This window comes from Acuticoccus mangrovi (genome assembly GCF_016411865.1).
Classification (GTDB): Bacteria; Pseudomonadota; Alphaproteobacteria; order Rhizobiales; family Amorphaceae; genus Acuticoccus; species Acuticoccus mangrovi.
The window spans coordinates 1-92501 of sequence record NZ_JAEKJA010000023.1 but is presented as its reverse complement, the minus strand read 5'-3'; the positions used below and the strand labels follow the sequence as shown (position 1 = coordinate 92501).

The 92501-nt window shown below is 68.9% G+C and carries 84 protein-coding genes; 44 read left to right on the top strand and 40 right to left on the bottom strand.

What is annotated here, in order from left to right:
- Positions 1-889: 889 nt before the first annotated feature.
- The 10 genes from JCR33_RS20660 to JCR33_RS20615 form a co-directional block, all read right to left on the bottom strand.
- Positions 890-1303 carry a Zn-ribbon domain-containing OB-fold protein gene (locus JCR33_RS20660; RefSeq protein ID WP_198884025.1) on the bottom strand — a complete coding sequence of 138 codons (414 nt, stop codon included), beginning with the start codon at positions 1301-1303 and terminating at the stop codon, positions 890-892.
- 10 nt (positions 1304-1313) lie between these two features.
- Complete coding sequence (locus JCR33_RS20655; protein WP_198884024.1) at positions 1314-2477, bottom strand: thiolase C-terminal domain-containing protein; 1164 nt, start codon at positions 2475-2477, stop codon at positions 1314-1316.
- Positions 2474-3523 carry an alcohol dehydrogenase catalytic domain-containing protein gene (locus JCR33_RS20650; protein ID WP_198884023.1) on the bottom strand — a complete coding sequence of 350 codons (1050 nt, stop codon included), beginning with the start codon at positions 3521-3523 and terminating at the stop codon, positions 2474-2476. The genes JCR33_RS20655 and JCR33_RS20650 overlap by 4 nt, the downstream gene beginning before the upstream one ends.
- Complete coding sequence (locus tag JCR33_RS20645) at positions 3520-3936, bottom strand: Zn-ribbon domain-containing OB-fold protein (RefSeq protein ID WP_198884022.1); 417 nt, start codon at positions 3934-3936, stop codon at positions 3520-3522. Before JCR33_RS20645 ends, JCR33_RS20650 begins: the two co-directional genes overlap by 4 nt.
- Complete coding sequence (locus JCR33_RS20640; RefSeq protein WP_198884021.1) at positions 3933-5063, bottom strand: thiolase family protein; 1131 nt, start codon at positions 5061-5063, stop codon at positions 3933-3935. The genes JCR33_RS20645 and JCR33_RS20640 overlap by 4 nt, the downstream gene beginning before the upstream one ends.
- Before the next feature lie 254 nt (positions 5064-5317).
- Entirely contained in the window at positions 5318-6496 is a 1179-nt protein-coding gene (locus JCR33_RS20635) for a CaiB/BaiF CoA transferase family protein (protein ID WP_198884020.1), read from the bottom strand.
- Positions 6493-7863, bottom strand: a complete 1371-nt coding sequence (locus tag JCR33_RS20630) for an MmgE/PrpD family protein (protein WP_198884019.1) — start codon at positions 7861-7863, stop codon at positions 6493-6495. Before JCR33_RS20630 ends, JCR33_RS20635 begins: the two co-directional genes overlap by 4 nt.
- Positions 7839-9119 (bottom strand): TRAP transporter large permease, encoded by a 1281-nt coding sequence (locus tag JCR33_RS20625; protein WP_198884018.1) that lies wholly within the window; start codon positions 9117-9119, stop codon positions 7839-7841. The genes JCR33_RS20630 and JCR33_RS20625 overlap by 25 nt, the downstream gene beginning before the upstream one ends.
- Positions 9116-9598, bottom strand: a complete 483-nt coding sequence (locus JCR33_RS20620; protein WP_198884017.1) for a TRAP transporter small permease — start codon at positions 9596-9598, stop codon at positions 9116-9118. The genes JCR33_RS20625 and JCR33_RS20620 overlap by 4 nt, the downstream gene beginning before the upstream one ends.
- Before the next feature lie 9 nt (positions 9599-9607).
- A complete protein-coding gene (locus JCR33_RS20615) occupies positions 9608-10621 on the bottom strand; it encodes a TRAP transporter substrate-binding protein (protein WP_198884016.1) in 1014 nt (337 codons plus the stop codon).
- Between the two features lie 299 nt (positions 10622-10920).
- On the opposite strand from JCR33_RS20615, the gene JCR33_RS20610 reads away from it, so the two are divergent.
- From JCR33_RS20610 to JCR33_RS20565, 10 genes are all read left to right on the top strand, one after another.
- A complete protein-coding gene (locus tag JCR33_RS20610; RefSeq protein ID WP_198884015.1) occupies positions 10921-12147 on the top strand; it encodes a CoA transferase in 1227 nt (408 codons plus the stop codon).
- Positions 12148-12149: 2 nt separating this feature from the next.
- Complete coding sequence (locus tag JCR33_RS20605; RefSeq protein ID WP_198884014.1) at positions 12150-13832, top strand: acyl-CoA dehydrogenase family protein; 1683 nt, start codon at positions 12150-12152, stop codon at positions 13830-13832.
- Positions 13832-15307 (top strand): aldehyde dehydrogenase, encoded by a 1476-nt coding sequence (locus JCR33_RS20600; RefSeq protein WP_198884013.1) that lies wholly within the window; start codon positions 13832-13834, stop codon positions 15305-15307. Before JCR33_RS20605 ends, JCR33_RS20600 begins: the two co-directional genes overlap by 1 nt.
- Positions 15304-16086, top strand: a complete 783-nt coding sequence (locus JCR33_RS20595; protein WP_332461242.1) for an HpcH/HpaI aldolase/citrate lyase family protein — start codon at positions 15304-15306, stop codon at positions 16084-16086. Before JCR33_RS20600 ends, JCR33_RS20595 begins: the two co-directional genes overlap by 4 nt.
- Positions 16087-16110: 24 nt before the next feature.
- Positions 16111-16509 (top strand): 4-carboxymuconolactone decarboxylase, encoded by a 399-nt coding sequence (gene pcaC / locus JCR33_RS20590; protein WP_198884011.1) that lies wholly within the window; start codon positions 16111-16113, stop codon positions 16507-16509.
- Between the two features lie 19 nt (positions 16510-16528).
- Complete coding sequence (locus tag JCR33_RS20585; protein WP_198884010.1) at positions 16529-17419, top strand: NAD(P)-dependent oxidoreductase; 891 nt, start codon at positions 16529-16531, stop codon at positions 17417-17419.
- A 4-nt stretch (positions 17420-17423) separates the two neighbouring features.
- A complete protein-coding gene (locus JCR33_RS20580; RefSeq protein ID WP_198884009.1) occupies positions 17424-18215 on the top strand; it encodes an N-acyl homoserine lactonase family protein in 792 nt (263 codons plus the stop codon).
- A 210-nt stretch (positions 18216-18425) separates the two neighbouring features.
- Positions 18426-19415 (top strand): LysR family transcriptional regulator, encoded by a 990-nt coding sequence (locus JCR33_RS20575; protein ID WP_198884008.1) that lies wholly within the window; start codon positions 18426-18428, stop codon positions 19413-19415.
- A gap of 167 nt (positions 19416-19582) precedes the next feature.
- The gene (locus JCR33_RS20570; RefSeq protein WP_198884007.1) at positions 19583-20548 is read left to right on the top strand and encodes an amidohydrolase family protein; all 966 of its coding nucleotides are present in this window, start codon (positions 19583-19585) and stop codon (positions 20546-20548) included.
- Between the two features lie 11 nt (positions 20549-20559).
- Positions 20560-22149, top strand: coding sequence for a class I adenylate-forming enzyme family protein (locus JCR33_RS20565; protein WP_198884006.1), 1590 nt, complete (start codon positions 20560-20562; stop codon positions 22147-22149).
- A gap of 82 nt (positions 22150-22231) precedes the next feature.
- Here JCR33_RS20565 and JCR33_RS20560 read toward each other — a convergent pair whose 3' ends face one another.
- The gene (locus JCR33_RS20560; RefSeq protein ID WP_198884005.1) at positions 22232-23125 is read right to left on the bottom strand and encodes an SMP-30/gluconolactonase/LRE family protein; all 894 of its coding nucleotides are present in this window, start codon (positions 23123-23125) and stop codon (positions 22232-22234) included.
- A gap of 301 nt (positions 23126-23426) precedes the next feature.
- Between JCR33_RS20560 and JCR33_RS20555 the strand changes: the two genes are divergently transcribed.
- The 5 genes from JCR33_RS20555 (at position 23427) to JCR33_RS20535 (ending at position 29238) form a co-directional block, all read left to right on the top strand.
- Positions 23427-24389 carry a branched-chain amino acid ABC transporter permease gene (locus tag JCR33_RS20555; RefSeq protein WP_198884004.1) on the top strand — a complete coding sequence of 321 codons (963 nt, stop codon included), beginning with the start codon at positions 23427-23429 and terminating at the stop codon, positions 24387-24389.
- A 1-nt stretch (position 24390) separates the two neighbouring features.
- Positions 24391-26145 carry a branched-chain amino acid ABC transporter ATP-binding protein/permease gene (locus JCR33_RS20550; RefSeq protein ID WP_198884003.1) on the top strand — a complete coding sequence of 585 codons (1755 nt, stop codon included), beginning with the start codon at positions 24391-24393 and terminating at the stop codon, positions 26143-26145.
- Positions 26138-26845, top strand: a complete 708-nt coding sequence (locus JCR33_RS20545) for an ABC transporter ATP-binding protein (protein ID WP_198884002.1) — start codon at positions 26138-26140, stop codon at positions 26843-26845. Before JCR33_RS20550 ends, JCR33_RS20545 begins: the two co-directional genes overlap by 8 nt.
- Positions 26846-26875: 30 nt before the next feature.
- A complete protein-coding gene (locus tag JCR33_RS20540; protein ID WP_198884001.1) occupies positions 26876-28111 on the top strand; it encodes an ABC transporter substrate-binding protein in 1236 nt (411 codons plus the stop codon).
- A 140-nt stretch (positions 28112-28251) separates the two neighbouring features.
- Positions 28252-29238, top strand: coding sequence for an Ldh family oxidoreductase (locus JCR33_RS20535; RefSeq protein WP_198884000.1), 987 nt, complete (start codon positions 28252-28254; stop codon positions 29236-29238).
- A gap of 216 nt (positions 29239-29454) precedes the next feature.
- On the opposite strand, the gene JCR33_RS20530 is transcribed toward JCR33_RS20535, so the two are convergent.
- Positions 29455-30231: a GntR family transcriptional regulator gene (locus JCR33_RS20530; protein WP_232372724.1), complete on the bottom strand. Its 777-nt coding sequence runs from the start codon at positions 30229-30231 to the stop codon at positions 29455-29457.
- Positions 30232-30300: 69 nt separating this feature from the next.
- Between JCR33_RS20530 and JCR33_RS20525 the strand changes: the two genes are divergently transcribed.
- The 5 genes from JCR33_RS20525 (at position 30301) to JCR33_RS20505 (ending at position 35573) form a co-directional block, all read left to right on the top strand.
- The gene (locus JCR33_RS20525) at positions 30301-31491 is read left to right on the top strand and encodes a CaiB/BaiF CoA transferase family protein (protein WP_198883998.1); all 1191 of its coding nucleotides are present in this window, start codon (positions 30301-30303) and stop codon (positions 31489-31491) included.
- 95 nt (positions 31492-31586) lie between these two features.
- The gene (locus tag JCR33_RS20520; protein WP_332461241.1) at positions 31587-32570 is read left to right on the top strand and encodes a Bug family tripartite tricarboxylate transporter substrate binding protein; all 984 of its coding nucleotides are present in this window, start codon (positions 31587-31589) and stop codon (positions 32568-32570) included.
- Positions 32567-32992, top strand: a complete 426-nt coding sequence (locus JCR33_RS20515; RefSeq protein ID WP_198883997.1) for a tripartite tricarboxylate transporter TctB family protein — start codon at positions 32567-32569, stop codon at positions 32990-32992. Before JCR33_RS20520 ends, JCR33_RS20515 begins: the two co-directional genes overlap by 4 nt.
- Positions 32993-33007: 15 nt before the next feature.
- Positions 33008-34513 (top strand): tripartite tricarboxylate transporter permease, encoded by a 1506-nt coding sequence (locus JCR33_RS20510; RefSeq protein ID WP_198883996.1) that lies wholly within the window; start codon positions 33008-33010, stop codon positions 34511-34513.
- Positions 34514-34622: 109 nt separating this feature from the next.
- Entirely contained in the window at positions 34623-35573 is a 951-nt protein-coding gene (locus JCR33_RS20505; protein WP_198883995.1) for a hydroxymethylglutaryl-CoA lyase, read from the top strand.
- Here JCR33_RS20505 and JCR33_RS20500 read toward each other — a convergent pair.
- The 9 genes from JCR33_RS20500 to JCR33_RS20460 form a co-directional block, all read right to left on the bottom strand.
- Positions 35570-36985: an amidase gene (locus tag JCR33_RS20500; protein ID WP_198883994.1), complete on the bottom strand. Its 1416-nt coding sequence runs from the start codon at positions 36983-36985 to the stop codon at positions 35570-35572. The genes JCR33_RS20505 and JCR33_RS20500 overlap by 4 nt on opposite strands.
- 10 nt (positions 36986-36995) lie before the next feature.
- On the bottom strand, positions 36996-37517 hold the full coding sequence (fae, locus tag JCR33_RS20495; RefSeq protein WP_198883993.1) for a formaldehyde-activating enzyme: 522 nt from the start codon (positions 37515-37517) through the stop codon (positions 36996-36998).
- A gap of 19 nt (positions 37518-37536) precedes the next feature.
- Positions 37537-38382 carry an urease accessory protein UreD gene (locus JCR33_RS20490; RefSeq protein ID WP_198883992.1) on the bottom strand — a complete coding sequence of 282 codons (846 nt, stop codon included), beginning with the start codon at positions 38380-38382 and terminating at the stop codon, positions 37537-37539.
- On the bottom strand, positions 38379-39029 hold the full coding sequence (ureG, locus tag JCR33_RS20485) for an urease accessory protein UreG (protein WP_198883991.1): 651 nt from the start codon (positions 39027-39029) through the stop codon (positions 38379-38381). Before ureG ends, JCR33_RS20490 begins: the two co-directional genes overlap by 4 nt.
- Positions 39026-40732: an urease subunit alpha gene (ureC, locus tag JCR33_RS20480; protein WP_198883990.1), complete on the bottom strand. Its 1707-nt coding sequence runs from the start codon at positions 40730-40732 to the stop codon at positions 39026-39028. The genes ureG and ureC overlap by 4 nt, the downstream gene beginning before the upstream one ends.
- Before the next feature lie 2 nt (positions 40733-40734).
- Positions 40735-41430, bottom strand: coding sequence for an urease subunit beta (gene ureB, locus JCR33_RS20475; protein ID WP_198883989.1), 696 nt, complete (start codon positions 41428-41430; stop codon positions 40735-40737).
- A gap of 30 nt (positions 41431-41460) precedes the next feature.
- Positions 41461-42153: an urease accessory UreF family protein gene (locus JCR33_RS20470; RefSeq protein ID WP_198883988.1), complete on the bottom strand. Its 693-nt coding sequence runs from the start codon at positions 42151-42153 to the stop codon at positions 41461-41463.
- Complete coding sequence (locus tag JCR33_RS20465) at positions 42134-42610, bottom strand: urease accessory protein UreE (RefSeq protein ID WP_211110464.1); 477 nt, start codon at positions 42608-42610, stop codon at positions 42134-42136. The genes JCR33_RS20470 and JCR33_RS20465 overlap by 20 nt, the downstream gene beginning before the upstream one ends.
- An 81-nt stretch (positions 42611-42691) precedes the next feature.
- Positions 42692-43372 (bottom strand): helix-turn-helix domain-containing protein, encoded by a 681-nt coding sequence (locus tag JCR33_RS20460; RefSeq protein WP_198883986.1) that lies wholly within the window; start codon positions 43370-43372, stop codon positions 42692-42694.
- Positions 43373-43668: 296 nt separating this feature from the next.
- Here JCR33_RS20460 and JCR33_RS20455 point away from each other — a divergent pair, with 296 nt between their 5' ends.
- The 5 genes from JCR33_RS20455 to JCR33_RS20435 all read left to right on the top strand — a co-directional run bounded on the left by JCR33_RS20455 (position 43669) and on the right by JCR33_RS20435 (position 51855).
- Complete coding sequence (locus JCR33_RS20455; RefSeq protein ID WP_198883985.1) at positions 43669-44865, top strand: diaminopropionate ammonia-lyase; 1197 nt, start codon at positions 43669-43671, stop codon at positions 44863-44865.
- Between the two features lie 61 nt (positions 44866-44926).
- On the top strand, positions 44927-46972 hold the full coding sequence (locus tag JCR33_RS20450; protein ID WP_332461240.1) for a hydantoinase/oxoprolinase family protein: 2046 nt from the start codon (positions 44927-44929) through the stop codon (positions 46970-46972).
- A complete protein-coding gene (locus tag JCR33_RS20445) occupies positions 46969-48684 on the top strand; it encodes a hydantoinase B/oxoprolinase family protein (RefSeq protein ID WP_198883983.1) in 1716 nt (571 codons plus the stop codon). The genes JCR33_RS20450 and JCR33_RS20445 overlap by 4 nt, the downstream gene beginning before the upstream one ends.
- Positions 48681-49850, top strand: coding sequence for an NAD(P)/FAD-dependent oxidoreductase (locus JCR33_RS20440; protein ID WP_198883982.1), 1170 nt, complete (start codon positions 48681-48683; stop codon positions 49848-49850). Before JCR33_RS20445 ends, JCR33_RS20440 begins: the two co-directional genes overlap by 4 nt.
- Before the next feature lie 64 nt (positions 49851-49914).
- Positions 49915-51855 carry a primary-amine oxidase gene (locus JCR33_RS20435; protein ID WP_198883981.1) on the top strand — a complete coding sequence of 647 codons (1941 nt, stop codon included), beginning with the start codon at positions 49915-49917 and terminating at the stop codon, positions 51853-51855.
- Positions 51856-51973: 118 nt separating this feature from the next.
- Here JCR33_RS20435 and JCR33_RS20430 read toward each other — a convergent pair whose 3' ends face one another.
- The 4 genes from JCR33_RS20430 to JCR33_RS20415 form a co-directional block, all read right to left on the bottom strand.
- Entirely contained in the window at positions 51974-53569 is a 1596-nt protein-coding gene (locus JCR33_RS20430) for a gamma-glutamyltransferase family protein (protein WP_198883980.1), read from the bottom strand.
- A gap of 153 nt (positions 53570-53722) precedes the next feature.
- On the bottom strand, positions 53723-55027 hold the full coding sequence (locus JCR33_RS20425) for a TRAP transporter large permease (RefSeq protein ID WP_211110463.1): 1305 nt from the start codon (positions 55025-55027) through the stop codon (positions 53723-53725).
- Between the two features lie 39 nt (positions 55028-55066).
- Positions 55067-55537 carry a TRAP transporter small permease gene (locus tag JCR33_RS20420; RefSeq protein WP_232372728.1) on the bottom strand — a complete coding sequence of 157 codons (471 nt, stop codon included), beginning with the start codon at positions 55535-55537 and terminating at the stop codon, positions 55067-55069.
- 87 nt (positions 55538-55624) lie between these two features.
- The gene (locus JCR33_RS20415) at positions 55625-56632 is read right to left on the bottom strand and encodes a TRAP transporter substrate-binding protein (protein ID WP_198883978.1); all 1008 of its coding nucleotides are present in this window, start codon (positions 56630-56632) and stop codon (positions 55625-55627) included.
- 459 nt (positions 56633-57091) lie between these two features.
- Here JCR33_RS20415 and JCR33_RS20410 point away from each other — a divergent pair, with 459 nt between their 5' ends.
- From JCR33_RS20410 to dmeF, 9 genes are all read left to right on the top strand, one after another.
- Positions 57092-58294, top strand: coding sequence for an ABC transporter substrate-binding protein (locus JCR33_RS20410; RefSeq protein WP_198883977.1), 1203 nt, complete (start codon positions 57092-57094; stop codon positions 58292-58294).
- 107 nt (positions 58295-58401) lie between these two features.
- On the top strand, positions 58402-59130 hold the full coding sequence (locus JCR33_RS20405) for an ABC transporter ATP-binding protein (RefSeq protein WP_198883976.1): 729 nt from the start codon (positions 58402-58404) through the stop codon (positions 59128-59130).
- A 1-nt stretch (position 59131) separates the two neighbouring features.
- Positions 59132-59866: an ABC transporter ATP-binding protein gene (locus JCR33_RS20400; protein ID WP_198883975.1), complete on the top strand. Its 735-nt coding sequence runs from the start codon at positions 59132-59134 to the stop codon at positions 59864-59866.
- On the top strand, positions 59863-60777 hold the full coding sequence (locus tag JCR33_RS20395; protein WP_198883974.1) for a branched-chain amino acid ABC transporter permease: 915 nt from the start codon (positions 59863-59865) through the stop codon (positions 60775-60777). The genes JCR33_RS20400 and JCR33_RS20395 overlap by 4 nt, the downstream gene beginning before the upstream one ends.
- The gene (locus JCR33_RS20390) at positions 60777-61877 is read left to right on the top strand and encodes a branched-chain amino acid ABC transporter permease (protein ID WP_198883973.1); all 1101 of its coding nucleotides are present in this window, start codon (positions 60777-60779) and stop codon (positions 61875-61877) included. The genes JCR33_RS20395 and JCR33_RS20390 overlap by 1 nt, the downstream gene beginning before the upstream one ends.
- Positions 61867-62307: a hypothetical protein gene (locus JCR33_RS20385; RefSeq protein WP_198883972.1), complete on the top strand. Its 441-nt coding sequence runs from the start codon at positions 61867-61869 to the stop codon at positions 62305-62307. Before JCR33_RS20390 ends, JCR33_RS20385 begins: the two co-directional genes overlap by 11 nt.
- A 5-nt stretch (positions 62308-62312) precedes the next feature.
- On the top strand, positions 62313-64616 hold the full coding sequence (locus JCR33_RS20380) for a N,N-dimethylformamidase beta subunit family domain-containing protein (protein ID WP_198883971.1): 2304 nt from the start codon (positions 62313-62315) through the stop codon (positions 64614-64616).
- A 6-nt stretch (positions 64617-64622) separates the two neighbouring features.
- Positions 64623-66227: a GMC family oxidoreductase gene (locus JCR33_RS20375; protein ID WP_198883970.1), complete on the top strand. Its 1605-nt coding sequence runs from the start codon at positions 64623-64625 to the stop codon at positions 66225-66227.
- 75 nt (positions 66228-66302) lie between these two features.
- Complete coding sequence (gene dmeF / locus JCR33_RS20370; protein ID WP_198883969.1) at positions 66303-67283, top strand: CDF family Co(II)/Ni(II) efflux transporter DmeF; 981 nt, start codon at positions 66303-66305, stop codon at positions 67281-67283.
- A gap of 24 nt (positions 67284-67307) precedes the next feature.
- Here dmeF and JCR33_RS20365 read toward each other — a convergent pair whose 3' ends face one another.
- From JCR33_RS20365 to JCR33_RS20335, 7 genes are all read right to left on the bottom strand, one after another.
- On the bottom strand, positions 67308-68246 hold the full coding sequence (locus tag JCR33_RS20365) for an alpha/beta fold hydrolase (protein ID WP_198883968.1): 939 nt from the start codon (positions 68244-68246) through the stop codon (positions 67308-67310).
- Positions 68243-68503 (bottom strand): hypothetical protein, encoded by a 261-nt coding sequence (locus JCR33_RS20360; protein WP_211110462.1) that lies wholly within the window; start codon positions 68501-68503, stop codon positions 68243-68245. The genes JCR33_RS20365 and JCR33_RS20360 overlap by 4 nt, the downstream gene beginning before the upstream one ends.
- Positions 68487-69566, bottom strand: a complete 1080-nt coding sequence (locus JCR33_RS20355; RefSeq protein WP_198883966.1) for a WD40 repeat domain-containing protein — start codon at positions 69564-69566, stop codon at positions 68487-68489. Before JCR33_RS20355 ends, JCR33_RS20360 begins: the two co-directional genes overlap by 17 nt.
- Complete coding sequence (locus JCR33_RS20350) at positions 69551-70516, bottom strand: CobW family GTP-binding protein (protein ID WP_198883965.1); 966 nt, start codon at positions 70514-70516, stop codon at positions 69551-69553. The genes JCR33_RS20355 and JCR33_RS20350 overlap by 16 nt, the downstream gene beginning before the upstream one ends.
- 205 nt (positions 70517-70721) lie before the next feature.
- A complete protein-coding gene (locus JCR33_RS20345) occupies positions 70722-71333 on the bottom strand; it encodes a DUF1826 domain-containing protein (RefSeq protein WP_198883964.1) in 612 nt (203 codons plus the stop codon).
- Between the two features lie 63 nt (positions 71334-71396).
- Positions 71397-72779 (bottom strand): cysteine--tRNA ligase, encoded by a 1383-nt coding sequence (gene cysS, locus JCR33_RS20340; protein WP_198883963.1) that lies wholly within the window; start codon positions 72777-72779, stop codon positions 71397-71399.
- A gap of 58 nt (positions 72780-72837) precedes the next feature.
- Entirely contained in the window at positions 72838-73239 is a 402-nt protein-coding gene (locus tag JCR33_RS20335; protein ID WP_198883962.1) for a Fur family transcriptional regulator, read from the bottom strand.
- Between the two features lie 373 nt (positions 73240-73612).
- Between JCR33_RS20335 and hisI the strand changes: the two genes are divergently transcribed.
- Positions 73613-74092, top strand: coding sequence for a phosphoribosyl-AMP cyclohydrolase (gene hisI / locus JCR33_RS20330; protein ID WP_198883961.1), 480 nt, complete (start codon positions 73613-73615; stop codon positions 74090-74092).
- A 49-nt stretch (positions 74093-74141) separates the two neighbouring features.
- Entirely contained in the window at positions 74142-74921 is a 780-nt protein-coding gene (ribD, locus tag JCR33_RS25680; protein WP_408628774.1) for a bifunctional diaminohydroxyphosphoribosylaminopyrimidine deaminase/5-amino-6-(5-phosphoribosylamino)uracil reductase RibD, read from the top strand.
- Positions 74922-75390: 469 nt separating this feature from the next.
- Here ribD and JCR33_RS20320 read toward each other — a convergent pair whose 3' ends face one another.
- From JCR33_RS20320 to JCR33_RS20305, 4 genes are read right to left on the bottom strand one after another with little or no spacing between them, the layout of a single operon-like run.
- The gene (locus JCR33_RS20320) at positions 75391-76809 is read right to left on the bottom strand and encodes an ABC transporter ATP-binding protein (RefSeq protein ID WP_198883960.1); all 1419 of its coding nucleotides are present in this window, start codon (positions 76807-76809) and stop codon (positions 75391-75393) included.
- 2 nt (positions 76810-76811) lie between these two features.
- Positions 76812-77591: an ABC transporter permease gene (locus JCR33_RS20315; RefSeq protein WP_198883959.1), complete on the bottom strand. Its 780-nt coding sequence runs from the start codon at positions 77589-77591 to the stop codon at positions 76812-76814.
- The gene (locus JCR33_RS20310; protein WP_232372721.1) at positions 77588-78571 is read right to left on the bottom strand and encodes an ABC transporter permease; all 984 of its coding nucleotides are present in this window, start codon (positions 78569-78571) and stop codon (positions 77588-77590) included. Before JCR33_RS20310 ends, JCR33_RS20315 begins: the two co-directional genes overlap by 4 nt.
- Positions 78568-80100 (bottom strand): ABC transporter substrate-binding protein, encoded by a 1533-nt coding sequence (locus JCR33_RS20305; protein ID WP_198883958.1) that lies wholly within the window; start codon positions 80098-80100, stop codon positions 78568-78570. The genes JCR33_RS20310 and JCR33_RS20305 overlap by 4 nt, the downstream gene beginning before the upstream one ends.
- Before the next feature lie 658 nt (positions 80101-80758).
- Here JCR33_RS20305 and aztA point away from each other — a divergent pair.
- From aztA to JCR33_RS20285, 4 genes are all read left to right on the top strand, one after another.
- Entirely contained in the window at positions 80759-81505 is a 747-nt protein-coding gene (aztA, locus tag JCR33_RS20300) for a zinc ABC transporter ATP-binding protein AztA (protein ID WP_198883957.1), read from the top strand.
- Positions 81502-82374, top strand: coding sequence for a metal ABC transporter permease (locus JCR33_RS20295; protein ID WP_198883956.1), 873 nt, complete (start codon positions 81502-81504; stop codon positions 82372-82374). The genes aztA and JCR33_RS20295 overlap by 4 nt, the downstream gene beginning before the upstream one ends.
- A 16-nt stretch (positions 82375-82390) precedes the next feature.
- Positions 82391-83395, top strand: coding sequence for a metal ABC transporter substrate-binding protein (locus JCR33_RS20290; RefSeq protein WP_198883955.1), 1005 nt, complete (start codon positions 82391-82393; stop codon positions 83393-83395).
- A gap of 70 nt (positions 83396-83465) precedes the next feature.
- On the top strand, positions 83466-84674 hold the full coding sequence (locus JCR33_RS20285; RefSeq protein ID WP_198883954.1) for a CobW family GTP-binding protein: 1209 nt from the start codon (positions 83466-83468) through the stop codon (positions 84672-84674).
- Positions 84675-84736: 62 nt separating this feature from the next.
- Here the strand turns inward: JCR33_RS20285 and zigA are convergent, their stop codons facing one another.
- The 4 genes from zigA to JCR33_RS20265 form a co-directional block, all read right to left on the bottom strand.
- On the bottom strand, positions 84737-85954 hold the full coding sequence (gene zigA / locus JCR33_RS20280) for a zinc metallochaperone GTPase ZigA (RefSeq protein ID WP_198883953.1): 1218 nt from the start codon (positions 85952-85954) through the stop codon (positions 84737-84739).
- Between the two features lie 158 nt (positions 85955-86112).
- A complete protein-coding gene (locus JCR33_RS20275; RefSeq protein ID WP_198883952.1) occupies positions 86113-86739 on the bottom strand; it encodes a DUF1007 family protein in 627 nt (208 codons plus the stop codon).
- Between the two features lie 18 nt (positions 86740-86757).
- Positions 86758-87522, bottom strand: coding sequence for a hypothetical protein (locus tag JCR33_RS20270; protein ID WP_198883951.1), 765 nt, complete (start codon positions 87520-87522; stop codon positions 86758-86760).
- Positions 87512-88120, bottom strand: a complete 609-nt coding sequence (locus JCR33_RS20265; protein ID WP_211110461.1) for a HupE/UreJ family protein — start codon at positions 88118-88120, stop codon at positions 87512-87514. Before JCR33_RS20265 ends, JCR33_RS20270 begins: the two co-directional genes overlap by 11 nt.
- A 202-nt stretch (positions 88121-88322) precedes the next feature.
- On the opposite strand from JCR33_RS20265, the gene JCR33_RS25380 reads away from it, so the two are divergent.
- The 4 genes from JCR33_RS25380 to JCR33_RS20245 all read left to right on the top strand — a co-directional run.
- Positions 88323-88742 carry a Fur family transcriptional regulator gene (locus JCR33_RS25380; protein WP_198883950.1) on the top strand — a complete coding sequence of 140 codons (420 nt, stop codon included), beginning with the start codon at positions 88323-88325 and terminating at the stop codon, positions 88740-88742.
- A gap of 109 nt (positions 88743-88851) precedes the next feature.
- The gene (locus JCR33_RS20255) at positions 88852-90063 is read left to right on the top strand and encodes a metallochaperone AztD (protein ID WP_198884026.1); all 1212 of its coding nucleotides are present in this window, start codon (positions 88852-88854) and stop codon (positions 90061-90063) included.
- 316 nt (positions 90064-90379) lie between these two features.
- Entirely contained in the window at positions 90380-91813 is a 1434-nt protein-coding gene (locus tag JCR33_RS20250; protein WP_198883949.1) for an aldehyde dehydrogenase family protein, read from the top strand.
- Positions 91814-92009: 196 nt separating this feature from the next.
- The coding region (locus JCR33_RS20245; protein WP_198883948.1) for a LysR family transcriptional regulator at positions 92010-92501 on the top strand (492 nt) is incomplete at its 3' end.

Below are 92501 nucleotides of genomic sequence, written 5' to 3'. Positions count from 1 at the left end.
TGCTTACGCCAGCTGTCCGGTCGAAATGGGGGGCACTTCAGGCGCATGGTGCAAACGCTTCGTCAACAGAAAGGTAATGGAAAGGTTCCCGAAACCTATCGAGGATTTTGGGAATGAGTTCGTGACTTTACAGGCGAAGCGACACGACGCTGACTATAATCCAGATGCCCGTTTCACCAAGTCGGATGTGGGGACACATTTAGATCTAGCACACGAGGTTATTCGCGACTTCACTGAGTGCCCCATCAAAGACCGCCGCGCCTTAGCCGCGTACGTCCTGCTCTCAGAGAGAGCCATAAAGAGGTAGAATTTAGGCGGAAGGCCACAGGCGCCGCCAAAGACAAGGGCATCTCTCCTGAGGGGGTCTTGCCCGTTTCGGTAAACCCCTCTGTCTCCAGATGTGGACGCGGCTCACCCCTCCTTGCCTGCCGGCGCTCGGCGCCGTTTCGCCCATGACGCTCCCACCCGGCATGACACGCTGCAATATGCCTTCGTCGCGTCATGATAGGCGAAGAGAGCTACACAACCGGCGCACGTGATGGTGAACCGCTCGGCCATGCGAGCCCGTCGCGCCGCCACCTCGCACGTCACATCACAGAACCGCGCATGGCCGGCCTTGTCCGCCCCCAACGGCTTCGCGCAAGCCTCGCACCGCCGGGTGATCCGAGAGTAGAATCTTGCCGCTGCAGCAGCGGCACATGTTGTCCGTAAGGTCTTCAAGCCGCGTCGCGGTCATCCAGCTGGCCGCCGGCGTTGTTCCGGTTGCAGCACGTGGTGCAACCGAACCGCCCACCCGGCGTCTGTGCCTAGAATGGGCGGCCGCAGTGCTCGAAAGGTCGCTTCGGCGCTTTCGTAGCCGCACGGTGAACCACCCGCGGCGACTTCGGGCTCAGCGGTTGGTGCGCTTGAAGACCAGCATCGTCAGGTCGTCGTCGACGCGGGCGAAGTCGGCGCGGACGCGCTCGCCGACGGCGATCGGACCGTCCTCGTCGAGACGGGCGGTGATCCGCGGGCCCTCGTCGAGCTCCACCTGGATGACGTTGTAGGGCACGTCGGCCGAGAAGGCCGGGAACCACTCCTTGTGGACGACAACGAAGGAGGAGATCGTGCCGAGCCCGCTGGCGTCGCGCCATTCGAGCCGGTCGGAGAGGCAGTAGGGACACACCGGCCCCGGCGGCAGATGCGGCTTGCCGCAATCGAGGCAGAACGGCAGGCGCAGTACTCCCGCGCGCAGCCCCTCGAAGAGAGGCGCGTTGTCGGGACTGATCCGAGGGCGGGGCTTGGTGATGATGCGGTCGCTCATGATCTTCCTCTCACGCAGCCAGAAGAACCGAATCGCCCCAGCACGTGCCCCACTGGAGCACCGACGCATCGGGGATCTGCCGCTCGCCGGCCGTGCCGCGAAGCTGGCGGACCATCTCGCGGATGTGGTTCCAGCCGCCCACATGCGCCTCCGAAAGGAGGCCGCCGTTGGTGTTGATGGGCAAGGCGCCGCCCGGTCCGATCCGGCCGTCCTTGACGAACTGCCACGCCTCGCCCGCGCCGCAATAACCATAGCGCTCCAGCACGAAGAGGATGAGCGGGGTGAAGGCGTCGTAGGTATAGAGCCCCTGCACCGCCTCGCGGCCGATGCCGGAGGTCTCGAAGATCTCCACGTCGACGGGCCGTGACGCGACGTCCGTCGTCGGCTGCTGGCTGATGCCGAGCCCCGGCGGCGCGAAGATGAACTCGTCGCGGCTCGAGCGGATGCCCTGCATGCCGGCGATGCGCACCGGCTTCTGCTTCAGGTCGCGCGCCCGCTCCTCGGTGGTGACGAAGGTGACGACGGCGCCGTCGGTCACGAGGCAGCAGTCGAAGAGGTGGAGCGGATCGACCACCATGCGCGACGCTTGGTGATCCTCGAGCGTCAGCGGCTTCTTCATGATCGCGCCGGGGTTCTTCAGAGCGTGCTGGCGGATCTGGATCGGCACCTCGGCAAGGTCGGTGCTGGTGACGCCGTAGCGCGCCATGTAGCGCTGCATCGACAGCGCCGCCCCGCCCGCCGGTGCGGTCAAGCCATAGGGCGGCGCCTCGCCGTGGGTGCCCCCCTCCTCCCGGTTGCCCTCGATGTCGCCGGGGCCGCCGAGGATGTCGCGCTCGCGCGTGAAGGAGATCGCGGTGAAGCAGGCCACCACGTTGGCAAGCCCCGCCGACACCGCGAGCGCGGCGTGCTGCAGCGCGTTGGTGACGAAGCGGCCGTGGAGCCACGACTGGTTGACGTAGCGGATGTTGAGGCCGAGGCCTTCGGCGACGCGGTCGTAGTCGAGCCCGACCGGCCAGCCCATGTGGATCGACAGCCCGTCGATGTCCTCCCGCTTCAGCCCGCTGTCCTCCAAGGCGGCCTTGAACGCCTTGGCGCCGAGGCGGAGTTGGCTGTCGGGCAGGTAACGTCCGAATTCGGACGCACCGACCCCGCAGATCGCCGCATTGATCTTCATTGCAAAACTCCAGGCTTCAGGACGAGACGGCCGGTGACGCTGCCGGCCTCCATGCGCCGGTGCGCCTCCGCCGCCTCGCCGAGGGGAAGCGCCGCCTCCACGACGGGTCGCACCTTGCCGCGGGCGACGAGAGCCAGGCACGCGGCGAGCTGCTCGCGCGTGGTGGAGGTCGCCGCGAGCATCGAGATCCCCCGCAGGAAGAGCTGCGCCGGATTGAAGGGAACGAAATCGCCGGTGAGCTGGCCGATGATCAGCCAACGGCCGCGCAGGGCGATGGACTTGCGCGTCGGCTGGAAGAGCAGCGTGCCGACATTGTCCACCGCGACATCCACCCCGCGGCCGCCCGTCAGCGCCCGGACGGCGCTAGAAAAGTCCTCGCCGCGGCCATGCACCACGACCTCGTCGGCGCCGAGCTCGCGCAGCAGCGGCTCGGCGGCGGGCGACGTGGTCTGCGCGATCACCCTCGCCCCCTGGGCGGCACCGAGCTGGACGGCGTGGAGGCCGAGCCCGCCGGAAGCACCGGTGACGAGGATGGTCTCGCCCGCCTTCACCGGACTCACCCGTGTCATCGCGTTGTAGACCGTGCCGAGCGTGCAGGCGGTGATGGCGGCCGCCTCCAGCGCGACCCCGTCCGGCACGTGGCAGACATTGTCGTCCTCCACCGCCACATACTCGCCGTAGCCGCCGACGAGGCCGTGGTCGCCGAGGAACTTCTTGTCCGGGCACAACGGCTCGTAGCCCTCGCGGCAGTGCTCACAGGCGCCGCAGATATGGTAGCGCTGCACCGTCGCGACGCGCTCGCCCCGCCGGAACCGGGTGACGGCGGAGCCGACGTCGGCGACGGTCCCGGCGATCTCGTGCCCGAGGATCAGCGGCATGTGCACGCCGGCCTTCAAGGTGCCGTTGCGGGTGACGATGTCGTGGTAGCAGACACCGCAGCTGTCGACGGCGATGACGACGTCCTTCGGCCCCGGCACCGGGTCGGGGACCTCGCGCATCTGGAGGACCTCCAGACCGCCCGGCGCATCCACCACCACCGCTCTCATGACGCGTCGGCCGGGCGGAACTTGAGGAGGACCACGTCGTCTTCGGCCACGAAGGCGGCGCGGACGCGCTGGCCGGTGTGGATCGCCTCGTTCGGCGTGTCCACCATGTTGGAGAAGAACTCGACGCCACAGTCGAGCTTCACCTCGACCACGGCGTACGGCATCTCCGCCGCGAAGCCCGGAAAGTACGACTTGTGGAAGACGCAGAAGCTCTGCACCGTCCCGGTCGGCTCCACGGCGACCCAGCGCGCCCCCGCCTTGTGGCAGGCGGGGCAATAGCGGCTCGCCGGAAAGCGCTTGGTGCCGCAGTGATCACACTGCTGCACGCGGATCTTGCCCTCGGCGAGGCCCTCCCAGAACGGGCGCTCGGCGCCGTTCTTCGGCGGGCGCGGCTTGGCGATTGCATCGGTCATGACGGATCCCGCGAGTAGACGATGGAGGAGCAGACCGGCGAGGCGCAGCCGTAGTGGATGTTGGTGGCCCCGGCGACCTGCCGGTCGCCGCACTCGCCGCGAAGCTGGCGCACCGCTTCGACGTTGAGCGCCCAGCCCTGCATGTAACTCTCCGACAGGTGGCCGCCCGAGGTGTTGGTGGGGTAGCGGCCGCCGAGGCGCAGCGGCCCTTCGGCGACGAACGGTCCCGCCTCGCCGACGCCGCAGTAGCCGAGGCCCTCCAGCGAGAAGAGCACGGTGGGCGCGAAGTTGTCGTAGATCATCAGCGCGTTCATGTCCTCGCGCGTCAGGCCCGCGTCGCCGAAGGACCGCGCCGCGACGTCCGCGAGCGGGGCGTTCCAGAAGTCCTCCGGCGGAAACATCGAGCCGACGAAGGCGGTGCGCAGCGCACTGCCGCGGATGTAGACCGGCGGCTTCTTCAGGTCGCGCGCATGCTCCGGCGTCGTGATGATCAGGGCGACACCGCCGTCGTTGATCAGGCAATAGTCGAAGAGGCGCAGCGGCTCGCAGATCCAGCGCGCGTCCATGTAGTCGTCGAGGGTGATCTCCTTGCGCATCACGGCGCCCGGATTGAGCGAGGCGTGGTGGCGGAAGGTGATCGCGACCTCGGCGAGCTGCTCCGGCCGGGTGCCGTAGAGCTCCATGTGACGGCGCATCATCAGGGCGTGGAAGGCGCCCGGCGAGGTCATGCCGTAGGGGAACCAGATCGCGCCGCCACCGGAGCCGTAGCTGTCATCCGCCCCGCCATAGGCGACGCCCGCTGAACGACCGTTGTTGCCGTAGACGAGCGCGACGGTGCGCGCGCGTCCGCTCATCACCAGTGAGACGGCTGTGTCGATGCAGATCGCCGCGAACCGGCCGTGCCCCGGCGAGATGGTGACGTAGGCGGGATCGATGCCCGCGATCTCGCAGAACCGCTGATAGTCCGGAATGCGGTTGATGATGACGGCGTCGATGTCCTCGAAACCGAGACCCGCGTCGTCGACGGCCGCAGACAGGGCGTCCATCCCGAGGTCGTAGGCGTCGTAGTCCGGAAGCCGGCCATATTTCGTGTTGCCGACACCGGCGACTGCCGCGTTGAGCTTCATTACGCCTCCCCGTCCCCTACCGGGACGTCCAACGCCGGTTTGCCCGGGCGTTCTCGTCGTTGCCGCTCCAAGAGGGGCGGTGTTGCAGGCTTCAGCGTACCGATCGGACGGGGTTTGGCCAGAACCTCAACACTATCGGTTGCAGGGGCAAAACCCGTCGGCCGGCGTCGAAACCTGCAGTTCTACTGTGCGATTGGACCATTCGACTTGCGCCCAACCGGTGTCGGCATAGCCGTTAGCGCGTTCCGCGCGGCTCACACGGTGCCCGCCGCGCGCAGCGTCGCGATCGCCTCGCCGTCGTAGCCGAGCTCGGCGAGGATCTCCTCGGTGTGCTCGCCGAGCGTCGGCGGCGGCCGGTCGATGTGCCCCGGCGTCTCGGAGAACTTCACCGGAAAGCCGATCTGCGGCAGCCGCCCTTCCACCGGATGATCGCAATAGAGGAGCATGTCGCGGTGGCGCATCTGCGGATCGTCGAACGCCTCCTCGAACGAGTTCACCGGGCCGGCCGGAATGTCGTGCTCCCACAGGATCCGCACCCATTCGTCGCGCGGCTTCGTCGCAAAATGCTCCGCGAGCACGGCGCGCGCCTCGAGCGCCTGCTCGCGCGGCGGGAACGGCTCGGCCGGAAGGCGATCGTCGTCGAAGAGCTTCAGGATCCGGTCCCAGAAGTGATCCTCGATGACGCCGAGCGTGACGTACTTGCCGTCCGAGCAGCGATAGATGTTGTAGGGCGCCGATCCGCCGGCGACCCGCTGCACGCCGCCCTCCGGTTCGGTGCCGCCGATCAGCCATTCGGAGGCGTGCGAGTGCATGTAATGCATCGAGCCGTCGGTCATGGAGACGTCGACGAACTGTCCGCGGCCGGTGCGATCGCGCGCGATGACCGCCGCGAGGATGCCGTAGATCGCCATCATCGTGCCGCCGCCGATATCGGCGAACAGCGGCCCCGGCACCAGCGGCCCCGTCTCCGGTCGCGAGATGAGCTGCAGCATCCCGGTGATGCCGAGATAGTTCATGTCGTGGCCCGGCACGTCGCGGTACGGCCCGTCCTGCCCGTAGCCGGAGATCGAGCAGTAGACGAGCCGCGGGTTCACCTCAGACAGCGCCGCGTAGCCGAGGCCGAGCCGGTCCGCGACGCCCGGCCGGAAGCCCTCCACGAGGACGTCGGCTTCGCGCGCGAGGGCGGTGACGATCGCCTTTCCCTCCGCCGCCTTGAGGTCGACGGTGATCGAGCGCTTATTGCGGTTGCCGATGAGGAAGGTTCCCGAATCTCCCTTTCCCTGCGGCGGGAAAGCCCGCATCGGATCGCCGATGCCGGGCTGCTCGATCTTGACGACGTCGGCGCCGAGGTCGCCGAGCATCGTGGTGGCGAGCCCGCCGGGCAGAAGGCGCGACAGCTCGATCACCTTCAGCCCGGACAGCGCGCCGCTCACGGCTGCGTCGCCTCGGCGACCTCGCTCAGTCCGCCCCCCGCCCCCACGGCGTCCACCGCGGCGGAGAGGCGGGCCGCACCGTCCGCGCCGAGCGTCGCGCTCGCCGCAGCGTCGAGCCGGGCGCGGACCATCGCGCGGTCCGCGGCGACGACGTCCGGAAGGGTCGCGAGGCGCGTGGTGCCGTCGGTCAGCGTCAGCCGGACCCGCGCGCCCTGCTTGGCCGGATAGGCCACCTGAAACGAGGGCTCGATGTTGAGCTTCGTCACCCCGGCGAGACGCATCACTTCCGGATGGTCCTGCGTGCGGTAGTTCGCCTCGGCGATCTCGCCGGAGACGAGCACCGCCGCGACGGAGAATTGAAGGCTCATCTTGGCGTCGAGCGGGCCGGAGAACGGCCCCGGGTTGTCGCAGCCCGGGTAGCGCACCGCGTGCGGGAAGGAGTCGATGTCGATGCTCACGACCTCGGCCGCGCGCACCCCCTGCTGTACGAGCTCCAATGCCGCCTGGCAGGGCGTCTGAACGTAGTTGCAGGCCGGCGCCGGCTTCCAGTAGACGGACAAGATCTCGTACTCGTCACGCCCGAGCGGCTCCACCGCGTCGGCCCGCTCCAACCGCTCGTAGGCGGCGAAGAGCCCGGCCCGGCCGTCGATCGCGGTGTCGGAGATCGTCGTGCCGCACGCCGCGAGCTGCGCCGCCGTCAGCGCGTTCCGCGCGGCAAGACCGGCATGGAAGAACATCTCGTTGCCGCCCGCCCACGGCCACTCGTTGAGCCCGCAGGCCGCGTTGGCGGCGAACCCGATCGCCGCCTGGGTGCGCTCCGCATCGAGCCCCATGAGGCGCGCTGCGGCCGCCGCCCCACCCATTGCCCCGACGGTGCTCGTGGGACGGATCTTGGCGGCAAGGTCGGCGTCGAAGAGCTCGCGCCCGACCGAGGCCGCCACCTCGTAGCCGACGACGGCCGCGGCAAGGACGTCCTCCGCGTCCACCGCCTTCCATTGCGACAGGGCGAGAAGCGTCGGCCACACCACGACACCGAGGTGCGAGCAGCTCGGCACGTGCATGTCCTCGCGAACGAGGCCGTGGCCGATCGAGCCGTTGGCGAATGCGGCGTCGAGCGCGGAGCGCTTCAGGGAGGTGCCGACGACGGTGCACGGCCCCTCCGGCATCGCCTCCACGAAGGCGACCGCCTGCCGGCTCCACGGCAGGTCGCCCGCCTCCAGCGTGCAGGCGAGGAAGTCGGCGAGGCAGCCGCGTGCCTTCTCGATCGCCTCGTCGGGGATGTCGGCGCGGCGGGTGTCGACGGCGAAGCGGGCGAGACGGGCGCTCGCCGTGTCGCGCTGAGCTATTTTGCGTTCCGGGGCAGCCATAGGACGATCTCCGGCCAGATTGTCAGAATGATGATTCCAAAGAGCAGGATCGCGACGAACGGGAGCGCGGCGCGGCTCACCTCCGCGAGGGTGGCGCCCGGCATGAGGCCGCGCACCGTGTAGAGGTTGAGCCCCACCGGCGGGGTGATGAGGCCGATCTCGAGGATGAGGACGAGGATGATGCCGAACCACACCGGGTCGAAACCGACCTGCACGATGATCGGGAACACGACGCCGAGGATGAGGACCATCATCGAGATCGCGTCGATGAACATGCCGAGAAAGAGGCAGAGCACGACGATGGCGGTGAGCACGCCGTAGTCGGACAGCCCGAGTTCGGCGATGAGGCCCACCGCCGCCCGTGTCGCACCGAAGGAGAACAGCGCGAAGGCGAAGATGTGCGCCGACAGGATGACGAAGATCAGCATCGCCGTGAAGCGCACGGTGGAGCCGAGCGCGGTCAGGAACACCTTCGGCGTGAGATCGCCGAACACCACGCCGATGAGCACCGCGCCCGCGACGCCGATGGAGGCGACCTCGTTGGGCGTCGCCCAGCCGAGATAGATGCCGAGCACGATGAGGAGGATGAGGAGCGCCACGGGGATGATGTGGACGCTCGAGGCGAACCGCTCCGGCCAGGTGGCGCGCGTCTGCTCCCCCGGCACGGTGCGTCCGGAGCGAACGATGACGTAGAGCGCGAAGAGCGTCGTGATGAGGATGCCCGGCAGGAAGCCCCCGAGGAACAGCGCACCGACGGACGTCTCGGTCATCGCCCCGTAGATGATCATCGGGATCGAGGGGGGGATGAGGATGCCGAGCGTGCCGCCGGCCGTCAGCGTGCCCGCGATCAGCGACCGGTTGTAGCCGAGCCGCAGAAGGTCCGGGATCGCCGTCGTCGAGATCGTCGCCGCCGTCGCGACCGAGGAGCCCGAGATCGCCGAGAACACCGCCGACGCGCCGATGTTGGAGTGGAGGAGCCCGCCCGGCAGCCAGCCGACCCAGAGCGACATCGCCCGATAGAACTTCACCGCCACGTTGGAGCGCTGCACGATCTCCCCCATCAGGAGGAACATCGGCACGGCGATCAGCGTCGTGGAGTTGGCGTTGTTCCACAGCGCATAGGCGGCGCCGCGCAAAAGACGCGGGTTGTCGACGATGATCCACGACAGCCCGGTCAGTCCCAGCGCGACGGAGATCGGTAGGCCGACGAAGAGGAGGACGACGAGGCTGCCGAAGATGCCGAGAAGCGCGCTCATGGTGCGCTCTCCACGACGGGCCAGCGCCGGATCGCGCGCACCAGGGCGACGAGGAGGCGCAGCAGCATCATTGCGAGACCGAAGAGAAGCACTGCCTGCGGGATCCATAATGGCGTGCGGGTGATGCCCTCGGAGCGCACCCCGTCGAGCCAGGAGGTGTAGGCGAGTCCCCAGAGCGTATAGATCAGCGCCGCGACGTAGACGGCGCTCACCGCCGGCGAGATCAGGAGCTCGATCTTCCGGCGCAGGCTCTCGCTCATCATCAGCACGACGAAGTCGGCGGTGAGATGCTCCCGGCGCCGCGTCACCTCCGGCAACGCCAGGAAGGTGAGCGCGGCCATCAGGAAACCCGTCGTCTCGGAGACAAAGGGAAGGCTACCGCCAGCGAGACGCAGAATGATCTCGGCAAGCTGGAGGACGAGGATGGCCAGCCCCGCGAAGCACGCGAGGCCGAACAGGGTGCGGTCGAGGAGCGCCACGGTGCCGCTCTACATCCGCTCCTTGGCGCCGAGCGCCTCGAGCACGCCGTTCACCACGGGCTTGCCGCGGTCGGCGCCGACGCGCTCGATCCAGTTGGGCCACACCGCTTCCTTCGCGATCTCGCGAAGCGTGTTGTAGTCCTCCTCGCTCGCGTAGGTGATGGTGAAGCCGTACTCCGACTTCAGCAGCTCGTGCATCTCCTCCTCGCCGGAGGCCATGTAGTCGAGGATCTCGCTCGTCGCCGCATCGACCTCTTCCTTCAGGATTGTCTGATACTCTGGCGGCAGACGGTCGTAGGCCTCCTGCGAGACGAGGATGAGGCTGATCGTCAGCTTGAAGTTGGTGATGTAGCCCGCCTTGAGGACCTCGCCCCACTTGAGGCCGGTCATCGAGGTAGAGGCGGTCACGACCCCGTCGAGGGTGCCGCGCTGAAGCGCCGAGTAGACGTCGGGCGCGGTCATCGAGACCGGCGTCGCGCCGATCGCCTCGGTGAAGTCGACACCCTCAGCGGAGAACTCGCGAATCTTGAGGCCCTTGAAGCCGTCCGGACCGTCGATCGGCTTGGTCAGCCAGTGGTTCTGCGGCGCCCAATAGAAGCGGGAGAGCTTCACCGCGTCGTGACGCTTCAGGATGTCGTCGAGCGCAGCGGCGACGTCCTCGCTCGCCCAGGCGCCGTCCATCGCCTTGATCATCTCGGTCGCATCGGTGCGCGAGGGAGCGAGGAAGGGCAGCTCGGGGCCGGAGAGGATCGGATAGGTCGACGTCGAGTAACCGAGCAGCCACTCGGTCATTTCGACGAGGCCGTCGCGCATCAGCTTCTCGGCTTCGGCGCCCTTATAGGGCGTCTCGCCGAAGTAGACGAGGTTGATGTCGAGATCGCCGTTGGTGCGCTCCTCGATCGCGTCGAAATGCTTGGTGAGGATCTGCGCGTAGGGATGGAGCGGCGGGGCGACGGAGAAGTACTGCCACTCGAACTCGGCGGCTTGCGCCTGGAATGCCGCCATCGTGAGACCGGCAGCCAACACGGCCGCGGCAAGCGGACGTCCGCGGCGAGAATTCGCCACAGGATCGCTACTAAACATGGTCGCCCTCCCTGTAGAGAACGCATTTATCTGCGTTTTCGCATCGCTTTTATGCTTGCGGCGACCGTCACACACGGGCCGCGGGGAAGTCGACTGCAGAGTTAGCATAACAGGTTTCAGGAACGCTGCCTCGTCGTCCCCAGCCAACCTTGCAACAATCGTTCGCGTGAAAACTGTTGTGCCATATGCATCGCGCCGGATGGGGTGCCACCCGGCCGATGCCGCCGAAGGAGCGAGCCGTGGATAGGCTCCTGGCCGGAAAGCGTGTCGTGGAAGGAGCGGCCTTCGTCGCCGCGCCGTTGTGCGGGCTGACGCTCGCGCAGATGGGCGCGGAGGTGATCCGCTTCGATGCGATCGGCGGCGGACCGGACTATTCCCGCTGGCCCCTCACGGGAGGCGGTGCGAGCCTCTATTGGGAGGGGCTCAACAAGGGCAAGAAGTCGATCGCCATCGACCTGCGCAATCCGCGCGGACGCGAGCTCGCGATCGAGATCGCCACCGCGGCGGGCGAGGACGGCGGCCTCTTCGTGACCAATTACCCCGCGAACGGCTTTCTCTCCCACGCCGCGCTCGCCGAGCGGCGGCCGGACCTCATCTCGGTGCGCGTCATGGGCTGGCGCGACGGCGGCAACGCGGTCGACTATACGATCAACGCCGCACTCGGCGTGCCGATGATGACGGGACCGGCCGATCATGAGGGCCCGGTCAACCACGTGCTGCCCGCCTGGGACCTCTCGACCGGCCTCTACGCCGCGCTGTCGCTCGTGAGCGCTGCCTGGCGGCGCTCGGTCACCGGCGAGGGGGCGGAGATCCGCGTGCCGCTCGGCGATGTCGCGATGGCGACGCTGGGCAATCTCGGTCAGGTCGCCGAAGTCGCGGTCTCGGGTGCCGATCGCCCGCGCATCGGCAACGATCTCTTCGGCGCCTACGGGCGCGACTTCCGCACCGCCGACGGGCGCTATGTGATGCTCGTCGCGATCACCGCGCGGCAATGGCGCGACCTCGTGACGGCGCTCGGGATCGAGGCCGAGGTGGCCGCCGTCGAGACGCAGTGCGGGGTGAACTTCACCGCCGACGAAGGGGCGCGCTACGTCCACCGCGCCGCCCTCAACGAGATCGTGGAGGCGCGCACCACGGCCCTCGCGCTCGCCGACCTTGCCACCCGTTTCGAGGGCACGGCCGTCTGCTGGAGCCCCTACAACACGCTCAGCGAGGCGCTGCGCGACGGACCGTTCGCGACGAGCCCGCTCTTCCAACCCACCACCCATGCCTCCGGCGCGACCTACCCCACACCGCGCTCGCCGGTGGAATTCGTCGGCGCCGAGCAGCACCCGCCGGGTCCCGCGCCCGCCCTCGGCGCCCACACCGACGAGGTGCTGACCAGCGTCCTAGGACTGTCCCGCCATGAGATCGATCGGCTGCACGACGACGGTGTCGTCGCTGGCGCGTCAATGTCGAGGTCCTGACCATGACAACAGCATCGCTCTCCCGCGATCTCGATTTGCCGGATCCGTCGGTTGTGCTGGAGCGGTCGGCGGAAGCGCTCGCGGCCGCGGAGGTCTATAGCGGCCGCGTCCGCGCCGCCGTCCGCGAGAAGGTCGCCGGCCAGGGCCCGGTCAAGGGCGCCGTGCTCACCAAGTACCAGCGCGCCGTCCACGGCCTCGCCTGGGTGGAGACGACCGTGCGCACCCTCGCCGCGACGCTGCGCTGGGCGAGCGGCCTCGCCGAGCGCCAGCAATTCGGCATGGGCGAGGAGCTCGTGCTGCGCGTCGGCTTCGCTGAATATCTCGGCCAGCTCATCGGCGGCATCCCCATCAGCCAGTCGGAGCTGATCCGTCCGCGCGACTTCGGCCTCGCCGATGCGGCCGACGAGCTTGCCGCGAAGGTCGCCCCCTTCCTCGACGACGAGGATGGCGGGATCGAGGCGCGTGCGGCGCTGACGCGCTACCTCGCCTCCGGCCACACCATCGCCGATTCCACCGGCGACGAGCTTCTCGACATGGTCCGCGAGCAGTTCCGCCGCTTCTCCGACGACAAGATCGCGCCGAACGCCCACCGCTGGCACCTCGCCGACCGGCTCATTCCCGACGAGCTGATCGGCGAGCTCGCCAAACTCGGCGTCTTCGGCATCACCATCGACGAGGCCTATGGCGGCCTCGGGCTCGGCAAGCTCGCGATGTGCGTGGTGACGGAGGAGCTGTCGCGCGGCTGGATCGGCGCCGGCTCCCTCTCCACCCGCTCCGAGATCGCGGGCGACCTCATCGGCGGCGCCGGCACCAAGGCGCAGCGCGACTACTGGCTGCCGAAGATCGCCTCGGGCGAGGTGCTCCCCACCGCCGTGTTCACCGAGCCGGGCTCGGGATCGGACCTCGGCAGCCTGCGGACGGCCGCGCGCCGGACGCCCGTCGGCTCCTGGCGCCTCTTCGGTGCGAAGACGTGGATCACCCACGCTGCGCGCTCCGATCTGATGACCGTCCTCGCCCGCACCGACTCCTCCACGGAAGGCTATACCGGCCTTTCGATGTTCCTCGCCAAGAAGACCCGCGGCACCGAGGACGACCCCTTCCCCGATGCCGGCCTCACCGGCAGCGACATCGAGGTGCTCGGCTATCGCGGGATGCGCGAGTACGACCTGATGTTCGACGGCTTCGAGGTGGCCGCCGACGGCCTCCTCGGCGGCGTCACGGGCGAGGGCTTCAAGCAGCTCATGCAGACCTTCGAATCGGCCCGCATCCAGACCGCCGCCCGGGCGACCGGCGTCGCGCGATCCGCCCTCGACCGCGGCCTCGCCTACGCCCTGGAGCGCCAGCAGTTCAGCCGCCCGATCGCCGATTTCCCGCGCGTGTCGGACAAACTCGCGGTGATGGCCGCGGAGACGGTGATGGCGCGCGAGCTCACCTACTATGCCGCCCGCGAGAAGGACAACGGCAAGCGCAGCGACGTCGAGGCGGGGATGGCGAAGCTCCTCGCCGCCCGCGTCGCCTGGTCGAACGCCGACTGCTCGCTGCAGATCCACGGCGGCCTCGGATACGCGCTCGAGAGCGAGATCAGCCGCATCCTGTGCGACGCGCGCATCCTCAACATCTTCGAGGGCGCGGCCGAGATCCAGGCGCAGGTCATCGGACGCGGCCTCCTTTCGGGAGCCAATTGATGCAAACCTACGACCTCTACATCGACGGAGCGCGTCGCCCGGCCGAAGGCGGCCGCACCTTCGACACGGAGAACCCCTACACGGGCAAGGTCTGGGCGAAGATCGCGCACGGCACCGAGGCGGACGTCGACGCCGCCGTCGAGGCCGCCGACCGGGCGCTTGCCGGCGAGTGGGGCACGATGACCGCCACCGCCCGCGGCAAGCTCATGATGCGTCTCGCCGACCTGTGCGAAAAACACGCGGCCGACCTCGCGGCCACCGAGGTTCGCGACAACGGCAAGCTCCTCGCCGAGATGGGCGGGCAGACCCGCTATATCGGCGAGTGGTACCGCTATTTCGGCGGCCTCGCCGACAAGATCCAGGGCGCGGTCATTCCGACCGACAAGAAGGGCATCTTCAACTTCACCCGGCGCGAGCCGCTGGGCGTGGTGGCGATGATCACGCCCTGGAACTCCCCTCTCCTCCTCCTCGCCTGGAAGCTCGCCCCGGCCCTCGCGGCGGGCAACACCGCGGTCGTCAAGCCGTCCGAGTTCACCTCCGCCTCGACGCTGGAGTTCGCCGAGCTCTTCAAGGAGGCGGGCTTTCCGGACGGCGTGCTGAACGTCGTGACCGGCTTCGGTCAGGACGTCGGCGCCGCACTCGTCGCCCACCGCAAGGTGGCGAAGATCGCCTTCACCGGGTCCGACGCGTCCGGCGCCAGGATCTATCAGCGCGCGGCGCAGGACCTCAAACACGTGACGCTCGAACTCGGCGGCAAGTCGCCCAACATCGTGTTCGAGGACGCCGACCTCGAGGCGGCGGTGATGGGCGCGATCTCCGGCATCTTCGCCGCCACCGGCCAGACCTGCATCGCCGGCTCGCGCCTTCTCCTCCAGCGCTCGATCAAGGAGCGCTTCATGGAGCGCCTGATCGAGGTCGCGAAGGCGGCGAAGATGGGCGACCCGATGGACGAAGGCACCAATGTCGGCCCCATCACCACCCCACCGCAATACAAGAAGGTGCTGGAATATATCGACATCGCCAAAGGCGAAGGGGCGACCTGCGTCCTTGGGGGCAAGCCGACGAGCGTCGAAGGCTCCACCGGCACGATGTTCGTGGAGCCGACCATCTTCACCGGCGTGCGCAACGAGATGCGCATCGCGCAGGAGGAGGTGTTCGGCCCGGTCCTCGCGGTGATCGACTTCGAGGACGAGGACGAGGCGGTGCAGATCGCCAACGACGTCGACTTCGGCCTCGCCGCCGGGGTGTGGACGTCCTCCATCGGCCGGGCGCTCCGCATGTCGGAGCGGCTGAAGGTCGGCACCGTGTGGGTGAACACCTATCGTGCCGTCAGCTACACGTCCCCGTTCGGCGGCTATAAGCGCTCCGGCCTCGGCCGGGAGAGCGGCATCGAATCGGTCAACGAGTTCCTGCAGACGAAGTCCGTGTGGATCGCGACCGAAACCTCGGCCGCCAACCCCTTCGTGATGAAGTGAGGGCGCCGGTCGCTCCCCTCTTCGTGCCGGGCAACCGGCCGGAGCGCTTCGCCAAGGCCGCGGCGACCGATGCCGACGCGGTCATCATCGACCTCGAGGACGCCGTCGACCCGGCCGACAAGGCCGCGGCGCGCGACAACCTCGCCGCGCACGCGATTTCCGACAAGCCGGTGATCGCGCGGCTCAACGGGGCGGAGAGCGAGTGGTGGGAGGACGACCTCGCCCTCGTCCGCTCCGCCCGGCTCGACGGGGTGATGGTGCCCAAGGCGGAGGACGCCGACGCGCTGAAGGCGGCGGGCGCCGGCGGCCTCGCGGTGATCGCGCTGGTGGAGACGGCACGCGGCCTCTCCCGCCTCGCCGACCTCCTCGCCGTGAAGGGCGTCGTCTGCGTCGGCTTCGGCAGCCTCGACTTCGCGCTCGACCTCGGCTGCGAGCCCGACTGGGAAGCCCTGTCGCTCGCCCGCTGCACGTTCGTCTACCAGTCCCGCCTCGCCGGCAAGTCCGCCCCGATCGAAGGGGTCACGCCGGCCTTCGACAACCCGGCCCTCGTCGAGGAGGAGGCGCGCCGGGCGCGGGCGCTCGGCTTCGGCGGCAAGCTCGCCATCCATCCCAAGCAGGTCGCACCGATCCGCGCCGCCTTCCGCCCCGACGAAGCGGCGATCCGCTGGGCCGAGGCGGTGGTCGCGAGCGCGACATCCGGCGCGGCGGTGGGCGTCGGCGGCGCGATGGTCGACAAGCCGCTCGTGGAACGGGCCAGGGCGATCCTGGCGACTCGGTGAAACAGATAAAAACGGAGGAGACCCATGGAACTCAAAGACGCCGACAAGGAGATGTTCGAGACCGGGCTGGCGATCCGCAGTGCGGTGCTCGGCAAGGAGTATGTCGACAAATCGATCAACTCGGCCGACGCGTTCAACCAGCCGATGCAGGAGCTCGTCACCGAGTATTGCTGGGGCCGGGTCTGGGGCCGCGACGGCCTCGATCGCAAGACCCGCTCGTTCCTGAACCTTGCGATGCTGTCGGCGCTGAACCGCCCGCACGAGATCAAGGTGCACGTGCGCGGCGCCGTCAACAACGGCCTGACGCGCGAAGAGATCTGCGAGGTCTTCCTCCAGGTCGCGATCTACTGCGGGGTCCCCGCAGCGGTGGATTCGTTCCGCCTCGCCAAGGAAGTATTCGCCGAGATGGACGGCAAGGCTTGAGCCTGAAGGACGCACTGCAATGAGTGACGAAATCGGATTCATCGGCCTCGGCAACATGGGTGTGCCGATGGCGAAGCGGCTGATCGGCGGCGGCGCCAAGCTCGTCGTCTACGACGCCAGCGAGAGTGCCCGGGCAACCATGGAGGAGGCCGGCGCGCGCTGGGTCGGCTCGTCGAAGGAGGTGGCCGACACGGCCGAGACCGTCTTCGTCAGCCTGCCGACGCCGCCGATCGTGGAGGCCGTGCTCACCGGCGATGTCATGTCCGGCAGCGCGGTGAAGCGCGTCGTGGACCTGTCCACGACCGGTGCGACCACCTCGATCCGGATCGCGAAGGCGTTGGCCGAAAAAGGCATCGCCCACCTCGACGCCCCCGTTTCCGGCGGCAAGGGCGGCGCGGAGAAGGGCACCCTCGCCGTGATGGCGTCCGGCCCGCGCGAGCACTTCGAGATCGTCGAGCCGCTGCTGAAGCACATCGGCAAGGTGTTCTATATCGGCGATCAGTCCGGCCTCGGCCAGACCATGAAGCTCGTCAACAACCTCCTCTCCGCCACGGCGATGGCGGCGACCTCCGAAGCCGTCGTGATGGCCGTCAAGGCCGGCATCGACCCGACCATCGCCTGCGACGTCATCTGCGCCGGATCGGGTCGCAATACCGCCGCCCAGGACAAGTTCCCGAAGGCGATCATCCCGCGCACCTTCGACTACGGCTTCACCACGGGCCTGATGTACAAGGACCTCAAGCTCTGCATGGCGGAGGCCGAGGAGCTCGGCGCGCAGATGCTCGTCGCCAACGGCGTGAAGCAGCTCTGGCAGATCGTCCACACCGAGCTCGGCCCCGAATCCGACTTCACCCAGGTGGTCCAGATTCCGGAGAAGTGGGCGGGTGTCGAAGTCCGCTCCAAGGACTGAACCCGTGAACGACACGTATAAGATCTACATGATCCGATACGCCCGTCAGGATAGAAATCGGCCGGCAAACTTCTACGGTGGTGATCCGCACGACACCCCGATGCCGATCGATTACTTCAATTGGGTGATCACCAACGACGAGCGGACCTTCGTCGTCGACACCGGCTTCGACGCGGCGGGCGCGATCCGGCGCGGTCGGGAGATGCTGAAGCCGATCGACACGGGCCTTGCCGCGCTCGGCCTGCGTCCCGACACGATCGAGAACGTCATCATCACCCACATGCACTACGACCACGCCGGCAACACAGAGATGTTTCCGGCAGCGCGCTACCACATCCAGGAAAGCGAGATGTCGTTCGTGACGGGCAAGTGCATGTGCCACGAACTGCTGCGGCATCCGTTCGAGGAGGAGGACGTGGTGGCGATGGTCCGCAAGGTCTTCGCCGGCCGCGTCGACTTCTACGACGGCGACTACGAGATCGCGCCGGGGATCTCGCTGCACCGGATCGGCGGGCACTCGCGCGGCCTCCAGTCGGTGCGGGTCAAGACGGCGCGGGGACCGGTGGTCCTCGCCTCCGACGCCGCGCACTACTACGAGCACCTCGAGCAGGACCGCGCCTTCGCCGTGTTCGAGAATCTGTCGGACCTTCTGGAAGGCTATCGCATCCTGCGGCGTCTCGCGCCGACGCCGCAGCACATCGTTCCAGGTCACGACCCGCAGGTCTTCCAGCGCTATCCGGCGGCGGAGAACATGGAGGGCTGGGCAGTCAGGGTGGACCTGCCGCCAATCCGCTGAGGGCCAAACGTCCGGCCCCCGGCCTCGAAGCATGACGCCCAACCTCTGGGCGCCATGCTTAGATTTGTCGCAAGCCTAATCAGGCGGTATCGTATGGTGGGTTCGGCGAACCCGCCCCCCGGCTCGGACGAGAGGCGGGTCCAACCGAGCGCTCCGACAGAGAGCGCCGGCCGGAATGGGCACCCGTATGGGTTGCCGGGAGGGACGGGCATGGAGATCAAGCAACTCAAGTATTTTCTCGCCGTGTCGGAGTGCGGCAGCTTCTCGAAGGCGGCAGTGCTCTTTTCGGTGGCACAGTCGGCGCTGTCGCGACACGTGAGGAGCCTCGAGGAAGAACTCGGCGCCGCCCTGTTCTACCGCAACGGGCGCGGCGTCGTCGTCACGGAAAGCGGCAACCTCCTCATCGACTATGCGCGCACGATCGTCGACTCGGCGAAGGAAGTCAGCCAGAAGATCGAGATGATGCGCGAGGCCCCGGGCGGCCAGCTGGTGCTCGGCGTGCCGCCCACCGCCAACGCGATCCTCTCCGCCCCCCTCGTCCATCGCTTCCGGAAGGACTTTCCGCGCGTCAAGCTCAAGGTGCAGGAAGGCTTCTCCGGCCACGTGCTCGAATGGCTGTCGACGGGGCGGATCGACGTCGGCGTCCTCTACGACGCGCCGCGCACGTCGACACTCGTGACCGAGCCGCTGATCGAGGAGGAACTCTTCCTGATCGGCCCGCCCGACGTGCCGGCCCGCCTCCTCAAGGGCTCGGTCTCCGCGGCCGAGCTCGCCCGGCTGCCGCTGATCCTGCCATCCCATCCGCACGGCCTGCGCCGCCTCGTCGACAGCGCCTTCTCCGACGCGGGCGTCGAGCCCAACATCGAATGCGAGATCGACAGCCTGCCCTGCACGCTCAACCTCGTCGCGCAGAGCGTCGGATATACGATCCTACCGCACGCGAGCATCTTCCTGCGCGGCGGGGCACCGCTGTCGGCGACCCGGATCGAACCCTCGATCACCCGCCAGCTCGTCCTCGCGACGTCGACGCAGCGGCCGATGACCGGCGTGACGCGCTCGCTCGCCAAGGCCATCGTGACGCTCGTCGACGAGCTCGTCGCCGACGGCGTGTGGAAGTCCACCAAGAAGGACGCCCCCTCCGCCGCGACGGGCGGCGCGGCGCAGGAGCCCACCTGCGCGTCGGCGCCGCGGGCGGCCTGAGACGGACCGGCACGGCGTCCGGCGCACGGCCGTCGGACCGCCAGGAGCCTGTCGCAACGGTCATAACTGCTATCAGGCCGATCCGTAGGCCGGTCCCTTTGTGACGGTCCGGCGTCGGCCGATGATGGGTCGACCGCCACAAAGAACGGCGGCACCAGGAGGATCCCGTGCCCAGCATCGATTCCCACGCGCACGTGTGGGGCGCCGGCTTCGTCCCGCCGGCATTCTTCCGCAAGGCCGCCGAAGGCTGGGCCGCCAAGGCGGACGCGCGCACCCCCGAGATGATCATGCCCCGCCTCCTCGGCGGCATCGTCGACGAGAGCGGCGACGACTTTGTCGCCAACATGGACCGCGCCGGCATCGACGCGACGATGGTGATGATGATCGACGTCGGCGCGCCGCTGTTCGGCGAGGAGCCCGAGACCCCCGTCGAGAAGCAGATCGAGTTCTACGCCGAGCTCCAGCGACGCCACCGCGGCCGGCTCTACGCGCACGTGTCGATCGACGCGCGGCGGCCGAGCCACCTCGCCCTCACCCGCTCCGCCATCCTCGACCACGGCCTCGTCGGCATCGGCGAGATCACCCCCGCCGGCGCCTCGGTGGCCGACGAGATCATGCGCCCGATGATGCGCCTCGCGGCCGAGCTCGGCGTGCCGGTCCAGGTCCACACCCGCACCGGCGTGTGGACCGACTTCGCCGGCATCGACTTCACCGAGGCGAACCCCGTCCACCCGGTACACGTCGCCCGCCTCGCCCGCGAGCTGCCCGACCTCAAGCTCATCCTGTGCCATGCCGGCTTTCCGCACTGGTGGCAGGTGGCGGCGGAGGCGATCGCGGATCTACCCAACTGCGTCCTCGACATCTCGAACTGGAACGAAGGCTTCCACGAGGACGAGGCGGAGCTGATCGCCCGGCTCGCCACCTGGCGCTCCCTCGTCGGTGCCGAGCGGATCCTCTTCGCCTCCGACCAGGCGTCGGGCGCGCGCTTCACCGGCGAGCGCTCCACGCTGCGCGAGTGGGCCGACTTCATCCGCAACCTTCCCGCCAACGCCGCCCGCTGGGGCACCCGCTTCACCAACGAGCAGGCCGCCGCGATCATGGGCGGCAACGCGGCACGCGTTTACAACATCTGAGGATGCCAAACATGGAGATGCCGCAGGCCCGAACCGTTTCCGGCCTTCTTATCGAACAAGCCGAGCGATACGGCGACATCGAAGCCCTCGTCGGCGCCGGCCAGCGCTACACCTACGCCTCCCTCTGGCAGCGGGTGCGCGCCTTCGCCAAGGGCCTCTCGACGCTCGGCATCGGACGCGGAAGCCGCGTCGCGATCCTCATGGGCAACGAGCCGGAGTGGATCATCGCCGATCTCGCCATCTGCACGCTCGGCGGCACGATGGTGGCGGTCAACACCTGGGTGACGACGCGCGAGCTCGCCTACATCCTGAAGCACTCGGACGCCGACGGTCTCGTCTTCGCCGACCGCTTCCTGAAATACGACTACGTCGCGATGCTCGGCGAGATCGAACCCTTCGCCGAGAACGTGCCCCGGCTGAAGACGCTCATCCATCACGGCGCGCGCGGCTATGGCGACAGCATCCCCTTCGACGAGATCTTCGAGCGCGGCCGGGACGTGCCCGACAGCGTCATCGACGACGCCGTCGCCGCCTCGCTGCCCGACGACATCGTCTACCTCCTCTATACCTCCGGCTCGACGTCGACGCCGAAGGGCGTGCAGATCCAGAACTACGGCCTCATCGAGAACATGTGGGCGCTCGGCAACCGCATGCACGTGGTGCCGGGCGACAGGCTCTGGCTCGCCGTCTCGCTCTATTGGGGGCTCGGCTGCGAGAACGCACTCTTCAACCTCCTGACCCATGCGGGGTGCGTGGTGCTGCAGTCGGCCTTCGAGCCCGGCGAAGCGCTGCGGCTGATCGAAGAGGAGCGCTGCACCCTCTTCTACGGGACGGCGAACATGGCGCAGGCGATGGTCGAGCATCCGGACTTCGCCAACCGCGACACCTCCTCGCTTCGCTCCGGCGGCACGGTGGGCTCGCCCGATCAGATCGCGCGCGTCATCCAGCTCGGCGCCAAGGAGATCTGCCATATCTACGGGCTCACCGAGACCTACGGGAACTGCAACGTCTCCGACGGCCGGCTCGATCCGCCCGACAAGCGCCACGCCTCGGTCGGGCGACCGCTCGAGGGCGTCGTCCAGCGCATCGTCGACCGAGACACGGGCGAGCCGGTCCGCACCGGCGAGGTCGGCGAGGTCCAGGTCAAGCGGTTCGTCATGTGCGGCTACTACAAGGACGAGGAAAAGAACCGCGAGGCCTACACCGAGGACGGCTGGTTCCGCACCGGCGACCTCGGCTTCTACGACGAGGACGGCTATCTCTACTTCCGCGGCCGCATCAAGGAGATGATCAAGACGGGCGGCATCAACGTCGCGCCGGCCGAGGTCGAGGAGCGGCTGATGGCGATCCCGGGGATCAAGCTCGCCTACGTGGTCGGCGTGCCGGACGCGGTGCGCGACGAGGTGATCGGCGCCGTGATCATCCCCGAACCCGGCACGACGCCGGACCAGACGGCCATCAGCACCCGCCTCAAGGCGGAGCTCGCCGCCTACAAGATGCCCCGTCGCTACTGCTTCATCGCCGAGCGCGATCTGCCGCTCACCACCACCGGAAAGGTGCACAAGACGAAGCTGCCGGACCTCTTCGCTTCCGCCGACTGATCGGCGTTCTGCAGGGGAGCCGCCGCCGGCGGCTCTCCTCTTCGGAAGGTGCGGAAGGGGTTGGAGAGCAGACGGCGAACCTCTACCCGGCGGCGACGCCGTAGAGAGGTTCGGCGAGGCCCGGCACGTCGCCGTCGATGGCGATCACCCCGCCGGCCATCGGCTGGCGGGCGAGATCGGCGGGGTCGGTGCGGAAGCGGGCGGTGGTGACGTAGAGCGTCGTCAGGTCCGGGCCGCCAAAGGTGACGTGCGTCGGTTTGTCCACCGGCACGGAAACGATCTCATCCACGGAACCGTCGGGGGCGAAGCGGATCAGGCAGCCGCCGGCGAACCGTGCGTTCCAGAGATACCCCTCCGCATCCACGCTCGCGCCGTCGCAGTCGCCCGGAAGCGCGCTGGTGTCGGCGAAGAGCCGCCGATTCGTGATGGCGCCGGTGGCGAGATCATAGTCGTAGGCGTGGATGAGGTTGGTGTGGCTGTCGCCGAAGTAGAGCGTCGTGCCGTCCGGGCTCCAGCAGATCGCGTTGGGCAGGAAGATGTCCCCGTCCTGGACGAGCGTCGTCTCCCCCTCGCTCACCTGCCACATCCGCCCGTTCGGCCCGGCGAGGCGCTTGTCCATCGAGGCGATCACGAAGCGGCCGTCCGGCCCTACCCGGCCGTCGTTCAGAATATTGTCCGGACGGTCCGCCTCCGGGCTCGACAGGCGCTCGAAGCGGCCCGTCCACGGCTCCCAGAGCGCGATCCCGCCCCGGCCGCCGACGATCAGTGCGCCCGACGACGTCACCCCGTAGGAGCCGAGCTTCTCCGGCGGCACCGCCGTCCGGATGTCACCGCTCGTTGTTTCGAGCACATGGAAGGCGGGCTTAAGAATATCGATCCACGACAACGTCCCGGCCGCGCCATTCCAGACCGGAATCTCGCCGATGACATCTTCGGTCTGAGCCACGAGCCGCGGCTTGCCGAGCCTCAAACCCATACGTCCCCACCCCTGATGCTGATTTTCTATTGCGTGCGCACGGAACCGCGCCCGTTTCCTCGTTCACCATATACGCAAACGAGGACCAAAACCGCGATAGCAGCTATACGAGCCGCTTGATTGACTGCTTTCCGCTGATTGTCATTCAATCCTACCAGGACGTCCGGCAAAAGATGGCGAATAAGCCGTGAGAGCGACCACCGGCCGTCTGTCTGGGAGGACGAATGAACCGGGTCGAACGCGGCCGCTCGGGCGGACCGCCTGTTCCTGCAGCACGTCGGACAGTCGGGGTTCAAGCCCGATGACCGAGAACATGATCCTAGCGGAGAACATCCTCCAGGCGCTCGCCGCGGGCCTCCTGGTCGGATGTCTCTACGGACTGATGTGCACGGGCCTCGGCATGATCTTCGGAATCATGCGCGTCATCAACTTCGCCCAAGGCGATCTGATGATGCTTGGCATGTACTCCACCTGGTACCTGTTCACCGGCTTCGGCATCCTCGCCTTCATGGGCGCCATCATCGGCCCGATCGTCGCCGCGATCCTCGCCGGCCCCATCCTCTTCGTGATCGGCTACTACATGCACAAATTCCTCGTCGCCCAGGTGACGGGAATTCGTGTCGCCGGCAGCGAGGGCGAGGGCCACTACGCCCAGCTCATCCTGACCCTCGGCATCGCGCTGATCCTGCAGAATGGCGGCCTCATCGTGTTCGGCTCCGAGCCGGTGTCGATCCGAACCCCGCTCTCCTCCTCCGCGGTCATCCTCGGCCCGTTCTGGGGGGACTTCGTGGAGGTGTTCGTCAACAAGGCCCGCCTCGTCGGCGCGGGAGTGTCGATCGCGGTCGTCATCGTCCTCTTCCTGTTCGTCACCCGCACGCGCATCGGCAAGGCCCTCCAGGCGGCCGCGGACAACTCGGAAGCGGCGCTCTACATGGGGATCGACGTCGACCGCGCGTACCACATCGCGTTCGGCATCGGCACCGCCGTCACCGCCATCGCGGGCGGCCTCGTCGCCACCTACTACCCGTTCCAACCCTATGTCGGGCTCGAGTTCGTCATCGTGATGTACGCCGGGGTGGTGCTCGGCGGTTTCGGATCGATCATCGGCGCCTTCTGGGGCGGCATGATCATCGGCCTCGTCCAGCAGATGTCCACGCTCGTGTTGCCCATCCAGCTCCAGAACACCGCCATCTTCGTGGTGTTCCTGCTCGTCATCTTCCTGCGCCCGCAGGGCCTCTTCGGCCGCAACGTGGAGCGCGTGTAAGATGGGGGGCTCGTTCACAAAATCGCTGGGCGCCTTTGCGCTCTTCGCCGCCGCCTACGTGGCTCTCGTCTTCCTCGCGCCGGACGAATATTACCAGCTCATGCTGACGCTCGTGCTCGTCTGGGCGATCATGGGCATCTCCTGGAACACGCTGTCGGGCTACTCGGGGCTGATCTCCTTCGGCCACGCCTCGTTCTTCGGCCTCGGCGCCTACACCGTCGTGCTGCTCCAGGTGTACTACGGGTTGACGCCGTGGCTCGGCATCCCGCTCGCCGGGTTCGTCGGCGCGCTCGCCGGCGTCGTCATCGGGCTGCCGACGTTCCGCCTGCGCGGCCACTACTTCGCCTTGGCGATGCTCGCCTACCCGCTCGCCCTCCTCTACATCTTCGAATGGCTCGGCTTCCAGGAAGTCGCCATCCCGATGGAGCGGGAGAACCCGGCGGCCTACCTCCAGTTCAGCGACATGCGCGCCTATGCGCTGATCGCCCTCGCGCTGCTCGCCTGCGCCTTCGTCGCGGTCCGCCTCATCGAGTCGAGCCGCTTCGGCATGAGCCTCCTCGCCATCAAGCAGAACGAACTCGCCGCCGAGGGCGCGGGCATCCACACCCGCAAGTGGAAGTTCTACGCGATCGCCGCGTCCGGAGCGATCGCCGGTGTCATCGGCGGCTTCTACGCCGTCATCCTGCTCGTGGTGACGCCGCCCACCGTGTTCGGCATGCTGACCTCGGCGCAGGCGCTGATCGTCACCCTCTTCGGCGGCATCGGCACGGTGTGGGGGCCGATCATCGGCGCCTCCATCCTGATCCCCCTCGCCGAGACGCTCCACGCCGAACTCGGCAACGTCCTGCCCGGCATTCAGGGGGTGGTGTTCGGCGTCGCGATCGTCGGCGTCATCCTCATCGCCCCGGAAGGGCTCTTCTGGAAGGTCCGCGACCTCCTCTATCGCCGCCGCGGCGCCGACGCGGGGCCGGCCTACACCGTCTCCGACGTGCCGCTGATCGGCGAGCGCCGGCACGACCTCTCCGGCCGCACGATGCTGGAGGTGAAGGGTATCTCCAAGGCGTTCGGCGGCGTTCAGGCGGTGGACGACGTGTCCTTCACCGTGCCCGAGGGATCGATCATCGGCATCATCGGGCCGAATGGCGCCGGCAAGACGACCCTCTTCAACCTCCTCAACGGCTTCCAGAAGCCAGACAAGGGCGAGGTCCTCTTCGAGGGGGAGAACATCGTCGGCCTGCGCCCCTCGGCGGTCTGCCAGCGCGGCATCGGGCGCACCTTCCAGGTCGCCCGCCCGTTCACGCGCCTTTCGGTGCTGAACAACGTCCTCGTCGGCGCCTATGTCGCGAGCGCCGACGACGACACGGCGCTGAAGCATGCGCGCGAGGCGATCGCCCTCGTCGGCCTCGAGGGCCACGAGGACCGCATCGCCGGCGGGCTCACCAACATCGAGCAGCGCCTCCTGGAGCTCGCCCGCGCGCTCGCCGGCCAACCGCGCCTCCTGTTCCTCGACGAGATCCTCGCCGGTCTCGGCTCCAGCGAGGTGAACGCGATGATCGCCGTCATCCTGCGCGTCTCGGAGGCGGGCAAGACGATCCTCATCATCGAACACACGATGCACGCGATGCTGAAGCTCGCCGACCAGTTCGTGGTGCTCGATCACGGCTCTCGCGTCGCCGTCGGCAAGCCGTCCGAGGTCGTGCGCGACCCGACCGTCATCGAGGCGTACCTCGGCAAGAAGTGGGCAAACCGTGCTTGAAATCGACAACATCACGGCCGGCTACGAAGGGGTCATCGCGCTGAACGGCGTCACCGTCCGGGTCGACGAGGGCGAGTTCGTCTCCATCGTCGGTCCGAACGGGGCGGGCAAGACCACCCTCTTCAAGGTGATCGCGGGCACCGTTCCCGCCCGCTCCGGCTCGATCCGCTTCAAGGGCGAGGACCTTCTGAAGATCCCGGCGCATCGCCGCCCCCATCTCGGCATCGCTCACGTCCCGGAAGGCCGGCAGGTGTTCCCCTCCCTCACCGTGGAGGACAACCTGCGGCTCGGCGCCTACACCGACGCCGGCCGGCGCGACTGGGACGAGAATTTCGAGACCATCATCACGCTGTTCCCGATCCTGAAGGAGCGGCGCCGGCAGCTCGCCGGCACGCTCTCGGGCGGTCAACAGCAGATGCTCGCCGTGGGCCGGGGACTCGCCTCCTCGCCCTCGATCCTGATGCTCGACGAACCCTCGATGGGGCTCGCCCCCGCCGTCGCCGACGCCATCTTCGAAAGCGTCGTCGAGGCGCGCAAGCGGCGCAACCTCACCGTGCTCCTCGTCGAGCAGCGCGCCGTCGAGGCGCTGGAATCCTGCGATCACGGCTACGTCCTCGAGACGGGGCGCGTCGTGCTCTCGGGTCGCCAATCGGAACTCTTGTCGGACGATCGTGTCCGGCAAGCATACCTGGGGATGTAGATCCCCCAAACCAATAATAGGAGGATCAACGTGCTGGGACGAAGGGAACTTCTGAAGACAGCGGCCATCGTCGTCGGAGCGGCGGTCGTCGCCGCGGGCGGCCCGGCCTTGGCGCAGGACCAGGCCGTCCAAATCGGGCTCATCGCACCGATGTCCGGTCCATGGGCGCGCCAGGGCGAACTGATGCGGCTCGGCGGCGAGCTCGCCGTCAAGGACATCAACGCGGCGGGCGGCATCGAGTCGCTCGGCGGCCGTCCCATCGAGCTCGTGATCTTCGACGCGGGCGATTCGGCGGAGAAGGCGAAGAACGCCGCGCAGCGCATGGTCTCGCAATATCCCGACCTCGTCGGCGTGACGGGTGCGTGGCTCTCCTCCTTCACCCTCGCGGTGTCGGAGGTGACCGAGCGGGCCGAGATCCCGATGCTCACCCTCTCCTACTCGGACCAGATCACCAACCGCGGGTTCAAGTACATCTTCCAGATGCCGATGACCGGCAACGAGCAGGCCAAGAATGCCATTCCGGCGCTGCTTGAGGTCGCGAAGGCCGCCACCGGCGAGCAGCCCACCACCACGGGCATCATCGCCGACAACACCGCCTCGTCGGAGAGCTTCGCCTCGCCGATCCGCTCCGGCGAGATGGACGAGCTCGGCCTTCAGGTGAAGTTCGACGAGACCTTCACTCCGCCGCTCGCCGACGCGACGGCGCTGGTGCAGCGCGCCCGCTCCACCCGGCCGCAGTTCATGCTGATGCTCGGCACCGCCGTGCCCGACGACAAGCTGCTCCTCGAGAAGGTCAACGAGTTCGGCCTCGGCGGCGGGCGCATGCCGATCATCTCCTCGGGCGCGCACATGGGCGCCCCCGAACTCCTCAAGAGCGTCGGCCCCGATCTCCTCGAAGGCGTGATGACCGTCGTCGGCAACTGGGCCGGCAAGGGCTCGGAGGAGATGATCGCGCGCTTCAAGGAAGTGACGGGCGAGCCTTGGATGACGCAGGACTCCATCGCGACCTACGGCGACATCATGGTGTTCAAGGAAGCGCTGGAGCGGGCCGGCAAGGCCGATCCGAAGGCCGTGGCCGACGAGATCCGCGCCATGGACCTCACCGACGGCCCGGCCCAGTACTACCCCGGCGGCGAGATCAAGTTCGACGAGCGCGGCCGCAACACCGGGGCGGACCTCGTGATCATCCAGTGGCAGAGCGGCCAGCCGGTGCCGATCTACCCCGACAACATCGCCGTCGCCAAGCCGATCTGGCCGACCAAGTAAGGCGCCGAGGCGACCTCAGCGACCCGCGGCGGGCCTTCGGGCCCGCCGTTTGCGTTCCGGGGCACGCCGCGCGGACTGAAATCCTGCCGGCGCGGGAAGCGCGTCCGGACGACAATGCGGCAAAGGGAGGACACCCGCCGATGCAGATTTCCATAGCCGAGGCCGAAGCGCTCCTGAGGCGGGCGTTCATGAAGCTGGGCTACGCCGAGAGCGATCTCGATTCGCCCGTCGCCCACCTCATCGACTGCGAGCTGAGGGGGCTCGAATATGCCGGCTTCTCGCGCATCCTTTCGATCTCCGAGCGGCTGAAGCGCGACGGCTTCTCCACCCGGCCGATCACCACGACGCGGGAGAGCCCCGTTTCCGCCCACCTCGATGGTGCCGACAATATCGGCTACATCGTCGGCCAGCGCGCCACCGACATCGCCATTGAGAAGGCGCTCGAAAGCGGCATCTCGATCGTCGGGGCGTCGGACACCTGGTACACGGGCATGCTGTCGTTCTTTGCCGAGCAGGCGACGGCGCGTGATCTCGTGGTCCTGATCTTCTCCAACGCCGCCCCCTGGGTCGCCCCCTATGGCGGGACGGAAGGAAAGTTCGGCACCAACCCCGTCTGCTTCGGCTTTCCCTCCGCCGAGGAGCCGGTGATCTGGGACATCGGAACCTCGGAGATCATCCACGCGCAGGTGGTGCTCGCGCGGCGGCTCGGGCGGGAGCTCCCCGTCGGGGTGGCGTTCGACGAGGCGGGCAAGCCCACCGTCGACCCCGTCTCCGCCCTCTCCGGCGCGTTCGTGGCCTGGGGTGGGCACAAGGGAAGCGGGCTCGCCATCGCCGTGCAGCTCTTCGGCATCCTCGCCGGCTCGGCGGTGATCCCGGACGACCTCGGCAAGTTCGGCATGGTCGTCATCTGCGTGCGGCCGGACCTCCTCGGGGACACCGAGACGTTCAAGCAGGGCGTTGCCGAATATGCCCGTGAGGTGCGGTCGACGCGGCCGGTGGAAGGCGGCTCGGCGGTGCGCATGCCGTTCGACCGCTCCCGCCAGGACCGCGAGGCCCGCCGCCAGGGCGGCGTGCTGGAGGTGCCGGAGGTGCTCGTCGACGCGGTCCGCGCCCTCGCCGACGGCTAGCTCACGCGCTGCGCCATCGAACGCTGGATAGACCGGCACCTCGGGAGCGGGGAGCTCCCGCCAACCCTATCGGAATGCATGGGGAGGCGCTCGCCGACGCGTCGCGTCCGGGCGAGACCGTCGCCCCGGCGCGACGTCGATTCGCGGCGGCGGACCCGGAGGCAGGCGCGGTCGAGACGGGGTTTGACCCGGCCGCGCTCCCCACGCGGCCGGGCGTCAGCGCTTGGCCGCAGGGGTTGCCGCCGGTTCGGTGAGGCTGTTGCGGGCGCCCAGGATGTGGGCGCGCATGACCGCCTCCGACCACGCGCCATCGCGCGATTCGATCGCCATCAGCAGCTTTCGGTGGTCGGAGAAGCTGCGGGCGATCTCGCTTTCGTCGAAGTTCGCGTAGGTGTTGATCAGAAAGCCGATGTCCATCAGGCGCTCCGCCGATTCGCGCAGCGTCGCATTGCGCGCGGCGTCGAGAATCGCCACGTGGAACGCCTTGTTGAGCGAGGACAGCTCCTCGACCGCCGACGCCCCGGACGCGGTGCGGCCCGCCGCGCGGCGTTCGAGTTCGTCCTGAATCCCCCGTAGCCCGGCAAGATCGTCGGCGTCGTGCCGCTCCGCCGCGAGACGGGCGGCCATGCTCTCCAGAACCGCGCGCACGTCGTAGATCTCCGCGATCTCGCAGGCGGTACGCGTCTTCACCACCGTTCCCGAGCGCGGGGTCATCTCCACGAAGCCGTCGCTCGCGAGGCGCACGATGGCCGAGCGCACGGGCGTGCGACTCGCGCCGAAGCGCTCCGCGAGCACCTCCTCGGTGATCCGCTCCCCCGGCCCGATCAGGCCGGTGAGGATCTCGCGACGGATATCCTCGTACACCCGGTCGGCCATGCGCAGGCCAGGCTTATCCGGACGATTAGCTGTCATACGAGATCCCATTGGACACAATTGTCGCTCTTTGATGCCCCTGCCACCACGGATGCTTGACCGATTGGATACAAGCGGCATAAGTAATGACATGGTTTAGGAAGAAAGCGCCGGCCACAAGGCGCTGGCGCCGCGCGTGGGAGGATCGACTTGAAGCCATTGGCCGGAATCCGTGTAATCGAGATGGGGCAGCTGATCGCAGGGCCCTTCTGCGGCCAGCTCCTAGCCGATTTTGGGGCCGATGTGGTCAAGGTCGAGCCGCCGAAGACCGGCGATGCCATGCGTCAATGGGGCCGCACGGACGAGGAGGGCCGCACCCTCTGGTGGCCGGTCATCGCCCGCGGCAAGCGGTCGATCACGTTGGACCTGCGCAAGAGCGAGGCGCAGGACATCGTCCGCGAGATCGTCGCCAACGTCGATATCCTGATCGAGAATTTCCGCGTCGGCCGCATGGAGGCCTGGGGCCTCGGCTACGAGGCGCTGAAGGCGATCAACCCGCGCCTCATCATGGTGCGCGTCACCGGTTTCGGGCAGACCGGCCCCTACGCCGACCGGCCGGGCTTCGCCTCGGTGTGCGAGGCGATGGGCGGCATGCGCTACATCGCCGGCTATCCTGATCGGCCACCGGTGCGCGCCGGCATCTCCATCGGCGACACCCTCGCCGGGCAGAGCGGCTTCCAGGGCGCCCTCCTCGCCCTCCATCACCGCGACAAGACCGGCGAAGGACAGGTCGTCGACGCCTCGATCTACGAGGCCGTCCTCTCCGTCATGGAAAGCCTCATCACCGAATACGACCGGGGCGGCTACATCCGCGAGCGCTCCGGCAGCTTCCTGCCCGGCATCGCCCCCTCCAACGCCTATCCGACGAAGGACGGCAACACCGTCATCATCGGCGCAAACCAGGACAGCCTCTTCAAGCGGCTCTGCCAGGTCATGGGTCAGCCGGAGCTCGCCACCGACCCCCGCTTCGCCTCCCACCAGGCACGCGGCGCCAATCAGGCCGAGATCGACGCGATCATCGGTGCGTGGTCGGTCGAGCACGACGCCCAGGAGATCGTCGACCGCCTGTCGGACGCCGCCGTGCCCGCGGGCCTCACCTATCGCGCGCCCGACATGCTCGCCGACCCGCACTTTGCCGCGCGCGAATCGATCACCCGCGTGGACGATCCCGAGCTCGGGCCCATCGCCATGCAGAACGTCTTTCCGAAGTTGTCGGCAACGCCCGGCGCCGTGGAGAGCACCGGGCCGAAGCTCGGCGAGCACACGGACGAGGTGTTGCGCGACTGGCTGAACTACGACGACGCGCGGATCGCAGCGCTGCGGTCGGGCGGGATCGTCTGACACCCCATTGTCGGCCGCTCTCGCAAAGCGGGCGGTCGATGTCGAAGTCGCCCGTAGGGCGCGCCGAAAAACCCGGTAAGGGAGGAAGAAAGACCGTGACAATTGCTCGACTTGCATCGATTGCTCTCGTCGGCGCCGCGGCCGCGATGGGCGGCCTCGCCATCGCGACGCCCGCCCACGCGACCGACTGCATCGCCCCGTCGGATCCGGGCGGCGGCTGGGACTTCACCTGCCGCACCGTCGGCCGTCTCCTGACCGAGACCGGCATCATCGATAGCCCGGTGCAGACGACCAACGTTTCGGGTGGCACCGGTGCCGTCGCCTATGCGCGCGTCGCCTCGAGCCGGGCCTCGGACGAGGATCTTCTCGTCGCCACCTCGTCGGTCGCCATCACCCAGATCGCCCAGGGCAAGTATCCGGGCGGCACGGACATGATGCGTTGGCTCGCCATGCTCGGCGCCGACGTCGGCGTCATCGTCGTGCCGGCCGACAGCGACCTCAAGACCCTCGACGACTTCCTCGACGCGATCCGCGAGAACCCCTCGTCGATGACCGTCGGCGGGTCGAGCGCGGCGGGCGGCTGGGACCACCTGCGCCTCCTGATGCTCACCGAAGAGGCCGGCATCGAGCCGGACGCCTACAAGGGCATCCGCTGGGTCAACTTCAACTCCGGCTCCCCGGCCGTGACGCAGATGCTCGGCGGCCAGGTCCGCGCCGTCGTCACCGACATCGGCGAGATCGGCGGTTTCGTGCAGTCGGGCGACATCCGCATCCTCGTCGCGATGTCCGACGAGCCGATCCCCGCCTTCTCCGACGCCCCGACCACCGCCTCCCTCGGCTACGAGATGACGGGATACAACTGGCGCGGCTTCTACGTCGGCGGCGACGTGTCCGACGAGGCCTACGAGAAGTGGGTCGCCGACCTCAAGGCGCTCTACGACACGCCCGAGTGGAAGGAAGCGGCCGAGGCCAACGGTCTCATTCCGATCTGGCGCGGCGGTGAAGAGTTCAACGCCTATGTCGACGAGCAGGCGGAGCAGACGGAAGCGATCTCCCGCGAGATCGGCGTGATCAAATGAGCGACCGGATCGTCGGCCTGCTCTTCCTGGGGCTGTCGATCTGGTACGGCTACACCGCGGGTTCCTACGAGGCGAGCTTCGGCGACCCTCTAGGGCCTGCGGCCTTCCCGCAGATCATTAGCGTCCCGGCGGCGCTCGTCTCGCTTGGTCTCATCTTGCGGCCGGACCCGGACCCGACCTGGTCGCGCGGTGTCGTGGCGCTGCGCCAGATCGGCGCCCTCGTCCTCTTCGTCGCCTACGCCGTTCTCCTCATCCCGCTCGGCTTCGGGCTGTCGACCTTCCTCGGCGTCATGCTGTTCGCCATGCTCATCGGGGCAAGCTGGCTCAAGGGGGCGCTCGCCGGCATCATCATGGCGCCGGCGCTCTTCATTCTCTTCGACGTCCTTCTGGGACTGCCGCTTCCTCTCGCCCCATCGCTCTGACCGGACTTGGGTTCAATGGACACACTTGCCTATCTCGCCCAAGGCTTCTCCGTCGCGATGAGCCCCACGAACCTCGCCCTCGCCCTCTTCGGGTGCGTGGCGGGGACCATGATCGGGTCGCTGCCCGGGCTCGGCCCAGTAAACGGCGTCGCGATCCTCATTCCGCTCGCCTTCTCGCTGCGGCTCGATCCGACGTCGGCGCTGATCCTCCTCTCGGCCGTCTACTACGGGGCGATGTATGGCGGGCGCATCTCGTCCGTCATCTTGAACATCCCGGGTGACGAGCCGGCCATCATGACGACGCTCGACGGCTACCCGATGGCGCTGAAGGGCAAGGCCGCCGAAGCCCTCGCGGTCTCCGGCGTCGCCTCCTTCATCGGCTCGACGGTGGCAACGCTCGGCCTTACCCTGTTCGCTCCGCTCCTCGCTCAGGCGGCGATCTATTTCGGCCCCGCCGACTATTTCGCCCTCTACGTCCTCGCCTTCGCGACGATCGGCGGCGTCTCGGGCATGAACCCGCTCAAGACTTTGCTCGCCGCCTGCATCGGGCTGATGCTCGCCACCGTCGGCCTCGACCCCGGCACGGGGACGGCGCGCTACACCGGCGGCATGTTCGAGCTCTACGACGGCTTCGATCCGATCGTCGCGATCGTCGGCCTGTTCGCGATCTCCGAGATGCTGATGCTGATGGAGACGCGCATGGGCGAGGTCACGATCCCGAAGGTCGGCCGGGTCGTCCCGCGGATGAAGGACATTCTCTTCAGCCTCGGGGCGATGATCCGCGGCTCGTGCGTCGGCTTCATCGCCGGCATTCTGCCGGGTGCCGGCGCCTCGCTCGGCGCCGTCATGTCCTACTCGGTGGAAAAGCGGGTCAGCGACAAGAACAAGACCTTCGGTACCGGCGACCCGCGCGGCGTCGCCGCGCCCGAAGCCGGCAACAACGCCGCCAGCGGTGCCGCTCTCATCCCGATGCTCACCCTCGGCGTTCCCGGCTCGGGCACGACGGCGGTGATGCTCGCGATGCTGATCTCCTTCAACGTCCAGCCCGGACCGCTGCTCTTCGACAATCAGCCGGAGATCGTCTGGGGCCTGATCGCCTCGCTCTACATCGCCAACGTCGTCCTCCTGATCCTGAACATTCCGATGATCGGGCTGTTCACACGCATCTTGATGCTGCCCCAATGGGCCCTGATGCCGTTCGTGCTGATGGTGAGCTTCCTCGGCATCTTCGCCATCTCCAACTCGACCTTCGGCCTGTTGGTGATGATCGCCTTCGGCGTCCTCGGCTACATTTTGCGCAAGATGGAGTTCTCGCTCATCCCTGTGGTGCTCGGGGTGCTCCTCGGCGGCGACATGGAAGACAATCTACGCCGGGCGTTGTCGATCTCCGGCGGTGATCCGATGATCCTGGTCCAGAGCTGGATCTCGGTGGCGCTGTTCGCCCTCACGGCGATCCTTCTGGTGGTAGCCTTCGTGTTCTCCGACAGGTCGCACCGCAAGGCGCCAGACATCATGGAGTAGGCGGCGCGCGCGTCGATCGATGCGCGCCGCCGGCGGCCCGCGACCCGGGCCGCCGACTGACATCGGTTTCAATCCGCGCGACCCCACAGCGCGGCACGGAGGATCCGCCATGAATGAGCCCGATCAACGGACGGTTACGCTTCTGGAGGTCGCCCCGCGCGATGGATTCCAGTCCATCCGCGAACCGCTTCCGACCGGCGAGAAGATCGCCATCATCGAGATGCTGGTCGACGCGGGCGTGAGCCGCATGGAGCTCGGCTCCTTCGTCAGCCCCAAGGCGATCCCGCAGATGGCCGACATGGCCGAGATCGCCGCCCACTTCCGCGGCGAGACGGACTGCCGCATGTCCGTCCTCATCCCCAACGTGAAGGGGGCGCTGCTCGCCCTCCAGAACGGCTTTTCCGATCTCGTCTTCGTCCTCTCGGTGTCGGAGGCGCACAACCGCAACAACGTGCGCCAGAGCGTCGCCCAGTCGCTCGACCAGCTCCGCGACGTGGTGCGGGAAACGTCGGGCTCCGACGTGGCGCTGCGCGTCGACCTCGCCACCTCGTTCGACTGCCCATTCGACGGGACGGTCCCTCTCGACGACGTCCGCCGCGTGTTCGCCGAAGCGATCACCATCGCGCCCGACGCCGAGTTCGCCCTCTGCGACACTACGGGACGGGCCGACCCGATGACCGTCGGACGGCGCTTCAAGACGATGATGGCCGAGGCGCCCGACACGACGGTATGGGCCTTTCACGGCCATGACACCTTCGGCATGGGCGTCGCCAACGCGCTCTACGCCTACGAGGCGGGTGTCGGCATCATCGAGAGCGCCGCGGCCGGTCTCGGCGGCTGCCCGTTCGCGCCGGGCGCCACCGGCAACACGGCGACCGAGGACCTCCACTTCGCCTTCGAGGAGGGCGGCGTCGCGACGGGCATCGACCGGGCGATATTGCTCGAGGCGGCCGACCGCATTGCCGCGCTTCCGGGCGGCAAGACGGCGAGCCACCTGCGCGAGGTGCCCCGCGGCCGCGCGATCGCCTCGCGCCCGGAAGGCAACCGAGACGCCGCCTAGGCCGGCGCGATCGGCGGGCGCGCCTCGGAGCGCAACGGCAAGGTCGCGGCCTCATAGGCCGCGGCGACCGACAGCAGCGCCATGTCGGCGAAGCGCTCGCCGACGAGCTGGATCCCGACGGGAAGCCCGTCGGAGCTGACGCCGCAGGGCACGGAGACGGCCGGCCAGCCGAGCGCGGTGAACGGCCCCGTGTAGCGCCAGCGCAGAGCGTCCCCCGGCTCGGGTCCGTCCGCGATCGGGCTTGCACGGTGCGGCGTCGTCGGCGTCGCAATCACGTCGACGGACGCGAACACCGGCGCCAATTCCGCCGTGATCCGTTCGATGTCGGCGTGGGCGCGGGCGATCTCCGCCGGACCGTGCCTGCCTCCGCGCGCGATGAAGTCCCGCACGGAGGGCCCGAACGTCTCGGGCCGCGCGGCGTGGGCCTCGGCGTGGAAGGCCGCCGCCTCGGCCTGGGCGATCACCGACTGGGCGCCGTTCAGCGCCTCCATGCCGGCAAGCTCGATGGGGTCGACGCGGGCGCCGAGCGCGCCGAGGACTTCGATCGCCGCATCGAACGCGGCGCGTACCTCCGCCTCGCAGCCGTCGAAGAAGAAGTGCCGCGGCACGCCGACCCTCACCCCGTCGAGGCTCGATCGCGGCGCGAAGCCCGCTTGCCACCCCGCCGGCGCGCGGCTCGCCGGATCGCGCGCGTCGAGACCGCCCAGAACGGAGAGGAGAAGCGCCGCGTCGCCCACGGTGCGGGTCATCGGCCCGACATGGTCGAGCGTCTCAGACAGCGGCATCGCGCCGTACCGGCTGACGAGCCCGAACGTCGGCTTGAGGCCGACGAGGCCCGTCACCGCGGCGGGCTGCCGGATCGAGACGCCCGTGTCCGTGCCGATGGCGGCGAGGGCGAAACCCGCCGCGACCGCCGCCGCCGAGCCTCCGCTCGACCCGCCCGCATGACGGTCGAGCGCCCACGGATTGTGGACCTGGCCGAAATGGGGATTGGCGTTGAACGAGCCGAAGGCGAACTCGTCGAGGTTGGTGTAGCCGATGATGATGGCGCCCGCCGCCTCGAGCCGCTCCACCACCGCGGCGTCCGCACCCGCCGGCCCCTTGATGAAGTGCGGCGATCCGAACGTCGTCGCCCGCTCGCGCGTGGTGAAGAGGTCCTTGATGGCGATCGGCAGGCCGTGGAGGGCGCCGACCGGGTCGCCGCTGCGCCGCTCTCGCGCCGCCCTGCGCGCATCGCGGCGCGCCCCCTCGGCGCGCACGGCGATGAAGGCGTTGATTGCCGGCTCGTATGCCTCGATGCGTGCCAGACACTCCTCGACGAGGCGTTCCGGATCGAGCGCGCCGGCCTCGAGCGCCGCACGCGCCGCCGTGAGCGACAGGAACGGTGCGTCGCCGGCACCAATCGAGATCACCCGCTCCTCCTCACGTCTCACCCGAATAGAACGGGTTCGCCGCGGACGCCGCCGCCGCGTCCCGCACCGTCTGCGCCGGCGGGTCGAACGCATTGAGGAGCGCCGCCTTGATCGCGAGGCGATTGTTCGCCTCCACCTTCTGCGGGTCGTCCGCAAGAGGGTTGACCCAGACCGCCGCGACGACGACCCAGTTCTCGGCGGCGTCCGGCGGCAAGATGCCCTCCGCGAGCGCCTCGTGGACGCCGCGCGCGACGCCGGCCTGCGCCGGACCCCAGGTCATGCGGGCGATCTCTGGCGTCACCGTCGCGACCTTGTTCACGAACAGCGTGTCGGGCTTCACCATCACGTTGGGCCGCAACACCGCCATGAAGGAGACGTGATCACGGCTCGGGGACGCGAGACTCTGCGCTATCGTGGCGCCCAACTCCTCCCGCCGGCCGACCATCACGTTGGGATGGGCGTTGTTCGGCACGTCCCCCACGAACGCCTCTCCGATCCGCACCGGCAACCCCTCCATACGCACGCGTAACATTCTCAAGCGCTAAGGATATTTATCGAGAACCATCAAAGTGCTCAAGCACGATGCGCTCGAGGATGTGGGCAGCGGCCGCGTCGAGCGCCGCCTCCAGCAGGCCGCCGTCGCGCGCCGCGATCCGAACGACGAAGCCGGCCCCGCCACGCAGCGGGCTCGCCCCGCAATAGATCCCCTTCTCGGCGCCCAGCAGATCGACGACGCTCAGATGCAGACCGCGATCCGCCAACGCCTCGCAGAAGGCGAAGACGTAGAGCGAGCCGAACGCCGCGAACGGCCCGTTGACGCCGGCGACCGGCGCCGCCATCGCGCTCCCGTGCGTTGCGCTCCGGTCGCGCAGGATCAAGCTGCCGTCGGGTCCGAAGAGGGCGACGTCGTTCCGATAGGCCGCGAAGGTGCCGGAGCTGCCCTGCGGCACATGGGCGAGAAAGCCGTCGCGGACCATCACCAGCGACGTCGCGTCGATGCCGACCCGGATCTCTTGGGAAAACCGGCTGCCCGGAAAGAGGATCTGAAGCCGCGGCAGGTAGGCGAGGATGCTTTCAGAGCGCGCATCGAGCGTCATGGACTGGACGGCGCCGGGACCGTCGCGGGCGGCGTGCACCACCGTCGCCGCCGTCGTCTCCACGCAGATCCGCGCCGCCTCCCCCGCGCGGACGATCCCAGCGATGCGCTCGCCCCCATAAGCCCCGCCGGAAGCCGATTGCAGCGGCGCCGTGACGAACCCCGCCGCCCCCTCGTGCAGCGGGCCGAGAGAATAGGGATAGCGGACGATCCGGCGCACCGGCGCGGTCCGCCCGCCGCGGCCGGTCACGCTCAGGTCGAGCTGCGGGCGATGGGTGGCGCCGATCGCCCCGACCGTCACGCCTCGGCCGCGCCGGGCTGAAGCACGTCGGCGAAGAGCACCTCGCGGCGGATGGCATCGACGACGGCATCGATCCCCTCCCCGGTTCGGCAACTCGTGCCGATGAGCGGCCGTCCGTCACGCACCTGCGTCGCCTCGGCCATCATCCGCGCAAGGTCAACGTCTACTTGCGCATGGAGGTCCACCTTGTTGATCACGAGGAGGTCGCACTGGATGACGCCCGGCCCCCGCTTGCGCGGAATGTCGTCGCCGCCGGCAACGTCGATCACGAAGATCCAATAGTCCACGAGGTCCAGCGAGAAGGTGGACGCCAGATTGTCCCCGCCGCTCTCGATCAGGATGAGATCGAGCATGGGAAACCGCCGATCGAGCGCGTCGGCGGCCTCCATGTTCAAGGTGGGGTCCTCGCGGATGACGGTGTGGGGGCACGCCCCCGCCTCCACCGCCACAACGCGCGCCGGATCGATGAGGCGCTTCTCGCGCAAGCGCCGCGCGTCTTCGTCGGTTACGAGATCGTTGGTGATCACCGCGACTTCGACGCCGAGAGCCCCGAAACGCGGCAGCATCCGTTCAAGGAGCGCCGTCTTGCCGCATCCGACCGGACCGCCGATCCCGACGCGCGCGGCACCCTTCCCGCTCACACTCATCGCAGCATGTACTTTCTGTTGAGGGGAACGACCGGCGCCGGATCGCAGATCAGGAGCTGCCCGTCGGCGCGCACCTCGAACGTCTCCGTGTCGACCTCGATATGAGGCATCGCGTCGTTGCGCACCATGTCGCGCTTGCCGAGACGGCGCACCGAGCGGATCGGCAGCATCCGCTTCGCGACGCCGAGCCGACGCGCCACGTCGTTGTCGATCGCGAGCTTGGAGGCGAAGGTCACGCCGAGATGCGTCTTCGCCCTGCCGAGCGCCGCCCACATCGGGCGGTGGACGAACGGCTCGGAGCCCACCAGACTGCCGTTGCCGTCGCCCATCGCGGCCCAGGCGATGAAGCCCGACTTGATGACGTGCGACGGCTTCACCCCGAAGGAGCGCCTCGGCCACACGACGAGGTCGGCCATCTTGCCCGCCTCGATCGAGCCGACGTGCTCGTCGATGCCGCATGCGATGGCCGGGTTGATGGTGAGCTTTGCCACATAGCGCTTGATGCGCTCGTTGTCGGCGTCGGCCGTCGTCTCCTCGGCGAGGCGACCGACGCGCGCCTTCATCACGCTCGCGAGCTGCCAGCACCGGGCGACGTTCTCGGCGAGCCGCCCCATCCCCTGGGTGTCGGTGGCGAAGATCGAGATCGCCCCGAGATCGTGAAGGAAATCCTCCGCCGCCATGGTCTGCGGGCGGATGCGGGATTCGGCGAAGTGCACGTCCTCGGCGAGGCGGTAGTTGAGGCGGTGGCCGATCATCGTCATCGGCACGCCCTCGTCGAGCGCGTAGGCGGTGAAGGGGTTGGTCGGATTGGTCGACGACGGCAGGACGTTCGGATAGGCGTTGACGACGAGCTGATCGGGAGCGTGGCCACCGCCGGCCCCCTCGACATGGTACATGTGCACCACGCGCCCGCCGATCACGGCCATGGTGTCTTCACAGAAGCCGAACTCGTTGATGGAATCGGTGTGCACCTTGACCGAGAAGTCGTTGGCGTCCGCCGCCCGCAGCGTCGCATCGATGACCGCCGGCTGGGCGCCGAAATCCTCGTGGATCTTCACCCCCAGCGCGCCGCCGGCGACGGATTCCTCGACCGCGCCGACATCCGACGACGCGCGCCCCAGGAAGCCGAAATTGAGGCAGTAGGCGTCGGCCGCGCGGATGATCATGCCGACGGAGTTCGGGCCGGCGCAGCTGATGTCGAAGTTCGGCCCGATCCCCATGCCGACCATCGTGGTGGTGCCGCCGGCAAGGGCGTGATCGCACTGCTGGGGGGACGAGAAGTGCGCGTGCACCTCGATGGCACCGGCGGTCACGATGCTGTCCTCGCCCGGCAGCACGGCGGTGTTCGGCCCGGTGCGCAGCTGCGGCGAGACCCCGTCCATGATGTCCGGATTGCCGGCCTTGCCGATCCCGACGATCGTCCCGTCTCGGATGCCGATGTCGGCCTTCACGATGCCGGCGACGGCATCGATGATCGTCGCGTTGGTGATCACGAGGTCGAGCGCGCCGTCGGCATAGGTGGCGCGCGCTTGGAACCCCTCCCCGTCGCGCAGCGACTTGCCGGCCCCCGCGGTCAGCTCGTCGCCATAGCGAGTGAAATCGTGCTCGATCTCGGCGAGGAGCGTCGTGTCGCCGAGCCGCACCCGATCACCCGTCGTCGGCCCGTAGATCGAGGCGTAGTGGGCGCGCGTCAGGACGGTCATCGTCAGGCGCCCCGGTAGCCGCGCGCGCGAGCGGCCGCAAGCGCTTCAGCGCGGACGCCGTCACGCCGCGTCGAGCCCTGGGTGAGGCCGGCTTCGCCGTGGACCTCGCCCGTTCCGCCGAGGGGAACGAGGGTCACGCTCTTGCGCAAGCCCGGCTCGAAGCGCACGCCCACGCCCGAGGGCGCGTCGAGCTTCATGCCGAACGCCTTGGCACGGTCGAAGTCGAGCGCCTTGTTGACCTCGAAGAAGTGGGTGTGGCTGCGCACCTGGATGTCCCGGTCGCCGGTGTTGAGGACGTCGAGCCGAACCCGCTCGCGGCCCGGCAACAGCGCGATCTCGCCCTCCCGGCACAGGATCTCGCCGGGCTGGGGCGGCGCCGGCCCGGCCGCCTCGCCCACGCCGATGGGATCGAACACCACGAGGAGCTTGGTGCCCTCCTCGAAGTTCCCCTCCACCATCACGTGGGGGATCATGCCGGCGACCCCCGGCTCAACGTCGTCGGCGCTCAGAAGCTTGCCGGCCATGTCGACAATCTCGGCATAGGCCATCCCCTTGCGCGCCGCGTGCAGCATCTCGTCGGCGATCAGGGCGACGGCCTCCGGGTGGGACAGGCGGATGCCGTCCCGCCGGTTGCGGCGGGCGAACTCGGCGGCGCTGAAGATGGTGAGGCGCTCGAACTCGGTCGGCGTAAGGTTCACTGGTCTGCCTCTCGATGGGACCCACCGGGGTCAATTGGAGAAAAGGCGGCTCGGACGGGCGTCGTGGCGCATCATCGCGATCTCCGTCAGCGGCGAGAAGGCGGCCGCCTCGTCGAGCGGCGGCGCGGGCCGCGCGAGCGCCGCGGCAAGGGCGGGATGGACGGCGACGAGGGCGGCCTGCGCGTCGAGGTGGCTCACCTTGCCGAGCCGGACCGCGGCCGAGCAGAGGCTCGACAGGACGCCGTAGGCCGCGCAGGCGGCGACCTGACTGATCGCGAGGCCCGACGCGGCGAGCATCGCCCCCTGCACGATCGGCTGATGGCCGGGCAGTCCGTCGCGCTCGACGCGCGTCCTGTAGTCCGCGGCTCCCGCGGTTCCGAGCCGCGCGTGGACGCCGAGAAGCGCCCGTCCGGCCCGCTGCGAGGAGCGACGCTGCAGGTCGCCGACGGTCAGCGCGTCGACCGTCTCGTCGAGCTCTGCGAGCCGATCGGCATCGTCGTGGGCCGCGGCGGCGGCCTCCACGAAAGCCCGATCGAAGGGCAGCCACCGGCCGGTGAGCTGACCCATGAGGAAGGCGCCGAGGTCCCCACGGGCGAAGTGGCCGTCGGCGCAGAGCGTCTCGAGCCCGCCGGAGAAGGCGAAGGCGCCGCTCGGAAACTGCCCGTCGCCAAGCCGCAGACTGGTGAGGAGCCCGAGGACCGCCTCAGCCGACGGGTCGGACACGATCATCCTCGAGCAGCCGCTTCAGCCGCGCCCAATAGGCCTCCTCGTCCCCGTCGACGGCGACGAGGAGGTCGCCGGCCTCGAACCCGACGCGCCAATGGAGGTGGCCGGCGAGATGGCCGAGCTCCAGCGCGGCATCGCGATCGACGGGGCGAAGCCGCAGCCGCCTCTGCTCGCCCACCTTGAGGACGATGGCCCTATCGGCACTGAAATAGAGCACCGCACCGTCGAAGAGGACGGCATCGCGCGGCAGGCTGATAGCAACGTCCGTCCCCCCGTCGGACCGGGCGCGAAAACGGCGGCGTTTGAGGTTGGCGGGCTCGATGAAGACGAACTCCAGCCCGCCCGCATGGACGACCTCGTGCAGCCGTTCGTGCCAGTCGCCCGCCGCGGCATCGCCGAGCACGCGTTCCACGAGGAGCACATCTGCCGGCGCCTCAGACGCAGGCGACGTCATGGGCGGGCGCCGCGCCGCGTCGGACCATCCGCCCCAGAGTGACGGCACGGGCCGTGGTCGGTGGGTGCCATCGCCGTCCCGCTACACCGACTCGTCCGCCAGCGGTTGCACGTTCAGCCGGCCTGCGCGGAAGAAGTCCAGGATATCGTCCTGCATGTGCGCGCGCGGGTCGTAGCAGATCGATAGGATTCGCGCGTCCTCCTCGCTGACGGAGATGAACATGTGCCCCATCGCGCTGTCGAAATAGAGGCTTTCGCCTGCGACGAGCCGCGTCGGCGCATAGAACTCGGTGTACATATCCACGACGCCGGAGAGGACGTAGACGAATTCTTCGCCCTCGTGCTTGTTCCAGTCGTCGAAGTCCTCCGGCTTGCGGGCGAGGACGGTCATTTCGAGCGGGATCATCTCCTTCTTGGACATGTCCGTGGCGTGGGCGCGGTAGATATACTGCGGGCAGCCGAACTCCGACCCGTCGGCCGCGCGGGTGATCGAGCGCCGACCCGGGGCGAACTTCTTGTGATCGGGGTTGATGATCTCCTCGATCGGGATGTCGAGCCCGTCGCAGATGCGCTTGAGCGTGTGGTAGGAGACCGACACCTGCTCGTTCTCGATCTTGGAGAGCGAGGAACTGGCCACCCCCGTCTTCTGGCTCACGGCCGCGAGCGTCATCCCCCGCCCGGTGCGCCAGGAGCGCAGCCGTCGGCCGAGCTGGCCCGCCGATCCGTCGCCCTTCATCCCTGCGGGCGTTTCTTTGCTAGCCATTGGATTCCCCTCTTTCGTTCCCCGACCCTAAAGGAATCTGCTTTCTCTCGAAAGGCGTTTACTGAACGAAACAAGCCTTGGCGCCCGAACTCGTCCCTGCCATGCCGTGTGATTTTCCGTCGCCGCGACCGTACATGGGGTTTTCCATTCATCAAATCAATCGGTTAAAAACCGAAGCGCAACATCTAGGTCGCCTCTCGATCGGAATCACACGCCGGGTGAAACTCGATCCACCATATTGCATGAGAGAAAAATATGTCTATGAATTTAGCGTATAGGAAATAGCCGGAAACCCCATGCCCCTTCCGCGACCGGACATTCATTTCGTGGCGAACGGCCTTCGCCGGACGGCGGCGCCCTATGGTGCACTGAAACGCTACGTCAGTCGTGCCCTCGCCGAGGAGGCCTTTGGCGAGATTTCGGCGTGGCGGGGCTATCGCCCCACACCTTTGATCGATCTGCCGAAGCTCGCCGCCCGGTGCGGCGTTTCGGACATCCGCTGCAAGGACGAAGGGGACCGCTTCGGCATCGGCAGCTTCAAGGCTCTCGGCGGCGCCTATGCCGTGGCGCGGGCGCTGCGCATCGCGGCCGGCGGCGCTTCGCCCGCGTCGATCACCGTCGCCACCGCCTCGGACGGCAACCACGGCCTCTCGGTCGCCTGGGGCGCGCGTCGGGCGGGCTGCCGCTGCGTCGTCTTCCTTCATGCGGGCGTCTCGGCCGGCCGGCAGCGCCTCATCGAGGCCGAGGGCGCGACCGTCGTCCGGGTCGACGGCACCTACGATATGTCCACCGCGACGGCCGCCGCGACGGCGGAGCGGAGCGGCTGGCTCCTCGTCCCCGACACGGCGCCCCAGTTCGACGAGATCCCGCGTGACGTTATGGCCGGCTACGGCACCATGATCCTCGAGCTGCAGGACCAATATGGCCCGCGCTTCGACCCCACCCACGTCTTCCTCCAAGGCGGATGCGGTGGGCTCGCCGCCGCGGTCTGCGGCCTGATGCGCGAGGCGGACAATTCGGCCGAGGCGCCCACCATCGTCGTAGTCGAGCCCGACAAGGCGGACTGCCTCTACCGCTCCGCTCTCGCCGGCACGCCGGTCGTCGCCGATGGAGCGCTCGACACGGTGATGAGCGGCCTCTCCGTCGGCGAGGTCTCGGCCCTCGCATGGCCGGTGCTCGCCGAAGGGGTGGACGTCTTCATGACCATTCCCGACGAGATGGCGGTCTGGTCGATGCAGGCGATCACCGCCGGCGCGTTCGGCGATCCGCCGATCGGGATCGGCGATTCCGGCGTCGCCGGGCTCGCGGGGCTGATCGCCGCCTGCGCGCACCCTGCCGCCCGCGAGACGATGCGTCTCGGTCCCGACAGCCGGGTCCTCGTGATCGCGACCGAAGGCGTCGTCGACCGCGAGAGCACCGCTGAGATCCTCGCCCGCGACCTCCGCGCCGAGGGCTACCCGGCCTCGGCCGAACTCGAACCGATCGGCGCGTGATGGTGACGAGAATGGCGGCCCGATGCGTGCTCGTCGACGCCTCCCGAGGGGGTGCGACGCGGTGAGTTGGACCCTTGGTATCGACGTCGGCGGCACCTTCACCGACGTGTGCGCCTACGAGCCCGCGACGGGCCTCACCCACTACCACAAGCGCCCCTCGACGCCGCAGAACCCGGCCGAGGCGATCCTCGCCGGCATCGCCGAGCTGTGCGAGGCGACGGGGCTTCACCCGCGCGACATCGGCCGCATCGCCCACGGCACCACGGTCGCCACCAACGCGCTCATCGAGCAGCGCCCGTGCCGGGTCGCGCTCGTCACCACCGAGGGGTTCCGCGATCTCCTCGAAATCGGCCGACAGGTCCGCCCGAGCATCTACGATCTCCAGAAGGACAATCCGCCTCCCCTCGTCCCCCGCCATCTGCGCTTCGAGGTCGCCGAGCGGGTGACGCGCGGCGGTCGGATCGTCCGCCCGCTCGAAGCTGAGGAAGTCGACCGCGTCGCCGCGGCGGTCGCCGCCGCCGAGCCGGACGCCGTCGCCGTCTGCCTCCTCTTCTCCTACCTCACGGACGCGCACGAGCAGCGCCTCGGCGAGGCCCTGCGCCGCGCGATGCCGGGCATCGAGATCTCCCTCTCGTGCGAGGTGCGGCCGGAGTTCCGCGAATATGAGCGCCTCTCGACCACCGTTCTCAACGCCTATCTGCAGCCGATCATGAGTGCCTATCTGGGGCGGCTCGAAAGCGGCATCGCCGAGGCGGTCGGGCCGGTGCCGCTCGGCATCAACCAGTCGAGCGGCGGGCTGATCTCGGCCGCCCGCGCCCGCACCTTCCCGATCCGCACCGCGCTGTCGGGGCCGGCGGCGGGCGTCGCCGGCGCCGTCCATCTCACCCGGCAGATCGGCGAGCCGAACGCCATCACCCTCGACATCGGCGGCACCAGCTCCGACGTCGCCCTGTTGCGTGGCTTCGCCGCCAACACCGTCCACGAGCGCTGGGTCGAGGGCTATCCGGTCCGCATGCCCTCGGTCGACATCGACGCGATCGGCGCCGGCGGCGGCTCCATCGCCTGGGTCGACACCGACGGGCTCGTCAAGGTCGGCCCGCGCAGCGCCGGCGCCGTTCCGGGCCCCGCCTGCTACGGACGTGGCGGCACCCAGCCGACTGTCAGCGACGCCAACCTCGTGCTCGGCCGGCTCTCCGCGGGCGGCCTCCTGAGCGGCAGCATGCCGATGCAGGTGGAGGCGGCCGACGCCGTCATCGGCGAGCTCGCCGCGGCGACCGGCCTCTCGCCGGAGTGGACGGCGCTCGGCATCATCGACATCGCCGTCGCCAACATGGTGCGCGGCATCCGCGCGATCTCCGTCGAGCGTGGCCACGATCCGCGCGACTTCACCCTCATCGCCTATGGCGGCGCCGGGCCGCTCCATGCCGCTTCCGTCGCGCGGGCGCTCGGCATCCGCAAGATCATGGTGCCGCGTCATCCGGGCCTCCTGTGCGCCCAAGGCCTGATCGTCGCCGATCAGCTCGAGCACTTCGTGCGCACCGTCCACCTCCCGCTCGACGATCGGCTCGGCGACGCGCTCGCTCCCGTCCTCACGGAGCTGCGGGCGGAGGCGGGCGCATGGTTCGCCGCCCAGGACGTCGCCGCGGGCGACGCCCGCACCGAGGCCACCCTCGAGATGCGCTATCTGGGGCAGAATTTCGAGCTCGCGGTCCCCTACCCCGACGACGGCGCGGCCGACCGCGCGGCGCTCGAGGCGGCCTTTTCCACGGCGCACGACGAGGCCTACGGCTTCCACAACCCGGGCGCACCGATCGAGATCACCAGCGTGCGGATCGCCGCCTCGGGCCGCCACCACCGCGACGTCGACCCGGTCCACACCGAGCCCGGGGCGACGGCGCCGCCGACACCGATCGCGACGCGGCCCGTCTGGTTCGACCGGTCCGGCGCCGTCGAAACGGTGATCTACGACCGCGCCCGCCTCGCCCACGGCCACCGGATCGTCGGGCCGGCCATCATCGACCAGCTCGACACCACCACCGTGATCTTTCCGCGGGACGTCGCCACCGTCGACCTCCGCCACAACCTCCTGATCGAGGTGAGCGCATGAGCCGGCCGCCCGAACTCGCCCCCGAGACGCAGCTCGACCCCATCACGCTGGAAGTCATCCTGAGCGGCCTGCGCTCGGTGACCGACGAGACGTACATCGCGCTGATGAAGAGCGCCTTCTCCACCAACATCAAGGAGCGCAACGACCACTCCACCGCGCTGATCGACCCGGCGGGCCGGATGATCTCGCTGTGCGAGCGCTCGCAGCCGATCCACCTCAGCTCGATGCTCGGCCTGACCGGCGCGCTGCTGCGCAAGTATGACCTCGACGCCTTCCGGCCCGGCGACATCTTCGTCTCCAACGACCCCTACACCGCCGACGGCTCGCACCTGCCCGACATCAACTTCTCGATGCCGGTCTTCGTCGACGGCGAGCTGCTCTGCTTCATGTGCAACATCGCCCACCATGCCGACATCGGCGGCATGGCGCCCGGGTCGATGTCCGGCGGCATGACCGAGATCTACCAGGAAGGGCTGCGCATTCCGCCCGTGCGCCTCTTCGCCGAGGGCCGCATGGTCGAGGACCTCTTCGAGGTGCTGCTCCTCAACGCCCGCGTGCCGGACGAGCGGCGCGGCGACTACTATGCGCAGATCGCCTCCTGCAAGCTCGGCGAGCGGCGCATCCAGGAGCTTGCGGCAACCCACGGGCGCGCCCGCCTCGCCGCCGCCTTCGATCAGCTCATCGCGCGCACCCACGCCCGCATGCTGAAGGCGATCGCCAACGTGCCGCCCGGCGACTACGTCTTTAAGGACGTGATGGACGACGACGGCTTCGGCGCCCAGTCGATGCCGATCGCCATCAAGGTCACCGTCGGCGATCCAGCCCTCGAGGGCCGCATCCGCTGCGACTTCGCCGGCTCCTCGCCGGCCGTCCTCGGCAACATCAACGTGCCCTTCCGCGCCCTCCAGTCGTCCGTCGTCTACGCGATGCGCGCCCTCCTCGATCCGGACGTTCCGAGCAACCAGGGCATGCTCGACGCGATCGAGATCGACGCCCCGGCGGGCTCCATCCTGAACGCGGCCTTCCCCGCCGCCGTCGCCGGCCGCGCCAACACCTGCCAGCGCGTCATCGACGTGGTGCTCGGCGCGCTCGCCCCGGCGCTCCCCGACCGCGCCGTCGGGGCGGCCAACGGGGCGAACACCGCCGTCATCTTCTCCGGCACCGACGGCGAGACCGGCCGGAGCTACGTCTATCTGGAGACGGTGGGCGGCGGCTTCGGCGGCCGCGCCACCAAGGACGGCAAGGACGGGGTTCAGGTGCACCTCATCAACACCTCGAACCTGCCGGTGGAGGCCATCGAGACGGAATATCCGTTGCTGGTGGAGGCTTACGGCTTCGTGCCGGATTCGGGTGGCGCCGGGACCCATCGGGGCGGCCTCGGCCTGCGCCGCGTGGTCCGCCCCGTCGGCCACACCACGGTGTTCACCGGCCAGGGCGAGCGCTTCCTCAACCCGCCATGGGGCGTCTTCGGCGGCGCGCCGGGAGGCACCGGCGGCTTCAAGCTGCGGGAGGCCGACGGGACCGTCCACGACATGCCGACGAAGCCCGGCCTGACGCCGATCACTCCGCAACAGGCCCTCATCGTGGAGACGGCGGGTGCCGGCGGCTACGGCCCGCCCGAACAGCGCTCCCCCGCAGAGCGCGCCGAGGATCTCGGCTCGGAGAAATTCACCGCCAACTTCATGGCCAAGCACTACGGCAAGGATAAATGAGCGATTCTGCAACGACGGTCGGCACGGCCGGCGGACCAGAAAAGGTCCTTATCGTGGGCGCCGGCATCATGGGGCTCAGCATCGCCTGGGCGCTTGCCCGGCAAGGACTGTCCGTCGAGGTCTTCGACCAGGGGCCGATCCCGAACCCCGTCAGCTCCTCCCACGACGAGCACCGCATCAACCGTCACGCCTACGGCAAACTCACCGGCTACGCGCGGATGATGCCGCAGGCCTTCAAGGCGTGGGACGCGATGTGGGCCGATCTCGGCGTCAGCCATTTCGAAGCGACCGGCGGCGTCTACGTGCTGCGCCACGAGGATGGCTGGTACGAATCGACGAAAGAGCAGCTCGGCGAGCTCGGCGTCCCGTTCAACGACCTCGCCCTCGACGAGGTCGTCGCGCACTATCCGATGCTGCGGCCCGACGGCATCGAGCGGGCGGTCTTCGTCGGCGGCTCCGGTCTCCTCTTTCCGACGCGCATCCTCACCGACCTCGTCGTCCATCTGAGCGAGCTCGGCGTGCGCTTCCATGCCCGCAGCAAGGTGAGCGAGGTGGATCCCGAACGCGGCACCGTCACGACCGCCGCCGACACCTTTTCCGGCGACGCCGTGGTCGTCGCCGCGGGTGCCTGGGTCGGCCGCCTGGTTCCGAGCTTCGCCGCGAGCGTGACGCCGTCGCGCCAGGCCGTGCTCTATCTCGCGCCGCCACCTGAGATGGCGAAGGCCTGGCGCACCGCGCCGGTGATCGTGGTGCGCGAGAAGGACGCCGGGCTCTACGCGCTGCCGCCACGCCGGGGAACCCGTCTCAAGATCGGCGACCACCGCTTCTCGCTGACCGGCGACCCCGACGAGGATCGCGCGGCGACGGAGGAGGACATCGCCCCCGTGTGGAACGCCCTCGTGCGCGCCTATCGCGACATGGACGCCTATACGATCATCGATCCCAAGGCGTGCTTCTACACCGTCACCGCGGACGAGACCTTCAAGGTGGCCGCCCTCGGGGGCCGCGGCTGGGCGGTAAGCGCGTGCTCCGGCCACGGCTTCAAGCTCGCGCCGCTGATCGCGTCCGGCACCGCCGCCGCCGTGCGCGGCCTCGTACCGAGCGAGGACGTCTCGGACTGGGCCGCCGCGCGGGCGCCGCACCGGCTCAAGCTGTTCGACGAGTAGTGAGGCTGCGGCGACGATGGGGCGCCCGACCCATCGTCCGCCGATTTGATCGAGGAGGCCCGACATGACCGACACCGCTACCGCCCAGCGCGATGCGCTCCATCCGCTGGATCCCCTCACGCCGGCGGAGATCGAGGCGGCGGTCGGGATCATCAAGCGGTCGGGCGAGGTGAGCGGTGACGTCCGCTTCGTCTCCGTCAGCCTCGATGAGCCCGACAAGGCCGCCCTCGCCGCCCACAACGCCGGCGCGAGGGTGCCACGCCGCGCCTTCGTCAACGCGCTCGACATCGGCCGGCAGCACGTCGTGGAGGCGAGCGTCGACCTCGACGCGGGGGTGATCGCGGCGGTGGAGTTCCTGACGGGCGTCCAGCCCGGCATCGTGCTCGAAGAGTTCGTGATGTGCGAGGAGACGGTGAAGGCCGACCCCAAATGGCGCGAAGCGGTCGCCCGCCGCGGCGTCACGGCGTTCGACCGCGTCATCGTCGACCCCTGGTCGGTCGGCGCCTATGGCGACGAGCGCTATCCCGACAAGCGCCTCGCCCGCGCCCTCGCCTACGATCGCGAAAGCGGCGACGACGTCGGCTACGGCCGCCCGATCGAGGGAGTGGTCGCGCTCGTCGACCTCGAGGCGATGGCGGTGCTCGAGGTCATCGAGGACGAGGTGATCCCGCTGCCGCCGAACTCCGGCTACTATACGGCGGCGAGCGTCGGGCCGCTCCGGGAGGATCTGAAGCCGCTCGACATCGTCCAGCCCGACGGCCCGAGCTACACGGTCGAGGGCAACGAGGTCGCCTGGCAGCGCTGGCGCTTTCGGATCGGCTTCACCCCGCGCGAAGGCCTCGTCCTTCACAACATCGCCTACGAGGACGAGGGTCGGCTCCGCCCGATCGTGGCGCGCGCCTCGATGTCGGAGATGCTCGTCCCCTACGGCGACCCCGCCCTCACCCAGAACAAGAAGAACGTCTTCGACAACGGCGAGTACGGCGTCGGCCGCATGGCCAACAGCCTGGAGCTCGGCTGCGACTGCCTCGGCACGATCCACTATTTCGACGCCCATCTGTGCGACATGGCCGGCAACCCGCAGACCATCAAGAACGCCGTCTGCATGCACGAGGAGGACTACGGGACGCTGTGGAAGCACACCGACTGGCGCACCCGGCACACCGAGGTCCGGCGCTCGCGGCGGCTCGTCATGTCCTTCTTCGCGACCGTCGGCAACTACGACTACGGCTTCTTCTGGTACTTCTACCAGAGCGGCGACATCCAGCTGGAGCTCAAGCTGACGGGCGTCCTCTCCGTCGGCGCCATCGCGCCCGACACCACGCCGAAATACGGCACCCTCGTCTCGCAGCAGCTCTACGCGCCGATCCACCAGCACCACTTCATCTTCCGTCTCGACATGGACGTCGACGGCGAGGGCAACTCGATCTACGAGGTGAACACGGTGCCGAGCCCCGAGGGGCCGGAAAACCCCTATGGCGCAAGCTTTTATTCCGAAGCGACGCTGCTCGAGAGCGAGAAGGCGGCGGCCCGCGACGCCGACGCGCGCGGCGGGCGCACCTGGGCGGTGGTCAACCCGAACGTGCGCAACGCGCTCGGCCAGCCCACCGGCTACAAGATCTATCCCGGCGCGGACGTCGCCCGCCCGTTCGCCGCCCCCGATTCCAGCGTGATGAAGCGGGGTGGCTTCATCGCCCACACGCTGTGGACCACCGCATACGACCCCAAGGAGCTCTACGCCTCCGGCCCCTACATCAACCAGCATCCCGAGCCGAACGGACTCCACCGCTGGATCGAGCGGGACAAGCCGTTGGAGAACGAGGACCTCGTCGTCTGGTACAACTGCGCGACGCATCACGTTCCGCGGCCGGAGGAATGGCCAGTGATGCCCGTCGCCTATGCGGGGTTCATGCTGAAGCCGTTCGGCTTCTTCGCGCGCAACCCGGCGATGGACGTCCCGCCGCCGGCGCTGCGCCACAGCTGCTGCACCTCGCGCGAGCGCTAGACGCGATTCAATGAACTCGCGTTCACCGAACCTGCTCCAGTTTCCTTGTCTGCGCGCGTTCGGAGCAGAAAACCGGCACCACCTTTCCTAAACGCGCTCCAGCGGGTGCCGGGTCGCGTCAGAACCCGGCGACCACGCCGTCCCGGCGCGGATCGCTCGCCCCGATGAGCACGCCGCGCTCGTGGTCGATCTCGATGACGTGGCCGCCGCCGAGCGAAACGGACGGATAGACGACGGAATGCCCCCGTGCCTCGAGCGCGCGGGCACGCTCCGGCGGATGGATCGCCTCGAGCTCCAAGGAGCCTGACTGGCACAGGCTGCGCGCCCGGTTGAGCGCCTCTTGCGGGTCGAGCCCCTCGGCGAGCATCGAGTGGAGCACCATCGTGTGGCCGACCGGCTGATAGTGACCGCCGACGACGCCGAAGGAGAGGCTCGGCCGACCGCCCTTCATCGCCATCGCCGGGATGATGGTGTGGAGCGGCCGCTTGCCCGGCGCGATGGCGTTCGGGTGCCCGGGCTCCAGCTTGAAGCCGGCCCCCCGGTTCTGCAGCAGGATACCGCTGCGCGGCTCCACCAGCGTGCTGCCGAAATCGGAGAAGATCGAGGAGATCAGGCTCACGGCGAGGCCGTCCCGGTCGACGACGGTGACGTAGCTCGTTTCGGGATGGGCCGGCATCATTTCGGCGACGGACGTGCGCGGGGTGGCGCGGGCGCGGTCGACGCGCGCGGCGAGCCGGGCCGTCGCCTCGGGCGTGAGCCAGCGGTCGACGTCCATCGGCGAGGCGACGGGATCGGCCACAAGCTCATCGCGGATCGCGAAGGCGATCTTGCTCGCCTCGGCGAGGAGGTGGACGCCGTCGGTGCTGTCGAGCGTGCCGTCACCGAGAAGGGCCTCGAGGAGCCCGATGATGATCAGCGCGGCGATTCCCTGGCCGTTCGGCGGGCACTCGTAGACGTCGTGGCCATGGAAGCGCCGCGAGATCGGGTCGACATAGGCGCCGTGGTGATCGGCGAAGTCGGCGAGGTCGTGGGCGCCGCCGAGCGAGCGCAGATAGGCGACGATGTCCTCCGCGACGGGGCCGCGGTAGAAGCCGTCGGACCCCTTCGCGGCGATCGCACGGAAGACCGTCGTAAGGCCCGGCAGGTGATGACGGCTCCCCGCCACCGGAGCGCTGCCGTCGCTGCGCAGATAGAAACGCGATGCGTTGTCCTGGGCAGCGAGCAAGTCGGCGCTCATCGCCCAGTCGTGCGCCACGCGGCGCTGCACGACGTAGCCGTTCTCAGCGTAGCCGATCGCCGGGGCGAGAAGCCGCTCGAGGTCGAGCGAGCCGAAGTCCGCATGGAGCCGGCACCAGGCCTCCACCGCTCCGGGAACAGTGACGGCGTGCGGGCTCGTGCGCGCGATGGCGCCGACGCCCTCGCCGAGGAGCCGGTCGAGCGACAGCCCCATCGGCGCCCGGCCGGACCCGTTGTAGGCGACAGGCACCGCGTCCGGCCGGGCGACGAAGGCGAAGCAGTCCCCGCCGAGCCCGCATTGGGAGGCTTCGACCACGCTCGTCACGGCGATCGCCGCGACGGCCGCGTCGACGGCGTTGCCGCCTTCGCGCAGCACGTCGTAGCCGGCAAACGTCGCCTGCGGCGTCGCCGCCACGACCATCGCCTCGGAGGCGATCACCGATCGCCGGCTCGGCGACTGAAACCATTCATCGCTCACATCAACCACCGTGCGCCAAGCATCGCGAAACTCACTGCCAGCCTCCCGAAATTTTCGAATCAGAAACTAATGTTCCTATCGCGCACATCATGCGGCGAGACACTCCACTCTCCTGTCGACCCGCGGCGCGACATCTTCCGGCCCGCGCGAAGGTCAGAACAGGGCGTCGGGGAGCCACAGGACGAGCTGGGGGAAGGCGACGAGGATCGCCCCGGCGAGACAGGTGAGGAGGAAGAAGGGAAAGGCCGCCTTGGCGAGACGCCCGAGGCTCAGCCGCGTCAGGCCCTGCAGCACGAAGAGATTGAAGCCGATCGGTGGGGTGATCAGCCCGAGCTCCGTCACCACGATGAGGAACACGCCGAACCAGATCGGATCGTAGCCCGCCGCCGTCACCAGCGGCAGGACGATGGGCAGGCTCATCAGCATGATGGAGATGCCGTCGAGGAAGCAGCCCAGAATGATGTAGAAGAGCGCCAGAAGCGCAACGAGCTGCAGCGGCGTGATGTCGAGCGCGCCGATCGCGGTGGCGACGTCCTGCGGCACGTGCATGTAGCCGAGCGCGGCCGACATGAAGCTCGCCGCCGTCATCAGGGTGAGAATCATCGAGGAGGTACGCACGGTGCTCATCAGCGCCTCGATGAAAATCTTGACGGTGAGCTGGCGCGTCACGATCGCCACCACGAGCGTTGCCGCGAGCCCCATCACCGCCGATTCCGACGGCGTCGCGACCCCCGTGTAGATGCTGCCGAGCACGATCACCACGAGGAGCATGATGGGCGCGAGGTCGACGAGACCGCGCAGCCGGTCGCCCCAGGAGGAGGTACCCGCCGCCGGTGCCTTGGACGGATCGAGCCCGCAGCGCAGCGCGATGTAGCCGCTGTAGAGCGCCGCCAGAATGAGGCCGGGAACGACGCCCGCCGCGAACATCTTCGCCACCGACACCTCCGCGATCACGCCGAAGATGATCATGTTGATCGACGGCGGGATCATCAGTCCGAAGGTGCCGGCGCCGGCGAGCGAGCCCAGCGAGAGGTTGCGGTCGTAGCCGCGCTTGTCGAGCTCGCCGATGGTGATCTTGCCGATGGTCGCCGCCGTCGCGACGCTCGAGCCGCTGATCGCCGCGAAGATGGTGCAGCCGCCGACGTTGGCGTGGAGCAGCCGCCCGGGCAGGCGATCGACCCAGGGCGAGAGCCCGCGGAAGAGGCGGCGGGCGATGTCGGTGTGGAAGATCAGCTCGCCCATCAGGATGAAGAGTGGGATCGCCGAAAGCTCCCACGACGAGGCGCTGCGCCACATCACCTGGGACATGATGGCGCCGATCCGCGCGGGGTTCATGTCGACCACGAAGAGGAGGCCGAGCGTGCTCACGAGCAAAAAGGCCGAGAACAGCCAGGCACCGCATCCGAGCAGCACGAACATCGACAGGATGACGAAGGCGGAGCTATCGAGAATATTCAAGGACCATGCTCCCGTGGCGTCCGATCGCGACCGCAGACACTATTGGACGCCAGCCTCCGCCTGCGGATCGGCGCTCGGAGGGATCTGGCGCAGGGCGACGCCGAGCCCGTAGGCGAGGACCTGGAGCCAGAAGACCACGAGGCCGACGAGCATCATCCCCGTCGGGATCCATTGCGGCATGTTGGACATCGTTCCGCTGGTGTAGCCACGCGTGAACTGCCGTTCGACGTTGCCGTAGAAGTAGGAGATGAGAAAGCCCGTGACGGCGAGCGTCGCGAGCACCAGCACGACTTCGAGCACGAGGCGGGCGAGCGGCCAGCGGGAGAGCGGCTGCAACAGCAGGCTCACCCGCAGGATGTCGCCGCGCTCGAACGCATGGCCGAGCGCCAGGAAGCCGATCGCCGCCACCAGGTAGCCGACGATCTCGTTCATCATGAACGTCGACGTCGCGAAGAATGTCCGCAGCACGATCTCGTAGATGATGAAGCCGGCGACGATGAGGACCCCCATCGCCGCCAAGCCCGCGCTCGCCAGGGAGATTAGGCTGACAGCGCGGCGAAAGTGGACGACCAGGCGATAACCCACGGGCATGCGGACCTACTCGCCGGCGACCTTCTTCTGGTAGAGGTCGAGCAGCATGTCGGCCTGCGGACCGAAGCGCTCCTTCCAGTCGTCGATGGCGGGCTGGGAGGCTTCCCGCAGCGCAGCCTTGAACTCCGGCGAGACCGTCTCGACCACGGAGACGCCGAGGTCGCCCATCTTGGCGAAGTTGCCGGCCACCGTCTCCTTGGCGATCGACCAGCCGTAGTCCCCCGCCTCGGCGGCGGCGGTGAGGACGACGAGCTGCAGGTCCTCGGGAAGATCGGCGAAGGCGTCCGCGTTGACGTGCACCATGTCGACGCCCACCGTGAAGCCGACGGCGGAGAAGCTCGTGAGGCCCGCTTCCGGGAACTTCGCCGAGAGGCCGCCGTCGTCGGAGGTGAGCACGGCATTGATGGAGCCGGTGGAGAGGGCCGGCAGCGTATCGGCCCAGCTCAGCTGGATGGCGTCCGCGCCGGCCCGCTTCAGCGTCTGGACTGAGGCGAGATCGACCACCCGAACCCGCAGATTCTTGAGGTCCTCGACCGATGCGACATCTTCCTTCGCCCAGAAGCCCTGCGGTGTCCACGGCGCGGTGAAGAGGATGAACTGGTCGTTCTGCTCCATCTTGGCGTTGTAGAAGGGCCGCATCAGCTCGTCGAGCGTCTGCGCCTCGTCCAAGGTCGACTGCAGGAACGGCAGGGCCTGCATCTCGAAGATCGGGTAGATGCCGTTCATCCGGTTGAACGGTGTGTCGGCAAGCTGCAGCGCGCCGTCCTCCACCGCCGTATAGTGGTCGGCGGCCTTGAAGCCGAGGGCGCCGCTATAGTGGACGGTGATGTCCATCTGCCCGTCCGACAGCTCTTTCACCCGCTCGGCGAAGTAGGCGTCGGCCCGGCCGGGCAGCGACGTCGGCGCGTATTCGGTGGAAAGGTCCCACTTGACCGTGTCGGCCGCCGACGCCGGCGCCGCCGCAAGCAGAACGCCGACACACAGCGCACCTGCCGACAGAGTGATAGGTCGCATCCTCGATCTCCAAGCTGACGTCTCGCAATTCAGCCATCGAAGCTAGCATGATTTCTTATGAGAAAAATACTTTCTCATGCACAAAGTTTGGAAAGGTATGCGGAAAAATCAGGCGTCCGTGTCTGATTATTAGGCGCGAGATGCCGCCCGCTTGGGCGGCAAACACTTCATTTGCGAGCGAAAACAGGCGCATAACCATGGGATCACCGTGCTGAATCCTCGCCGCTCGCAGCGGCCGGGCTGGCGCCTTCGGGATCTCGGCAACGTCAAGCGGCGCTGGGGAGAGCGAGGGAATCCTCGTTAGTGAAAGTGATTTTCGTAAGCGATAACAAAGTTTCTTATTCGCTTGACAAATGTCACATTGCCCGCAACCGTCAGGGGCATCGGGGGCGACCGCTGATACATCCCAAACAGCTTCGACGAGCGGCACGGCGATCCCGACAAGAGAGGTGTCTCACGATGCGTGTGAAATTGACTTCGTTCGCCTTGCTCGCCGTCGGGCTGTTGGCCGCCGCGCCGGCCCAGGCCGCCGACGATGCGAAGGACCCCATCCTGATCGGCATGGCGATCGCCAAGAGCGGCTGGATGACCGCCTTCGACGACGACCCGTCCAAGGCCGCTCGCATCGCGGTCGACGACATCAACGCCGCGGGCGGCGTGCTCGGCCGTCCGATCGAGTTGATCGAGGGCGACACAAAGACCGATCCCACGCAGGCGTTCAAGGTCGGCACCGAGCTCATCGACGAAGGCGTCGACTTCCTGATCGCCTCGTGCGACTTCGACATGGGCGCCCCCGCCGCCCTCGCGGCGCAGAACGCCGGCATCGCCACGATGTCGATCTGTTCCGGCTCGCCCAAGTGGGGCCCCCAGGGCATCGGCCCGCTGGTCTACACGATCTCCGTCGCGGTCCAGGCGGAAAGCTATCTCAGCGCCGAATGGGCCTACGAGAAGATGGGCTGGCGCAGCGCCTACGCGCTGAAGGAGACCGACTACACCTTCACGCGCTCCCAGTGCTCGGGCTTCAAGCACCATTGGGGCGAGCTCGACGGCACCGAATTCCTCGGCGAGGACACCTACAAGATCGCCGACAGCTCGATCGCCGTGCAGATCACCCGCATCAAGGCCCTTCCCGAAGAGCCCGACTTCATCATGCTGTGCTCCACGATCACGGCGATGCCCTCGATCATCCGCCAGCTGCGCGCCGCGGGGATTAATGCACCGCTGATGACGAGCATGGGCGCCGACGGCGACTACTGGCTCGAGAGCCTGCCGCACCTGTCCGATTTCTACCTGCCGGCGCACGGCTCGCTCTATGGCGACGATCCCAACCCGAAGGTGCAGGAGTTCATGGCGCGCTTCGAGGAGCGCTACGGCCGCCTGCCGACCACGAGCCTCGCGATGATGGGCTACAGCGTGGTGCAGGCCTTCGCCATCGCCGCGGAGCGGGCCGGCACCGTCGATTCCGAAGCGATCGCCGCCGAGCTCAACAAGTTCGACAACGAGCCGCTCCTCATCGGCCCGCGCACCTTCACCGAGGACGTCCACATCCAGACCCAGGTCCGCGGCCTGATGATGGAGGTCGAGGACGGCAAGATGCACTCCCTCGGAGAGTACTACACCAACAAGACGCCGGTCCCCTTCGAGATGCTGTTCCAGGAATAGAGATCGACGACACGACCCCGGTCGGCGCGCTCCGGCCGGGTGGCGGCTTGCGGCGCGCCTCGCCCCACGGACGGCGCCGCCCGCACGCCACAGGCAGGAGAAACGAGTTGAGCGGCGACCGGTTGGAGATCGATGACATCAGCGTGCAGTTCGAGGGCATCGTCGCCCTCGATCACGTTTCCTTCGCGCTGGAGCCCGGTCAAATCTGCGGCCTCATCGGCCCGAACGGAGCGGGCAAGACCACGCTCGTCAACGTCATCACCGGCTTTCAGCGCCCCACCACCGGGCGCATCCGCCTCGGCAGCCGGGACCTGACGGCGGCGCGGCCCGAGCTGCGCTCCCACCTCGGCATCGCCCGCACGTTCCAGGCCGTCAGGCTGTTCCGCGGCTTCACGGTGCGCGAAAATCTCACCGCCTACGCCCTCGGCGCGGAAAAGAAGTCGGCCGCCGCCAAGGACCGCGCCGAGGCCGTGCTCGACTGGACCCGGCTCAGCGCCGTGGCCGACCGGCGGGCCGATACCCTCCCCTACGGCGTGGAGCGGCGGGTCGGCATTGCCCGCGCCCTCGCCGGCGATCCCCGCTTCCTGCTCCTCGACGAGCCGGCGGCCGGCCTCAACGAGGAAGAGTGCGACGACCTCATCCATCTCATCCAGGAGATTCCGAAGCACTTCGGCTGCGCGGTGCTCCTCATCGAGCACAACATGCGCGTCGTCATGAACGTCTGCGACCGCATCTGCGTCATCGACTTCGGCAAGAAGATCGCCGAGGCCGCCCCCCACGTGATCATGAAGGATCCCGTCGTGCGCAACGCCTACCTCGGCGAGGAAGCGCTCTAGCATGCTGAACGTCGAAAATCTGCGCATCAGCTACGGCCGGGCCGAGGCGGTGCGCAACGTCGATCTCACCGTGTCGGAGGGCGAGGCGGTCGCCATCGTCGGCCCCAACGGCGCCGGCAAGTCCTCCACCATGCTGGCGATCGCCGGGGCGATCCGCTCCACCGGCCGCATCACCCTCGGCGGGCGCGACCTCGGCGGCCTACCGCCCGAGAGCGTCTGCCGGCTCGGCCTCGCGATGGTGCCGGAAGGGCGCGGGATCTTTCCGCAGCTCTCCGTCGAGGAGAACCTGATGCTCGGCACCTCGATCCGGCGCGACCGCGAGCAGGTCGGCAAGGACCGCGCCGACGTCTTCCATCGCTTCCCGATCCTGGAGGAGCGGCGGCGCTCCGATGCCGGCAAGCTCTCCGGCGGCGAGCAGCAGCAGCTCGCCATCGCCCGCGCCCTGATGATGCGGCCCAAGCTGCTGCTCGTCGACGAGCCCTCCCTCGGCCTCGCGCCGATGATGGTGGCGACCGTCTACAAATTCCTCGAGGAGCTGCGCAGCGACGGCATGACCATGCTGATCGTGGAGCAGAGCGTCACGCGCGCCCTCGCCTTCAGCAACCGCCTCTACCTCCTGCGCGAGGGCCGGGTTCAGCTTTCCGGCTCGAGCGAAACCCTGAGCGCCGACCGGCAGGCCCTGGAAGAGGCGTATTTCGGCTTCGAGCACAAGAGGGAAGCGAGCGTCCCGTCGTGACCACGTTCATTCAGATCTGCATCGATGCGGCGAGCCTCGGCAGCCTCTACGCCCTCGCCGCCCTCGGCATCGGCCTCCTGTGGGGCGTGATGAAGCTCATCAACTTCGCCCACGGCGACTTCATCTCGGTCGGTGCCTACGCGCTGATCGTCCCGTCCTCGGCGGTGGTGCCGACGCTCTTCATCGGCGCCTGGCCCGCCCCGCTGATGATCCCCGCGGTGATCCTCGTCGTCGCCAGCATCGCCCTCCTCGCCGAGCGGCTGATCTTCCGCCCGCTGCGCACCGCCGACCCCTCGACGCTGCTCGTCGCCTCGTTCTCGCTCAGCTTCTTCCTTCAGTATCTGATCCTGATGATCTACGGCGCGCGGCCGAAGGCCGTCACCGTCGGCAGCACGCTCAACGCCGAGCTCACGCTCGGGCCGCTGCGCACCACCTACATCGACGTCGTCACGATCTCGGCGACGGCGCTCCTTCTCGTCGCCGTCGCCCTGTTCATGACGCGCACCCGCTTCGGCATCCAGATGCGCGCCGCGACGCAGGACTTCCGCATGGCGCGCATGCTGGGCGTGCGGGCGAACGCGGTGATCGCCACCGCCTTCGCCATCAGCGGCATATTGGCGGCGATCGTCTCCTTCCTCATCGTGGCGCGCACCGGCACGCTGGCGCCGCGCATGGCCTCCCAGCTCGTGATGGTCGGCTTCGTCGCCACCGTGATCGGCGGCATGGGGAGCCTCGTCGGCTGCATCCTCGGCGGCTTCGTCGTCGGGGTGGTGAGCGCCTTCCTGCAATTCGTCCTGCCGGAGGATCTGCGGGCCACCCGCGACGCCTTCGTGTTCATCGTGGTGATCCTGATGCTGCTCGTCCGGCCGGAAGGGCTCGTCCGCCTGCGCTCGCAGAAGGAGCGCGTGTGATGCGGCGCGCCACAGTAAGCCCGGCGGCGTTCCTCGTGCGCCACTCCACCGTCTTCATCCTCGTCGTCCTGATGGCCGCGATGGCCGTCGTCACCGTCGCGGTGGGCGACAAGACGCTGGTGCGCACCGTCGCCGAGATCTACATCCGCACCGTCATCGTCGTGGCGCTCTACATCTTCATCGGCAATTCCGGCGTCATCTCCTTCGGCTCGATCGCCTTCGTCATGATCGGCGCCTACGCCTCGGCCTGGCAGACCTGCTGCAAGGCGCTCAAGCCCATGAGCATGGTCGGCCTGCCCGACTTCCTGCGCCTCCACACCTACCCCGTCTTCTTCGCCTCCATCACCTCGGCGATCCTCGCCGCGCTCGTCGCCTTCGTCGTCGGCATCCCGATCCTGCGCCTTTCCGGCATTCCCTCCAGCATCGCGACCTTCGCCCTCCTCGCCATCGTCTTCGTCATCTACTCGAACTGGAACAGCGTCACCCTCGGCCTTCTCTCGGTGGTCGGGCTCCCGCTCTACGTCGACATCTGGGTGGCGCTCGGCTGGGCGGTCGTCGTGATCGTGGTCGCCTATATCTACCAGAGCTCACGCTATGGCCTGCTCCTGCGCGCCACCCGCGAGGACGAGGTGGCGGCCGAGGCCGGCGGCATCAACATCGCCCGCCAGCGGCTGATCGCCTGGGTCATCTCCGGCTTCTTCCTGGGCGTCGCCGGGGTCCTCTACGGCCACTTCGTGGGGGTGATCTCGGTGAAGATGTTCTATCTCGACCTCACCTTCATCTCGCTCGCGATGCTCGTCGTCGGCGGCATGCGCAGCCTGACGGGGGCCGTCGTCGGCGTGGTCGTCCTGTCGACGATCACCGAGCTTCTTCGCCGCGCCGAGTCGGGCTTCCACGTCGCGAGCCTGCACATTCAGGCCCCGGTCGGCAGCCAGGAAGTGTCGCTCGGCATCATCATGCTGCTCCTCCTCATCTTCCGCCCCAACGGGCTGACCAACGGGCGGGAGATCGCCTGGCCGCGCGCTCTCACCCGCTCGGCGCGCTCCGGCGGCGGCAACGCGGACCCCTCGCCCGACACGGCCGAGCAGCATGCCGGTTAGCGATCGGGCGGACCGCCCCGCCTCCGATGTCGTCGACCTCAGCGTCATCAACCCTGGCGTCGTCGACCCCGGCGTTCTCGCCCGGGCGGCGGACCGGCAAGAGGGGGCCATCGTCGCCTTCAACGCGGCGATGCGCGGCCACGTCCTGGCGCTGATCGACGATCGCCTCATCGCCGAGCACCGCGACCACCCCTTCGGCCCGCACGGGGCGGCGCTCCAGAGCGTGCTCAACCACTTCCGCAGCGCCGGCATCGAGAAGAAGCTCGCGATCCTCGCACTGACGCCCTTCCAGGCCTACATCCTCGTGGCGCTCTCCGGCGTCCGCGGCGTCCTGCCGACGCGCGTCACCGAGGAGGTCTTCGCCACCACGCAGGACGCCGAGCATGCGATCTTCCTGCGGCGCGTCGCAGCGCTCAGGCAGGCGGGCTGAGCGCCATGGCCGCGGACGTGCCGATCGGGCGGATCCATCTCCACGCCTACGCCGAGCGCCTCAGCGTGCGGGCGGGCGAGAGCGTCGACATCATGGCGAGCCTCGAGGGGGCGGATCGCGCCGAGGCCCGGCTCGTGCGCCTCCGCCACGGCGACGCCCACCCCGATGGTCCGGGCTTCCGTGAGGAGGAGATCGACCATCCCGTCAACGGGCCGATGCCGCTGCGTCACCAGCCCGTGCAGCAGGGCAACTTCCTGCGCGTGCCCGACCCCGATGCGCGCCTCGCCCCGGAGGGCGCCTTCACGCTCCACGCCTTCGTCTTCCCGGGGCTTCCGGGGGACGATCGCCAAGAGATCATCTCGCGCGGATGCGCGGCCCGCGGCTACGGCTTGCGGATCGACGGCGGCGGCCACCTCGCATTCTGGCTCGGCGACGGCCGCTCCACCGAAGAGATCGCCGCCCCGAAGCGGCTGTTGCGGCACATCTGGTACCTCGTGACGGCGAGCTTCGACCCTCGCACCCGGCGCGTGCAGCTCACCCAGAAGGCCGTTGTCGGTCGCTACAACGCCATCTGGTCGAAGATCGTCCCGTGTGACTACGACGCCGTCGTCGAGACCGAGGCGACGATCGGCCTCCACCATCTCGGCGGCACCGAGGTGCTGGTCGGCGGACTCGAGGAGCGCGGCGAAGAGGGCGGCACACGTGTCGGACACCTCTATAGCGGCAAGATCGATCGGTTCGGCATCAGCCGTGGCGTGATGGGCGCGGCGGAGCGCGACGCACTCGCCGCGGGGGCCCTCCCCGCCACGGCGGACATCCTCGCCTACTGGGACACGGCGCGCGGCTATGGTGCCGACGGAATCGGCGACCAGGTCGAGGACATCGGACCGCACGGCCTCCACGCCCACGGCGTCAACCGCCCCGTCCGCGGCCAGACGGGCTGGAACTGGGACGGCCGCTCCGACAGCTTCCGCCTCGCGCCGGAGCAATATGGCGGCATCGAGTTCCATGCGGACGCCCTCGCCGACTGCCGCTGGCAGCCCTCCGCCTCGCTGCGCCTCGGCGAGGATCTGCACAGCGGCGTCTACGCCCTCCGCCTGACGGCCGAGCACGGTGGGGAGGTCGCGACCGAGCGCGCGGTGTTCTTCGTGCGCCCCGCCCGGCCCCGCGCGGAGATCTGCTTCCTGGTGCCGACGGCCACCTATCTCGCCTACGCCAACGGGCCCAAGGGCTTGGAGGGCGACGTGGCGCAGGCGGTGATGGGCCGCGCCCCCGTCCTCACCGCGACCGACCTCGAAGCCTGCGCCAACGGCTACCGGTTCGGCCTGTCGACCTACGACCTCCACGCCGACGGTGCGGGCGTCTGCTACTCCTCCGCCCGCCGGCCGATCTTCACGATGCGGCCCGACTACCGCCTGCCGGGGCTTGCGGCTCCCTGGGGCCTCGGCGCCGATCTCTCCGTCCTCGCCTGGCTCGACCATCACGGCTACGCCTACGAGATCATCACCGACGAGGACCTCCATCGCGACGGTGCGGCGGCGCTCGCCCCCTATCGCGTGGTGATCAACGGCACCCATTGCGAATATTATTCGGAGCGCATGCTCGACGCGACCGAGGACTATCTCGCCGCGGGCGGCCGCCTCCTCTACCTCTCCGGCAACGGTTACTATTGGGTGGTCGCCTTCCGCGACGACGAGCCGTGGATCGTCGAGGTGCGCCGCGGGCAGGCGGGCTCGCGCGCCTGGCAGGGCCGCGCCGGAGAAGGCCACCTCGCCACCTCCGGCGAGCCGGGGGGCCTGTGGCGCAACCGCAACCGGGCACCGCAGAAGCTCGTCGGCACCGGCTTCGCCTCCGAGGGCATGGACGTGAGCGTGCCCTATCGGCGACGGCCCGACAGCCGCGCCCCGGAAGCCGCCTGGATCTTCGACGGCGTGGACGGCGACGTCGTCGGCGACTTCGGGCTCGTCAACGGCGGCGCCGTGGGCCTCGAGATCGACCGCTACGATCTCTCCCTCGGCACCCCGCCGAATGCCCTCCTCCTTGCCTCGTCGGAGCCGCTCACGCGAAACTGGCCGCTGGCGCAGGAGGAGGTGATGTTCGCCCATCCCGCGCTCGGCGGCGACGAGAACCCGCTCGTGCGCTGCGACATGGTCTATCTGCGCACGCGCAACGGCGGCGCCGTCTTCTCGCCGAGCTCCATCGCCTGGGGCAGCGCCCTGCCGTGCAACGGCTTCGACAATTCCGTCTCCATCATCATGAAGAACGTCGTCGACGGCTTCCTTCGGCGCGACCTTCCACCCGAAGGCTGATCGGCGATGCGCGTGAAAGAGGTCGACTACATCGTCGTCGGCGCCGGCTCGGCGGGGTGCGTCGTCGCCAACCGGCTCAGCGAGCGGGCGGAGGATCGCGTGCTCGTGCTCGAAGCGGGGCGCCGCAACGATTCCCTTCTGGTGCGCTGGCCGGCGGGCTTCGCCAAGCTCCAGAACGAGCGGCACCGCTGGGAGTGGGCGACCGCGCCGCAGCCGCACGCGGCCGACCGGCGCGTGCCGATGGCGCAGGGCAAGATGCTCGGCGGCGGCAGCGCGGTGAACGGGATGGTCTATATCCGCGGCAATCGGCGCGACTACGACCACTGGGCCGAGCTCGGCAACGACCGCTGGTCGTTCGCCGACGTCCTCCCCTTCTTCAAAGCGGCCGAGGACAACATGCGCCTCGTCGACGCCTATCACGGCGCCGGCGGCCCGCTCGGTGTCTCCGACCAGCCCTGCCCGAGCCCCCTCACCCGGCGCTTCGTGCGCGCCGGCCAGGAGGCGGGCCTTGCCTACAGCTCCGACTTCAACGGCGCGTGTCAGGCGGGCGTCGGCTTCTATCAGGTGACCCAGCGCGACGGCCGGCGCTGCAGCGCCGCCCACGCCTACCTCTACCCGGTCATGGAGCGGCCCAATCTCGAGGTGCGGACCAAGACGACGGTCCTGCGCCTCCTCCTCGAGAACGGTCGGGCGGCCGGCGTCGTCGTCGCCCGCGGTGCGTCGGGAAGCGAGGTGATCCGTGCGCGCAAGGAGGTGATCCTCTCCGCCGGCGCGATCAACTCGCCGCGGATCCTGCTGCTCTCGGGGATCGGCAACCCCGATGCTCTCGGCCGGATCGGCATCGCGCCCGTCCATCCGCTCCCCGGCGTCGGGCAGAACCTCCACGACCACGTCGACGCCTACGTGCTGATGCGGCTCAACCGGCCGATCAGCTACACCGGGCAGGAGAAGGGGCTCGCCGCCGTCCGCCACGGGCTCGAGTTCATGCTGTTCGGCACCGGCGCGGTAACGAGCAACGCCTGCGAGGGCGGCGCCTTCTTCAGCTCCGAAGGCGACGACGGGTGGCCCGATGTCCAGCTCCACTTCATGCCGATGGCGCTCGAATCCCACCAGTCGATGGAGGGCCACGGGGTGACGGTGCTCTGCTCCGCGCTGCGCCCCAAGAGCCGTGGAGAAGTCCGCCTCGTGTCGAGCGACCCGAAGGTTGCGCCCCTCGTCGACCCGGCCTTCCTCTCCCATCCCGACGACCTCCGCCACAACGTGGCGGCGATCAAGCTCGCGCGGCGGATCATGGCCGCGCCGAGCTTCGCCGACGTCAGCGCCGGGGAAGCCTTTCCCGGCCCCGCCGTCGTGAGCGACGATGAGATCGGCGACTACATCCGCCGGACGGCCAAGACCGACTACCACCCCGTCGGCACCTGCAAGATGGGCGACGACCCCATGGCCGTGGTCGACCAGGATCTCAAGGTGCACGGGATCGAGGGCCTGCGCGTCGTCGACAACTCGATCATGCCGCACATCGTGTCCGGCAACACCAACGCGCCGGCGATGATGATCGGCGCGCGCGGCAGCGCCGCGATCCTCGGCGAAGGTGCTCCCCCACCATCCTGACGGGCGCCGGCACGCCCCATGTCGCCTCGCACGATTTCTCTATAGGGATGGGGGGTGCTTAAGAGGGAGGTGGCGATGCACACCGTTTCGATCGACCCCTGGCGCCATGACCACGTATTCCTTGGCCGGGATCACAGCCGCAACGAGCGGCGCACCCTGTTCGTCATCGCGCTCACCGCGACGATGATGGTCGCGGAGGTGATCGCGGGCCTCGCGTTCGGATCGATGGCGCTTCTTGCCGACGGCATCCACATGGCGACCCACGCCGGTGCGCTCGGCGTCGCCGCATTCGCCTACGCCTACGCCCGCCGTCACGCCCACGACGAGCGCTTCACCTTCGGCACGGGCAAGGTCGGCGACCTCGCCGGCTATTCGAGCGCCCTCATCCTGGCCGTCATCGCGGCGGTGATCGCGTTCGAATCCGTCGTCCGCCTCATGTCCCCCGTCGCCATCCGCTTCGACGAGGCGATCGTGGTCGCGACGGTCGGCCTGATCGTCAATCTCGTCAGCGCTGCCCTCCTCCACGCCGGCGACGGAGGCGGCCACGAGCACGGTCACTCTCATGGTGGAGCCGGCCATCACCATGCGGGGCACGCCCATCACGGCGGTACCCACCACCACGAGGATCACAATCTCAGGGCGGCCTATTTCCACGTTCTGACCGATGCGCTCACGTCGGCGCTCGCGATCGTCGCCCTCTTCGCCGGACGCTTCTACGGGTGGGTGTGGATGGACCCGCTCATGGGGATCGTCGGGAGCGTCGTGATCGCGCGCTGGGCGATGATGCTCCTCAAGGAGTCCGGCGCCGTGCTCGTCGACGCGAGAGCCGATCCGTCGATGGCTGCGCGCATCCGCGAGGACCTCGAACGCGGCGGCGACCGCGTGTCCGACCTGCATCTTTGGCGCGTGGGGCCCGGCCATCTCGCGCTCGTCGTGTCGATCGTATCCGACCGGCCGCAGGCGCCCGCGGCCTATCGGGCGCGCCTGCGGGACGCCGCGACGCTCTCCCACGTCACCATCGAGGCCGTCCTCTGCGACCACGCCAAGGCGGCGTAGGGCCGGCTGGCCCGTCCGCCGCGCTCACTCGATCGGGGCAACCGCCAGCTCGGACGCCTCGTCGAGCCCGCTGAGGATCGCCTCGGCGACCTCGGCGGCGAACTCCTCGTGCACGCCGAGCTTGCCGTGCGGCAGGACCGTGGGTGAAACTTGGGCGGCCGCGGCGAGCATGCCCATCTCGGCCTTCGACTTCGGCGGTGTCTCCGCGCCCCAGACGAGCCCCAGCCGGCCTGGGGGAATGGCGGCCGCCGCAGCCTGGAACGCAGCCGAACTCTCGAACGGATCGAGCGCCCCGGTCACGAAGCGGACCGAGGCGAACCGCGCCCCGCGCGCCTGCGCCACGCGGCGCTTGTCGTCCATCGCCGAGCGATCGAGCCAGGTCCGGTCGGAATAGACGTGCTCGCGCGCCATCGCCCGGATCACCACGTCGTTGAGATTGAGGGCATAGAGCGCCGGCCCCAGCACCGGCCGATCCATCGCCGCGCGCACGGTCCGCAGCCAGGCCGGCCGGCGGCCCATCATGGTGGGGAGCGGCCCGCGCCAGGTGGGGGCGACGAGGGCGAGGTGGGACACCTCCTCCGGCGCGCTGGCGAAGTGGCGCAGCACGTAGCCGGCCGCATGGCCCGCGGCGACGATCAGCGCGGGGCGGGGAGCGAGCTCCCGCAACACGTCGGCGAGAAACTGCGCCAACGCCGCCGACGTCCAGTCCCGCCGGGGCTTGTCCTCGGTGCCGAAGCCCGGCCAGTCCACGGCGATCGTGGCGAAGCGCCGGGCGAGGCGCTGCTGCAGCGGCCACATCTCGCGCCGCGTCGAGATCGAGGAGAGCGCGGGCAGGAGGAGAGCCGTCTCCCCCGCGCCGAGCCGCGTCACGCCGCAGCCGATCGGCTCGCCGGCGCCCGTCCAGACGAACTCCGTCGCCTCTGCGACAGGATCGGCATCGACCGACATAGGCCCGCCCGTCATGACTCGGCCCCCAACCCCGCAACCTCTGCGCCTTCGACCTCGGCGATGGGCTTCGCGATGCGCCATTGCCGCAGGCGGCCGTCCGCCTCACGCACCGTTATCACCGTTTCGACGGGCGGGCAGCCCGGCTCCGCGCAGCGCAGCTCGGCGACGGTGATCGCGGCTTGATCGGCAACGTCGAAGCGGGCCGCGACGAGCGCCTTCACCCGCCGGACCGCCTCCACGTCGGGCCGCTGGCGCTTAAAGAGCCCCAGCATAGTGGGCCCCTTTATCGAGGGGCAGCCACAAGAGGCCACCGTCCGCGTCACCGATCAGGATGTGGGAGTGCGAGGCGGTCACCGCGAGCGCGGTCACTTCGACGCCGGTGGAGCCGCGGACGACGAAGCCGTCGACATCGTCCTTCAGCTCGCTGAACAGCACCGCGCCGTCCTGGAACCCGACGAGGACCGCCGACTTTCCCGGCATGCCGACGACGGCGGTCGCGAGCTGCTTGCCGCCATAGGCGACGCAGAGCGGGCCGCGCCCCATCGGACCGTCCTTGCCGCCGAAGGGCCAGCAGATCGCCTGGTCGGCGCCGCTGGTGACGAGGTAAGGCACCTCCCCCACCCAATCGACGGAGCGCGCCTTGCTCGGATAGCCGGACATGCGCATGTCCGCCTTGTCGCGCAGACGCCACCCGTGCAGCGCGTTCTCCTGCATGGCGGTGACGACGAACTTGCCGTCGGGGCTCCACGACACGCCGATGTGGGATCCGGCCCACACGAGCCGCGTGGACGTCCACCGCCGGCCCTTGCGCTCCCAGACCGTGACGCCGCCATAGTGGGCGACGGCGAGGCGGCCCTTCCGGTCGAAGGCGAGCCCGCCGACGGTGCTCGGGTGCTCCAGCATCTCGGTCTTGCCGCCGTCGCTCGAGCGCACATAGGCGTGTTTGCCGGCCGAGCATGCGAGGAGGCCCGTCGCCGGGCCCGCCGCGACGCAATCGACCCATCGCGAGCCGAAGCTCGCGATCTCCTCGACCTCCCCTTGCGCGGAGATCCGCAGAAAGCGGCCGTCGTCGCCGCCGGTGACGAGGGCGTCATCGCCCGCCCGCGCCATCGCGAGGACGGCGCCGCGATGCGCCGGCACCACCATCGGCTCCGCCCCTTTCCCCGCCGCGAAGAGGCGGACCTCGCCGTTTCCGTGTGCCGCCGCCACCACATCGCCGAGCCCCACGGCGGCGGTGACGTAGGCGCCCGTCTCGATCGGCCGCCCGCCGCGCTCGAGCTCCGTCGGGGGAAAGCCTTCGCGCGTGCGCAGATCCGCGCTCAGACCGCCTTGCATGCGGCAAAGCCTTCGGCGAGGTCCATCTTGTCGAGCTCGCGCCCAATGAAGACGAGGCGGGAACGGCGGGTGTCGCCGGCCGGCCACGGTCCCAGGAAGTCGCCGTCCATGAGCATGTGGACGCCCTGGATCACATAACGATCCTCCGCGCCGGCGATGTCGAGAATGCCCTTCGAGCGCAGGATGTCCTGCCCCCGCTCCTGCAACAGCTGCCCGAACCAGGTCTGGAACTTGTCCGGATCGAGCGGCGTATCGGCCTCCAGCGAGACGCTGGTCACCGCGTCGTCGTGCTCATGCTCGTGCGCGGTGTCGAGGAACTCGGGCTCGATCTCGAGGACGCGCTTCAGGTCGAAGGCGTTCTGCCCCAGCACCGTCTCGAGCGGAACGCCGCACTTCTCGCTGTGGACGATCTTGGCATAGGGGTTCATCGCCCGGATGCGGGCTTCGACCTCGGCGAGGGCGTCCGCATCGACGAGGTCGATCTTGTTCAACAGGATGATGTCGGCGAAGGCGAGCTGCTCTGCCGCCTCGTGGCTTTCGGCGAGCTGGCTCTCCAGATGACGCGCATCGACCACGGTCACGATCGCGTCGAGGCGCGTCTTGTCGGCGACCTCCGCGTCGACGAAGAAAGTCTGGGCGACGGGGGCGGGATCCGCGAGCCCGGTGGTCTCGATCAGGATCGCGTCGAACCGGTCGGCCCGCTTCATGAGGCCGCCGAGGATGCGGATGAGATCGCCGCGCACGGTGCAGCAGATGCAGCCGTTGTTCATTTCGAACACTTCCTCGTCGGCGTCGACGACGAGATCGTTGTCGATGCCGGTCTCGCCAAACTCGTTGACGATGACGGCGTATTTCTTGCCGTGCTGCTCGGTCAGAATCCGGTTGAGAAGTGTCGTCTTCCCGGCGCCGAGAAAGCCGGTGAGGACGGTGACAGGCACCTGTGCGACCATGATCGCCTCCATGAGTTCGGCCGACCGGGCGCGGGATCCGTGATCCTCGCGTGCCTTGACGCACCGCGCCGCCGTCGACCGGTCCATCGATATGGTACGCTATAATATAACGCAAGGCCGCCCGGCGTCACCGGCGGCACGTCGCCACCCCTCAGGGGGTGGCCCGGCAGCCGCCGGCGTCCGGGGCCCGCGCCTCCGGTTCGGCCTAGCTCATCTGCATCTCGTCGACCGGATCGATAGAGAGGAAGAACCGCGTCACACCCGCCTTGATGGGCGGCGAGCGGTGGACGATCGCGCAGGGCTCGCGCTCGGACCAGAGGCGACCGCGGACGAGCGCGACGGCGCCGGCGGGCGGCCGATAGGTCGACGTCGGCGCGCCGTCGGCCCCGAGGGGGCCGAACTCCGTCGCCGGCCCGCGCAGGGTGGAGAGCAGGCGGCAACGCACTCCGTCGACATGCCATTTGGGGCACGGCTGATCCTCGGCGACCTCGAGGCGCAGCTCGATCAGCGGCGATCGCATCACCTCCGCGGCGAGGCGCGCGAGGGCGCTCACCGCCTCGATGAAGGCCTCACGCTCGGCGCATTGAGGCGTCTTCGCCCTGCGGCACGCCTCTCGCACGGTGCCCCCGACCTCGGCGGCGGAACAGCGTTGCCGCATCGTCGGAAACCGGGCGGCAGGCAGCGCCTCCAGCCACGCCTCGAGCGCGTCCGGAAGCTTGCGCTGCCAGACGGCCAGCGCCACGCCCGCCTCCGCGACGGAGCCGAGGACGAACGGATCGTCCGAAACATTCATCGTCGCGGCCACCTCAGGACGCATGGACCTCTCCCCGTGATGCGATGGAACGCCGGCCCGCCTCGAACCCGCCGACGAGCGTCGATTTCATGATGTTATAACGTTACGATCAAACCGCCAATCGGTCCGATCGCCGTTGTCCTCCAGCTGGATTCCGAGCGCCTGGAGCTGGGTCCGCAGCCGGTCGGCCCGCTCGAAGTCTCGATCCGCCCGGGCCTCGGCGCGCTCGGCGACCAGCGCCTCGATGCGCACGCGATCGGGCTCCCCCTCACCCGTCGCCGACCGGCGAAACCACGCCTCCGGCGCGTCCTGCAGCAGGCCGAGCTCCGCCCCGCCCCGGACGAGCGCCGACCGGAGGGCGCTGCGGATCGCGGGTGACGTCTCGTCGCGGGCCGACCGCGCGAGGCGGAAAAGCTCGGCGAACGCCGCAGGGGTGTTGAGATCGTCGTCGAGGGCGGCATGGAACGCCGCGAGATAGGGCGCCGGATCCCCCTCACCCTCGGCCCCTTCCAGGTGACGCAGCGCGCCGTAGAGCCGATCGAGGCTGCGGCGCGCCTGATGCAGCGTCTGCGACGTCCAGTCGAGCGGCTGGCGATAGTGGGCCGACAGCAGCGCGAAGCGGATCGCCTCCCCCGGCGCTTCCTGGAGCAGATCGCGCACGAGGAGCACGTTGCCGATCGACTTCGACATCTTGTGCCCCTCGACCGTAACGAAGCCGTTGTGGAGCCAGTAGCTGGCCCGGGTCCCCTGCGCGATCTCGTTCTCATGGTGGGGGAAGATCAGATCCTGACCCCCGCCGTGGATGTCGATCGAGGAGCCGAGATGGCGCTCGATCATCGCCGAGCACTCGATGTGCCAGCCGGGCCGCCCCCGCCCCCACGGGCTATCCCAACCCGGCTGATCCGCGCTCGAGGGCTTCCACAGCACGAAGTCGGCCGGGTGCCGCTTGAACGGGGCGACCTCCACCCGCGCCCCGGCGATCATCTCCTCCGGGCTGCGTCCGGACAGCGCGCCATATTGGGCGAACGAGGGCACATGGAAGAGGACGTGCCGCTCGGCGACGTAGGCGTTCCCGCTGCTGATCAGCCGGCCGATGAGGTCGATGATCTCGGGCAGATGATCCGTCACCTTCGGCTCGACGGTCGGCGGCGCGACACCGAGCGCCGCCATGTCGGCGTGATAGGCCGCGGCGTACCGCTCGGCGATCACGCCGATCGAAACGCCCTCGCGCCGCGCGGCGGCGTTGATCTTGTCGTCGATGTCGGTGAGGTTGCGGACGTAGACGACCTCGCCGAAGTGGCGGCGCAGCACCCGCACGAGCACGTCGAAGACGACGGCCGGGCGGGCGTTGCCGATGTGGGCGAAGTCGTAGACCGTGGGCCCGCACACATAGAGCCGCACGCGGTCAGGCGTCTGCGGAACGAAGATCTCCTTGTGCCCACCGAAGCTGTTGGTGAGTTGAATGGCCATGGTCTGCTCGGATTGTCGTTGAGGTGGCGGGAGGGTGACGGCGTGTCGCTCGGGCGCGTCAACAGCCGGCGTTCGCCGCCTCGCGCGACAGGCAGTCGGCGCAGGTTCCCTCCAGCTCGATCACGCGGCGTCCGATGCGAAAGCCGAGAAAGGCGGCATCGTGCGCGACCTGCGCCTCGATCTCGGCGCTCTCGATCTCCACCGACGCCCCGCACGTGTCGCAGATGAAGTAGACATAGGCGCGGTTGCGGTGCGGCCGGGCGCAGGCGACGAAGGCGTTCTTGGTCTCGATGCGCGCGACGAGCCCCTCCTTCTGCAGGAACTCCAACGCGCGGTAGACGGTTGGTGGCGACAGCTGCCGCGTGAGCGTGCCCTTGAGCTCGCGCATGAGCCCGTAGGCGCCGACCGGCTGGCCGCGCCGCCACAGATATTCCAGGATTGAGCGCTGCACCTCGCTCAACTGAAGCCCCCGCTCTGCACAGACCTCTTCGGCCGAGAGCGGACGCCCCTCGGGGCATTGGTGCGCGGGCTTCCGTTGGAGGAGGGTATTCATCGAAACCACGTTCCTTCCACGCGTTGTTGCGACTGGATCGTTATGTTATAACATTTTGATCGAGAGCGACAAGGCATGTCCGAAGGAGCCGCAGATGGCGGGTAGTCGAGCGCGGCGTGGCGGACGTGGACGCCGCACGCCGGCCGCACCAACCTCACGGCGCTTCGGCTCGCCGGGCCCGACGCGTCGCTGGGCGCGTGACGGCGATCCGGCGGACGGAAGCCTGGGCTTGCGGCGGGTCGCCCGCCGCCGGCTCCGTCGCGCCAGACAGGAAGATCGGATGGCTGAGACCCAACCTCCCTTTGCCGCACGCCGCACCGTCGAAGAGGTCGAGGAAGGCAGGCTCCTCGCGCCCAAGTTCGGCCCCGACGGGCTCCTCCCGGTGGTGACGACCGATGCCCACTCGGGCGAGGTCCTCATGATGGGCATGATGAACGCCGACGCCCTCCTTCGCACCATCGAGACGGGCGAGGCGCACTATTGGAGCCGGAGCCGCCAGTGCCTCTGGCATAAGGGTGCGACGAGCGGCCTCGTCCAGAAGATCGTCGAAATCCGGGTCGACGACGATCAGGACGCGATCTGGCTCCGCGTCGAGGTGACCGGCAACGCGAGCTGCCACGTCGGCTTCCGCTCGTGCTTTTATCGGGCGGTCTCGACGGACGGCGACGCACGCCCCATCGCGCTCGACTTCACCGAGACGGAGAAGGCGTTCGATCCCGTCGCCGTCTATGGCGACGCGCCGAACCCCACCCGGCTATAGTCGGCCGCCGTGGGTCGGGATCGCCGATTGTGAAAGAGGCCTTATGATAATGGCGCCGCGCGTCGGCACCGCGTGCACCGAGCCGCCGGTCGATCATGCAGCCGCGATGGGCGAAGCGCTGATGCTTGCCCGCTCGATGCAGGGCCACGTCTGGCCGAACCCGCCCGTCGGCTGCGTGATCGTGCGCGACGGGCGCGTGGTGGGACGCGGGCGCACCCAGGTCGGCGGCCGCCCTCACGCCGAGCGCGTCGCCCTCGACGACGCCGGGCCGGCGGCGCGCGGTGCGACGCTCTACGTCACGCTCGAGCCCTGCTGCCACTACGGCAAGACCCCGCCCTGCGCCGACGCGATCGTCGCCGCCGGCGTCGCGCGGGTGTTCGCCTCGTTGCAGGACCCCGATCCGCGGGTGAACGGTGGCGGGTTCCGAAGGCTGCGCGAGGCCGGCGTCGCCGTCGAGATCGGCGCGGGGGCGGACGAGGCGCGGCAGATCATGGCGGGCTTCTTCCATCGGATCGCCCATGGCCGGCCGCTGATCACGCTCGGCGACGCGCTGCGCCCCCGTCGCGGCGTTCCCGACGGGTTCGATGGCGTCCTCCACAGCGACCACCGCGGTGTCCATCTCCTCACCCGCAGCGGCGGCGACGACCGTGTCGCGAACCACCCGCCCCTCGGAACTGCCGCCCCCCTCCTCGCGCTCCTCGGCGCACGTGGCCTCACCAGCCTCTACGTCCCCCTCAACGACCCCCTCGCCCAGACCCTTTCACCGGTCAGCACCAACGAGAGGCACGAACCCCGCACCTGCGACCAGATCTCGGCGCCGGTCTTCTAGGGCGCGACCTTCTTTTGCCGTGATCCTGATGCTGATCGCTGGGAGCTAAGCCGACGCAGGCCTTCGATACGGTGTCGGGCCGTGTTCCTGCACGCTCACAGGCCGCATCTACCATCGCGGCGGACTTGCGGCGGGAGCGACGATCACCGAGCCCGCCATGATCGAGCAGAACGACGCCACCTTCTGGATCGTGCGCGGCCCGACGGCCCAACTCGACGAAGTCGGCGACATCCTGATGACGAAGTGAAGCCCGCTCGGGATACCTCGCTCGACCCGTCCAACGGCTCCGCAGGACGTCGGGGGCCGGGGTTCGCCGCAGCGGTCGAAGGTTTTGACGGTCCTCGGAAACGTCTCGAGACCTGTAAGGACAGCGCCGCCGTGGCGCCGGATCGCGCCGCGGGCGCCTTCAAGCCGCGCGCCGTCGGAAGGTGCACCACATCGGTGCGGCGGAGTTTGCAGGGATGCTCCATCATCCCGCCGCGCGCAGTGGGGTGTAGTCGGAGAGGTCGAGCGTGCTGTCGGCCCAGCGGCGCGCCATCGTCCGGTTGTGGGTCACGAGCACGAGGCCGACGTTCGACTGGCGTGCGATCGCGCCGATCACCTCCATCACCTGGCGCTGGGTGACGGGGTCGAGGCGGGAGGTCGGCTCGTCCGCGAGGATCACCGCCGGCTGAAGCAGGAGCACGCGCACCAGCGCGAGGCGCTGCAATTCGCCGCCCGAGACGGCGTCGGGCCGACGGGCGAGCAGCCCCGGCGAGAGCCCCAGCCGCTCGAGCAGCATCTCACGCTCGGCACGCGAGATGCGATGCCGACGCTCGAGGTCGCGAAAGCTCTCCGCCAGCGGGACGCGCGGCGCGAACGCCGCCGGCGGATCCTGATAGAGCTTCTGAACCGCGAAGGGCGCGGCGCCCCGACCGAGCCGCCGCACCGCTCCGCCGGCGGCCGGGATGAGGCCGGCGAGCGTATCGAGGAGGGACGACTTGCCCAGTCCGCTCTCCCCCACCACGGCGATGCGCTGGCCGGCACGAAGGCTCAGCCCCACCCCGTCGAGAAGCAGCCTGCGGCCGCGGGCGATGCCGAGCCCCTCGGCAACGAGCACCGGCTCGCCGCCCCGTTGCGGTATGATATGCGGCCAGTTGGCGGGATCGGCGGCGATCAGCGCCTGCCCATAGGCACTCTTCGGCGCGTGGAGCACCTCGGCGGCGGCGCCGTGCTCGACCGCCTCGCCGTCCTTCAGCACCATCACCTTGCCGCCGAGCGCACGGGCGACGGCGACGTCGTGGGTGATCGTCAACAGAAGATGGCCGTCCTCCACGTAGCGCAGGAGGAGCGCCGTCACGTCGTCGCGCCGGGCCTCGTCGAGGCCCTTGGTGGGCTCGTCCGCGAGCAGCGTCCCGGCGCCGGCGGCGGTCGCCGCGGCGAAGGCGACCCGCTGCGCCATACCTCCCGACAGCGCGCCGGGCCACGCCGCCATCGCCCGCTCCTCAAGGCCGAGCCCCGACAGCGCGTCGTGCGCCCTCGCCTCCGCCGTCTTCCAGCCCTCGCCGGCAACGATCGCGTGGCTTTCGGCGACCTGCTCGCCGCTCCGCATCAAGGCGTCGAGCGCGCGCCACGGCTCCTGCGGCAGCATGGCGATCTCGTGGCCCCAAAGCGCGCGGCGCTGGCGCGGCGGCAGCGTGTCGAGCCGCCGTCCGTCGAGCGTGATCGCCCCCTGAGCGGTGAGCCCCTCGGGGAGCGCCCCCATGATCGCCTGGGCGAGGAGGCTCTTGCCGGCGCCGGTCTCGCCGAGGATCGTCAGCGGCTCGCCCGCCTCGATGGCGAGGGAGATCGGACCGACGAGGCGCGTCGAGCCGGCATGCACCGAGAGCTCTTCGACAGTCAGACGCATTCTCAGCCCTCCGATCCGGCAGCAAGACGCAGCGACAGGACGGTGGCCGCGAGCGCCACGACGGGAGCCGCGATCGCCCACGGCGCCTCGCGCCAGCTCGGCAGAAGCTCGGCCATCATGACGCCCCACTCCGGCGTCGGCGGGCGCAGCCCCACCGAGATGAAGCCGAGCGTCGCGAGCGCCGTCACCACGGTCGCGGCACCGAAGGCGGCGAGCGTCAGAATCTGCAGGGAAAGGTCCGGCCAGAGGTGGCGCCGCACGACGTGCCAGCGGCCGAGACCCAGGAGCCGTGCCGCCTCCACCGCCGGGGATGCGGTCAGAACGCGGGTGCGGGCGCGCGAGACGCGGAAGAACTCGACCCAGAGGGTGAGCGCGAGGCCGGCATAGAGCGTCCACCAGCTGTCCGGCCGGATGGCGGCGAGGAGGAGCACCAGGAGAAGCCCCGGCAGCGCGAGCACCGCGTCGGACAGCGCCCCGAGCAGGCGATCCGTCACCCCGCCGCGCCAGCCGGCGAGCATACCGAGGCCGACGCCGAACGCCGCCGCGCTCGCCACCGCGAGCGCGGCGAGGCTCAACGTGATCTGCGCGCCGCCGAGAATGCGCGCGGCGATGTCGCGCCCGAGATTGTCGGTGCCGAGAAGATGGCCGTCGGTTCCGGGCGGCAACAGGATCGCCCGCAGATTCTGCTTCGCCGGATCGAAGCCGGAGAGGCTCGGGCCGAGGATGGTGAGGACGGCGATGACGAGAAGGCACACGAGCCCGACAAGACGCGGGAGCCTCATGTGTTGAGCCTCGGATCGAGCGCACGGCAGGCGAGGTCGGCGAGGAAGGAAAGGAGCACGAACATCAATCCGAGGGTCAGCGCGGTGCCCTGCAGCATCGGCACGTCGCGCTCGAAGATCGCATGGGTCAGGGCGTGGCCGATGCCCGGCCAGGAGAACACGCTTTCGACGACGACCACGCCTTCGAGGAGAAGCGCCATCTGGACGCCGAGATAGGCGACCACCGGCACGGCGGCGTTGCGCACGCCGTGGCGCAGGAAGGCGGCGCGCATCGGCAGGCCCTTGTGGAGGGCGAATTGGAAGGCGTCGCTCGCGACCGTCGCCGCCACCGCGTTGCGCACCACGCGCGTCAGAACCGAGGCGAGGACGATCCCGAGGGTGAGCGCCGGTAGGACGAAGTTGCCGCCGTGGCCATGCCCCGCAGCCGGCACGAGGCCGAGCTCGACGGCGAGAACGAGCATCAGCACGATGCCGATCAGGAAGGCCGGCATGGCGCGCACCACGATCGCGAGGGCGGCGCTGATACGGTCGAAGAGGCTCCCTGGCCGGAGCCCGGCGAGCACCCCGATCGGCACGGCGATCAGGAGCGCCACCGCCACCGCGACGAGGGCGAGCTCGACGGTGTGGCCGAGCTGATGGTCGATGGCGTGGCCAACCCGCTCGCCGGTGACGGCGGATTGGCCGAGATCGAACGTGAATGTCTGCCCGACCCAGGTGAGAAGGCGCTCCGCCGCGGGCCGGTCGAGACCGAGCTCACTGCGCACCTGCTCCGCCGCCGCTCCCGTCACCATGTCGTAGCCGTAGCGGCCGGCGGCGATGCGATAGGCGGCGTCGCCCGGCAACGCCTCCATCATCGCAAAGCCGACCACGCCGACGACGAGCGCGACGATGGCGGCCTGAACGATGCGCCCGAGGGTGAGCTTGCCGAGGCTGATCGCCAAGGCAAGCCCCTCGTCCTCCTCGCTGCGAGGCTGCCTCAACGGGCCCACCGCACCGCGGAAAGGCCATAGGTGCGCTCCAGCGGGTCGACGACGAGGCCTTCGAGAGCGACCGGATAGGCGACGGTGTGCTGGTACCAGGCGATGGGGATCACGGGCAGCTCCTGTTGCAGCGCGCTCGCCACGGTGTGGATCGCCGCACTGCGCGCCTCCGGATCGCTCTGGCGCAGCGCGGCGGTGAGCGCCTCGGCAACCTCGGGCGCATCCCAGTTCATCGCACCCCAATCGCCCCCGCCGGTACCGAAATCGTCGACGGTGTTGACCACCGGGTCCGGCGTCAGCCCGTAGTTGCGGGCATAGAGGGCGACGTCGAGCGAGCCGTCCTGATGGCCGGCCGGGATCTCGGAGGAGTTGCCCACCGAAACCGCGAGATCGACGCCGATGGCGCGCCACTGATCCTGCAGGGCCGCGGCGATCAAGGGCAGCTCCGGACGGTTCGGAAAGGTGCGCAGGGTCAGCGCGAAGCGCGCGCCGTCGCGCGTCAAAATGCCATCGTCCCCCTTCTCCCAGCCGAGGCCCGCGAGGAGCTCGGCCGCGCGCTCCGGGTCATAGGCGAGCGGGGGAAGGTCGGCGTCGTACCAGCCCTTGAGAACGGGCGGGAAGAGCTGCGTCGCGGCGGCGTCGGGGAAGCGCAGGATGCCGGCGGCGATCCCTTCGCGGTCGATCGCGAGGCTCAGCGCCTCGCGCGCCGCCTTGTCGGCGAGCGGTCCGCGGGCGAGGTTGAGCTTGAGCACGATGCTGCGCGGGATCGAGACGGCCTCGACCGCGATGCCGTCGACCCGCTTCAGCTGCGCGTAGCCGGCGGGATCGAGGGTGACGGCGACGTCGGCGTCGCCGCTCTCGGCCATCAGCGCCCGCGTCTCGGCGCGGGAGGCCGAGAGGTAGCTCGCCGCCTCGATCGCCGGCGCCTCGCCCCAATAGTCGTCGAACCGCCGCACCGCCAGCGAGAGCGGGGTCTCGACCTTGTCGACGGCGAACGGCCCGGTGCCGATGAAGGCGACCACGTTGCCCTCCGCATCGAAGGACGCCGGGGCGAGGATCATCGTCGTATAGTTCGCGAGCACCGCCGGGACGGCGGAGAACGGCTCGGAGAGGCGCACGACGACGGCGTTCCCGTCGGCCTCGATCGCCTCGAGCGGCACCGAGGAAAGGATGCCCGGCCGCGTCATCGCGCGGTTGAGGCTCGATGCCGCGGCCGCTGCATCGAGCGCGCTGCCGTCGTGGAAGACAACATTCTCGCGGATGTCGAAACGCCAGGTGAGGCCGTCGTCGCTGACCGTCCAGTCCGTCGCGAGCCCGGGGCGCAGGGCGCCCGTCGCGTCGGCGTCGACCAGCGTCTCGCCGACCTCCATGCGCTGGAAGGTGTAGCCGTCCTGCGCGGGATCGATGCCGGAGACGTGCCAGGGGGCGGCCACCGCCACGTCGGTTCGGGTCTGAGCGTAAGCGTCGGGAAGGCCGATGCCGGCTGCGACGAGAAGCGCAAGAGCGAGCGCATGAAGGGGCTGCTTCATCGAACTGTGTCCAAGCTGAGAGGAAGAACGAATGCATCGGCGGGTGGCCCCGCCGCAAGCCGTCGCGGGAGTGCCGTCCGCTCCTAGCGGCGCGACTCGGGCTTTGGGCAAGGCGCCCGAGGGGCCGCGCCGACGACAGCGCAGCCCTTCGGTTTCAAGCGGCCCATACCGGCCTCATCTTGCGCAAGAACGATGCGTAAGGGGTCTCGCAGCATGGAACCGGCACCTTGTGTGTTGCGCTCGACGCGACATTTTTTTGATGGTGGGGCGCGTTCGGCGCGAAACGTATGTTATATCATCTGAAGTCGCAAGCGTGTCGCTAAAGCGGCGGCGCGCGCTCGGTCGCAACGTCCGAGCGACGGGCAATTGGCTTGCACCGCCGCGCGGAGGCTGCTAGTCGACTGTTACAGTATAACATAAAACAATACCGATCAGGTGCACATGTCAGGGCTGAGTGAACCGCTCGCTTCAATGGCCGCTCTACCGCGCGGCGGCGCACGGGCGGCCGACCGACCGACCATGCGGGCATGCGAACGGAGGCACCCATGAAGCATCGCTCCACGCTGCGCGCCTCGGCCACCGATCGGCTCGTTGTGTCCGCCCTCCTCACCGGCGCCATCTGGATCGGCGTCGCCTGGGCGCTCGGGTGGGTCGGCGTATGAAGGCCCCCGCGATCCAGTTCGACGACGTGACGCTCGCCTACCGGCGTCACCCGGCCGTCCACCATCTGTCGGGAACCTTCGAGCCCGGCTCGCTGACGGCGATCGTGGGACCGAACGGCGCCGGCAAGTCGACGCTGATCAAGGCGATCATCGGCGCGATCCGGGTCGACGAAGGTCGCATCCACGTGCGCGACATCGATCCGCGCGACATCGCCTATCTGCCGCAGCAGAGCGAACTCGACCGCAGCTTCCCGATGGAGGTGCTCGACCTCGTCTCCATGGGGCTGTGGCGGCGGGTCGGCCCGCTGCGGCGCATCGACGGCGAGCATCTCGACCGCGCCGTCGAGGCGCTCGCCGCCGTCGGGTTGAAAGATTTCGAGCGGCGCGCCATCGGCACCCTGTCGGGCGGGCAGATGCAGCGCGTCCTCTTCGCCCGCATGCTCCTGCAGGACGCGCGCATCCTCCTGCTCGACGAGCCCTTCACCGCGATCGACAGCCGCACCACCGCCGACCTCCTGGAACTGGTGCAGCGCTGGCACGGCGAGGGACGCACCGTGGTCGCGGTGCTCCACGACCTCGAGATCGTGCGGCGCGAGATGCCGAACACCCTCCTCCTCGCCCGCGAGCCGGTCGCGTGGGGGCCGACGGCCGAGGCGCTGACCGCTGAAAATCTCCTGCTGGCGCGGCAGATGAGCGAGGCGACTCTCGAAGGGGCGCCGGTCTGCCGGCGGGCGGCGGCATGAGCCTCTACGAACTCGTCGTCGAGCCGTTCGTCAGCTACGGCTTCATGCGGCGCGCCCTCATCGGCTGCGTCGCCCTCAGCCTCGGCTCGGTGCCGCTCGGGGTGCTCCTCATCATCCGCCGCATGAGCCTGATGGGCGACGCCATGGCGCATGCGATCCTGCCCGGGGCGGCCGTCGCCTTCCTCTTCGCCGGCCTGTCGCTGTGGACGATGACGATCGGCGGCGTCGTCGCCGGGCTCACCGTGGCCCTCCTGGCGGGGCTCGTGTCACGCATGACGCCGCTGCGCGAAGACGCGAGCTTTGCCGCCTTCTATCTGATCTCGCTCGGCCTCGGCGTGCTGCTCGTCTCAACCCGCGGCTCGAACGTCGACATCATGCACGTCCTGTTCGGCACCGTGCTCGCCCTCGACGACGGCTCGATCCTCCTCATCGCCATCGTGACGAGCCTTACGATCAACGTGCTCGCGATCATCTACCGCCTCCTCGTCGCCGAGTGCTTCAACCCGGATTTCCTGCGCAATGTCGGCGGGGCCGGGCGCGCGGTCCACCTCGTCTTCCTGACGCTCGTCGTGCTCAATCTCGTCTCGGGCTTTCAGGCGCTCGGCACGCTGATGGTGGTCGGGATCATGATGCTGCCGGCCGCGGCCGCACGCTTCTGGTCCGAGACGATCCCGGGTCAGTTCATCGTCGGCGTCGTGATCGGCATCGGCTCCTCGCTCGCGGGGCTGTTGGTGTCCTACCACGCGCACCTGCCCTCCTCGCCGGCGATCATCCTCGGTGCGGGGACGGCTTACGCCATCTCCGTCCTCGTCGGACCGCGCGGAAGCTTCCTGTCGCAGGCCCTGCACCTCCCCCACCTCCAGCGTTAGCAGTAAAGGATATGCCATGCTGACACGCCGCACACTCATTGGAGCGGCCTCGGCGCTCGCCCTCACGGTCTCCGCCGCCGGCGGAGCGCTCGCGCAGGACAAGCTCGACGTCGTCGCAAGCTTCTCCATCCTCGGTGACATGGTGAGCGAGATCGGTGGCGATCAGGTCTCGGTGACGACCATCGTCGGACCGAACGGCGACGCTCACGTCTACGAGCCGACCCCCGCCGACGCGAAGGCCCTGTCGAAGGCCGACGTGCTCATCGTCAACGGGCTCGACTTCGAAGGCTGGCTCCCCCGCCTCGTCGAGGCGGCCGAGTTCTCCGGCCTCACGGCGACGGCGACCGACGGTGTGACCCCCATGACATGGGACGAGGAGCACGAACACGAGCATCATCACGACGATGATGACGATGACGACGACCACGATCACCACGGCGAAGAGCACGCCGAGCATGAGCACGGGCACGAGGGCCACCACCATCACGGCGACTTCGATCCGCACGCCTGGCAGGATCTCGCCAACGGCGTGATCTTCGCAAAGAACATCGCCACCGCTCTGGAGGAGGCCGACCCGGCCCACGCCGACGCCTACGCAGAGCGGGCCAAGGACTACATCGCCACCCTCGAAGCGCTCAACGCCAAGCTGAAGAGCGAGTTCGGCGCCCTGCCCGACACGCAGCGCAAGATCGTGACCTCGCACGACGCGTTCCGCTATTTCGGCCGCGCCTATGGCCTCGAGTTCATCGCCCCCGAAGGCCTCAGCACCGAGGCCGAGCCGTCGGCGGCCGACATCGCCCACATCATCGACCAGATCCGCGACGAGCAGATCGCCGCGGTCTTCGTGGAAAACATCACCGACAACCGCGTGGTCGAGCAGATCACCCGCGAGACCGGCGCCAAGGTCGGCGGCGAGCTCTATTCGGACGCCCTGTCGGGCCCCGACGGCCCGGCCTCGACCTATGTCGACATGTTCGAGAACAACGCGAAGACGCTGCTGAGCGCCCTCAGCGCTAGCTAAGGCGTTCGCCTCGCACCACGTTAACAGTGGGGGCCGCCGCGCGGCCCCCGCACTCGTTGGAGATATCGCCGTGACCGCAGCCGCACCCGACACCGGAACTCGACAGGACGCCGAAGCGAAGCGACCGGCGCGCCCAGACGGAGCGCCCACCCCGATTCTGATCCTCACCGGCTTCCTCGGATCGGGAAAGTCGACGCTTCTGCGCCGGCTCCTAGCGCAGCCCGAATTTGCCGGCACCGGCCTCGTCATCAACGAGTTCGGCGACGTCGCCGTCGATCACGACATCCTCGCCGAGGGCCGGCCCGACGTCGCCGTGACGAGCACCGGCTGTCTCTGCTGCACGGCCGGCAGCGACATCCGCGTCTCGGTTGCAGAGCTTCACGAAGCGGCCCGCACCACGGGCCGCCTGCCGCTGCAGCGGGTCATCATCGAGACGACGGGACTGGCCGACCCCGCCCCGGTGATCAATCAGCTCGTCGCCGGAGCCGTCCCCGCCTTCGGCCTCAGGGACCACACGGTCGCCCGCCACTACCGCCTTGCCGGGGTGGTCACCACGTTCGACGCCATCCACGGGCCCCAGACGCTCGCCCGCCACGCCGAATGCGTGAAGCAGCTCGCCTTCGCCGACCGCGTCCTCCTGACGAAGACCGATCTTCTCGACACCGAGGACAAGGCGCAGCACCTCGCGGAGCTTCGCCGCTCGATCGCCCGCTTCAACCCGCACGCCCCGATCGACGACGTCGCCGACCCCGGCTTCAGCCTCGTCGACGCCTTCGCGCCGCGCCCCTACGCCCCGACCGACCTCGACGGCGACGTTCAGGAGTGGCTCGACGACCACGGCCACACTCACCACGCGCACCACCACCATGATCACGACCATCACCATGATCATGGCGAGCACGACCACGCCGATCATGATCATGAGCACGAGCACGACCTCAACGGCATCAACTCGGTGAGCGTCGTCGCCGACCGGCCCATCGACAAGACGGCGTTCACGGTGTTCATGGACACGGTGAGCATGCTCTACGGCGCCAACATGCTCCGCATGAAGGGCATCATCGCCTTCGCCGACGAGCCCGATCACCCCTACATTCTGCAGGCGGTGCAGCACGTCGTGCACCCCCTCGCGCGGCTCGACGACTGGCCGGGGGAGGATCGGCGAAGCCGGCTCGTCGCCATCGTTCAGGGTCTCGACCCGACGACCATCGAAAAGCTGTTCAACAGCGTGTGCCTGCGCACGCCGGCCGACGTGATGGGCGCTTCGGGGCTCGCCTGAGCCCCCATCCGTGGCGACGGCTCGCGGCGCGGGCGCCGCGAGCCGATGTCCCGCCGGTCCTCTCAGGCGGCGGCCGCCTGCCCCCAGGCCGGGAACGGGTCGGGCAGGTGGCGATAGGCGGCCGGGTCGAACGCTTCGCCCTCGCTCTCCTCGATCAGGCACTCGTCGAGCGCGGCGCGGATCGCCCCCTCGTCCATGTTGGCGCCGATGAAGACGAGCTCCTGACGCCGGTCGCCCCAGCCCGGCGCCCAGTTGCGTTTCAGCATCTCGCGCCACTCCGGATGGTCCGGCCAACGCTCGCGCGGCACGGCGGCCCACCAGAAGCCCATCGCCTCGGTCCGGGCGATCGACCCGGCGAGGCTGAAGTCGGCCACCCAAGCCGGTCGCGTCGCCAGCCAGAAGAGCCCCTTCGCCCGCACGAGGCCCGGCCACGTCCGCCGCGTGAAGGCGGCAAACTTCTGCGGATGGAACGGCCGGCGGGCGCGATAGACGAAGCTCGAAACGCCGTACTCCTCCGTCTCCGGCACGTGGTCGGCATAGCCGTTCAGCTCCTTGAACCAGAGCGGATGCTCCTGCGCCCTGTCGAAGTCGAAGCGGCCGGTATCGAGCACCTCGTTGAGCGCCACGCGCCCGAAGTCGGTCTCGATGAGATGGGCATCCGGGTTGAGCGCCTTGACGACGGCGCGAACGGCGCGGGCGGTCGCCTCGTCGATCTCGCCCATCTTGTTGAGCACGATCACGTCGGCGAACTCGATCTGGTCGACGAGCAGATCGACGAGGGTGCGCTCGTCGCCTTCGCCGGCGGTCTCGCCGCGATCCTTGAGGAAGTCGTGGCTTCCATAGTCCTTGAGGAGGTTGGCGGCGTCGACCACCGTCACCATCGTGTCGAGGCGGGCGACATCGGAGAGCGACACGCCCTCCTCGTCGCGAAACTCGAACGTCGCGGCGACGGGAAGCGGCTCGGCAATGCCGGTCCCCTCGATGAGAAGATAGTCGAAGCGCCCCCCTTCGGAGAGGCGGCGTACCTCGGCGAGGAGATCGTCGCGCAGCGTGCAGCAGATGCAGCCGTTGGTCAGCTCGACGAGCTTCTCGTCGGTGCGCGACAGATCGGCGCCGCCGCTGCGCACGAGGTCGGCGTCGATGTTTACCTCGCTCATGTCGTTGACGATGACGGCGACGCGCCGCCCCTCACGATTGTTGAGGATATGGTTGAGCAACGTGGTCTTGCCGGCGCCGAGGAAGCCGGAAAGCACGGTCACGGGAAGGCGTTGGTCCTTCATGGAACACTCCTGATAAGCGCTGTTCGCTCATCCGCACTCGGCGGTCACTCTTTTTGTATGTTATAATATAACTTACTTCGCAAGCCTCCATTCGCTTCATCGGGTTCTTCGCGCAGGTGTCCCCAGGAACCGCGGTGCCGCGGTGCGCCGATCGGCCGCTAGCGTGGCCCGCAGGAGATCGCGACCGACGCCGGCGACGACAGACCCTCGAAAAAGGCTTCGGCGGAGCTGTCGTAAAGCTGCGGCTCGCACCACCCCGCCCGCATGCCGCGCAGGATGACCGGCTGCTCCTCGACGAGCTCGATGGAGACGGCGCCGCTCGGGTCCTTCAGCTCCACCTTCACCGAGCCGGGCTCGACGGGATGGGGAAGCGACAGGGCGAAGCCGACGGTCACATAGCCGTCCCGCACCTGCGGCTCGAAGCCGATCAGCCGAAAGTTCGCGATCTCCTCACCCGCCGCCCAGAAATAGGTGAAGTAACGCTCCTCGGCGAGGCGCGCCATCATGTCGGCCTGCAGCGCCTGAGCCTCGGCGGCGTCGAAGGCACCGTCGCGATCCTTGTCAAAGTCGTTCAACAGCCCCTGGCTGAAGAAGGAATCGAACGTCCACGTCTCGGCGATGTAGTCGATCTTGTCGTTCTTGAAGTTGAGGAGGATGCGGCAGCGCATCGCGATGTCGGGATGGGCCGAGACCGTGCCCGCGCTCGCAAGGAGCAGCGCGAGGCACAGCGCGAAGGCGCGGCGCACGCCGCTGCGGCGAAAGCGATGGGATCGAGATCCACTCACGGCCGAGGCCTCCCCGCTTCAGGGCTGAAAGACGCGTTCATCGTCCAGACCGGCGGGGACCCCGGGCATGCCGCCGAAGTCGGGGAACGCGTCCGGGCTCGGTATCACGCTCGGCGGCACGACCGGCGGTGCCGGCGGCTTCGGTTTCGGAATCAACGCCGCCCCGCCGAACAGAAGGCCGATCGCCACGAGCCAGCTTCCCACGATGCGCCCGGCGATGGCAAACCAGCGCGCCTTGAAGGCCTGACCGGTGAGGCCGACGATCAGGAAGACCCAGAGACCGGACGCGATGCCGCTCACGACATAGCGGGGGTCGGCGAGGCTCGGGTCGGACACCACCGTCGCGATCGCCAACATCGCCCCGACGACGAAGGATGTCGGCAGCAGGAGCCACACCCTCGCCCACCCGCCGATGATCAACGTCGCGCCGACGAAGAGACAGGCGATCGGCAGCGTCAGATAGTGGTGGGTCGTCGCGCCCGGGATCGTCGCCAACGCGGCGATCAGCCGATCCTGGAGCGCCAGGGCGACCCCCACTCCGAGCCCCCAGGCGGCAAGGCCGATGGGCAGAATGGCGGGGCGCACCAGGCAGGAAGCGATGCCGAGCCCGATGAGCGGGACGACGCGCGCCGGCGCGAAGGCCGACTGGAACACCCAGTCCCTCAGCGAGGTCTCCGCCAGCGTGACGAGGAGGCCGAAGCCCACGAGTCCCGCGACGGCGAGCGCCGGCCCGGCCCACCGCCGCGTGGAGGCTGAGACGCTCGCGATGATCTCAGCGGACAAGGAAATAGAGCCCCGCGATGGCGATGACACCGCCGAGCCCGCGGGACAGTCGGCCGCCATAGATCGGGTTCAGCACGAGGCCGACGGCGATGCCGATGATGTGGATGAGCCCCGTCGCGAGCACGAAGCCGATGGCATAGTCGGCAGGATCGGCCGCGTAGGGCAGCTCGGCGCCGTGCGCGTAGCCATGGCACAGGGCGAACACCGCGATGACGAGAAGCGCGCCCCACTCGGCCGGCTTCCAGGCGAAGCCGATGGCGAGCCCGAGCACGATGATCGAGAGGGCGATGCCGATCTCGACACCCGGGAAGGGCAGTCCGACGATGCCGGCAATACCGCCGAGCACCATGATGAGCGGAAAGGTGACAGGCAGGCTCCAGACCGCGCGTCCGCCCATCTGGGCTCCCCACAGGCCGACGGCGAACATCGCGAGGAAGTGGTCGGGGCCGGTCAGCGGGTGCTCGAAGCCACTGCCGAACCCGCCGCTTTCTCCCGTGACGATGTGGGCCGACGCGATCGCCGGCAGCGCCAGGGTGAACGCCAGCGAGAGCAGTCCAGCGGCACAGCCGCGCACGGGGCGGGAAGACGACGACATCATGGGCCAATCACTCTCAAGGATACGCGAGCAGGTGGCCGCTCTTGAACGCGGTCAAGGGCACGCAACATATGTTATACTGTCCGATATTCTCGGCACTCGGTCGGGGCAAGTGAACGATTGGTTATGGTCCCTGCCCTATCCTCGCCGAGCATAGCGCGGCCTGGAGCCACCCACCAACGCTCATGACGGGGAAGGATGTGAAATGAAGCGTGCTCGCTCCTCGATGCGCAACCACGAGTACATCTACGAGGCGCTGCACGCGGCTGGCGGACCGATGAGCGCCTACGAACTGCTCGACCGGGTGCGAGAGCACGGGATCTCGGCACCGCCGACGGTGTATCGCGCGCTCGACTATCTCGTCGAGAAGGGTCGCGTGCATCGCCTGGAATCGATCAACGCCTACGTCGCCTGCTCCGACCCCGACGGCGGGCACTGCGATCCCGTGTTCGCCATCTGCACAAGGTGCAAGGCGATCGAGGAGCTTCCCGGCGGAGCGGCCCTCGCCGTGATCGATCACGAGGCCAAGCGCGCGGGCTTCGCCGTCCATCACGCCACCATCGAGGTTCAAGGCTACTGCAGGGCCTGCCTCAAGGCGCTCGCCACGCTGGATGCGGCGTCCTGACCACCCGCCGCCCTTCACGACCGGACGCGCTGCCGCACCCCGCTTTCGTTCGTGGACGAACGTAATGTTATAACATAATGAGTTCCCTCAAACGATCTGAGGGAACGTGATGCGTCCAAGCCTAAGAAGACTGACCTGCCTGACGGCCGCTGCGCTCATCGGCACCACCGCGGCCGCCGTCGCGGACGAAGAGATGACCGTCTGGCGTCTCTTCGTCGCCGACCAGGCCGAGCCGCTCGTCACCGTGCTCGATCTCGACAGCGATCGGGAGTGGCACTTCCCGACGAAAGGTCCGGCACGGCTCTATGCGGGCCCCTCCGGCCGCGCCATCGTCGCCGTCCAGTCCGACGACGACACGGTGGCCTTCCTCGACAGCGGGATCGTCCGCGAAGGCCACGGCGACCACGTCGACATCGAGGTGAGCGATCCGACCCTCGTCGAAGACACGATCACCGGGCCGCGCCCGTTCCACCTCATCACCCACGACGACGTCGTCGCGATCAACTTCGACAAGGGCGGCTATGCGAGCTTTCTCGACGAGCACGACATCGTCGCCGGCAACGTCGAGGAGACGACGTTCGCCCAGAACCGAGCCCATCACGGCTTCGCCGTTCTCCTGAAAAACGCCGTCGTCAGCTCGGTCGCGTCGTCGCAGCCCGGCGGCGAGGCGCCCTGGCCGCGCGTCGGCATCCAGGCCTTCGGCGAGAACGGCGCGCCCATCGGCGAGATGCAGCCGTGCACCGACCTCCACGGCGAGGCCTTCTCCGGCCGCTATCTCGTCACCGGCTGCAAGGAAGGCGTCGTTGCCGTCGACGTGCGCGCCGACCCGCCGAGCTTTGCGATGATGCCCTATCCCGACGGCTTCCCCGAGGGTCATACCGGCACGCTCCTCGGCGCCAAGGCGATGCAGATGTTCCTCGGCAACTACGGCAGCAAGGCCGTGGTCGTCATCGATCCCACCACCGCGCCCTACTTCACCCTGATCGAGCTGCCCTTCCGCCGCGTCGACTTCATCCTCGACCCCGCCCACCCGCAATACGCCTACGTCTTCACCGAGGACGGCTCGCTCCACCGCATCAACATGTTGCGGGCCGAGATCGCGGCGAGCGCCACCATCACCGCGCCCTACTCGATGGACGGGCACTGGCGCGATCCGCGGCCGCGGCTTGCTGTCGCTGGCGACGTGATCGCCGTGACGGATCCCGCCGAAAGCCTCGTCCGCCTGGTGGACGCGACAACGCTGGAGGAGGTCGCGACGCGCCCCGTCGACGGCCTTCCCTACAACATCGTCGCCGTCGGCGGTGACGGTCTAACGCACTGACATCGCGGCGCGTCCGCCCGCATCGGCGGCCGGGCGCGCGATCCGCGAGCCGCCTCGCCCCGTCGGACCGGGGCCCCCTCCCGGCCCGGCCTCACCCGCCGGCGGGTGGGCGCGATCGCCGCGAGCCGATCTTGGGCGCCATGGCCGAGCGCCTCCCACCGCGACATTCGCCCCGACTTTCACCCATTGGCGAGTGGACAGCCGTGCCCTCCTCTGAGATGGCTAGAGGCGCAAACCCTGGCTACACAACGAACTATTCCAGCTCCAAGTGGCCGGCGCGCACCAGGAAACCTCACGCCGAACAAAAGAGGATGCTATGCGTGACGCTCGCCAATTCTATATCGACGGCGCATGGGTGGCCCCGCGCGACGGGCAGGATCTCGAGGTCCTGAACCCGTCGACGGAAGAGCCCTTCGCCACCATTTCGCTGGGCGGTCAGGCGGACACCGACGCCGCCGTCGCCGCCGCGAAGGCCGCCTTGCCCGGCTGGTCGCGAACCCCGAAGGCCGAGCGCGCCGCCGCGCTGAAGCGGCTCCTCGCCGCCTATAAGGCCCGCATCGAGGAGATGGCGGAGGCGATCAGCGAGGAGATGGGCGCGCCGATCGCCCTCGCCCGCGCCGCCCAGGCCGCCGTCGGCGCCGCCCACCTTCAGAACGCCATCCAGACGCTCGAGGCCTTCACCTTCGAGTTCCCGCTCGGCGAGCATGCTCCCGGCAGCCAGATCCTGATGGAGCCGATCGGCGTCTGCGCGCTGATCACGCCGTGGAACTGGCCGATGAACCAGGTGACGCTGAAGGTCGCCCCGGCGCTCGCCGCCGGCTGCACCGTGGTGCTGAAGCCCTCCGAGATCGCCCCGCTCTCCTCCTACCTCTTCGCCGAGATGGTGGACGCTGCCGGCATCCCCGCCGGCGTCTTCAACCTCGTCAACGGCGACGGCGCGGGGGTGGGCACCCAGCTCTCGGTTCATCCCGACGTCGACATGGTGAGCTTCACCGGCTCCACCCGCGCCGGCCGGGCGATCACCAAGAACGCCGCCGACACGATCAAGCGCGTCACGCTGGAGCTCGGCGGCAAGGGGGCGAACATCGTCTTTGCCGACGCCGACGAGGCGGCGGTGACGCGCGGCGTGCGCCACTGCTTCAACAACTCCGGCCAGTCGTGCAACGCGCCGACGCGCATGCTCGTGGAGCGCTCGCGCTACGAGGAGGCGGTGGACACCGCGATCAAGGTGGCCGGCGGCACGCAGGTGGCGCCCGCCGGCATCGACGGCCGCCAGATCGGCCCGGTGGTGTCGCAGGTCCAGTGGGACAAGATCCAAGGCCTGATCCAGACCGGGATCGACGAAGGCGGCCGCCTCGTCGCCGGCGGCACCGGCCGTCCGGATGGGCTCAATCGCGGCTACTTCGTCCGCCCGACCGTGTTCGCGGACGTGACGCCCGACATGACGATCTGGCGCGAGGAAATCTTCGGCCCGGTCCTGTCGATCAGCCCGTTCGACAACGAGGACGACGCGCTTCAGCTCGCCAACGACACCGCCTACGGCCTCACCAACTACGTGCAGACCCAGGATATCGAGAAGGCCCGCCGGGCGGCGCGCGCGCTGCGCAGCGGGATGGTGGAGATCAACAGCAAGCCGCGCGGTCCGGGCGCGCCGTTCGGCGGCTACCGCCAGTCCGGCAACGGCCGCGAGGGCGGCGTGTGGGGTCTCGAAGAATTCCTGGAAGTGAAGTCGGTCGGCGGCTGGGGGTGACACCTCGGCGAGCCGCCTCGCCCGAGGCGGCGCATCGGCGGGGCGGCGCATGGCGCCCCGCTCTCCGCCGAGCGGTCCGGAAGGCCGAGCGGGGCCTTGCTGCAAGGCGCGCCCGTCGCGGCCCCTCCCTCCTTTCGCTCCGCTGCGCCTCGAACGAGGCTACACTCGTGGCGGAGAGCGATAGCCGGCAGCTGCGATGACCCAGTGGACGCCCGACCTCAAGACCCTGCGCGCCTTCGTGGCCGTCGCCGAGGCGAAGAGCGTCTCCCAGGCCGCGCAGCGGCTCGCGATCGCCCAGCCCGCCCTCTCCCGCCAGATCAAGCGCCTCGAGGAGGATCTCGGCGTCGCCCTCTTCCGCCGCTCGGCCAAGGGCGTCACGCTGACGGACGCCGGCACCGCCCTCGTGCTGCGTGCCGAGACGATCTTCAACCAGCTCGAGCAGACCTTCCACGACGTCTCCGGACGCACCAACGAGCCGGCCGGCACCGTCACCATCGGCATGCCGCCGACGCCGGGCGAAGCGATCGCCCCCGTCCTCGTCGACGAGGTCAAGGCGCGCTATCCGAAGATCGAGCTGCGCTTCGTGGAGCGCTTCTCGCAGACGCTGGAGCGGATGATCGTCAACGGCGAGGTGGCGATCGCTGTCATGCACGACCCCGCCCCCCACCCCGAGATCACCATCGTGCGC

Coding starts and splice junctions, on each gene's coding strand:
- JCR33_RS20660 (WP_198884025.1), bottom strand. CDS start 1,303: ATGAGCGACCGCATCATCACCAAGCCCCGCCCTCGGATCAGTCCCGAC.
- JCR33_RS20655 (WP_198884024.1), bottom strand. CDS start 2,477: ATGAAGATCAATGCGGCGATCTGCGGGGTCGGTGCGTCCGAATTCGGA.
- JCR33_RS20650 (WP_198884023.1), bottom strand. CDS start 3,523: ATGAGAGCGGTGGTGGTGGATGCGCCGGGCGGTCTGGAGGTCCTCCAG.
- JCR33_RS20645 (WP_198884022.1), bottom strand. CDS start 3,936: ATGACCGATGCAATCGCCAAGCCGCGCCCGCCGAAGAACGGCGCCGAG.
- JCR33_RS20640 (WP_198884021.1), bottom strand. CDS start 5,063: ATGAAGCTCAACGCGGCAGTCGCCGGTGTCGGCAACACGAAATATGGC.
- JCR33_RS20630 (WP_198884019.1), bottom strand. CDS start 7,863: ATGGCTGCCCCGGAACGCAAAATAGCTCAGCGCGACACGGCGAGCGCC.
- JCR33_RS20625 (WP_198884018.1), bottom strand. CDS start 9,119: ATGAGCGCGCTTCTCGGCATCTTCGGCAGCCTCGTCGTCCTCCTCTTC.
- JCR33_RS20605 (WP_198884014.1), top strand. CDS start 12,150: ATGACAACAGCATCGCTCTCCCGCGATCTCGATTTGCCGGATCCGTCG.
- JCR33_RS20600 (WP_198884013.1), top strand. CDS start 13,832: ATGCAAACCTACGACCTCTACATCGACGGAGCGCGTCGCCCGGCCGAA.
- pcaC (WP_198884011.1), top strand. CDS start 16,111: ATGGAACTCAAAGACGCCGACAAGGAGATGTTCGAGACCGGGCTGGCG.
- JCR33_RS20585 (WP_198884010.1), top strand. CDS start 16,529: ATGAGTGACGAAATCGGATTCATCGGCCTCGGCAACATGGGTGTGCCG.
- JCR33_RS20575 (WP_198884008.1), top strand. CDS start 18,426: ATGGAGATCAAGCAACTCAAGTATTTTCTCGCCGTGTCGGAGTGCGGC.
- JCR33_RS20565 (WP_198884006.1), top strand. CDS start 20,560: ATGGAGATGCCGCAGGCCCGAACCGTTTCCGGCCTTCTTATCGAACAA.
- JCR33_RS20560 (WP_198884005.1), bottom strand. CDS start 23,125: ATGGGTTTGAGGCTCGGCAAGCCGCGGCTCGTGGCTCAGACCGAAGAT.
- JCR33_RS20555 (WP_198884004.1), top strand. CDS start 23,427: ATGACCGAGAACATGATCCTAGCGGAGAACATCCTCCAGGCGCTCGCC.
- JCR33_RS20550 (WP_198884003.1), top strand. CDS start 24,391: ATGGGGGGCTCGTTCACAAAATCGCTGGGCGCCTTTGCGCTCTTCGCC.
- JCR33_RS20535 (WP_198884000.1), top strand. CDS start 28,252: ATGCAGATTTCCATAGCCGAGGCCGAAGCGCTCCTGAGGCGGGCGTTC.
- JCR33_RS20530 (WP_232372724.1), bottom strand. CDS start 30,231: ATGCCGCTTGTATCCAATCGGTCAAGCATCCGTGGTGGCAGGGGCATC.
- JCR33_RS20515 (WP_198883997.1), top strand. CDS start 32,567: ATGAGCGACCGGATCGTCGGCCTGCTCTTCCTGGGGCTGTCGATCTGG.
- JCR33_RS20510 (WP_198883996.1), top strand. CDS start 33,008: ATGGACACACTTGCCTATCTCGCCCAAGGCTTCTCCGTCGCGATGAGC.
- JCR33_RS20505 (WP_198883995.1), top strand. CDS start 34,623: ATGAATGAGCCCGATCAACGGACGGTTACGCTTCTGGAGGTCGCCCCG.
- fae (WP_198883993.1), bottom strand. CDS start 37,517: ATGTTACGCGTGCGTATGGAGGGGTTGCCGGTGCGGATCGGAGAGGCG.
- ureG (WP_198883991.1), bottom strand. CDS start 39,029: ATGAGTGTGAGCGGGAAGGGTGCCGCGCGCGTCGGGATCGGCGGTCCG.
- ureC (WP_198883990.1), bottom strand. CDS start 40,732: ATGACCGTCCTGACGCGCGCCCACTACGCCTCGATCTACGGGCCGACG.
- JCR33_RS20465 (WP_211110464.1), bottom strand. CDS start 42,610: ATGACGTCGCCTGCGTCTGAGGCGCCGGCAGATGTGCTCCTCGTGGAA.
- JCR33_RS20460 (WP_198883986.1), bottom strand. CDS start 43,372: ATGGCTAGCAAAGAAACGCCCGCAGGGATGAAGGGCGACGGATCGGCG.
- JCR33_RS20455 (WP_198883985.1), top strand. CDS start 43,669: ATGCCCCTTCCGCGACCGGACATTCATTTCGTGGCGAACGGCCTTCGC.
- JCR33_RS20445 (WP_198883983.1), top strand. CDS start 46,969: ATGAGCCGGCCGCCCGAACTCGCCCCCGAGACGCAGCTCGACCCCATC.
- JCR33_RS20440 (WP_198883982.1), top strand. CDS start 48,681: ATGAGCGATTCTGCAACGACGGTCGGCACGGCCGGCGGACCAGAAAAG.
- JCR33_RS20435 (WP_198883981.1), top strand. CDS start 49,915: ATGACCGACACCGCTACCGCCCAGCGCGATGCGCTCCATCCGCTGGAT.
- JCR33_RS20420 (WP_232372728.1), bottom strand. CDS start 55,537: ATGGGGGTCCTCATCGTCGCCGGCTTCATCATCTACGAGATCGTGCTG.
- JCR33_RS20415 (WP_198883978.1), bottom strand. CDS start 56,632: ATGCGACCTATCACTCTGTCGGCAGGTGCGCTGTGTGTCGGCGTTCTG.
- JCR33_RS20410 (WP_198883977.1), top strand. CDS start 57,092: ATGCGTGTGAAATTGACTTCGTTCGCCTTGCTCGCCGTCGGGCTGTTG.
- JCR33_RS20400 (WP_198883975.1), top strand. CDS start 59,132: ATGCTGAACGTCGAAAATCTGCGCATCAGCTACGGCCGGGCCGAGGCG.
- JCR33_RS20390 (WP_198883973.1), top strand. CDS start 60,777: ATGCGGCGCGCCACAGTAAGCCCGGCGGCGTTCCTCGTGCGCCACTCC.
- JCR33_RS20385 (WP_198883972.1), top strand. CDS start 61,867: ATGCCGGTTAGCGATCGGGCGGACCGCCCCGCCTCCGATGTCGTCGAC.
- JCR33_RS20380 (WP_198883971.1), top strand. CDS start 62,313: ATGGCCGCGGACGTGCCGATCGGGCGGATCCATCTCCACGCCTACGCC.
- JCR33_RS20375 (WP_198883970.1), top strand. CDS start 64,623: ATGCGCGTGAAAGAGGTCGACTACATCGTCGTCGGCGCCGGCTCGGCG.
- dmeF (WP_198883969.1), top strand. CDS start 66,303: ATGCACACCGTTTCGATCGACCCCTGGCGCCATGACCACGTATTCCTT.
- JCR33_RS20365 (WP_198883968.1), bottom strand. CDS start 68,246: ATGACGGGCGGGCCTATGTCGGTCGATGCCGATCCTGTCGCAGAGGCG.
- JCR33_RS20360 (WP_211110462.1), bottom strand. CDS start 68,503: ATGCTGGGGCTCTTTAAGCGCCAGCGGCCCGACGTGGAGGCGGTCCGG.
- JCR33_RS20355 (WP_198883966.1), bottom strand. CDS start 69,566: ATGCAAGGCGGTCTGAGCGCGGATCTGCGCACGCGCGAAGGCTTTCCC.
- JCR33_RS20350 (WP_198883965.1), bottom strand. CDS start 70,516: ATGGTCGCACAGGTGCCTGTCACCGTCCTCACCGGCTTTCTCGGCGCC.
- JCR33_RS20345 (WP_198883964.1), bottom strand. CDS start 71,333: ATGCGTCCTGAGGTGGCCGCGACGATGAATGTTTCGGACGATCCGTTC.
- cysS (WP_198883963.1), bottom strand. CDS start 72,779: ATGGCCATTCAACTCACCAACAGCTTCGGTGGGCACAAGGAGATCTTC.
- hisI (WP_198883961.1), top strand. CDS start 73,613: ATGGCTGAGACCCAACCTCCCTTTGCCGCACGCCGCACCGTCGAAGAG.
- ribD (WP_408628774.1), top strand. CDS start 74,142: ATGGCGCCGCGCGTCGGCACCGCGTGCACCGAGCCGCCGGTCGATCAT.
- JCR33_RS20320 (WP_198883960.1), bottom strand. CDS start 76,809: ATGCGTCTGACTGTCGAAGAGCTCTCGGTGCATGCCGGCTCGACGCGC.
- JCR33_RS20315 (WP_198883959.1), bottom strand. CDS start 77,591: ATGAGGCTCCCGCGTCTTGTCGGGCTCGTGTGCCTTCTCGTCATCGCC.
- JCR33_RS20305 (WP_198883958.1), bottom strand. CDS start 80,100: ATGAAGCAGCCCCTTCATGCGCTCGCTCTTGCGCTTCTCGTCGCAGCC.
- aztA (WP_198883957.1), top strand. CDS start 80,759: ATGAAGGCCCCCGCGATCCAGTTCGACGACGTGACGCTCGCCTACCGG.
- JCR33_RS20295 (WP_198883956.1), top strand. CDS start 81,502: ATGAGCCTCTACGAACTCGTCGTCGAGCCGTTCGTCAGCTACGGCTTC.
- JCR33_RS20290 (WP_198883955.1), top strand. CDS start 82,391: ATGCTGACACGCCGCACACTCATTGGAGCGGCCTCGGCGCTCGCCCTC.
- zigA (WP_198883953.1), bottom strand. CDS start 85,954: ATGAAGGACCAACGCCTTCCCGTGACCGTGCTTTCCGGCTTCCTCGGC.
- JCR33_RS20265 (WP_211110461.1), bottom strand. CDS start 88,120: ATGATGTCGTCGTCTTCCCGCCCCGTGCGCGGCTGTGCCGCTGGACTG.
- JCR33_RS25380 (WP_198883950.1), top strand. CDS start 88,323: ATGAAGCGTGCTCGCTCCTCGATGCGCAACCACGAGTACATCTACGAG.
- JCR33_RS20255 (WP_198884026.1), top strand. CDS start 88,852: ATGCGTCCAAGCCTAAGAAGACTGACCTGCCTGACGGCCGCTGCGCTC.
- JCR33_RS20250 (WP_198883949.1), top strand. CDS start 90,380: ATGCGTGACGCTCGCCAATTCTATATCGACGGCGCATGGGTGGCCCCG.